Annotated in this window: 103 protein-coding genes (2 of these 103 cut by a window edge); 60 read left to right on the top strand and 43 right to left on the bottom strand. The window is 73.8% G+C overall.

Annotation, left to right across the window (positions count from 1 at the left end):
• From ACZ4M3_RS02885 to ACZ4M3_RS02915, 7 genes are all read right to left on the bottom strand, one after another.
• A protein-coding gene (locus ACZ4M3_RS02885; protein WP_467729540.1) for an amino acid adenylation domain-containing protein crosses the window boundary here: on the bottom strand, positions 1-2359 show its 5' portion. It extends 4691 nt beyond the left edge of the window; only the first 2359 of its 7050 coding nucleotides appear in the window; it begins with the start codon at positions 2357-2359; its stop codon lies beyond the left edge, outside the window.
• A gap of 268 nt (positions 2360-2627) precedes the next feature.
• Entirely contained in the window at positions 2628-7844 is a 5217-nt protein-coding gene (locus ACZ4M3_RS02890; RefSeq protein ID WP_467730116.1) for a condensation domain-containing protein, read from the bottom strand.
• Positions 7845-7854: 10 nt separating this feature from the next.
• Positions 7855-9687 carry a non-ribosomal peptide synthetase gene (locus tag ACZ4M3_RS02895; protein ID WP_467729542.1) on the bottom strand — a complete coding sequence of 611 codons (1833 nt, stop codon included), beginning with the start codon at positions 9685-9687 and terminating at the stop codon, positions 7855-7857.
• Between the two features lie 5 nt (positions 9688-9692).
• The gene (locus tag ACZ4M3_RS02900; RefSeq protein ID WP_467729544.1) at positions 9693-10733 is read right to left on the bottom strand and encodes a TauD/TfdA family dioxygenase; all 1041 of its coding nucleotides are present in this window, start codon (positions 10731-10733) and stop codon (positions 9693-9695) included.
• 48 nt (positions 10734-10781) lie between these two features.
• Positions 10782-11573, bottom strand: coding sequence for a thioesterase II family protein (locus ACZ4M3_RS02905; RefSeq protein ID WP_467729546.1), 792 nt, complete (start codon positions 11571-11573; stop codon positions 10782-10784).
• Entirely contained in the window at positions 11570-17962 is a 6393-nt protein-coding gene (locus ACZ4M3_RS02910; protein ID WP_467729548.1) for an amino acid adenylation domain-containing protein, read from the bottom strand. Before ACZ4M3_RS02910 ends, ACZ4M3_RS02905 begins: the two co-directional genes overlap by 4 nt.
• A 173-nt stretch (positions 17963-18135) precedes the next feature.
• A complete protein-coding gene (locus ACZ4M3_RS02915; protein WP_467729550.1) occupies positions 18136-19518 on the bottom strand; it encodes a helix-turn-helix domain-containing protein in 1383 nt (460 codons plus the stop codon).
• A 329-nt stretch (positions 19519-19847) separates the two neighbouring features.
• On the opposite strand from ACZ4M3_RS02915, the gene ACZ4M3_RS02920 reads away from it, so the two are divergent.
• Positions 19848-20033 carry a hypothetical protein gene (locus ACZ4M3_RS02920; protein ID WP_467729552.1) on the top strand — a complete coding sequence of 62 codons (186 nt, stop codon included), beginning with the start codon at positions 19848-19850 and terminating at the stop codon, positions 20031-20033.
• An 18-nt stretch (positions 20034-20051) separates the two neighbouring features.
• Here the strand turns inward: ACZ4M3_RS02920 and ACZ4M3_RS02925 are convergent, their stop codons facing one another.
• On the bottom strand, positions 20052-23258 hold the full coding sequence (locus ACZ4M3_RS02925; RefSeq protein WP_467729554.1) for an AfsR/SARP family transcriptional regulator: 3207 nt from the start codon (positions 23256-23258) through the stop codon (positions 20052-20054).
• A 280-nt stretch (positions 23259-23538) separates the two neighbouring features.
• On the opposite strand from ACZ4M3_RS02925, the gene ACZ4M3_RS02930 reads away from it, so the two are divergent.
• Together ACZ4M3_RS02930 and ACZ4M3_RS02935 are read left to right on the top strand one after the other, a co-directional pair.
• Complete coding sequence (locus ACZ4M3_RS02930) at positions 23539-23871, top strand: nuclear transport factor 2 family protein (protein WP_467729556.1); 333 nt, start codon at positions 23539-23541, stop codon at positions 23869-23871.
• Between the two features lie 188 nt (positions 23872-24059).
• Positions 24060-25505, top strand: a complete 1446-nt coding sequence (locus ACZ4M3_RS02935; RefSeq protein WP_453357424.1) for a glyceraldehyde-3-phosphate dehydrogenase — start codon at positions 24060-24062, stop codon at positions 25503-25505.
• Between the two features lie 126 nt (positions 25506-25631).
• On the opposite strand, the gene ACZ4M3_RS02940 is transcribed toward ACZ4M3_RS02935, so the two are convergent.
• From ACZ4M3_RS02940 to ACZ4M3_RS02950, 3 genes are all read right to left on the bottom strand, one after another.
• Positions 25632-25976 (bottom strand): hypothetical protein, encoded by a 345-nt coding sequence (locus ACZ4M3_RS02940; RefSeq protein WP_467729559.1) that lies wholly within the window; start codon positions 25974-25976, stop codon positions 25632-25634.
• 346 nt (positions 25977-26322) lie between these two features.
• Entirely contained in the window at positions 26323-27510 is a 1188-nt protein-coding gene (locus ACZ4M3_RS02945) for an aromatic amino acid transaminase (protein ID WP_467729560.1), read from the bottom strand.
• Positions 27511-28503: a DMT family transporter gene (locus tag ACZ4M3_RS02950; RefSeq protein ID WP_467729562.1), complete on the bottom strand. Its 993-nt coding sequence runs from the start codon at positions 28501-28503 to the stop codon at positions 27511-27513. It abuts the gene before it with no gap.
• 128 nt (positions 28504-28631) lie between these two features.
• Between ACZ4M3_RS02950 and ACZ4M3_RS02955 the strand changes: the two genes are divergently transcribed.
• Entirely contained in the window at positions 28632-29090 is a 459-nt protein-coding gene (locus ACZ4M3_RS02955; protein WP_453356183.1) for an Lrp/AsnC family transcriptional regulator, read from the top strand.
• A 3-nt stretch (positions 29091-29093) separates the two neighbouring features.
• Here ACZ4M3_RS02955 and ACZ4M3_RS02960 read toward each other — a convergent pair whose 3' ends face one another.
• Positions 29094-31742 (bottom strand): SpoIIE family protein phosphatase, encoded by a 2649-nt coding sequence (locus ACZ4M3_RS02960; RefSeq protein WP_467730118.1) that lies wholly within the window; start codon positions 31740-31742, stop codon positions 29094-29096.
• Between the two features lie 194 nt (positions 31743-31936).
• Here ACZ4M3_RS02960 and ACZ4M3_RS02965 point away from each other — a divergent pair, with 194 nt between their 5' ends.
• Positions 31937-33232: an MFS transporter gene (locus ACZ4M3_RS02965; RefSeq protein WP_467729564.1), complete on the top strand. Its 1296-nt coding sequence runs from the start codon at positions 31937-31939 to the stop codon at positions 33230-33232.
• Here ACZ4M3_RS02965 and ACZ4M3_RS02970 read toward each other — a convergent pair.
• Both ACZ4M3_RS02970 and ACZ4M3_RS02975 read right to left on the bottom strand, forming a co-directional pair.
• A complete protein-coding gene (locus ACZ4M3_RS02970) occupies positions 33219-35789 on the bottom strand; it encodes a YfhO family protein (protein WP_467729566.1) in 2571 nt (856 codons plus the stop codon). The genes ACZ4M3_RS02965 and ACZ4M3_RS02970 overlap by 14 nt on opposite strands.
• A 105-nt stretch (positions 35790-35894) precedes the next feature.
• On the bottom strand, positions 35895-36632 hold the full coding sequence (locus ACZ4M3_RS02975; RefSeq protein ID WP_467729568.1) for a DUF72 domain-containing protein: 738 nt from the start codon (positions 36630-36632) through the stop codon (positions 35895-35897).
• 252 nt (positions 36633-36884) lie between these two features.
• Between ACZ4M3_RS02975 and dnaK the strand changes: the two genes are divergently transcribed.
• Positions 36885-38777 (top strand): molecular chaperone DnaK, encoded by a 1893-nt coding sequence (gene dnaK / locus ACZ4M3_RS02980; protein WP_467729570.1) that lies wholly within the window; start codon positions 36885-36887, stop codon positions 38775-38777.
• Positions 38774-39385 carry a nucleotide exchange factor GrpE gene (gene grpE / locus ACZ4M3_RS02985; RefSeq protein WP_467729572.1) on the top strand — a complete coding sequence of 204 codons (612 nt, stop codon included), beginning with the start codon at positions 38774-38776 and terminating at the stop codon, positions 39383-39385. Before dnaK ends, grpE begins: the two co-directional genes overlap by 4 nt.
• Before the next feature lie 14 nt (positions 39386-39399).
• Here the strand turns inward: grpE and ACZ4M3_RS02990 are convergent, their stop codons facing one another.
• Positions 39400-39735, bottom strand: a complete 336-nt coding sequence (locus tag ACZ4M3_RS02990) for a YnfA family protein (protein ID WP_467729574.1) — start codon at positions 39733-39735, stop codon at positions 39400-39402.
• Positions 39736-39838: 103 nt separating this feature from the next.
• Here ACZ4M3_RS02990 and ACZ4M3_RS02995 point away from each other — a divergent pair, with 103 nt between their 5' ends.
• Positions 39839-40378 carry a hypothetical protein gene (locus tag ACZ4M3_RS02995; RefSeq protein ID WP_467729576.1) on the top strand — a complete coding sequence of 180 codons (540 nt, stop codon included), beginning with the start codon at positions 39839-39841 and terminating at the stop codon, positions 40376-40378.
• A gap of 1 nt (position 40379) precedes the next feature.
• The gene (locus ACZ4M3_RS03000) at positions 40380-40925 is read left to right on the top strand and encodes a hypothetical protein (protein ID WP_467729577.1); all 546 of its coding nucleotides are present in this window, start codon (positions 40380-40382) and stop codon (positions 40923-40925) included.
• On the opposite strand, the gene ACZ4M3_RS03005 is transcribed toward ACZ4M3_RS03000, so the two are convergent.
• Entirely contained in the window at positions 40915-41385 is a 471-nt protein-coding gene (locus ACZ4M3_RS03005) for an STAS domain-containing protein (protein WP_467730120.1), read from the bottom strand. The two genes, ACZ4M3_RS03000 and ACZ4M3_RS03005, sit on opposite strands and share 11 nt — an antisense overlap.
• Before the next feature lie 149 nt (positions 41386-41534).
• Between ACZ4M3_RS03005 and ACZ4M3_RS03010 the strand changes: the two genes are divergently transcribed.
• Both ACZ4M3_RS03010 and ACZ4M3_RS03015 read left to right on the top strand, forming a co-directional pair.
• Positions 41535-42215: an ANTAR domain-containing protein gene (locus ACZ4M3_RS03010; RefSeq protein ID WP_467729579.1), complete on the top strand. Its 681-nt coding sequence runs from the start codon at positions 41535-41537 to the stop codon at positions 42213-42215.
• Positions 42216-42367: 152 nt separating this feature from the next.
• Positions 42368-42739, top strand: a complete 372-nt coding sequence (locus ACZ4M3_RS03015; RefSeq protein WP_467729580.1) for an ATP-binding protein — start codon at positions 42368-42370, stop codon at positions 42737-42739.
• Between the two features lie 21 nt (positions 42740-42760).
• Here ACZ4M3_RS03015 and ACZ4M3_RS03020 read toward each other — a convergent pair whose 3' ends face one another.
• From ACZ4M3_RS03020 to ACZ4M3_RS03030, 3 genes are read right to left on the bottom strand one after another with little or no spacing between them, the layout of a single operon-like run.
• Positions 42761-43786, bottom strand: a complete 1026-nt coding sequence (locus ACZ4M3_RS03020; protein WP_467729582.1) for an SDR family oxidoreductase — start codon at positions 43784-43786, stop codon at positions 42761-42763.
• The gene (locus tag ACZ4M3_RS03025; RefSeq protein ID WP_467729583.1) at positions 43783-44070 is read right to left on the bottom strand and encodes a CDGSH iron-sulfur domain-containing protein; all 288 of its coding nucleotides are present in this window, start codon (positions 44068-44070) and stop codon (positions 43783-43785) included. The genes ACZ4M3_RS03020 and ACZ4M3_RS03025 overlap by 4 nt, the downstream gene beginning before the upstream one ends.
• A gap of 17 nt (positions 44071-44087) precedes the next feature.
• Complete coding sequence (locus tag ACZ4M3_RS03030) at positions 44088-44366, bottom strand: hypothetical protein (protein WP_467729585.1); 279 nt, start codon at positions 44364-44366, stop codon at positions 44088-44090.
• 147 nt (positions 44367-44513) lie between these two features.
• Between ACZ4M3_RS03030 and ACZ4M3_RS03035 the strand changes: the two genes are divergently transcribed.
• Genes ACZ4M3_RS03035 through ACZ4M3_RS03050 form a run of 4 tightly spaced genes read left to right on the top strand, consistent with a single transcriptional unit; the run spans position 44514 to position 47973 of the window.
• Positions 44514-45794, top strand: coding sequence for a cytochrome P450 (locus ACZ4M3_RS03035; protein ID WP_467729587.1), 1281 nt, complete (start codon positions 44514-44516; stop codon positions 45792-45794).
• Between the two features lie 58 nt (positions 45795-45852).
• Positions 45853-46176, top strand: a complete 324-nt coding sequence (locus ACZ4M3_RS03040; protein ID WP_467729589.1) for a plasmid stabilization protein — start codon at positions 45853-45855, stop codon at positions 46174-46176.
• A gap of 37 nt (positions 46177-46213) precedes the next feature.
• Positions 46214-46936, top strand: coding sequence for an HAD family hydrolase (locus ACZ4M3_RS03045; RefSeq protein WP_467729591.1), 723 nt, complete (start codon positions 46214-46216; stop codon positions 46934-46936).
• Positions 46933-47973: an NAD-dependent epimerase/dehydratase family protein gene (locus ACZ4M3_RS03050; protein ID WP_467729593.1), complete on the top strand. Its 1041-nt coding sequence runs from the start codon at positions 46933-46935 to the stop codon at positions 47971-47973. Before ACZ4M3_RS03045 ends, ACZ4M3_RS03050 begins: the two co-directional genes overlap by 4 nt.
• 30 nt (positions 47974-48003) lie before the next feature.
• Here ACZ4M3_RS03050 and ACZ4M3_RS03055 read toward each other — a convergent pair whose 3' ends face one another.
• The gene (locus ACZ4M3_RS03055) at positions 48004-49188 is read right to left on the bottom strand and encodes a zinc-dependent alcohol dehydrogenase (protein WP_467729595.1); all 1185 of its coding nucleotides are present in this window, start codon (positions 49186-49188) and stop codon (positions 48004-48006) included.
• Positions 49189-49325: 137 nt separating this feature from the next.
• Here ACZ4M3_RS03055 and ACZ4M3_RS03060 point away from each other — a divergent pair, with 137 nt between their 5' ends.
• The 4 genes from ACZ4M3_RS03060 to ACZ4M3_RS03075 all read left to right on the top strand — a co-directional run bounded on the left by ACZ4M3_RS03060 (position 49326) and on the right by ACZ4M3_RS03075 (position 52920).
• Positions 49326-50066 (top strand): HemK2/MTQ2 family protein methyltransferase, encoded by a 741-nt coding sequence (locus tag ACZ4M3_RS03060; protein ID WP_467729597.1) that lies wholly within the window; start codon positions 49326-49328, stop codon positions 50064-50066.
• Positions 50063-51076: an iron-containing redox enzyme family protein gene (locus ACZ4M3_RS03065; RefSeq protein WP_467729599.1), complete on the top strand. Its 1014-nt coding sequence runs from the start codon at positions 50063-50065 to the stop codon at positions 51074-51076. Before ACZ4M3_RS03060 ends, ACZ4M3_RS03065 begins: the two co-directional genes overlap by 4 nt.
• A 64-nt stretch (positions 51077-51140) precedes the next feature.
• Positions 51141-51983 carry a class II glutamine amidotransferase gene (locus ACZ4M3_RS03070; protein ID WP_467729601.1) on the top strand — a complete coding sequence of 281 codons (843 nt, stop codon included), beginning with the start codon at positions 51141-51143 and terminating at the stop codon, positions 51981-51983.
• A 394-nt stretch (positions 51984-52377) separates the two neighbouring features.
• Complete coding sequence (locus tag ACZ4M3_RS03075; RefSeq protein WP_467729603.1) at positions 52378-52920, top strand: cysteine hydrolase family protein; 543 nt, start codon at positions 52378-52380, stop codon at positions 52918-52920.
• 9 nt (positions 52921-52929) lie between these two features.
• Here ACZ4M3_RS03075 and ACZ4M3_RS03080 read toward each other — a convergent pair whose 3' ends face one another.
• A complete protein-coding gene (locus tag ACZ4M3_RS03080; RefSeq protein WP_467729604.1) occupies positions 52930-53448 on the bottom strand; it encodes a DUF1360 domain-containing protein in 519 nt (172 codons plus the stop codon).
• Between the two features lie 200 nt (positions 53449-53648).
• Here ACZ4M3_RS03080 and qcrB point away from each other — a divergent pair, with 200 nt between their 5' ends.
• Complete coding sequence (gene qcrB, locus ACZ4M3_RS03085) at positions 53649-55307, top strand: cytochrome bc1 complex cytochrome b subunit (protein ID WP_467729606.1); 1659 nt, start codon at positions 53649-53651, stop codon at positions 55305-55307.
• 7 nt (positions 55308-55314) lie between these two features.
• On the opposite strand, the gene ctaF (ACZ4M3_RS03090) is transcribed toward qcrB, so the two are convergent.
• From ctaF (ACZ4M3_RS03090) to ctaD, 3 genes are read right to left on the bottom strand one after another with little or no spacing between them, the layout of a single operon-like run.
• Complete coding sequence (gene ctaF, locus ACZ4M3_RS03090) at positions 55315-55503, bottom strand: aa3-type cytochrome oxidase subunit IV (RefSeq protein ID WP_467729608.1); 189 nt, start codon at positions 55501-55503, stop codon at positions 55315-55317.
• On the bottom strand, positions 55443-55703 hold the full coding sequence (gene ctaF / locus ACZ4M3_RS03095; RefSeq protein ID WP_467729610.1) for an aa3-type cytochrome oxidase subunit IV: 261 nt from the start codon (positions 55701-55703) through the stop codon (positions 55443-55445). Before ctaF (ACZ4M3_RS03095) ends, ctaF (ACZ4M3_RS03090) begins: the two co-directional genes overlap by 61 nt.
• Complete coding sequence (ctaD, locus tag ACZ4M3_RS03100; protein WP_467729612.1) at positions 55693-57366, bottom strand: aa3-type cytochrome oxidase subunit I; 1674 nt, start codon at positions 57364-57366, stop codon at positions 55693-55695. Before ctaD ends, ctaF (ACZ4M3_RS03095) begins: the two co-directional genes overlap by 11 nt.
• Before the next feature lie 183 nt (positions 57367-57549).
• On the opposite strand from ctaD, the gene ACZ4M3_RS03105 reads away from it, so the two are divergent.
• A complete protein-coding gene (locus ACZ4M3_RS03105; protein ID WP_467729614.1) occupies positions 57550-59034 on the top strand; it encodes an MFS transporter in 1485 nt (494 codons plus the stop codon).
• Positions 59035-59697: 663 nt separating this feature from the next.
• Here ACZ4M3_RS03105 and ACZ4M3_RS03110 read toward each other — a convergent pair.
• Positions 59698-60237 (bottom strand): DUF6328 family protein, encoded by a 540-nt coding sequence (locus ACZ4M3_RS03110; RefSeq protein WP_467729616.1) that lies wholly within the window; start codon positions 60235-60237, stop codon positions 59698-59700.
• 81 nt (positions 60238-60318) lie between these two features.
• Positions 60319-60492 (bottom strand): CsbD family protein, encoded by a 174-nt coding sequence (locus ACZ4M3_RS03115; RefSeq protein WP_453357364.1) that lies wholly within the window; start codon positions 60490-60492, stop codon positions 60319-60321.
• Positions 60493-60606: 114 nt separating this feature from the next.
• Here ACZ4M3_RS03115 and ACZ4M3_RS03120 point away from each other — a divergent pair, with 114 nt between their 5' ends.
• Positions 60607-61704, top strand: coding sequence for a carboxylate-amine ligase (locus tag ACZ4M3_RS03120; protein ID WP_467729618.1), 1098 nt, complete (start codon positions 60607-60609; stop codon positions 61702-61704).
• A gap of 68 nt (positions 61705-61772) precedes the next feature.
• Here the strand turns inward: ACZ4M3_RS03120 and ACZ4M3_RS03125 are convergent, their stop codons facing one another.
• Positions 61773-62165 carry a DUF5997 family protein gene (locus ACZ4M3_RS03125; protein WP_467729620.1) on the bottom strand — a complete coding sequence of 131 codons (393 nt, stop codon included), beginning with the start codon at positions 62163-62165 and terminating at the stop codon, positions 61773-61775.
• Between the two features lie 57 nt (positions 62166-62222).
• Between ACZ4M3_RS03125 and ACZ4M3_RS03130 the strand changes: the two genes are divergently transcribed.
• The 7 genes from ACZ4M3_RS03130 (at position 62223) to ACZ4M3_RS03160 (ending at position 67847) form a co-directional block, all read left to right on the top strand.
• The gene (locus tag ACZ4M3_RS03130; protein ID WP_467729622.1) at positions 62223-62996 is read left to right on the top strand and encodes a LysR substrate-binding domain-containing protein; all 774 of its coding nucleotides are present in this window, start codon (positions 62223-62225) and stop codon (positions 62994-62996) included.
• Between the two features lie 41 nt (positions 62997-63037).
• Positions 63038-63664: an alpha-ketoglutarate-dependent dioxygenase AlkB gene (locus tag ACZ4M3_RS03135; RefSeq protein WP_467729624.1), complete on the top strand. Its 627-nt coding sequence runs from the start codon at positions 63038-63040 to the stop codon at positions 63662-63664.
• A gap of 91 nt (positions 63665-63755) precedes the next feature.
• Positions 63756-64709, top strand: a complete 954-nt coding sequence (locus tag ACZ4M3_RS03140) for a tellurite resistance/C4-dicarboxylate transporter family protein (RefSeq protein ID WP_467729626.1) — start codon at positions 63756-63758, stop codon at positions 64707-64709.
• A 32-nt stretch (positions 64710-64741) separates the two neighbouring features.
• Complete coding sequence (locus tag ACZ4M3_RS03145; RefSeq protein ID WP_467729627.1) at positions 64742-65176, top strand: VOC family protein; 435 nt, start codon at positions 64742-64744, stop codon at positions 65174-65176.
• A 112-nt stretch (positions 65177-65288) separates the two neighbouring features.
• The gene (locus ACZ4M3_RS03150; RefSeq protein WP_467729629.1) at positions 65289-66497 is read left to right on the top strand and encodes an RNA ligase; all 1209 of its coding nucleotides are present in this window, start codon (positions 65289-65291) and stop codon (positions 66495-66497) included.
• 4 nt (positions 66498-66501) lie between these two features.
• A complete protein-coding gene (locus ACZ4M3_RS03155; RefSeq protein ID WP_467729630.1) occupies positions 66502-67470 on the top strand; it encodes a phosphatase domain-containing protein in 969 nt (322 codons plus the stop codon).
• A gap of 23 nt (positions 67471-67493) precedes the next feature.
• Positions 67494-67847, top strand: a complete 354-nt coding sequence (locus ACZ4M3_RS03160; RefSeq protein ID WP_467729631.1) for an NTP pyrophosphohydrolase — start codon at positions 67494-67496, stop codon at positions 67845-67847.
• 85 nt (positions 67848-67932) lie between these two features.
• Here the strand turns inward: ACZ4M3_RS03160 and ACZ4M3_RS03165 are convergent, their stop codons facing one another.
• On the bottom strand, positions 67933-68499 hold the full coding sequence (locus tag ACZ4M3_RS03165) for a hypothetical protein (protein ID WP_467729633.1): 567 nt from the start codon (positions 68497-68499) through the stop codon (positions 67933-67935).
• Positions 68500-68824: 325 nt separating this feature from the next.
• On the opposite strand from ACZ4M3_RS03165, the gene ACZ4M3_RS03170 reads away from it, so the two are divergent.
• Positions 68825-69058, top strand: coding sequence for a DUF397 domain-containing protein (locus tag ACZ4M3_RS03170; RefSeq protein WP_467729635.1), 234 nt, complete (start codon positions 68825-68827; stop codon positions 69056-69058).
• A 91-nt stretch (positions 69059-69149) separates the two neighbouring features.
• Positions 69150-70100 (top strand): helix-turn-helix domain-containing protein, encoded by a 951-nt coding sequence (locus ACZ4M3_RS03175; protein ID WP_467729636.1) that lies wholly within the window; start codon positions 69150-69152, stop codon positions 70098-70100.
• Between the two features lie 16 nt (positions 70101-70116).
• Here ACZ4M3_RS03175 and ACZ4M3_RS03180 read toward each other — a convergent pair whose 3' ends face one another.
• A complete protein-coding gene (locus ACZ4M3_RS03180) occupies positions 70117-70992 on the bottom strand; it encodes an NmrA family NAD(P)-binding protein (RefSeq protein ID WP_467729638.1) in 876 nt (291 codons plus the stop codon).
• Positions 70993-71077: 85 nt separating this feature from the next.
• Entirely contained in the window at positions 71078-71926 is an 849-nt protein-coding gene (locus ACZ4M3_RS03185; protein WP_467729640.1) for an SAM-dependent methyltransferase, read from the bottom strand.
• A gap of 154 nt (positions 71927-72080) precedes the next feature.
• On the opposite strand from ACZ4M3_RS03185, the gene ACZ4M3_RS03190 reads away from it, so the two are divergent.
• From ACZ4M3_RS03190 to ACZ4M3_RS03200, 3 genes are all read left to right on the top strand, one after another.
• Entirely contained in the window at positions 72081-72458 is a 378-nt protein-coding gene (locus tag ACZ4M3_RS03190; RefSeq protein WP_467729642.1) for a YbjQ family protein, read from the top strand.
• Positions 72459-72636: 178 nt separating this feature from the next.
• A complete protein-coding gene (locus ACZ4M3_RS03195; RefSeq protein WP_467729644.1) occupies positions 72637-76086 on the top strand; it encodes an endo-alpha-N-acetylgalactosaminidase family protein in 3450 nt (1149 codons plus the stop codon).
• 19 nt (positions 76087-76105) lie between these two features.
• A complete protein-coding gene (locus tag ACZ4M3_RS03200; protein ID WP_467729646.1) occupies positions 76106-76744 on the top strand; it encodes a class I SAM-dependent methyltransferase in 639 nt (212 codons plus the stop codon).
• On the opposite strand, the gene ACZ4M3_RS03205 is transcribed toward ACZ4M3_RS03200, so the two are convergent.
• Positions 76741-77592: a helix-turn-helix domain-containing protein gene (locus tag ACZ4M3_RS03205; protein ID WP_467729647.1), complete on the bottom strand. Its 852-nt coding sequence runs from the start codon at positions 77590-77592 to the stop codon at positions 76741-76743. The two genes, ACZ4M3_RS03200 and ACZ4M3_RS03205, sit on opposite strands and share 4 nt — an antisense overlap.
• A 323-nt stretch (positions 77593-77915) precedes the next feature.
• Between ACZ4M3_RS03205 and ACZ4M3_RS03210 the strand changes: the two genes are divergently transcribed.
• The 3 genes from ACZ4M3_RS03210 to ACZ4M3_RS03220 are packed head-to-tail and all read left to right on the top strand — an operon-like array spanning position 77916 to position 79563.
• Entirely contained in the window at positions 77916-78386 is a 471-nt protein-coding gene (locus ACZ4M3_RS03210; RefSeq protein WP_467729648.1) for an LPXTG cell wall anchor domain-containing protein, read from the top strand.
• A gap of 29 nt (positions 78387-78415) precedes the next feature.
• Positions 78416-79033, top strand: coding sequence for an RNA polymerase sigma factor (locus ACZ4M3_RS03215; RefSeq protein ID WP_467729650.1), 618 nt, complete (start codon positions 78416-78418; stop codon positions 79031-79033).
• Positions 79030-79563: a hypothetical protein gene (locus ACZ4M3_RS03220; protein WP_467729652.1), complete on the top strand. Its 534-nt coding sequence runs from the start codon at positions 79030-79032 to the stop codon at positions 79561-79563. Before ACZ4M3_RS03215 ends, ACZ4M3_RS03220 begins: the two co-directional genes overlap by 4 nt.
• 65 nt (positions 79564-79628) lie before the next feature.
• Here ACZ4M3_RS03220 and ACZ4M3_RS03225 read toward each other — a convergent pair whose 3' ends face one another.
• Positions 79629-80093 carry a MarR family winged helix-turn-helix transcriptional regulator gene (locus ACZ4M3_RS03225; protein WP_467729654.1) on the bottom strand — a complete coding sequence of 155 codons (465 nt, stop codon included), beginning with the start codon at positions 80091-80093 and terminating at the stop codon, positions 79629-79631.
• A gap of 189 nt (positions 80094-80282) precedes the next feature.
• Between ACZ4M3_RS03225 and ACZ4M3_RS03230 the strand changes: the two genes are divergently transcribed.
• From ACZ4M3_RS03230 to ACZ4M3_RS03240, 3 genes are all read left to right on the top strand, one after another.
• Positions 80283-81500, top strand: a complete 1218-nt coding sequence (locus ACZ4M3_RS03230) for an MFS transporter (protein WP_467729656.1) — start codon at positions 80283-80285, stop codon at positions 81498-81500.
• Between the two features lie 50 nt (positions 81501-81550).
• The gene (locus tag ACZ4M3_RS03235) at positions 81551-81976 is read left to right on the top strand and encodes a GlcG/HbpS family heme-binding protein (protein ID WP_467729658.1); all 426 of its coding nucleotides are present in this window, start codon (positions 81551-81553) and stop codon (positions 81974-81976) included.
• 65 nt (positions 81977-82041) lie between these two features.
• Positions 82042-83676 carry a beta-N-acetylhexosaminidase gene (locus ACZ4M3_RS03240; RefSeq protein WP_467729659.1) on the top strand — a complete coding sequence of 545 codons (1635 nt, stop codon included), beginning with the start codon at positions 82042-82044 and terminating at the stop codon, positions 83674-83676.
• A gap of 15 nt (positions 83677-83691) precedes the next feature.
• Here ACZ4M3_RS03240 and ACZ4M3_RS03245 read toward each other — a convergent pair whose 3' ends face one another.
• The 3 genes from ACZ4M3_RS03245 to ACZ4M3_RS03255 form a co-directional block, all read right to left on the bottom strand.
• Positions 83692-84006: a DUF3040 domain-containing protein gene (locus ACZ4M3_RS03245; RefSeq protein WP_467729661.1), complete on the bottom strand. Its 315-nt coding sequence runs from the start codon at positions 84004-84006 to the stop codon at positions 83692-83694.
• 115 nt (positions 84007-84121) lie between these two features.
• Complete coding sequence (locus ACZ4M3_RS03250; protein ID WP_467729663.1) at positions 84122-84934, bottom strand: endonuclease I family protein; 813 nt, start codon at positions 84932-84934, stop codon at positions 84122-84124.
• Between the two features lie 158 nt (positions 84935-85092).
• On the bottom strand, positions 85093-85905 hold the full coding sequence (locus ACZ4M3_RS03255) for a glutamate ABC transporter substrate-binding protein (RefSeq protein ID WP_467729664.1): 813 nt from the start codon (positions 85903-85905) through the stop codon (positions 85093-85095).
• Between the two features lie 425 nt (positions 85906-86330).
• Here ACZ4M3_RS03255 and ACZ4M3_RS03260 point away from each other — a divergent pair, with 425 nt between their 5' ends.
• Entirely contained in the window at positions 86331-86873 is a 543-nt protein-coding gene (locus tag ACZ4M3_RS03260) for a TerD family protein (protein ID WP_467729666.1), read from the top strand.
• Positions 86874-87018: 145 nt separating this feature from the next.
• Here the strand turns inward: ACZ4M3_RS03260 and ACZ4M3_RS03265 are convergent, their stop codons facing one another.
• Complete coding sequence (locus ACZ4M3_RS03265; protein ID WP_467729667.1) at positions 87019-87630, bottom strand: TetR/AcrR family transcriptional regulator; 612 nt, start codon at positions 87628-87630, stop codon at positions 87019-87021.
• Positions 87631-87808: 178 nt separating this feature from the next.
• On the opposite strand from ACZ4M3_RS03265, the gene ACZ4M3_RS03270 reads away from it, so the two are divergent.
• From ACZ4M3_RS03270 to ACZ4M3_RS03290, 5 genes are all read left to right on the top strand, one after another.
• Complete coding sequence (locus ACZ4M3_RS03270) at positions 87809-88684, top strand: phosphatase PAP2 family protein (protein WP_467729668.1); 876 nt, start codon at positions 87809-87811, stop codon at positions 88682-88684.
• A complete protein-coding gene (locus ACZ4M3_RS03275) occupies positions 88681-89571 on the top strand; it encodes a hypothetical protein (RefSeq protein WP_467729669.1) in 891 nt (296 codons plus the stop codon). The genes ACZ4M3_RS03270 and ACZ4M3_RS03275 overlap by 4 nt, the downstream gene beginning before the upstream one ends.
• Positions 89572-89723: 152 nt before the next feature.
• Positions 89724-89990 carry a GlsB/YeaQ/YmgE family stress response membrane protein gene (locus ACZ4M3_RS03280; protein ID WP_467729671.1) on the top strand — a complete coding sequence of 89 codons (267 nt, stop codon included), beginning with the start codon at positions 89724-89726 and terminating at the stop codon, positions 89988-89990.
• A 294-nt stretch (positions 89991-90284) separates the two neighbouring features.
• Complete coding sequence (locus ACZ4M3_RS03285) at positions 90285-90740, top strand: hypothetical protein (protein ID WP_467729672.1); 456 nt, start codon at positions 90285-90287, stop codon at positions 90738-90740.
• A gap of 302 nt (positions 90741-91042) precedes the next feature.
• The gene (locus ACZ4M3_RS03290; RefSeq protein WP_467729674.1) at positions 91043-92647 is read left to right on the top strand and encodes a peptide-N4-asparagine amidase; all 1605 of its coding nucleotides are present in this window, start codon (positions 91043-91045) and stop codon (positions 92645-92647) included.
• A gap of 54 nt (positions 92648-92701) precedes the next feature.
• Here the strand turns inward: ACZ4M3_RS03290 and ACZ4M3_RS03295 are convergent, their stop codons facing one another.
• Together ACZ4M3_RS03295 and ACZ4M3_RS03300 are read right to left on the bottom strand one after the other, a co-directional pair.
• On the bottom strand, positions 92702-93388 hold the full coding sequence (locus ACZ4M3_RS03295) for a transglycosylase SLT domain-containing protein (protein ID WP_467729676.1): 687 nt from the start codon (positions 93386-93388) through the stop codon (positions 92702-92704).
• A gap of 389 nt (positions 93389-93777) precedes the next feature.
• On the bottom strand, positions 93778-94755 hold the full coding sequence (locus tag ACZ4M3_RS03300; RefSeq protein ID WP_467729677.1) for a dihydrodipicolinate synthase family protein: 978 nt from the start codon (positions 94753-94755) through the stop codon (positions 93778-93780).
• 71 nt (positions 94756-94826) lie between these two features.
• Between ACZ4M3_RS03300 and ACZ4M3_RS03305 the strand changes: the two genes are divergently transcribed.
• From ACZ4M3_RS03305 to ACZ4M3_RS03320, 4 genes are all read left to right on the top strand, one after another.
• A complete protein-coding gene (locus ACZ4M3_RS03305; RefSeq protein ID WP_467729679.1) occupies positions 94827-95801 on the top strand; it encodes a LysR family transcriptional regulator in 975 nt (324 codons plus the stop codon).
• Between the two features lie 73 nt (positions 95802-95874).
• The gene (locus ACZ4M3_RS03310; protein ID WP_467729681.1) at positions 95875-96960 is read left to right on the top strand and encodes an S-(hydroxymethyl)mycothiol dehydrogenase; all 1086 of its coding nucleotides are present in this window, start codon (positions 95875-95877) and stop codon (positions 96958-96960) included.
• Between the two features lie 107 nt (positions 96961-97067).
• A complete protein-coding gene (locus ACZ4M3_RS03315; RefSeq protein WP_467729683.1) occupies positions 97068-97835 on the top strand; it encodes a PIG-L deacetylase family protein in 768 nt (255 codons plus the stop codon).
• Between the two features lie 47 nt (positions 97836-97882).
• Positions 97883-98716 (top strand): enoyl-CoA hydratase/isomerase family protein, encoded by an 834-nt coding sequence (locus ACZ4M3_RS03320; RefSeq protein WP_467729684.1) that lies wholly within the window; start codon positions 97883-97885, stop codon positions 98714-98716.
• 71 nt (positions 98717-98787) lie between these two features.
• Here the strand turns inward: ACZ4M3_RS03320 and ACZ4M3_RS03325 are convergent, their stop codons facing one another.
• Both ACZ4M3_RS03325 and ACZ4M3_RS03330 read right to left on the bottom strand, forming a co-directional pair.
• Positions 98788-99708, bottom strand: a complete 921-nt coding sequence (locus tag ACZ4M3_RS03325; protein WP_467729686.1) for an SDR family oxidoreductase — start codon at positions 99706-99708, stop codon at positions 98788-98790.
• An 83-nt stretch (positions 99709-99791) separates the two neighbouring features.
• Positions 99792-100940: a hypothetical protein gene (locus ACZ4M3_RS03330; RefSeq protein ID WP_467729688.1), complete on the bottom strand. Its 1149-nt coding sequence runs from the start codon at positions 100938-100940 to the stop codon at positions 99792-99794.
• Positions 100941-101163: 223 nt separating this feature from the next.
• Here ACZ4M3_RS03330 and ACZ4M3_RS03335 point away from each other — a divergent pair, with 223 nt between their 5' ends.
• From ACZ4M3_RS03335 to ACZ4M3_RS03355, 5 genes are all read left to right on the top strand, one after another.
• Positions 101164-102138: an NADPH:quinone oxidoreductase family protein gene (locus ACZ4M3_RS03335; protein WP_467730122.1), complete on the top strand. Its 975-nt coding sequence runs from the start codon at positions 101164-101166 to the stop codon at positions 102136-102138.
• On the top strand, positions 102135-103322 hold the full coding sequence (locus ACZ4M3_RS03340) for an acyl-CoA dehydrogenase family protein (protein ID WP_467729690.1): 1188 nt from the start codon (positions 102135-102137) through the stop codon (positions 103320-103322). The genes ACZ4M3_RS03335 and ACZ4M3_RS03340 overlap by 4 nt, the downstream gene beginning before the upstream one ends.
• A complete protein-coding gene (locus ACZ4M3_RS03345; protein WP_467729692.1) occupies positions 103319-104431 on the top strand; it encodes an acyl-CoA dehydrogenase family protein in 1113 nt (370 codons plus the stop codon). Before ACZ4M3_RS03340 ends, ACZ4M3_RS03345 begins: the two co-directional genes overlap by 4 nt.
• A gap of 98 nt (positions 104432-104529) precedes the next feature.
• Positions 104530-104898, top strand: a complete 369-nt coding sequence (locus ACZ4M3_RS03350) for a tyrosinase family oxidase copper chaperone (RefSeq protein WP_467729694.1) — start codon at positions 104530-104532, stop codon at positions 104896-104898.
• Between the two features lie 16 nt (positions 104899-104914).
• Complete coding sequence (locus ACZ4M3_RS03355) at positions 104915-105778, top strand: tyrosinase family protein (RefSeq protein ID WP_467729696.1); 864 nt, start codon at positions 104915-104917, stop codon at positions 105776-105778.
• A gap of 109 nt (positions 105779-105887) precedes the next feature.
• Here the strand turns inward: ACZ4M3_RS03355 and ACZ4M3_RS03360 are convergent, their stop codons facing one another.
• Together ACZ4M3_RS03360 and ACZ4M3_RS03365 are read right to left on the bottom strand one after the other, a co-directional pair.
• Positions 105888-106166, bottom strand: coding sequence for a chaplin (locus ACZ4M3_RS03360; protein WP_136212270.1), 279 nt, complete (start codon positions 106164-106166; stop codon positions 105888-105890).
• Between the two features lie 93 nt (positions 106167-106259).
• Complete coding sequence (locus ACZ4M3_RS03365; protein ID WP_467729698.1) at positions 106260-106607, bottom strand: hypothetical protein; 348 nt, start codon at positions 106605-106607, stop codon at positions 106260-106262.
• A gap of 126 nt (positions 106608-106733) precedes the next feature.
• Here ACZ4M3_RS03365 and ACZ4M3_RS03370 point away from each other — a divergent pair, with 126 nt between their 5' ends.
• The gene (locus tag ACZ4M3_RS03370) at positions 106734-108182 is read left to right on the top strand and encodes a carboxylesterase/lipase family protein (RefSeq protein WP_467729700.1); all 1449 of its coding nucleotides are present in this window, start codon (positions 106734-106736) and stop codon (positions 108180-108182) included.
• On the opposite strand, the gene ACZ4M3_RS03375 is transcribed toward ACZ4M3_RS03370, so the two are convergent.
• Complete coding sequence (locus ACZ4M3_RS03375) at positions 108155-108313, bottom strand: hypothetical protein (protein WP_467729702.1); 159 nt, start codon at positions 108311-108313, stop codon at positions 108155-108157. The genes ACZ4M3_RS03370 and ACZ4M3_RS03375 overlap by 28 nt on opposite strands.
• 29 nt (positions 108314-108342) lie before the next feature.
• Between ACZ4M3_RS03375 and ACZ4M3_RS03380 the strand changes: the two genes are divergently transcribed.
• The 4 genes from ACZ4M3_RS03380 to ACZ4M3_RS03395 form a co-directional block, all read left to right on the top strand.
• The gene (locus tag ACZ4M3_RS03380; protein WP_467729704.1) at positions 108343-108618 is read left to right on the top strand and encodes a hypothetical protein; all 276 of its coding nucleotides are present in this window, start codon (positions 108343-108345) and stop codon (positions 108616-108618) included.
• Between the two features lie 128 nt (positions 108619-108746).
• Positions 108747-109631: an alkaline phosphatase family protein gene (locus tag ACZ4M3_RS03385; RefSeq protein ID WP_467729706.1), complete on the top strand. Its 885-nt coding sequence runs from the start codon at positions 108747-108749 to the stop codon at positions 109629-109631.
• A 2-nt stretch (positions 109632-109633) separates the two neighbouring features.
• On the top strand, positions 109634-110935 hold the full coding sequence (locus ACZ4M3_RS03390; protein WP_467729708.1) for an MFS transporter: 1302 nt from the start codon (positions 109634-109636) through the stop codon (positions 110933-110935).
• A gap of 42 nt (positions 110936-110977) precedes the next feature.
• Positions 110978-111874: the 5' portion of a hypothetical protein gene (locus ACZ4M3_RS03395; RefSeq protein WP_467729710.1), read on the top strand. 135 nt of this gene lie beyond the right edge of the window; only the first 897 of its 1032 coding nucleotides appear in the window; the start codon lies at positions 110978-110980; the stop codon falls past the right edge of the window.

Genomic DNA, 111874 nt, shown 5'->3' on the forward strand with positions numbered 1-111874 from the left:
CGTCGGTGCGCAGGACCAGCGTGTTGACGAAGAAGCCGACCAGATCGGAGAGGGCCTCGTCGCCGCGCCCGGCCACGGGCGTGCCGATCGCGATGTCCGTACCGGCCCCCACGGCGGCCAGGGCCAGGGCGAGCGCCGGCTGGAGGGCCATCAGCATGCTCGCCCCGCGGTCCTCCGCGAGCGCCGCCAGCCGCCGGTGCGCTGCCGCGTCCAGCCGGGCCACCAGGGTGGCGCCCGCGCCGGTCGGCTCGGCGGGCCGGAGCCGGTCGGCGGGCAGGTCGAGCACGGTGGGCATGCCGTCGAGCGCGGCCCGCCAGTGGTCCAGCAACGGGTCCGGGTCGGCCAGGAGGTCTTGCTGCCACAGCGTGTAGTCGGCGTACTGCACCGGCAGCGGCTCCCACCGCGGCGCGCCGCCGGCCAGCCGGGCCGCGTAGGCCTGCCCGAGGTCGCGCAGCAGCGGCGGGACCGACCAGCCGTCGGTGGCGATGTGGTGGGTCAGCAGCGCGAGGGTCGCGGACCCGTCGCCCGGTACGAACAGCCGGGCCCGCAGCGGCAGGTGGGCGGCGAGGTCGAAGGTGCCGGCGGTGAACCCGGCGACCAGGGAGGGCAGTTCCGCCGGGACGCAGTCCCGGACGGTCAGCGGCACCTCGGGCGGCGCCAGGACGTGCTGGTAGGGCTCGGAGTCCACGGCCGGGTACACGGTGCGCAGCACCTCGTGCCGCTCCACCACGTCGGTGAGGGCCGCCGCCAGCGCCCGTTGGTCGGGGACGGTGTCCAGCCGCAGGACGAGCGGCAGGTTGTAGGTGGCCGACGGGCCCTCCAGACCGGCCAGGAACCACAGCCGGCGCTGGGCGAAGGACAGCGGCACCCGGTGCTCGGCGGCCAGGACCACGCCGTCGAAGACGCGGTCGGCGCCGCCGTCGGCCACCGGAGTCCTGAGCAGTTTGCGGTCGATCTTCCCGGAGGAGGTCCGGGGGAGGGACTCGACCAACTGCACGGCGCCGGGTACGGCCGCCGCCGGGAGTTCGGCCCGGACGTGGGAGCGCAGCGCGGCCGCGCTCACCCCGGTGTCGGCGACCACGAACGCCACGAGCCGCTTCACGCCGTCGGGCGTCTCCTGCGGTACGACGGCCGCCTCGCGCACGCCCGGGTGGGCGGTCAGGACCGACTCCACGGACGCCGGGTCCACCCGGTGCCCGTTGATCTTCACCTCGTCGTCGGCGCGGCCCCGGAAGCCGAGCTGTCCGTCCTCCTCCCGTACGTGGACCAGGTCGCCGGTCCGGTAGGCCCGCTGCCCGTCCAGCGCGGCGAACCGGGTGGCGGTCAGCTCGGGCCGGCCCAGGTAGCCGTGCGCCAGCGCGCCGCCCAGCAGCCACAGTTCGCCGTCGACGACCGCCGCCCGCACTCCCGGCAGCGGCACGCCGATCGGCACCGGACCGCCCGTGTACCGGGACAGGTCGGCCACGGTCGCCACGACGGTCGCCTCGGTCGGGCCGTAGGTGTTCAGCAGCCGCACCCGGTCCGGGTCCACGGCCCGGCACCACTGCGCGACCCGCTCGGGCAGTGCGGCCTCGCCGCCGATGACCACCGTACGGAGCGTCGGCGGCAGTGCGGCGACCCCGGTGGCGAGGGCGTGGGCCAGCTCGTGCCAGTAGGCGGTCGGCAGGTCGAGGACGGTGATGCCGTGCGCCGCGCAGCCGGCCAGCAGTCCGGGGACGTCGAGCATGTCCTCGTCGCGCAGGACCAGCGTGCCCCCGGCGCCGAGGGTGAGGAAGACCTCCTCCACGCTCGCGTCGAAGTGCAGCGGCGCGAACTGCAGTACCCGGTCCACGGCGGTGATCCCGTACCGGGCGGTGGCCCCGGCGACGAAGTGGGCCAGGGCCGGGTGCCCGATGACGACGCCGTTGGGGGTGCCGGTGGAGCCCGAGGTGTAGATCACGTAGGCGGCGTCCTCGGCCACCCCCGGCCCGGGGAGCACGAACTCGCCCTCGACGGGCTCCACTTCGGTTCCGGCGCAGTCGGCGAGGATCGAGGTGTTACGGGCGGCCGGCGCGCCCGGATCCAGCGGCAGGTACGCCGCCCCCGTCCGCAGGGCCGCCAGCAGTCCCACCACCGCGTCGACGCCCCGGGGCCGGTGCACGGCCACCAGCCGGCCCGGACCCGCGCCCGCGGCCGCCAGCTCGTCGGCGCGGAAGGCCACCGCCAGGGCGAGCTGCCCGTAGGTCAACCGGCGCTCGCCGTGCACCAGCGCGACGCGCTCGGCGTCCTGGGCGGCGATCCGGTCGAGCACACCGGGTGCGGGGGTGATCGCCGGTCCGCCGTCCAGGACGGCGGAGGCGGTGGGGGCGGTCGAGGGCATCGCGGGGCCTCCAGGCGAGGGGAAGGGTGCGGAGGGGACTCCGTGGCCACCACGCTAGGTACGCCGGGGCCCCCCGGCGGGCAGTCCCCGCGGCAGCTCCCGCACCCGGTCCTGCCGCCCCCAACTGCCGCCGCGCCGCGCGCCGGTGGTCAGCCGGCCGTACGCCTGCCCTGCTCCGGCCCCCTCAGCAGGGTGAACACCGCGACGGCCGCAGGGCCCGACGCCACGGCGTCGGGCCCTGCGGCCGCCTTCGTACGGCTGCGGTGTCCTACCGCACGCGCGCTCCCGACTGGGTGCGGCGGCGCAGGGCCGGGGCGGGGGCGGCGGCCGGGGCGGCCGCCGCCAGCAGGGCCGCCAGCTTCGCCGGGGTCGGGTGGCGGAAGACCTCCCGGATGGTCAGCTCCCGGCCCAGCTCCGCCCGCACCCGGTTGACCAGCCGGACCGCGAGCAGGGAATGCCCGCCCGACTTGAAGAAGTTGGCGTCCGGGGTGACGCGCCCGTTCTCCAGGACCTCCGCGAACAGCCGCAGCACCGCCGTCGTCAGACCCTCGTCCGCCGCCGGCGCGGGCCGGGCCGCGGCCGCGGGCAGGTGCACCGCCGACGGCACCGCGTACTCCGGCAGCCGCTCCGCCGCCCACGCCTGGAGTTCCGCCTCCGTGACGGCCCCCTCGGCGTGCGCGACGAGCCGGCCGTCCACCGCCTCGGCCCGCGCCCGCGTCACCGCCGGATGCTCCGACAGCACCGCCGCGACGTGCCCCAGGTCGATCCGGTAGCCCCCGATCAGGGGCCGGTCGGCCGGGCGCCGGTCGGCCGGGGCGGGCAGGTCGCCCACCCGCAGCGACGGGTCCGCAGCGAACATGTCCAGTGCCGCCACCAGCAGGTCCGTCAGCCGCCGGGCGCCCGAGGGACCGTACAGGTCGGTCGCGTACTCCAGCACCCCGGACATCCCGCCGGCCGGGAGCTCCGTCAAGGCGAAGGTGAGGTCCGACTTGGCCGATCCGGCCCGGTACGCCAGCTCCTCGCCCGCCAGCGGACCGCCTCCGGCGGCCGCGCCGGCCCCCGCCGGGTGCACCTGGAGCATCACCTGCACCAGCGCCTCGTGGGCGGCCGATCGGTGCGGGTTGAGGTGCTCCACCAGCCGGTCGAAGGGCAGGTCCTGGTGCTCGTACGCGGCCAGGTCCGCGTCCCGTACCCGGCCCAGCAGTTCCGCGAACGCCGGGTCCCCGGAGGTGTCGGTGCGCAGCACCAGCGTGTTCACGAAGAAACCGACCAGCCCCGACAGGGCCTCGTCGGCCCGCCCCGCGACGGCCGTGCCCACCGCGAGGTCGGTACCCGCGCCGAGCCGGGTCAGCACGGCGGCGAGCGCCGCCTGCACCACCATGAACAGGGTGGCGCCGTGCGCGTGCGCCACCCGGACCAGCCGCCGGTGCGTGTCCGGGGCCACCGCGAAACCGGTGACCGCGCCCCGGCCCGAGGGCTCGGCCGGCCGCTCCCGCTCCGTCGGCAGGTCGATCAGGGGCGGCAGGCCGGCCAGCGCCCGTTCCCAGTAGCCGAACTCCCGCTCCGTGGGCAGCCCGTGCTGCCACAGCGCGTAGTCGGCGTACTGGACCGGCAGCGGCTCCCAGCGGGGCGCGCCCCCGCCGAGCCGGGCCTCGTAGGCCGCCGCAAGGTCCGCGAGCAGCGGCCCCGTCGACCAGCCGTCCGCCGCGATGTGGTGCAGCAGCAGCACCAGCGTCTGCGGGCCGTTCCCTTCGGGCAGGAACAGCCACGCGCGGAAGGGGAGTTCGCGCGTCAGGTCGAAGACGTACCCGGCCGCCTCGTCCACCGCCGCCGACACGTCCGCGGGCCGGGCCAGCTCCAACTGGGGCCGGGCCCCGGCCAGGACCCGCTGGTACGGCTCCCCGCCCTCGGCCCCGTACACGGTGCGCAGCACCTCGTGCCGGGCGGCCACATCGGCCAGCGCCCCGGCCAGCGCCGCCGGGTCGAGCGGCCGCTCCAGCCGCCGGACCAGCGCGATGTTGTAGGTGGGGGAGGGCCCCTCCAACTGGTCGGTGAACCACAGCCGGCGCTGCGCGTACGACAGCGGGACGCGCTCGGGCCGCCGCTGCGGCGGTACGGGCGCGGGCGCGGGCCGCGAAGTGCCCCCGGCGGAGCCCAGCCTGCGGTGCAGGGCGGCGGGCGTCGGGGCCAGGAACAGGTCCCGGATGCCCGCCTCGACGCCCAGCACGGACCGGATGCGGTTCACGAGCTTGCTGGCGAGCAGCGAGTGGCCGCCGGCCTTGAAGAAGTTCTCCGCCGGGCCGACCCGGTCCCGGCCGAGCACCTCCGCGAAGAGGCCGCACAGGATCTCCTCGCGCGGGGAGCGGCCCGCGGCGGTGGGAGCCGCGCCGGCCGCCGGTGCGGCCGCCGCGGCGACGGCGGCGGCGAGCCGGGTCCGCCGCTCGGCGATCCCCTGCCGCTCCGCCCGCGTGAGCAGCTCCAGTTCGCCCAGCCGGGCGTCGGCGGAGGCGGCGAAGGCGCCCAGGGCCCGTACGTACACCTCCAGCAGCAGCCGTGCGGTCTCCGCGTCGAACAGGTCCTCGGCGTACTGGACGTAGACGTCGATCCCGGCGGGGCCGCCGTCCGCGGCCCGGCGCTCGGCGCAGTGGAAACTCAGGTCGAACTTCGCGGCGCCCAGGTCGGTGCTCGTGGCCCGGCCGGAGACCGGGCCGAGCCGCACCGCGTCGTCCGCCGCCTCCTGCACGGTCAGCATCACCTGGAAGAAGGGGTGTTCGCCCAGGGTGCGGCCGCCTTCCTCGCACAGATGCTCCACCAGCAGGCCGAACGGCAGGTCCTGGTGGTCGAAGGCGGCCAGGTCCGCGTCCCGTACCCGGTCCACCAGTTCGCCGACCGCCGGGTCCCCCGACAGGTCGGTGCGCAGGACGAGGGAGTTGACGAAGCAGCCGACCAGCTCGTGCAGGTCCTGGTCGGGGCGGCCCGCCACGGGCGTCCCGATCGCCAGGTCCGGGCCGGCGCCGGTGGCGGCCAGGGCCGCCGCCAGGGCGGAGCGGGCCACCATGAACAGGCTCGCCCGCCGGGTGCGGGCCAGCGCCGCCAGCCCGCGGTGCGCCCCCGCGTCGAGCCGCGCCGTCAACGTGGCGCCGCGGCCCGAGGGTTCGGCGGGGCGCGGCCGGTCGGCCGGCAGCGCAGTGCGGGCGGGCATCCCGTCCAGGGCCGCCCTCCAGTGGTCCAGCAGCGCCGCCGGGTCGGCCAGCAGGCCGGCCTGCCACAGCGCGTAGTCGGCGTACTGCACCGGCAGCGGGCGCCACCCGGGCGGCCGGCCCGCGCACCGGGCCTCGTAGGCCTCGCGCAGATCCCGCAGCAGCGGCGCCAGGGACCAGCCGTCGCTGGCGATGTGGTGGACGAGCAGGACCAGCACGCAGCTGCCGTCACCCGGGAGGAACAACCGGGCCCGCAACGGGATCCGCGCCGCCAGGTCGAAGGTCTCCCGGCCGAAGCCGGCCACCCGCTCCTCCAGGTCGCCCGGGGTGCACCCGACGGTCTCCAGCAGCTCCCGCGGGGTGTCCAGGACCCGCTGGTACGGCTCTCCGCCCTCGGCCCCGTACACGGTGCGCAGCACCTCGTGCCGCTCCACCACGTCCGCCAGCGCGGCGGACAGCGCCGCCCGCTCGGGGACTCCGTCCAGCCGCAGCACCAGCGGGGCGTTGTACGTCGGCGACGGGCCCTCGATCCGGCCCACCAGCCACAGCGCGCGCTGCGCGGCGGACAGCGGGATCCGCTCCGGCCGCTGCCGCGCGGGGCCCAGCGCGGGCCGGGCCGTCGCCTGCGCGCCGCGCTCGGCCAGGCGCCGGTGCAGGGCGGTCGGGGTCGGGGCGAGGAACAGGTCGCGGATGCCGAGTTCGAGGCCGAGCGCGCCCCGGATCCGGTTGACGAGTTTGCCCGCGAGCAGGGAATGCCCGCCGTTGCGGAAGAAGTTGGCGTCGGCGGCCAGCTCCGCCCGGCCCAGTACCTCCGCGAACAGCCCGCACAGGATCTCCTCGCGGGGGGACAGGACGTCCCGCCGGGCCGGAGCCGGGGCGCCGGCCTCCGGGCGGACGGCGGCGGCCGTCCGGGCGGGCCGCCGGGCCAGGGCCGCCGACTCCTCGGCCCCCGGCAGCCCCAGCTCGCCCAGCCGCCGCAGCGGGTCCGCGGCGAAGCCCTCCAGCGCCCGGACGTAGACCTCCAGCAGCAGCCGGGCCGTCGCCTCGTCGAAGAGGTCACGGGCGTACTGGAGGCAGACCTCGACCCCGTCCGGGCGGCCGTCCGCGGTGTGCCGCTCGGCGCAGTACCACGTGAGGTCGAACTTCGCGGAGTCCAGGCCGACGTCCACGAGCCGCGCGCCGACCCCGCCGCCGAGGGCCACCGGCCCGGCGCCGCCGCCCGCCTCCACGGTGAGCATCACCTCGAAGAACGGGTGGTGCCCCAGCGCCCGTTCGGGAGCCAGGTGCTCCACCAGCAGGTCGAAGGGCAGCTCCTGCTGTTCGAACGCGGCCAGGTCCGCGTCCCGGACCCGGCCCACCAGCTCGGCGACGGACGGGTCCCCCGACAGGTCGGTGCGCAGGGCAAGGGAGTTGACGAAGAAGCCGACCAGGTCGTACAGGTCCTCGTCCGGGCGCCCGGCCACCGGGGCGCCGATCACCACGTCCGCGCCCGCCCCGCAGGCGGACAGCGCGGCCGCCAGCGCCGCCCGGGCCACCATGGTCAGGCTCGCCCGCTGCCCGCGGGCCAGGGCGAGCAGCCCGCCGTGCGCCGCCGCGTCGAGGCGGCCGGTCACCAGGCCGCCCCGGCCCGAGGGCTCGGCGGGCCGCGGCCGGTCGGCGGGCAGGTCGATCACCGCCGGGGCGCCGTCGAGGACGGCCCGCCAGTGCTCCAGCTGCTCGCGGGCCAGGCTGTCCGGGTCGGCGGGGTCGCCGAGCAGCTCGTGCTGCCACAGGCTGTAGTCCGTGTACTGCACGGGCAGCGGCTCCCAGTCGGGGGCCCGCCCGGCGAGGCGGGCCTGGTACGCCCGGGCCAGGTCGCGCAGCAGGGGCCGTACGGACAGCCCGTCGGTGGCCACGTGGTGGATCAGCAGGACCAGGACCGGGTTCCCGTCGCCGGAAGTGAACAGCCTTGCCCGCAGCGGCGGTTCGGCGGTGATGTCGATCGTTTCGCGGACGGACCGGGCCACCGCCGCGTCCCGGTCGGCCGCCGCGCACCGCACCGCCGCGAGCCCCGGCACGGCCGCCGCGTCCAGCACGCGCTGGTACGGCTCCGCGTCCGCGCCCGCGGGCAGGACGGTGCGCAGCACCTCGTGCCGCCCCACCACGTCGGCGAGGGCCGCGCCGAGGGCGCCGGCGTCGGGCTCGGCGTCGAGGCGCAGGACGACGGGGGCGTTGTAGGCGGCGGACGGGCCGTGCAGCCGGCCCAGGAACCACAGCCGCCGCTGGGCGAACGACAACGGGATCACGGTCATGTCCTCATCCGTCCTGGCGCTCGGCGGCCGCCGCGGCGGTCGCCTCCACGAGGGTGTCGATGTGGGCGGCGAGGTCACGCAGCCGCGGGTTGGCGTACACGGCCTTCACCGGCAGCGCGACCCGCAGCTCGGCGCGGACCCGGGACACCAGCTTGATCGCGAGCAGCGAATGGCCGCCCAGCTTGAAGAAGTTGTCGTCCAAGCCGATCCGGGAAGCACCCAGGACGCTCGCCCACACCGCGGCGATCAGCTCCTGCGAACGGGTCATGCCCTCGGCCGCCGGCGTGACCGGCGCGTCCAGCGCCGTCGCCGCCGGGGCGGGCAGCGCGGCCCGGTCCAGCTTGCCGTTGGTGGTGGTGGGGAAGCGGTCCAGGGCGACGAAGGCCGCCGGGACCATGTAGGCCGGGAGCGCGCCGGCGAGCCGGTCGCGCAGCTCCGAGGCGCTGATGCGGCCGCGGTGGTAGGCGACCAGGCCCGGCGCGCCGTGGACGTCGTCCCGCAGCACGACGGCCGCTTCGGCGATCTCCGGCATCGCGGTCAACGCCGCCTCGATCTCCGGCAGTTCGATCCGGTGGCCGCGGAGCTTGACCTGTCCGTCGGCCCGGCCCAGATAGCCGAGCCGGCCGCCCGGCAGGAGCCGTACGAGGTCACCCGTCCGGTACATCCGCCCGCCGTACGCGGCGCCCTCCCCGGAGTCGGCCACGAACCGCTCCGCCGTCAGCCCCGGGCGGCGCCGGTAGCCGCGGCCCACGCGCGGGCCCGCCAGGTACAGCTCGCCGCTCCCGCCCTCGGCCACGGGGTTCAGCTGCTCGTCCAGCACCCGCATCCGCAGGCCCGGCAGCACGCTCCCGATGTGCGGCGCGTCGGCCGGGTCCACCCAGGCCGCCGTGGAGTCGACGGTGCACTCGGTGGGCCCGTACAGGTTGACCGTGCGCAGCACCCCCCGCGCGCCCGCCTCGCCGAGGCGCCGCCACAGCGCGGGGCTGATCGCCTCGCCCCCCACCAGCAACGTCAGCGGGCGCGGGCCGCCGTCGGCGGTGAGCAGGTCCAGCAGCGGTTCGGCGTGCGAGGGCGTGATGTCCAGATCGGTCAGCGCCTGCTCGTCGATCAGCGCGGCCAGCAGCGAGGGGTCCGCGCGGGTCTCGTCGTCGATCATCACCAGGGTGTCGCCCCGGCACACCCGCACCCACTGCTGCACGGAGGCGTCGAAGGACGGCGAGGCGTTCCAGCCGACCCGCCCGCCCTCGGTGACGGCGATGCCCGCGCCCTCCAGCTCGGCCAGCAGCGCGGAGGCCGCCGCCCGGCCGATCTCGACGCCCTTGGGCCGGCCCGTGGAGCCGGAGGTGTAGATGACGTACGCCAGGGTGTCACCGGTCACCGGCACGGGGGCGAAGGCCTGCGGCGCCCCGTCCGGCGCGGTCAGCTCGGCCACGGTCACGGCCGCCACGCCCGGCGCGGGCGGCTCGGCCGCCGCGTCCGCCAGGACCACCAGGTCGGCGCCCGAATCCGCCACCAGGTAGCGGCGCCGCTCGGCGGGCAGCTTCGGGTCGACGGGCAGATAGGCCGCGCCGGCGGTCAGGGTGCCGATCAGCGCGGCGACCAGCGAGGCACCCCGGGGCAGGCACAGGGCGACCACGCTCTCCGGCCCGATGCCACGGGCGGCGAGCCGCCCGGCGATCCGCATCGCCTCGTCGCGCAGTGCGCCGAAGGTCAGCTCACGGTCCCCGGCCACGACGGCGGTGCGCCCGGCGGGGGCCAGCGCGAGGCGGGCCAGCAGGTCGGCGGGGGCGTCCGGGCCCTCGAAGGTGCGCGGACGCTCGGGAAGTACGGCGGTCATGGTGGTCACTCCCCGGCGAAAACGGTGGTGGACGGCTGGGTCTCGGGGGAGCAGTCGGCCAGTGCGACCGGCTCGCCCATGGCGACGAGGATCTTCCGGTCGCCCTTGTAGGCCTCGCGGCCGTGAGCGCACAGGATGTTGTCCACGATCATCAGATCGCCCTGCTGCCAGGTCTCCCGTACGGTGACCCGGTCGTAGACGGCGTTGATCGCGTCGACCTCGGCGTCGGTGAGCCGGGAGCCGTCACCCAGGTAGGTGTTGAACGGCAGGCCGTCCTCCCCGTACGTCTCGACCAGCACCTCGCGGATGTCCGGGTCCAGGGTGCGGCTGTTCCAGAAGGCGAAGTGGTTGAACCAGGTCTTCTCGCCGGTCACCGGGTGCGTGACGATCGCGGAGCGGCGCTGGCGGGTGATCATCGAATCGTCCTCGTCGACCCACTCGTAACCGACCGTGTTCTCCTCGCAGTAGGCCTCGGCGACGGTCTTGTCCTGCGTCGCGAAGGTCTTGTACCAGGGCAGGCCGGCCAGTTCCGAGTAGTTGCGCACGAGCAGCCAGCCGGCCCGCGCGAAGCGCTCCACCAGCTCCGGCGGCAGCAGGCGCAGCGCCTCGCGCATGTCGCCGACGGTGGTGGCGCCGCCCTCCTCGGGGGCGATCACGCAGCCGAAGAGGAGCACGCCCGGGAAGTCGAGGGTGTAGCTGTTCTCGTTGTGGAGCCGGATCGGCTGCACGGCCGGCAGGTCGGTGGAGGAGAACACGCCCTCGCCGAAGTCGGTGCGCGGGGTGGCCTTCTCCTTGTAGCCGGCGCGCCGCTCGATCAGGGCGTCCCGCGCCGCGGCGAAGGAGGCGGCGTCCTCGACGGGCAGCCCCCGCAGCAGGACGGCGCCGCTGCGGTGCAACTCGGCCTGGATGTCGGCCCGGTGGGCGGTGAGCCAGGCCACGGCCGAGGCGAGGTCGGAGCCGGCCGGGGTGTGGACGACTACGGGCTTGCCGGGCTCGCGCACCGGGTCGATACCGGTCGCGGCGGGTGCGTCAGCGAACGTGGTCATGAGAAGTCCTTAGAACGGTGCGGAGTCGGGAAAGGGGGAGGGCGCGGACTAGACGGCGGCAGTGGCGGGCGCGCCGATCACTTCGGCCAGCACGGCGAAGAAGTCCGGCAGTTGCTGCTGGAAGTAGAAGTGCCCGCCGGGCAGCACGTACGAGGCGAACGCGTGGTCGGTGAGCTGCGCCCAGCGGCCCAGCGAGGCGGCCGGCGCGACCGGGTCGGCGTCCCCGCCGATCACCGTCACCGGGCAGTCCACCCGGGCGGCCGACTCCTCGCAGCGGTAGACGTCGTCGATGGCGAAGTCCGCGCGGATGGCGGGCAGGATGATCTCGCGCAGCTCCGGCTCGTCGAGGATGCCGTCGTCGGTGCCGCCGCGCTCCTTGATGGCGGCGACCAGTTCGTCGTCGTCGAGCCGCTCCGGGTACACGGCGCACGGGTTGGCCAGGTAGGGGGCCCGGCAGGCGGAGGCCACCAGCGCCCGGGGGGTGCGGCCGGCCGCCTGGAGGGCCCGTACGACCTCGAACGCCACCAGCGCGCCCATGCTGTGCCCGAGGACCACCAGGTCGTCGGTGGTGCCGGCGGGCAGGGCGGCCACGACGGGGCCGGCCAGGTCGGTGACGTCGCGCGGCAGGTCCTCGGCGAAGCGGGCGCCGCGCCCCGGGTACTGGCCGATGAGCAGCCGTACGTCCGCCGGGAGGTACGCGCGCCACTCCGCGTAGGCGTGGGCGTTGCCGCCCGCGTGCGGCAGGACGAGCAGCGAGGTGCGCTGCGGGCCCTCGCCCGGCAGGTCCCAGACCACGTCGTCGGGTGCGGGGGTGGCGTCGGGGTACTGGTCGTGGCTCATGAGGAACTCCGTTCCTGGTCGGGGGTGCGGCGTCGCAGCGCCGGCCTGGCCCGCCGGGGCGTCTCGGGCGCCGACTGCCGAAGCGTCTCGATGCGGCGGGCGAGGGTGGCGGGGGTGGGGTGCTGGAAGACGTCGCGCAGGGTGAGGGTGACGCCGAGGGTGGTGGAGATGCGGTTGGTGAGGCGGGCGGCGAGGAGGGAGTGGCCGCCGTGGTCGAAGAAGCTGTCGTCGATGGAGAGCGGGGCCGAGGTGTTCAGCGCCTCCGCGAAGTACGTGTGCACCTGCTGCTCCAGCGGGGTGCGCGGGGTGCGGCCGCCGGCCTTCAACACCGCCTGCGGGGCCGGGAGGGCCCGCTTGTCGATCTTGCCGTTGGGCGTGAGCGGCAGCCGGTCGAGCAGCACGACGAAGGCCGGGACCATGTGGTCGGGCAGCAGGGTGCGCAGCCACAGGCGCACGTCCTGCGGGGCGAGCTCCGGGTCGGTGGCGACCACGTACGCGGTGAGCTGCGGGGTGCTGTGGTGGTCGAGGTGGGTCGACAGGGTGGCTTGGGTGATGTGGGGGTGGGTGGTGAGGACGGTTTCGATTTCGGTGGGTTCGATGCGGAAGCCGCGGATCTTGATCTGGGTGTCGGTGCGGCCGGTGTAGTGGAGGTTTCCGTGGGTGTCCCAGTGGGCTTGGTCGCCGGTGCGGTAGAGACGGCTGCCGGGAGGTCCGTAGGGGTGGGGGATGAAGCGGGTGGCGGTGGTGGCGGGTTGGGCGAGGTAGCCGTGGGCGATGCCGTCGCCGGTGAGGTAGAGCTCCCCGGTGGTACCGGGGGGTGTCGGTTTGAGATGGGCGTCGAGGACGTAGGCGTGCTTGTTGATGAGGGGTCGGCCGATGGAGACGGTGACGGTCGGTTCGGCGGTGGGCTCGATGGTGTGGGTGGTGGTGAAGCCCATGGATTCGGCGGGGCCGTAGCCGTTGGTGATGGTGAGGTGGGGGTGGAGCTGGTGGAGGCGGTGGACGTGGGTGGGGGAGGCGGGTTCGCCGCCGGTGTAGACGATGCGGGTGGTGGTGAAGGTGTCGGGGTGTTCGTCGGCGAGGTAGTTGAAGAGGCTGGAGGAGAGCTGGAGCATGGTGACGCCGTGCTGCTGGGCGAGCGTCGCGATCAGGGCGGGTTCGGGGCGCTGGCCGGGTTGGAGAACGGTGCTTCCGCCGTGGAGCAGTGCTCCCCAGAATTCGAGGCTGAAGGCGTCCCAGGAGACGGGTGAGCACTGGAGGAAGGTTTCCTCGGGGCCGAAGGCCGCGTAGGTCTGGGCGGTGAGGGTGGAGACCAGGTTCCGGTGCGAGGACAGGATGCCCTTCGGCTTGCCGGTGGACCCGGACGTGAACATCACGCAGGCCACGTCGTCCGCGGACAGCTCGACGCCCAGGTTCCCCTCCACGCGTTCGGCGATCAGGTCCCGCTCCGCGTCGAGCACCACCGTCGGCCACGGTCCGCTGATCCGGCCCTGGTGGGCGCTGTCGGTGACCAGGAGGGCGAGCGCGGCGTCCCGGGCGGTGGCGGCCAGCCGTCCGTCGGGGAACTCGGGGTCCAGCAGGGCGTAGCCCGCGCCGGTCTTGACGACGGCGAGCAGGGCCACGGTGAAGTCGGTGCCCCGGTCGAGCAGGATCCCGGCGAGGTCGCCGCGGTGCAGTCCGGCCTCGGCGAGGTGGCGGGCGAGCCGGTTGGCGCGTGCGTTCAGCTCGCCGTAGGAGAGTTCCTCCCCTTCGAAGAGCACCGCCCGTGCGTCGGGGCGCAGCCGGACCTGCTCCTCGAAGCGGTCCGTCAGCGTCCGTTCCCCGATCTCCCGGCGGCTCCCCGTCCACTCCTCCAGCACCTGCCGCCGCTCGGCCTCACCCAACAACTCGATGTCCGAAAGGGCGAGTTCCGGTCCCAGCGCCACCTGCTCCAGGGTGCGCCGCAGCATGGCGACGATGCGTTCCACCGTGGCGTGCTCGTACAGGTCCGAGCTGTACAGCACCGCCCCGGTCAGGCCGGTGTCCTCGTCCGCGTGCAGCAGGAACTCCAGGTCGAACTTGACCGCTCCGGTCGCCAGCGGCTCCGCGGCGCCGGCCCGCACGCCCACCAGCTCCGGTCCGGCAGCGGGCCCGGACTCCAGCGCGAGACAGACCTGGAACAGCGGGTGCCGGGCGAGCGAGCGGGCCGGGTTCACGGCCTCCAGCACCAGGTCGAACGGGGCGTCCTGATGGGCGAAGGCATCCAGATCGGCGGCGCGGACCCGGCCCAGCAACTCCCGGAAGGTGGGGTTCCCGGAGGTGTCGGTACGCAGCACCAACGTGTTCACGAAGAAACCGACCAGATCGGAGAGCGCCTCGTCGGAGCGTCCGGCGACGGGCGAGCCGAGCGGAATGTCGGTACCGGCCCCCAGCCGGGTCAGCGTCGCGGCCAGGGCCGCCTGGAGCACCATGAACGGCGTGCACCGCTCGGCCCGCGCCAGCTCCCGCATCCGCTTGTGCAGCTCGGCGCCGAAGTCCACCCGGACCACCCCGCCGCGCTGCCCGGCGACGGGCGGCCGCGGCCGGTCGTGGAGCAGGCCCAGTTCCTCGGGGAGACCCTCCAGCGCCGTCTTCCAGTAGCCGAGCTGCTCCTCCAGCGGTGGCCCGTCGAGCGCCGCGCGCTGCCACAGGGCGTAGTCGGCGTAGTCGACGGGCAGCGGGGCGAGATCGGGGGCGGCGCCGGCCAGCCGGGCGGCGTACGCGGACGAGAGATCGGCGAACAGGGGCCGCAGCGACTGCCCGTCGGTGGCGATGTGGTGCAGCAGCACGAGCAGGGTGTACCGGCCGGGGCCGGACCGGAACAGCGTGACCCGCAAGGGGAGTTCGGTGGCCAGGTCGAAGGAGTGCCCGGCAGCCGCGAGCAGTTCGGCGTCGAGGGCGTCGGGCGCGACGCGCCGTACCTCGAACCAGGGCGCCACGGTCGGCGGCGCGATGAGCTGGCAGGGGTTGCCGTCCACGGTGGCGAACCGGGTGCGCAGCGGCTCGTGACGGGCCACGACGTCACCGAACGCGGCGCGCAGCGCGGCGACGTCCGGCTCCCCCTCCAGGGGGACGGCCATCGGGACGTTGTACTCGCTCCCGCCCCCGGAGAGCCCGGCCACCAGCCACAGGCGCTGCTGGGCGAAGGACAGCGGCAGCGCCTCCGGGCGGTTCGCCGTCCGGGTGAGGGGCGCGAGCGCCGGCCGGCCGGAACAGTCGGCGATGCGGCGGGCGAGGGTGGCGGGGGTGGGGTGCTGGAAGACGTCGCGCAGGGTGAGGGTGACGCCGAGGGTGGTGGAGATGCGGTTGGTGAGGCGGGCGGCGAGGAGGGAGTGGCCGCCGTGGTCGAAGAAGCCGTCGTCGACGGACAGGGGCGCGGGGGAGCCGAGCACCTCGCTGACCAGGGTCCGGACGATCTCCTCCAGCTCCGTGCGGGGCTGGCGGCCCGCGGCGGTGAGCGGCAGGCCGACGGCCGGCAGCGCCCGCTTGTCGATCTTTCCGTTCGGGGTCAGCGGCAGCCGGTCGAGGACGGCGAACTGCGCGGGAACCATGTGCTCGGGCAGCCGCTCGCGCAGCCAGCCGCGCAGCTCGTCCGGGCGGACGGCGGAGCCGGGCGCGGCGACGACGTAGGCCGTCAGGTGGGTGTCGTGGACCAGGGTGGCTTGGGTGATGTGGGGGTGGGTGGTGAGGACGGTTTCGATTTCGGTGGGTTCGATGCGGAAGCCGCGGATCTTGATCTGGGTGTCGGTGCGGCCGGTGTAGTGGAGGTTTCCGTGGGTGTCCCAGTGGGCTTGGTCGCCGGTGCGGTAGAGGCGGCTGCCGGGGGGTCCGTAGGGGTGGGGGATGAAGCGGGTGGCGGTGGTGGCGGGTTGGGCGAGGTAGCCGTGGGCGATGCCGTCGCCGGTGAGGTAGAGCTCCCCGGTGGTACCGGGCGGCGTGGGGCGCAGCCGTGAGTCGAGGACGTAGGCGTGCTTGTTGACGAGCGGGCGGCCGATGGAGACCGTGCTCAGCACCTCGTCCGACGGCTCGATGGTGTGGGTGGTGGTGAAGCCCATGGATTCGGCGGGGCCGTAGCCGTTGGTGATGGTGAGGTGGGGGTGGAGCTGGTGGAGGCGGTGGACGTGGGTGGGGGAGGCGGGTTCGCCGCCGGTGTAGACGATGCGGGTGGTGGTGAAGGTGTCGGGGTGTTCGTCCGTCAGGTAGTTGAAGAGGCTGGAGGACAGCTGGAGCATCGTCACGCCGTGCCGTTGGGTCAGCGCGGATACGAGAGCCGGTTCGGGGCGCTGGCCGGGTTGGAGAACGGTGCTTCCGCCGTGGAGCAGTGCTCCCCAGAATTCGAGGCTGAAGGCGTCCCAGGAGACGGGTGAGCACTGGAGGAAGGTTTCCTCGGGGCCGAAGGCCGCGTAGGTCTGGGCGGTGAGGGTGGAGACCAGGTTCCGGTGCGAGGACAGGATGCCCTTCGGCTTGCCGGTGGACCCGGACGTGAACATCACGCAGGCCACGTCGTCCGCGGACAGCTCGACGCCCAGGTTCCCCTCCACGCGTTCGGCGATCAGGTCCCGCTCCGCGTCGAGCACCACCGTCGGCCACGGCCCCGTCACCCTGGCCCGGTGCCTTCCGTCGGTCACCAGCAGCCGGAGCCCCGCATCGGCTGCCGTACCGGCCAGCCGTCCGTCGGGGAACTCGGGGTCCAGCAGGGCGTAGCCCGCGCCGGTCTTGACGACGGCGAGCAGGGCCACGGTGAAGTCGGTGCCCCGGGCGAGCAGGATCCCGGCGAGGTCGCCGCGGTGCAGTCCGGCCTCGGCGAGGTGGCGGGCGAGCCGGTTGGCGCGTGCGTTCAGCTCGCCGTAGGAGAGTTCCTGGCCTTCGAAGAGCACCGCCCGTGCGTCGGGGCGCAGCCGGACCTGCTCCTCGAAGCGGTCCGTCAGCGTCCGTTCCCCGATCTCCCGGCGGCTCCCCGTCCACTCCTCCAGCACCTGCCGCCGCTCGGCCTCACCCAACAACTCGAACGCGGACAGCGGGAGTTCGAAGCGATCGAGGACCTGTTCCACGAACCGGACGAACCGGTCCTGGTGGCTCGCGACCGCCGCGATGTCACACACCTCGGGCGCCGCGTCGAAGTCGACGCGCAGCCCGCCCTCCGGCCCGAGGTCGTACACGCCGACCGCCAGGTCCTCCACCGGCCCGTTGCTCATGTTGTGCTGCGTGGTCGGGAAACCGCAGAACCGCATGCCCGGCGTGAACGCCATGATGTTGACCAGCGGGGCCGTGATCCGCCGCTCCGTCTCCGACAGACCCAGGTCCCGGCAGACGTCCTCGTACCGCGTCCGCTGGTGCCGCAGGCCTAGGCGCGTCTCGGCGACCACCGCGCCCAGCAGCCCGGCCGGCGTCACGTCCGCATCGACCCGGAGCCGCAGGGGTACGACGTTCGACAGCATGCCCGGTGTCCGGCGGGCGAGTTCGCTGCGGCGGCCGGTCACCGGGAGGCCGAGAGCCAGCTCGGTGCTTCCGCTGACCCGGTGGACGTACGCCGCCACGAGCGTGATCATCAGCATGGTCCACGGCGCTCGGTGCGTGCGGGCCACCTCCTTCAGCCGGTCCGCCCGCACCGGGTCCAGCACCACCGTCCGCCGGACGAAGGGCAGTTCCCCGGGGGCCGGGCGGCCGGTCCGGCCCTCCGCGAGGCGGGGAGTGGGCGGCAGCCCGGCGAGATGGGCCGCCCAGTGCGCACGGTCCTGCGCCCCCTCGGCGGAGGCCCGGTAGGCGTCGTCCTCCGCCAGCAGGCCGGCCAGCGAACCGAAGGGGCCCGGTCCCCACGGCTGCCCCGCGGACGCCTGCTCGTACAGCTCCACCAGGCGCTGGTCGAGCAGCGCCACGCCCATGCCGTCGATCGCCAGGTGGTGGAAGGCGTGGAAGTAGAACCACCGCTCCTCGCCCGCCGCGTCGCTGCCCGCCCGGATCAGGACGTGCCGGGTCAGCCAGCCGGCCGCCAGGTCGAACGGCCTTGCCAGTTCGGTCCGCATCCAGGCGCGCGCCGCCGCGGCCGGGTCCGCCTCGCCGCTGAGGTCGAGCATCCGCAGCGCCCGCTCGCCCGGCTCGGCCCACAGCTCCTGCCACAGGCCGCCGTCCTCGTCGGAGCCGGTGCCCCGGATGCGCAGGACGTCCGCCTCGCGGGCCAGTTGGTACCAGCACCGGGCGAAGAGCGCCGGATCGAGGGCGCCCAGGATCTCCCGGTACTCCCCGATGTTGTAACGGCAGCCCGATGCGTCGAGGCCGTGGGCCATCCAGATGTCGCGCTGCGCCGCCGACAGGGGCAGCCGCACAGCGGCCGGCCGGTGTGCGGTGCCCGGTGGGGACGCGTTGGGGGACATGCGGAAGCTCCTCGGAATCGGTGCTGCGGCGGTGGTGAGGGGGTGGTGCGAGGGTGGTGCGGCGGCGGTCCGGGCGCCGCGTTCGCGGGCCGCGGCCGTCCTTGCGGCTGTACGTCATCCAACCCGCGGGCCACCGGCCCCGGCGGCAGTTGCTCCGGCACTCCGGAAGCAGTTCACGCCCGGGCGGCAGTCGCGGCCCGCCCCCGGCACACGGCCCGCACCAGACCGAGGACCCGGAACCGGGAGCCGCCGCCCTCGTGGGTCGCCCGGACGGCGCCGGACAGCAGCAGTTCCCGCAGCGTCCGGCCGCAGTCGGGCAGGCTCCGCCCGGTCAGCGCGGTGATGTCGGTCAGCTCGAACTCGGCCGCCGGAGCCCCGCACAGGGCGTCCAGCAGCGCGGACGCGTCCGCGGGCAGCCGGTCGAGCCGCAGCCGCAGTGCCCGGCGGAAGTCCTCGGCCCCCTCGCCCCCGCCGAGGTGGTCGAGCAGCGCCGTGGGGTCGGCGTCGAGGCTGTGGCACAGGGCCGGCAGGTCGCACACCACCAGCCACGACGCGGCGGCGGCCAGCGCCCCGGGGTGGCCGTCGAGGCCGCGGCAGACCCGCGCCGCGCAGCGCAGGTCGGCCGGGCCGGGTACGAACTCCGGCCGGACCCGCCGCAGATGCCCGAGGAAGACCTGTACGGCGGCCGGTGCGGCGGTGCCGTCGCCGTCGCAGGTGTCCTCGGCCGGTACCTCCAGCGGGGACAGCAGGAAGATCCGCTCGCCCGGTGTCCGCCACGGCTGGTCGGAGGTGACGAGCAGGCGCAGGCCGGGGCAGGAGCGCAGCAGCCCGGTGAGCCGCTCGAACCTCGGCGCCCCGGCCGGCGCCCCGTCCAGGACCAGCAACGCGGGCTGGTCGCCCAGCAGTTCGGCCAGGCCGGCCATGGGGTCCCGCACGCCGGCCGCCGCCGCTTCGGGCGCCGTCGGGCACAGCGCGGAGACCGCCGCCGTGACCCGCGCCGACCACGGGCCCTCGTCCGGGCCGAGGTGGTCGGCGCTCGCGCCCTGGAAGGCGTGCCACAGCACCGGCATCCCGGTCGCGTGCAGCCGGTCGGCGACTTCGAGCGCCAGCCGGGTCTTGCCCATCCCGGTCAGCCCGACCAGGTGCACCAGCCGCTCGGAGCCCGTCGCCAACTCACCCGTGATGACGGTGATTTCCGCTTCCCGCCCCACGATCGCGTGCAGTGCGGTCGGCGGGGCCGGCGGTTCGGCCGCCCCGTGCCCGCCGGTCCGGCCCTGCTGGGCCGCGGCCTCCAGGGCCGTACGGGCCCGCGGGCCCAGCCGCAGCGCGTCGGCCATCAGCCGCACCGTGTCGGGGCGCGGCCGGCGCGCCTTGCCCTGCTCCAGGTCGCGGATGGCCCGCACGCTGATCGTGGACAGGTCGGCGAGCTCCCGCTGGGTGAGCCCGATCCGCAGCCGGTGCGCCCGGATCAGGGAGCCCACCCGCGAAGACTCGGGCGGCGCCGACACGGGCTCGGAGGTTCTGGTCAGCGGCAGTACGTGCAACTGGGCGGTCATGTGCGCTCCCGGCGAAGACGGTGGGGGAACGGCGGGGCCTCGGCGGAAGTGGCCCGGTTCCTGTTTCCCATCGTCGGCAGCGCGCTATCCCCCGGGCATCGTGATGCCGACGGCGCCCGCTATCGCCCTACGGCGTCCCGCTATCGCGCCGGCCCCCCGTACCCCGCCTCCGGCATCGCGATATCACGGTCCGAGCGCCGCCCGAGCGGGCCGTGATAACGCGGCGATAGGAGCGGGGCCGGTCCGGGGATTCCCGCTGTTCCTACGTTGGTGTCCAGAAAGAACGAAGCGCCCCGGACCACCGGAGCGCACCGACGAAAGGAACCGACATGAGCCTCACCCACGCCTTCCGCGCCGCCCTCGTGACCGCCGCCGTCGCCGCGGCCGCCGCCCTCGGCGCCCAGGCCGCCCAGGCCGACGGCGGCTCCACCACGCCGGCCGCCACGACCGGCGTGACCGCCCCCCAGACCTCGCCGTCGCCGACCGCGACCGGCCAGACCAACCCGTGGGACTGACCCGCGTCGAAGCGGACCTCAGACCCCGGCGGCGGTCTCCGTCGCCGGCGCGCGCACCACGACCGCCCGGGTGCCCAGCATCCGCTCGGCCTCGGCGAGCTCGGGCTGCATCCGCCGCTCGCGGAAGGCCCGCACGGCGCTCTCCAGCAGCTCCCGCGAGCGTGAGCGCTCGCCCGCCCCGCCGCTCGCCGCCAGCAGCCGGGCCAGATCCAGCCGGATGACCGCGGCTCCTCCCTGGTCCATGATCTGCTCGCGCACCGACAGCGCCTGGGCGTAGAAGCCCCGCGCCGCCTCGCCCCGGCCCATCTCCGCGTGCACGGCGCCCAGATCCCGCAGCAGATGACCCTCCCCGATCACGTCCCCGCTGTCCCGGCACAGCTGGAGCACCTCGGTGAACGTCCGCACGGCCTGCTCGTGTTCACCCTGGGCCTGCTGCAACTGCCCCGCCCGGCGCAGGGTCCTGGCCTGACCGCCCGTGTAACCCACGGAGCGGTAGATGCCGAGGGCCTCGTCCAGCCGGCTCTGGGCGGTCGCCGACTGTCCCCGCCGCATCCAGATCTGGGCGCTCTGCGTCAGCACGATGGCCCGGCCCACCACGTCGCCGACCCGGTCGAAATCCCGCAGCGCCCGGTCGTACAAGGTCAGCGCCGACTCCTCGTCGCCCCGCATCCGCTCCAGCAGCGCGAGGTCGCGATTGCACAGGGCCAGGCCCTGGCGGTCGTCGAGTTCCCGGAACAGGCCGAGCGCCGTGGTGAGCGAGGTGTGGGACTCCGCCAGCTGACTGCGGCCGAGGTACAGCACGCCCAGCGAACCGAGCAGGGCCGCCGTGCCGCGCGTGTTGCCGGCCGCCCGTACGGCACCCAGTGCGAGCTGGTGCGTACGCTCCCACTCGTCGAAGTAGCCGCGCCCCTCGAACAGGGTCGTCAGCGTCGTCGCCAGGTCCCAGCACAGCTCGTGCATCTCGTGTTCGGCGGCGTGCTCGACGGCCTGGACCAGGTTCGCCTGCTCGCTGTCGAGCCACTCCAGCGGGTCCACCAGCAGCTCGTCCACGCAGCCCGGCGGCGGTTCCCAGCGCGGCGCGGTGCCGTGCAGGACGGTGAAGTCGCCGCCGTAGATGCGCCGGTGGGCCTGCTCGGCCAGGGACATCCAGCCGCCCAGCATCCGGGCGAGGGCCTGGGACTGCGCCGCCGGCTCGTCGTGCGCCGCGAGCTGCTCGCGCGCGAACACCCGGATGATCTCGTGGAAGCGGTAGCGGAACCCGCCCGTGGACTCGACGCCGACGACGTCCAGCATCTGTACGTCGACCAGCGGTTCCAGCAGGTCGGAAGGGAAGGGTCGGTGGTCGTCGAGCAGCGCCCCAGCCAGCCAGCCGGGCAGTGTCGGCCCCTTCGCCAGGCTGAGCAGCCGCAACAGCCGCCGGTCTTCGGGCGCCAGCCCGTCGTGGGTCAGGCAGAGGCTGGCGCGCATCGTCATCTCGCCGTGCGTGAGCTCGTCGAGGCGGTGCCGCTCGTTGGCCAGGCGGTGCACCATGGACGCCAGCGTCCAGTGCGGGCGCGCCGCCAGCCGGGCCGCGACGATCCGCAGCGCGAGCGGCAGACTGCCCACCGTCCGGACCAGCGCCTCGGCCGCGACCTCTTCGCACCGTACGCGGTCCGCGCCGACGACGCGGGCCAGCAGGTCCAGGGCGTGCTCGGTGCTCATCACGTCCAGCTCGACCCGGTGCGCCCCGGGCAGGCCGGTGAGCCGGACCCGGCTGGTGACGAGGACGGCGCACCGGCTGCTGCCCGGCAGCAGGGGCCGGATCTGGCTCTCGGACGCGGCGTCGTCGAGCACGACCAGGACCCGGCGCGAGGCCAGCAGGGTGCGGTACATCTCGGCCCGCTCGTCCTGCGACTCGGGGATCACGGGCCCGGGGATGCCGAGCGCACGCAGGAACCGGCCGAGCACCTCGGTGGAGGTGGCGGGGGTTCCGGTGCCGCGCAGGTCGCAGTACAACTGCCCGTCGGGGAAGCCGGTTTCACTGAGGCGGTGCGCGATGTGGGTGGCCAGTGTGGACTTGCCGGTACCGGGCTTGCCGACGATGACGGCCAGGCCGACGGCACGGCGGCCCCCTTCGCCCAGCAGGGTCTGCTCGATGTGGCTGATCTGTGCCTCGTCACCGACGAAGTCGGAGGTGTCGGCGGGCAGTTGCCGGGGGACCTCCTCGCGGTACGGGGGCCCGGCGGCCGGCGTGCGGCCGGCGGGGGCGGAAGCGCGGCCGTCGGGTCTCTCCCCGCTCGCCGGGCCGCCCGTTGCCGGACCGGCGGTGTCCGTGCTGCCCCCGCTGCCCGCGCCGCCCCGGTCCGCAATCCCCGTGCCCTCGGCCTCGCCGTCGTCGCCGGCCGGGCTCGCGCCCGGGGCGGCAGCGCGGGCAGCGGGAGCGGGCCCGGCCGGTGCGACCGGCGGCACCTCGCCCGACAGGATCGCGGACTCCAGGCGGCGCAGCTCCGCCCCCGGCTCCAGCCCGAGCTCCTCCACCAGCAGCTCGCGCCCGACCCGGTAGCTCTCCAGCGCCTCCGCCTGCCGGCCCGAGCGGTACAGCGCCAGCATCAACTGCCCGCGCAGCCGCTCCCGCAGCGGGTGCACCCGTACCAGCAGCTGGATCTCCCCGACCAGTTGGTGGTGCCGGCCCAGGGCCAGCTCCAGCTCGATCCGGGTCTCGGCGGCCGTCAGCCGTTCCTCGTCCAGTTGCAGCGCCTTGCTGCGCAGCGTCTCGCTCGACACCCCGCTCAGGCAGTCTCCCTGCCACAACTCTCCCGCCTCGCGCAGGAGTTCGGCCGCCTCGGCCAGCGCACCCTGACGGCTCAGGGCCCGGGCGTCCGCCACCCGGCGCGCGAACACGGCAGCGTCCACCAGGTCGCCCTCGGTCTTGAGGACGTACCCGGGCGGCCGGGTGGTGATGGCGGCGGCGATCGCCGCCTTGGTGAAGAGCTTGCGCAGCCGGGAGACGCAGATCTGCACCTGGGTGCGTGCGGTGTCCGGCGGCTCGTCGTCCCAGATCAGGTCCACCAGGTAGTCGGTGCTGACCACCCGGTTCGTCTCCAGCAACAGGGCGGCGAGGATGACTTCCTGCCGCCCCGGCGGTATCCGCACCGGCCCGCTCTGACCGGCAACCTGTAACGGGCCGAGGATCCGGAAAACCACCACATCCGGGATGTCGGCAGCGCCGCCGGGCGAAACGGTCATGAGTCTCCCAGCTGGGGGAACGCCAGAGGAACGGTGGAGCGGGAGGGTCAGTCTCCCCGAACACCTCTACGGTTGTCCATGGTGTGGAGATTGCGTGATCGTAAACCGAGGGTGAGGTGCCGCTCACGCACCGCCGCCCGTCGCGCGCGGCCCCGCGGTACGCGCGCGCGGACCCCGGCGAGTGCGGTGATAGGGGCGGGATAGCCCCGGGTTGCGGGCCCGGCGCACGGTGTACTTGCCGCCACCGGACGGGGTGCGGCAGGTCGAAAGGACGTCGCAGATGAACAGCCGGCACGCCGGGCGGGTTCCGCCGAGCCCCGTGGTCACCGACTCGGGAGTCGACCACGTACGCCTGGCCTACCACTACCTCGACTCGGGCGACCTCGACGGCTACGGCTCCCTCCTGCACGCGGGCCCGCTCGGCGTCGCCGAGCTGGAGCGCCCCGCGCTCGGGGCCCGCCACCACATCACCCGGATCGTGGCCGACGGGGACTGCGTGGTGGCGATGGGCCGCGTCGCCCCGCAGCAGCGGGACTTCGTGGACGTCTTCACCCTCTCCGCGGAGGGCATGCTGCGCGCCTGCCGCCGCTACTACGCCGGTCCCGCCCGCTGAGGGCGCACGGGGCGACGCGACGGGGCAGGGGTCGAGTCGGGCTCGCACGGGCCGCCCGGCACGCCGCACGAACCGGGAACATCGGGTGCAAACCGGACTGTGGCGGGCCCGCTCGGGGGCACCCGTTCGAAGGCCCGAACGGGTGGTGGGTTAGCATCTGAGCGCCGCCTAGCTCGAAAGATAAACCTGTGACTGTCAACGACGACTCGTTCACCCACTGGAAGAACCGCGAGGAGATCGCGGAGTCGATGATCCCGATCATCGGGAAGCTGCACCGGGAGCGGGACGTGACCGTCCTCCTCCACAGCCGCTCCTTGGTGAACAAGTCGGTGGTCAGCATCCTCAAGACCCACCGCTTCGCCCGGCAGATCGACGGCGAGGAGCTCTCGGTCACCGAGACGCTGCCGTTCCTCCAGGCCCTTTCCGCGCTCGATCTCGGCCCCTCCCAGATCGACATCGGCATGCTGGCCGCCACGTACAAGGCCGACGACCGCGGCCTGTCCGTCGAGGAGTTCACCGCCGAGGCCGTCGCCGGCGCCACCGGTGCCAACAAGATCGAGCGCGGCGCGTCGCGCGACGTCGTCCTCTACGGCTTCGGCCGCATCGGCCGCCTCGTCGCCCGCCTGCTCATCGAGAAGTCCGGCTCCGGCAACGGCCTGCGGCTGCGCGCCATCGTCGTGCGCGGCGGCGGCGAGCAGGATCTCGTCAAGCGCGCCTCGCTGCTGCGCCGCGACTCCATCCACGGCCAGTTCCAGGGCACCATCACCGTGGACGAGGCGAACAGCACGATCATCGCCAACGGCAACACCATCAAGGTGATCTACGCCAACGACCCGTCCGAGGTCGACTACACGGCGTACGGCATCAAGGACGCCATCCTCATCGACAACACCGGCAAATGGCGCGACCGCGAGGGGCTCTCCAAGCACCTGCGCCCCGGTATCGACAAGGTCGTCCTGACCGCCCCGGGCAAGGGCGACGTCCCGAACATCGTGCACGGCGTGAACCACGACACGATCAAGCCCGACGAGCAGATCCTGTCCTGCGCCTCCTGCACCACCAACGCGATCGTCCCGCCGCTGAAGGCCATGGACGACGAGTACGGCGTGCTGCGCGGCCACGTGGAGACCGTCCACTCGTTCACCAACGACCAGAACCTGCTGGACAACTACCACAAGGCGGACCGCCGCGGCCGCTCCGCGCCGCTGAACATGGTCATCACCGAGACCGGTGCCGCCTCCGCCGTCGCCAAGGCGCTGCCCGACCTCAAGGCGCCGATCACCGGCAGCTCGATCCGCGTCCCCGTCCCGGACGTCTCGATCGCCATCCTCAGCCTGCGCCTGGGCCGCGAGACCACCCGCGAAGAGGTCCTGGAGTACCTGCGCGACGTCTCGCTGAACTCGCCGCTGAAGCGCCAGATCGACTTCACCACCGCGCCCGACGCCGTCTCCATGGACTTCGTCGGCTCCCGCCACTCCTCGATCGTCGACGCGGGCGCCACCAAGGTCGACGGCGACAACGCGATCCTCTACCTCTGGTACGACAACGAGTTCGGCTACTCGTGCCAGGTCATCCGGGTCGTCCAGCACGTCTCCGGGGTGGAGTACCCGACCTACCCGGCCCCCGCGGTCTGACCGCGTACGGCCCGCCGGCTGTCCCGTGGAGCGGGGCGGTGACCGGGGCGGGCTCCCGACAGGGAGCCCGCCGCCCGGCCACCGCCCCGCTTCCGCGTGTGCGGACGGGACCGGTCCCGGAACCGGTCAGTGGACGACGCTGAAGCTGCGCCACGGCAGGCTGCCGGGGGCGGTCACGTTCGAGCTGGAGGTCGGGACGTAGATCCCCGGCGCCTTCTCGGTCTTCTGGCACTCCGGCGTCCGGTACAGGATGACGTCGACCAGGGTGTTGTTCTCCACGTGCGCCGCGCCGCGCGGCAGGCTGATCTTGTGGCAGCCCTGGACGGGGGTGTTCAGGTAGGCGAGCTCGACCGGGCCGTCCTGGGCGCGGAAGCTCAGGCTGCCCACGGTGGTCTTGCCGGCCGAGCAGGCCGTGGCCGTGAGCAGCAGCGCCGCCCCGGTGATGACGCCGATACGCCGGAGGTGGGACATGGCTCGGTCCTCGTCTGTGCGGTGATGGCTTGCCCGTCACCGCAGCCTCGCGCGCCGCGCGCCGGGAGGCATCCGCTGCGCACCCGATGGGATGACGGCCGAACCGGACACCCCGAGGGCGTGTTTCGAAAGGAGCGCCGGCCGCCGCGGGGCAGGCGGGACTTTCGAAACGCGCCTTACTGTAAGCGCTGTCCCGTAATCCCCGGCGGGCGCGTGGCGCCAGCTACGGCACCTCGCCACGTTGTCGGGATCGCCCGAATACGCCCAGTATGAGGACGTCCCTCCGCCTTGCGATGCACCGCATCTGACGCCGCGCGCTGACCCGCCGCGGATTACGGGACAGCCCTTAGCCGACCAGGGCCGCGCCCCGCTCCGCCAGGACCCCCGCGATGCCCCGGGCGAGGCAGGGGACCCGGTCGAGCCCGATGCCGGCGATGTTCACCCGGCCGGCGGTCGTCCCGTAGATGGCGAACCGCCCGCGCAGTCGGAGCATCTGCGCGGGGGAGAGCGGCAGCATCGAGAACATCCCCTTCTGCCGCGCCAGCGAGGCCGCCTCGGCGCCCCGGCCGAGCGCCTCCAGCTGCTCCACCAGGGCCGTCCGGTTGGCCGAGATCCGCCCCCGCATGGCGTCCAGCTCGCGGCGCCAGGAAGCCTGGAGCCCGGGGTCCTCCCAGATGGCCGTCACCACCGCCGCGCCGTGCTCCGGCGGCATCGAGTACTGGGTGCGGGCCGCGTTCTGCAGGGCCGTCTCCGCGTGCCGCAGGGCCGCCGGGGACGCCCCGAGGACGACGGCGCAGCCGGTGCGGTCGCTGTAGAGGCCGAAGTTCTTCGAGCAGCTGACGGCGAGCAGCATCTCCGGCACCCGCTGCGCCAGCATCCGCGTCGCCGCCAGGTCCGCCTCCAGGCCGTCGCCGAGCCCGTGGTAGGCCAGGTCGACGAACGGCACCCAGCCCGCGCGCACGGCCAGCGCCGCCAGCGCCTCCCAGGCGTCGGGCGCCGGGTCGACACCGGTCGGGTTGTGGCAGCACCCCTGGAGCAGCACCACGTCGTCCCGGCGCGCCCCGGCCAGGTCGTGCAGCATGCCCTCCTGGTCCAGCCAGCGGTACGTGCGCACGGTGAGGCCCGCCGCCTCCAGGATGGGCCGGTGGTTGACGTAGGCGGGGTCGCTGACCCACACGGTCGTGCCCGGCCGGGTCCGGCAGATCAGGTCGGCCAGCAGGCGCAGGGCGCCGCTGCCGGCCACGGTCTGGACCGCCACGGCCCGCTCGGCCGGGCCGTCCGCACCGAGCAGCATCGACAGCATCGCGCGGTTGAAGGCGAGGTTGCCGGAGAGCCCCCGGTACTCCTTCGAGGCGGAACGTTCCGCCAGGCGTATCTCGGCCTCGCGTACGGCCGCCATGACCGGTGTGGCACCGCTCTCGTCGCGGTACACGCCGAGGACCAGGTTCAGCCGCTCGGGCCTGGTGTCGGCGCTGTACGCCTCGGTCAGGTCCCACAGCGGGTCGACGGGCGGCGGGAGGAGGAGCTCGAGCATCTACGACGCCCTTCCGGCGGTGGAGGTGGTGGAGGTGGGGGAAGCGGTGGCGGCGGCCGGGCGCCGGTTGGCGAGGACCACGCCCGCGGTGATCACGGGTACGCCGACGAGCACGCTCGGCGTCGGCGACTCGTGCAGCAGCGGAACGGCGAGCAGCACGACGGCGACCGGGCTGAGGCTGCCGAACACGGAGCTGCGCTCAGCGCCCAGCCGCTGGATGGCGAACGCGTACAGCAGTCCCGCGCACAGCCCGACGCCGAGCCCCTGCACCACCAGGAACAGGGCGATGTCGCCGCCCGCCGCCGACGCCAGACCGGTGGGCAGTACACCGGTCAGCACCAGCAGTGCCAGTACGGCGAACGACGGCACGCACAGCAGCCCGATCGATCCGACCGGGTCGAGCGCGACCTCCCGGAGCCCCACCGTGTACAGCGCCCACAGCCCGCTCGCCAGCAGCAGCACCCCCGCTCCCGCCAGCACGTCCGCGTCCACCGGCACCACGTAGCGCCACACGAGGGCGAGGACGCCGGCCGCGATCAGCGCGAGCCCCGCCGCCTGCGTGCCGCGCGGCACGCCGCGCCCGCCGGCCACCATGAGCGCGGAGACGAACAGCGGCACCATGCCCGGGATCAGGGAGCCGACGAAGGCCGCGGACGTCAGGGAGCCGCCGTACATCGCCGCCAGGAAGAACGGCACGCCGGCTCCGCAGATGATCTTCGCGGCGGTGGCCGGCCGGACGGCGGCGATGCCGCGGCGACGGCGCCAGAGCGCGGGCGCGAGCACCACGACGGGCACGCCGAAGCGCAGCAGCCCCGCGTCGGCGGGCAGCAGGGAGGAGGAGCTGAGGGCCCGCGCGCTGAGCGCGAAGGCGGCCCAGATCGCCACGGTCGCGGCCAGCGCCAGCATGCCGCGCGCCTGCGGGGAGACCAGCCCGGCGGGCGGGCCCGCGACGCGCGGGGGCGCCGCCGCGGGACGGCTTCGCGTCGTTGCCAAGGGGATTCCTCCAGCCTCAAAGGGCCGGATCCGGCCACAAGGCAACGCTAGGGCTTTTCCCGGGGCAGCCGATTGCCACTTCTGCCCTCCGCGCCTACCTTGGGGGCAGAATCTGCCAAGGAGTGACGATGGACGCGGTCGATCTCCAGATCATTCGCGAGTTGCAGGCCGACGGCCGGCTGTCCAACCAGGACCTCGCCGACCGGGTCCGGCTCTCCCCCTCGCCCTGTCTGCGCCGGGTCCGCCGGCTGGAGGAGGCGGGTCTCATCCGCGGCTACACGGCGATGGTCGACCAGGTCGGCTTCGGACTGCCGATCACCGTGTTCGTCCGGATAAGGCTGGAACGGCACACGGGGGAGGCGGTCCGCCGCTTCGAGGAGCACGTCGCCGTCATCGAGCACATCCAGGACTGCTACCTGATGGCGGGAAGCAGCGACTACCTGCTGCGCGTCGTCATCGAGAGCCTCCAGGCCTACGAAGCCCTCGTGCGCGACCGGATCCACGCCATCCCCGGCATCGCGTCCATCGAGTCGAGCTTCGCCTACGGCAGCGTCAAACAGTCCCGCGTGTATCCGAGCCCGAAGTGAGCGTCACGGGCTCCCGGCGTCCGGCAGCTGCTGCTCGGACCAGATGACCTTTCCGCCCTCGGGGGTGTACCGCACGCCCCACCTGCGGCTGATCTGCGCGACCAGGAAGAGTCCCCGGCCGCCCTCGTCCGTCGTGGCGGCGTACCGCAGGTGCGGCGAGGTGCTGCTGCTGTCGAAGACCTCGCAGGTCAGTACCCGGTCGTGCAGCAGGCGGAGCCGGACGGGAGCGACGCCGTGCCGGATGGCGTTGGTGACGAGCTCGCTCAGCACCAGTTCCGTGCCGAAGGCGAGCTCCTCCAGGCCCCATTCCTCCAGCTTCCGGGCGGCGAGGGCCCTCATCTCCGCGACGGCGCTCGGCTCGAAGGGGACCTCCCACTCGGCGATGCGGTCCGCGCCGAGCGCCGTCGTCCGCGCCACCAGGAGGGCCACGTCGTCGCGGGGCCGTACCGGCAGCATCGCCTTGAGCAGGGCCCGGCAGGTCTCCTCCGGCTCCCGGTCGGCGTGTCCGAGCGCCGCGCGGACCAGGTCGAGTCCCTCCTCGATGTCCCTGGCCCGGTCTTCGATCAGCCCGTCCGTGTACAGCACCAGCTGGGTGCCTTCGCTCAGGTCCAGCTCGGCCGACTCGAACGGGAACCCCCCCAGCCCCAGCGGCGCGCCGGGCGGCAGTTCCGGCATCTCCACCCGGCCGTCGGGGCGCACGACGAACGGCGGCACGTGTCCGGCCCGGGCGATCGTGCAGCGCTGGGTGACCGAGTCGTACACCGCGTACAGGCAGGTGGCCCCGAGCAGGCCGGCACCGCTGCCCTCGCCGTCCGTGCTCTGGTCGATGTACTGGACGAGGTCGTCGAGGCGGGCGAGGAGTTCGTCCGGCGGCAGGTCGAGGGAGGAGAAGTTGAGCACGGCGGTGCGCAGCCGGCCCATGGTGGCGGCGGCGTGCAGGCCGTGCCCGACGACGTCGCCCACGACGAGCGCGACCCGGCTGCCGGGGAGCGGGATCACGTCGAACCAGTCGCCGCCGACCCCGGACTGCGCGGGCAGGTAGTAGTGCGCCACCTCGACGGCGTTCTGCTCGGGCAGGTCCCGGGGCAGCAGGCTGTGCTGGAGGGTCACCGCGAGGGCGTGTTCGCGCGTGTAGCGGCGCGCGTTGTCGATGGTGATCCCGGCCCGGGCGACGAGTTCCTCCGCCAGCGACAGGTCTTCCTCGTCGAAGGGCTCGGGCTTGCGCGAGCGCCAGAAGTTGACCACCCCGAGGACCACGCCCCGGGCCTTGAGGGGAGCGGTGATCAAGGAGTGGATGCCGTAGTCGATGATCGCCTGGGCCCGGGGCGGGTCCTGGGCGTACCAGCCGGGCGCGTCGGCGAGGTCGGTCACCACCTCCGCCCGGCCGCTGTTGAGGCCGCGGGCCTGGGGGGTGGAGGGCAGGAAGTCGATCAGGATGCCGCGCGGGTAGAGCGGCGAGTCGTCCCGGATCCCGCTGACGGCGGTGCGCCGCAGGTCCGCCGCCGAGGTGGGCTCGTCGCCGTGCAGGACCGGCTCGGCCAGGTCGATGGTGACGAAGTCGGCGAAGCGGGGGACGGCCACGTCGGCCAGTTCCTGGGCCGTGCGCTCCACGTCGAGGGTGGTTCCGACGCCCACGCCGGCGTCGTACAGCAGCTTGAGCCGTCTGCGGGTGGCGTCGGCCCGGGTGCTGAGGACCCGCATCTCGGTGGAGTCCCTGATGGTCACCGAGGTGCCCTCGGACCGGCCGCGCAGATGGGTCGGCCGCTGGTTGATCACGAGCAGGCGGTCCCCGGCCTCGTGCATCTCGTCGGTGGCCTCCCGGCCGGACTTCAGGAGTTCCGCCAGTTCCCGGTCCAGTCCCGGCAGCTCGCCGACGAGCTGGCCCTCGGCGTCCGGCGGCAGCCGCAGCAGCCGGGTGGCCTCGTCGTTGGCGAGCAGCAGCCGCCCGGTCCCGTCGGTGATCAGCACGCCTTCCCGTACGGCGTGCAGGACCGCGTCGTGGTGTTCGTACATCCGGGTCATCTCGAGCGGGCCGAGGCCGTGGGTCTGCCGCCGCAGGCGCCGGCTGATCAGTGCCGAGCCGGCCGTGGCCAGGGCGAGGGCCACGGCGCTGGCGCCGAGGATGACGGGGAGCTGCCGGTTCACGACGCCGGTGACGTTCTTGACCTTCAGGCCCGCCGACACCAGGCCCACGACCTTGTGGTCCGGCGAGAAGACCGGCACCACGGCCTGGATCTCCTTCCCGAGGGGGCCGTTCACGCTCTCGGTGAGGACGTGGCCGCCCAGGGAGGGGCCGATGGTGCCGACGAAGCGCTTGCCGATCCGGTCGGGCAGCGGGTGGGTGTAGCGGATCCCGTTGGTGTCCATCACCACGATGAAGTCCACCCCGGCCTCGGTGCGGGTGGCCTCGGTGACGGGCTGCAGGAGCTTGGTGGGATCGGGGGAGCGCAGCGCCTGCTGGAGCCCGGGCGAGTGCGCGAAGGTCTGGGCGACCGCGACGGAACGGTTGCGCGCCTCGCGGTCGACGTCGTGGCTCGACTGGAGGACGAGGGCCAGGACGGCGCCGGCCGCGAGCAGCACCACGATCGCCACCTGGAGGACGAATACCTGTCGGGCGACGCTGCGCGGGCGGTTTCTGCTCAGTGACCGCACCGACGTCCCCGGCACGGGTGGCAAGGATCGGTCACGCACCCAGTTGTAGCACTGTCGGCGGCCCTCGGCGTGGCGGTGGGGCCCGGCGTGCTTCCGACCACGCGGAAATATCTTGACGTCAAGATTCTCATGGGGCAGTCTCCTGCATGTATCTCGACATCGAGATACATGGTCCGGGGGAACGGAGAGCGGGAATGCGGGGCGGTACGAAGACCCGGAAGGCGCGGCCGGCGGGGCTGCTGGGGCAGCTGCGGCGACCGCCCGGGGGCCGGGACGCGCGGATCATGCTCCTCGCGCAGTTCCTCGACCGGTCGGGAACGGGCGTGTGGGCCGCCGCCTGCGTCCTCTACTTCACTTTCGTGGCCGGGCTGGACGCCCGGCAACTGGGGATCCTGCTCGGCGCCGCCGGAGTGGCCGGGATCGCGGGCTCCCCGCTCGCCGGGCAGCTGGCCGGGCGCTTCCCCGTACGGCACCTGCTGATCGCCGCCCACCTGGTGCGCCTGGGCACGCTCCTCGCCCTGCTCATCGTCACGCGCTACGAGGTGCTGCTGGCGGTCGTGGCCCTCACCAGCCTGGGCGACCGGGCCGCCAAGACGCTGGAGATGCTCTTCGCGACCCGGGTGGCGGGCGACCGCCGCGCCACCTACCAGGCCCTCGCCCGCAGCTCGGCCAACGCCGGCTACGCCCTCGGCGCGGGCGTCGCCGCGGTCGGGCTCGCCATCGGCACCCGGCAGGCCTACCAGGCCCTGATCCTGGCCAACGCCCTCTCCTTCCTCGCCGCAGCCGTCCTGGTCCGGCGCACCCGCGAGCCGCGGGAACACGGACGCGTCGCCGCGCGTGCCGGCGACCCCGCGGACCCGCCGCCGGCCCCGACGAGCCCCTGGCGCGACCGCGGCTACCTCCGGTTCGTCCTGCTGGACATCCCGATGAACCTGGACGACTCGATCCTGACGGTCGGGCTGCCGCTGTGGCTGGTCACCCGCACCGATGCGCCGCACGCCCTGGTCCCGGCCTTCCTCGTGATCAACACCGTGCTCGTCGTGGTGCTCCAGCTGCGCGTGTCGGCGAAGGCCGGGCAACCTCGGCAGGCCGCCGGAGCGGTGGCCCTGTACGGGCTGACGCTGCTCGGCTGCTGCCTGCTGCTCGCGCTGTCCACCGGCGCCGGGACCTGGGCCGCGTCGGCCGGCCTGCTCCTCGCGGCGGTGCTCGCCACCGGGGCGGAGCTGATGCGTTCGGTGAGCTCCTGGGAGCTCGCGGTCTCCCTCGCCCCGGCCCGGTCCCGGGCGTCCTACCTGGGCGTGGCGGGGATGTCCCAGTCGGTCCAGAAGTCGGCCGGCCCGCTGCTGCTGACGGGCGCGGTGCTGCCGGCCGGTCCCGCGGGCTGGGTCGTACTCGGCGCGGCGGTCGCGGCGCTCTCCGTCGTCCAGCGCCGCGCCTCCCTGCGGCGGCTGCGGGCGATGGAGGGCGCCACCGCCGTCACCGCGTCCTGAGCCGCCGCAGCCGCCGGGCCGCGCGCCCGAGCAGAGCGCGGCCGCGCCCACCGGGCGGCGCCGAGGAGACCAGGATCGCGGCCAGCAGCGCGGCCAGGGTCACCTCGCTCACCACGAGCCCGGCCGTCAGACCGGGAGTGCGGTACGCACAGGCCACCCGGGACGCCCCCGGCCCCAGCGGTACGGCGATCAGCCCGCCCAGCGTGCCGGGCGCCTTCGCCGTCGCCCCGTCCACGGAGCACCGCCAGCCCCGCACGGCCGGGACGGCCACGACGGCGGTGCCGGTCGAGCGCGCCGGGAAGACGGCTTCGATCGTGTGGCCGCCGGCCGTCACCCGGCCCGGGGCGGACGCCCGCAGGCGGGCCACCGCCGCGCCGAGTCCGCGCTGGTCCAGGCAGCCCACCGGGAAGCGGGGGACGTCCTGGGCGCGGTCGCCGGTGAGCGTCAGCACCACCTCGCCGCCGGCCGGGACCCGGCCCAGCGGCACCAGCCCGTTGTTCGTCACGGGGAACCCGCCCGACAACCGCTCGTGGCCGCCCAGCGCGTCGAGGGTGCCGGAGAACCAGGGCACGTACGCGAACGCGGAAGTCCCCGCCGCGCAGCTGAAGGCGAACGCGGTACGGGCGCCGCGCGCGAGCCGCCAGCTCCCGTCGGACCGAGCCGTGGCCGTCGCGCCGCCCACCGGCCGGGCCGCGGGCACCGTGTACACCCGGGCCCCCAGCACCTGCTCCTGACGGGCGAACACGGTGTCCGCGGCGAGCGGCTGCGGGTCCTCGCGCACGGTCACCACCGGGGCCGCGTCCGCCGCCCGCCGGGTGAACCCGCCCGCGCCGCCGTGGTCCAGGTAGCTGCCCACGCCCATGACCGCCCGGCCGACCGGGTCCTCGAAGCCGACCGTGTGCCGGCCCCCCATGTACCAGCCCGCCCCCAGCCGCCGCAGGGTCTCAGCGGTACGCGCGGGCAGGTAGCTGCTGTAGTACGCGCCGCCCTGACCGCCCAGCAGGAGCGGGTCGTTGTCGGCGAACTCGTGCGGACCGGGCTCACTGCGCAGGTCCGGCCAGCGGTTCTGCGCCCGCACCGCCCGCCGCGCCGCCAGCGACTGCGCGTCCAGGGTCCGCTTGGGCCGCCACCACTCCTCCCGGTCCCGCTGCTCGGTCACCGACACCACCGTGAACACGGTGGAGACGAAGACCGCGCCGATCAGCGTCCCCGCCACGGCGACCCGCCCGGCCCGGCCACGGGCCCGCGGCAGCAGGACCAGCAGGGCCGTCAGCACCGCGCCCCCGGCCAGAGCCAGGAGCCAGGTGGCGGCGGTGAAGTACGCACTGGACCCGGCGAGGACGAGCAGCACGCCCAGCGACGCGGCCCCCGCCAGCAGCTCCCGGGGGCGCGGCCGGGCGGCCAGAGCCAGCCAGGCCACGGCCACCAGCATGCCCGCGAGGGTGAACGAGGCCCGGTAGGGGCCCCCGTTGGGCAGGGCGAGGCCGTGCCACAGGAGGATCGTCGGCGTCCAGACGTAGGACAGCGCCACCAGGACGAGCAGCACGCACCAGGCGGCCCGCTCCCGGCCCGGCACCCGGCGCACGAACGGGTACGCGAGGACGAGCAGCAGCGGCAGCATCCCCACCGAGACCTGCGGCGCGCTGGTGTGGAAGCCGCCCGGCAGCAGGTGGGCGAGGTAGTCGCGGAGCGCGGGCGGCCCGGGGTAGTGGACCTCCGGGCCGGGCTGCGACGCCCGCGAGGCCGGGAACGTGACCGTCAGCACCGGGGCGACCAGCGCCACCCCGGCCGCCGTCATGGCCGCGGCCCGCAGCAGGACCTGCCGCCGGACGGGCCACGGCCGCCCGTCGAGCAGCAGCCTGACCAGCAGGACCAGCCCCATGCCCAGGGTCGCCATCGCGGCGGTGTAGAAGTTGCCGGCCCACGACACCGCGACGAGCAGTGTGCCCGCCACCCAGCGCCGTCCGTGCAGGCACCAGTCGTACGCGAACCCGGTCAGCGGGAAGGCGACCAGCCCCCACATCCACATCGGGTCGGCGAAACCGTTCGACACGGTCCAGGCGCTGACGCCGTAGCCCACCGCCAGGGCCGCGCGGGGCCACGCCGGGCCGGGCCGCAGCCGGCCGAGCCACACCGTCATCAGGGCGGTCGCCAGACCGATGCTCAGCAGGGTGACGAGGAAGACCGGCAGCTCGACCCGGTCGCGGGGGAACAGGGCCACCAGCCACGAGAACGGGTTCATCAGGTACGTGAAGAAATCGGCGAGGAACGGCGCCCCGTAGCCGCTGCCCCAGTTGAACAGGAGATCGCCCTCGGTGCCCCCGTGCATCAGGTCCCACAGGTGGGCGTGGAACGGCACGAACTGGTTGCCCAGGTCGTTGACCGCCCGCGAGCGGCCGCCGAACGGATACGTCCCGTGCACCGCCATCGCCAGGCAGTACGCGCCCATCGCGACCGCCGCGGAAACCGCCGCGGCCGCGCTCTGCGGGCCCGGCCTGCGCCGTACCCGCTGATGCTGCTCCTGGCCGGTGAGGGAAGGGGAGGTCGTCAGCACCATGCCGTCAGACTCCCAGGTGCCGGGCGGCCCGCGCCCCGACACCCCCGTGGCCGTTCCGCGTCCGCCCGTCCGGCCGGAGCGGACGGGTGAACCGCCGCCGCCCCGTCAAGCCGGGACCGCCGCGCCCACCAGCCGCCGGAACGCCTCGGCGTCCCGGACGGCGGCCCCGCCCGGGTCGTTGTTGAAGTAGGCGAACACGTCCGCCCGCGCCGGCCAGGTGTCCGCGATCCGCCCCGCCCAGGAGCGCAGCGCGCCCGGCCCGTACCGGGGCCACGGCTGCGCGCGGCCTTCGTGGAACCGTACGTACCCCCAGTCGGCGGTCCGCCACAGCGGGGTCACCGGCCGCGAGTGCCGGTCCGCCCAGCACAGCGCGGCGCCCCGCTCGGCGAGGACCGACCGGATCTCATCGGTCCACCACGACTCGTGCCGGGGCTCCACCGCCACCCGGACCCCGGCCGGGAAGCAGGCGAGGCAGGCGTCCAGGGTCCGCGGGTCCGCGCGCAGGGTGGGCGGCAGCTGGAGCAGTACGGGCCCGAGCCGGGGCCCGAGGGCGGAGCTGTGCGTCATCAGCCGGCGCACCGGCTCCTCGGGGTCGCGCAGGCGTTTGATGTGGGTCAGGAAGCGGCTGGCCTTGACGGCCATCACGAAACCGTCCGGAGTCCGGGCGCGCCACGCCGCGAAGGTCTCGGGGGCGGGCAGCCGGTAGAAGGCGTTGTTGTTCTCCACCGTGGCGAAGTGCCGCCCGTACTCCTCCAGCCACAGGCGCTGGGGCACGTCCGGCGGGTAGAAGGTCCCCGCCCAGTCGCGGTACTGCCAGCCGGACGTCCCGACGAACACGGGCATGGCCACCTCCGCTGCCGCGCGACGGAACCTGTGTGCCGGGCGCCTGCCCGCGGCGGCCCTGCCGAAACGGTTCCCCCGGGCAGGTTCCCGGGCGCGTCCACCGGGCGCGTTGACAGGCGGGTGGCGCCGACGTATCCAGGAGGTGAGGGCCGGCCCCGTACGCACCGCCGGCTGTCCGCAACCGTCCTGCGGGACCGGGGGATTCCCGCGCCGACGCGAGTGACCGGCCCGCAGCCGCGAAGGGAGCGGACCATGGCACGGTCGGTCGGCATCGACCTCGGCACCACCAACTCCGTCGTCAGTGTCCTGGAAGGCGGCGAACCCACCGTCATCCCCAACGCCGAAGGGGCCAGGACCACCCCCTCGGTCGTCGCCTTCGCCAAGGGCGGGGAGGTACTCGTCGGGGAGATCGCCAAACGCCAGGCGGTCACGAACGTGGACCGCACGGCCCGTTCGGTCAAGCGGCACATGGGCGACCCGCAGTGGCGCTTCCCGGACCACGGGGACATCGACGGCAAGCGGTACACGGCGCAGGAGATCTCCGCGCGGGTCCTGCAGAAGCTCAAGCGGGACGCCGAGGCCTACCTCGGCGAGGACGTCACCGACGCGGTGGTCACCGTCCCCGCCTACTTCAACGACGCGCAGCGCACCGCCACCAAGGAGGCCGGCGAGATCGCGGGCCTGCGGGTCCTGCGCATCGTGAACGAGCCGACGGCCGCCGCCCTGGCCTACGGACTGGACAAGGCGAACGACCAGACCATCCTCGTCTTCGACCTCGGCGGCGGCACCTTCGACGTGTCCCTCCTGGAGATCGGCGAGGGGATCGTCGAGGTGAAGGCCACCAACGGCGACACGAACCTGGGCGGTGACGACTGGGACCAGCGGATCGTCGACCACCTCGCCCAGCAGTTCCGCAACGGCCACGGCATCGACCTGACCAAGGACAGGATGGCGCTCCAGCGGCTGCGCGAGGCCGCCGAGAAGGCGAAGATCGAGCTCTCCTCCGCGACCGAGACGAACATCAACCTGCCCTACATCACGGCTTCCGCCGAGGGCCCGCTGCACTTGGAGGAGAAGCTCACCCGCACCGGGTTCCAGCAGCTGACCGCGGACCTGCTGGAGCGCTGCAAGGCCCCCTTCCACCAGGCCGTCAAAGACGCGAAGATCAAGGTCGGCGACGTGAACGAGGTCATCCTGGTCGGCGGCTCCACCCGGATGCCGGCCGTGACCGACCTGGTCCGGGAACTCACCGGCAAGGACCCGCACAAGGGCGTCAATCCGGACGAGGTCGTCGCGATCGGCGCGAGCCTCCAGGCCGGTGTGCTCAAGGGTGAGGTCAAGGACGTCCTGCTGCTCGACGTGACCCCGCTGTCCCTCGGTATCGAGACCAAGGGCGGCATCATGACCAAGCTCATCGAGCGCAACACGACCATCCCGACCAAGCGGTCCGAGACGTTCACGACGGCCGAGGACAACCAGCCGTCGGTGCAGATCCAGGTCTACCAGGGCGAGCGCGAGATCGCGGCGTACAACAAGAAGCTCGGCATGTTCGAGCTGACCGGTCTGCCGCCGGCCCCGCGCGGCGTCCCGCAGATCGAAGTGACCTTCGACATCGACGCCAACGGCATCATGCACGTCACGGCCAAGGACCTCGGCACGGGCAAGGAACAGCGGATGACCGTCACCGGCGGTTCCTCGCTGCCCAAGGACGACATCCAGCGCATGGTGCACGACGCCGAACAGCACGCCGAGGAGGACCGCCGCCGCAAGGAGGCCGCGGAGACCCGCAACCAGGCCGAGCAGCTCGTGTACCAGACGGAGAAGTTCGTCAAGGACAACGAGGACAAGGTCCCGGCCGACGTCAAGTCCGAGGTCGAGGCGGCCGTCGCCGAACTGAAGGAGCAGCTCAAGGCCGAGTCCGCCGAGGGCGGCGACACGGCCGCGCTCCGTACCGCGACGGAGAAGGTCGCGGCGGTCAGCCAGAAGCTCGGCCAGGCGATCTACGCCGATGCCCAGGCGGACCGGGCCGCCACCGGTGGCGCGGCCGGCGCCGGCCGGGCCGGGGCCGAGGACGGCGCGCCCGACGACGACGTGGTCGACGCCGAGATCGTCGACGACGAGAAGCCCAAGGGAGACACGGCATGAACCACCCGGCCGAGCCCCCGCGCCGGGAACGCCCCGACGCCGCCGCGGTCGTGGTCCTCGGCGACCGGCGGCGGACCGGGCCGCCCGCCCTCACCCCCCGCGCCCCCGGCCACCCGGACCGGGCCGGCCTCCCGGACCCGGCGCGCGCCCGGCCGGCCGCGGCTGCGGGAACCCCGGAAGCGGTCCGCGTGCTGCTCGCCGAGCGCACGGCCGACCTGCAACGGCTCAAGGCGGAGTACGACAACTACCGCAAACGCGTCCGGCGGGACCGGCTCGCCGTCCGCGAGGCGGCCGTCTCCAACGTGCTCACCGGGCTGCTGCCGGTACTCGACGCCGTGGACGCCGCCCGCGCGCACGGCGAAGCCGGTGAAGGGCTCGAAGCCGTCGCCCGCCTGCTGGAATCCCGCCTCGCCGCCCTCGGACTGGAGGCCTTCGGCGAACCCGGCGACCCCTTCGACCCCCGCGTCCACGAAGCCGTCACCTCCGCCCCCGACCCGCGGCGCACCGGCCCGGCCTGCGCCCGCGTCCTGCGCCCCGGCTACCGGGTCGGCGGCCGGCTGCTGCGGCCGGCCCAAGTGGCGGTCGCCGGACCGGAGCCCGGCCACTGACCGATGGCAGCGCCTCAGTGGCCGCGCGGTGCGTACATGATCACGGCCATGCCGGCGAGGCAGACCAACGCGCCGGTGACGTCGTAGCGGTCGGGCCGGTACCCGTCGGCGACCATCCCCCAGGCGAGGGACCCCGCCACGAAGACACCCCCGTAAGCGGCGAGGATCCGGCCGAAGTTCGCGTCGCTCTGGAACGTGGCGACGACTCCGTACAGCCCGAGGGCCACGAACCCCGCGCCGACCCACAGCCGCCCCCGGTGCTCCCGCAGGCCCTGCCAGACCAGCCAGGCACCGCCGATCTCCAGGAGGGCGGCCACGACGAACAGGGCGATGGAGCGGACTACGTTCACGCGCCGACTGTAACGGGCGGCCGCACCACGGGTTTGCGCCACCCGAAGGCGGGCACGCGCCAACGACGACACCGACGAGAGACGGCCGCGAGTGGAGGCCCCAATGTCGACAAGCACGCTCATCTCGATCATCGTTGCCGTGGTGGTGGTGATCGCCCTCGCGGCCGGGTTCTGGTTCGTCTCGCGCCGACGGCACCTGCAGGACCGGTTCGGTCCCGAATACGACCGCACGGTCGAGGACGAGGGCGGCCGGCTGGCCGCCGAGCGCGAACTGCGCGCTCGCGAGCAGCGGCACGACGAGCTGGACATCAAGGAACTGCCACCCGCGCGCCGGACCCAGTACACCGAGGAGTGGCAGGGGGTCCAGGAGCACTTCGTGGACCGCCCCGAAGGGGCCGTGGCCGAGGCGGACGACCTGGTGACCCGGCTCATGCGGGAACGCGGCTACCCCACCAACGGGTTCGGCGACCAGGTGCGCGACCTCTCGGTCGAGCACGCGAGCACGCTGGAGCACTACCGCTCTGCCCACGCGGTCAACGCGCGCAGCAGCGAAGGACAGGCGACGACGGAGGAGCTCCGCGGGGCGATGGTGCACTACCGCGCCCTGTTCCAGGAGCTGCTCGGCGACCAAGGAGGCCGTTGACATGCAGGACCGTGACGAGACGGTCGGCCGGCCCGACGAGGGCGGCCTGACCACGGAGAGCCTCGCCCACCCGGGGTCCGACGAGCGGAGCACCGCCGTCTACCCCGGCGAGGCGACGGGCGACCGCGACGGAGGCGCGTTCGCCGCCGAGCGCGCGCCGCAGGACACCGGACAAGGCCCGGGCGAAGACGTACGGGAAGACGACCGGGCGGCAGCGGACACGACGGCCGTCGGCACCGGCACCGGCACCGGCACGGGCGGGGCGGACGGCGGGACGGACGAACCGCTGCTCGCGCCCACCGAAGCGGAGGAGTTCCGCACGCGGTGGAGCGAGATCCAGGGCCGTTTCGTCGACGACCCGCAGGACGCGGTCAGGTCCGCGGACACCCTCGTCGCCGAGGTGATGCAGACGCTGGCCCGCACCTTCGCCTCCCACAAGGAAGAGCTGGAGGGACAGTGGAGCAAGGGCGAGGAAGTGGTGACGGAGGACCTGCGGATCGCGCTCCAGCGCTACCGCTCCTTCTTCAACCGCCTTCTCACCACCTGACCACCGCCCGACAGGCGGTGCCCGGGTGGGGGGTGTCGTCACGGGCCCGGCCGGACCCCTCGCGCAGCACCTCCGCCAGGGCCGCGGGCAGCCAGCGGCGCGCCGCGGCAACCGGCTCCGGGGTGGAGCCGGCCCGCTCGCGCCCCCGGCCGCGCTGCATCTCGGCCCGGTCGCGCAGCGCCCGGCGCACCTGGCGGACGGGCCGGTCCACCGCCGAGCCGTCGTCGACGGCGTGATCCCGTTCCAGGACGGTGTTCAGCAGCTGACGGGGCTGGGGCTGCCACCCCCGCCCCGTCAGCTGCTGTCCGTGCGCCTCGGCGTGCCGGTGCACGCGCACCAGGAAGTGCAGGCCGGTCAGGTCCATGAACGGGACGTCCCGCAGGTCCAGGACCACCACCTGCGCGTCGGACGGCAGCCCTGCCACCAGCCGGGCGAGCTCCGGCTCCGCCCGGTGGTCGATCGCGCCGTGGGGGCCACGAGCAGGGTGTTCCCCTGCCGCTCGATCCCGATCCGGAACGCGTACGGCGCCCTTCCACCATCGAGCGTGGCCGCCCGAACGGCCGAACGGGCGGCCACGAACTGTTCGGGTCGCACGACGCCCGCCGGAGGGTGCGCGCGCTGACCGGAGCCACGGACCCGCAGGACGGCGCGGACGTGCCGGGCCGCCTGTGCCGGGCGTGGGTGGACCTCCTTGACATCGACGGGGCGGCGATCTCCCTCACGGCCGACGACGACGCCCGGGCCACGTGGTGGTCGAGCGACGAGGTCGCCGGCCGGCTCGCCGTAACCCGGTACACGCTCGGCGACGGCCCGTGCCGCAGCGCGGTGCGGCTGGCGGCACCGGTACTGGCCGCCGCCGCGGGCCCGACTCCCGGCGCTGGCCCGTCTTCGCCCAGCAGGCCGTCGAGCTGGGGGTCCGGGCCGTCTTCTCCCTCCCCCTGGGCACAGCGCCGTCCCGATCGGGACCCTCGACCTCTACCGCAGGCGGCCCGGCCCCCTCAGCCCCCGCGACTGGCCCTGGCCCTGCCCGCGGCGGAGCCGATCACCGTCGCGCTGCTCGCCCTCCAGCAGGAGCGGACCGGGGCGGGCCGGCCGGCCACCGGCTGGCTGGCGGCGGCCGAGACGGACCACGAGGAGGTCCACCGGGCGACCGGGATGCTGACGGTCCAGCCGGACGCGGACCCCCACCGGGCGCTGGCCCGGCTCAGGGCCCACGCCTTCTCCCACGGGCAGAGCGTGACCGAGGCCGCCCGGGACGTGATCGCGGGAAGGATCGTGTTCCGCGACTGAGAGGTGCCGGGCGGGCCGGGCCCGGCACGTGGCCGGGGTATGGGGATCGCGGGGAGGGGCACACGGAGGGGTGGGGCGGCGATCGTACGGAGAGAGGCGGGTGGAATGGGGTGACGGCAGGGGAGCACGCGCAGCGCCGGACGGAACGGCCCGTGCCTTCCGACGCGGCCGGAGCACGCTCCGTCGTGGCGGAACTCCTGGACGCCGCTGCGGACCGGGTCGGATCGCCGGTGAGCGGCACCGCCCGGGCCGACATCCTGCTCGTGACCTCCGAACTGGTCACCAACGCGTTCCGGCACGGCGGCGGCCTCAGCGGATTCGCCGCCGAACTCGGCCGGGGAACCGTGACCCTGACCGTCGGCGACGCGAGCGACGACGTGCCGCGCACCGCCCCGGCCCACCACGCCATGTCGGAGGGCGGCTTCGGCTGGCAGCTGGTCTGCCTGCTGGCCGAACAGGTGGCCGTCACCCTGCTCCCGGACGGCGGCAAGAACATCCGGGTCCGGCTCCCGCTCGTCAGCTGACCGACACCGCCTGGCGGATCCTCAACGGCCCCGGCCGGTGCGCCGGGTCCAGGCGAGGGCCGCGGCCCCCGTCCCGCACAGCGTCGCCGCGGCGAGGGCGCCCCGATGGCGGGTTGCCCACCACTGGAAGCTGCGCGGCTGCGCGGAGGCGTCGAAGCGGCCGTGTGCCCCGAAGTCCCGCCGGGTGTCGGCCGGTCGCCACAGGTTGGCCGGCTCGTCGTCCCCCTGCGGCGCGTCGCCCTGCTGGGAGTCGAAGCCGGTCCGGGCCAGGTACCGGTCCAGGAGCCCGGGCACGACCGCGTTCGCCAGCAGCGTCGCCGCGGTGCTGCCCCCGACCCAGTACTCCCGCCGCGCCGGATGGTCTGCGGCGTACAGGATGGCCCGCGCGGCCAGCTCCGGCTGGTAGATCGGCGCCACGGGCCGGGCGCGCCTCGGCAGCCGCGACAGCAGCCAGTCGAACTGCGGGGTGTTCAGGGCGGGCAGCTGCACCATCGTGGTGCGGACCCCGGTACCCGAGGCGAGCAGTTCGCAGCGCAGCGCTTCGTGCCAGCCCTGGATGGCGTGTTTGGCACCGCAGTACGCGCTCTGCAGCGGAATGCCGCGGTAGGCGAGCGCGGAACCGGCGTGGACCAGCGTGCCGCGGTCGCGCGGGAGCATCCGGCGCAGGGCCGCGTGGGCCCCGTACACGTACCCGAGGTAGGTGACCTCGGTGGCGCGGCGGAACTCGTCCGGGCTGATCTCGGTGAACGGCGCGAACACCGACGAAAAGGCGATGTTGACCCAGACGTCGAGGGGCCCGAACGCCTCCTCGGCCCGCTGGGCCGCGGCCTCGGCCGCCTCCGGGTCGGCGACGTCCGCTTCGATCGCCAGCGCCTTCGCGCCCAGCGCCTCGACGTCCCGAACGGCTCCCTCCAGGCCGGCCCCGCCCCGGGCGACCAGCACCAGCCGGTCGCCGCGGGCGGCGAAGGCCCGGGCGACCGCGCGCCCGACGCCGCCGCTGGCGCCGGTGACGACCACGACCCGGCCCGGGGCGGGGGAGCCGCTCACGGCCGCTCTCCGTCCCGCTCCGGCCCGTCGGCGCCGTCGTCCGCGCGGGCCCGCGCCCGGTGGCTGGTGTCGCACCAGGGGAAGATCCGGCTCCGCCGACAGGTGCACAGGGCCACGACGGGGCGCTCGGAGCGGGCCGTGGAACCGTCCCGCCGGGGGCGTTCCACCGGCCCTGCCACCAGCTCGGGACCGTCCGGCTCGGTGATGTGCCGTACCGGGTCGCCGCTGCCGGAGGGCGCCGGGGCCCCGGGCGCGGCGTACGCCTCGGATCGCTTCGCGTTCATACGGTCCGCCTTGCCGGTCACGGTCCGTCGAAACCCGTCCGGCCGTCTCCGCCGGTGGTTTCGCCCGCGCCGTCCGCCGCGCCGTCCGCCGTCCGCCGGCCCGCGCCGTCCGCCTCCGGCGCGAGCGGCTCACCGGGCCGCCGGCGCGTCGACTCCTCCTTGCTCCGGCCGCGGGTGCGGCGGTCCGGCTCGGGGGCCTCCCCGACCTGCTCCTCGCGGCCGATCCCGGGCCGCTGGGCCTTGCCCTGCATCCCGCCGCCCGCTTCCGAACCGCCCCTTCGCCCCGTTCCGCTCATCGTCGGCCTCCTCGTCGCCGTCCCCGGACCTCGCTGACCTTTCACCCCCGCGCCTACCCCGAACGGCCGCGCCCGCACGCCCCGCCCACCCGGACGGGCGGGAGTGCCGGGCGGCGGAGCGGGTAGGCGCCGCATATGTTCGCTTCCGTGATCGACAGCACCGCCTCACTGCTGGCCCGCGGCTACGCCTGGCTGCCGGGCCTGCAGGAGCGCGCCGGGGAAGAACCGGTCGTCACCCGGCTCATGGGCCGGCGGACGGTGGTCCTGGACGGGCCTGGAGCGGTGGAGTTCTTCTACGACGAGCAGCACGTCCGGCGCGAGGGCGCCCTCCCCGGTCCCGTCCTCGACACCCTGTTCGGCCGGGGCGCGGTGCACACGCTCGACGGCGGCCGCCATCGCGTCCGCAAGGACATGTTCGTCTCCCTCCTCATGGCCGAGGGCGGCATCACGGCGCTCACCGAGCGCTTCACCGCCCGCTGGCCCCGCGCCGTGGCCGGCTGGCACGGGCGCGAGGTGGTGCTGTTCGACGAAGTCAGCGCCGTCCTCGCCGGAACCGTCTGCGACTGGGTGGGGCTGCCCCTCTCGGAGGGAGCGGCGCGCTCGCTGGCCGAGGACTGCGTGGCCACGGTCGACGGCTTCGCCACCGCCGGCCCCCGCCACTGGAAGGCCCGGCGCGCGCGGGCCCGGCAGGAGCGGGCGCTGTGCCGCGTCGTGACGGAACTGCGCGCGGCGGCCGACCCGGTCCGGAGCGACGGCCGGCCCCGGTCGGCGCTGGCCGCGGTGGCCTGGCACCGCGACGCCGACGGGCGCCTGCTGGACCCGCGTACCGCGGCCGTGGAACTGCTCAACATCATCCGCCCCACGGTGGCCCTGTCCTGGTTCGCGGTCTTCGCCGCGCACGCCCTGCACAGTGCTCCGGTACACCGGGACCGGCTCCAGGGCGACGACGGGACGTACGCCCGGGCCTTCGCCCACGAGGTCCGCCGCTTCTACCCCTTCGCGCCCTTCGTCGGCGGTCTCGCGGCCCGTGACCTGAAGTGGCGGGACACCGCCATCCCCGAGGGCAGCCTGGTCCTGCTCGACCTGTACGGCCGCAACCACGAGCCGGACGTGTGGCCGAAGCCCTGCGACTTCGACCCCTGCCGGTTCGTCGGCCGCGAACCACCGCCGAACGACCTCGTCGCCCAGGGCGGCGGAGACGCCCGCACCGGGCACCGCTGCCCGGGCGAGGACATCACCGTCAGCCTGCTGACGGCCATCGTCACCGCCCTCGCCCAGCTGGACTGCGAGGTCCCGGAGCAGGACCTGACGATCCCGCTCCACCGCATGCCCACCCGTCCGCGCAGCGGTTTCGTCGTCGCCCACGCGCGTACGGCGGTCCGCGCCGACGGCGTGCCGTCCCGGGGCCCGCGGGCCCCGCACCAGTGAAGCCCGAACCCGACAGGACCCGACACGTCGGGAACCGGATACGACGGAAGGAGTAGCCATGCCCGCCGGATCCAGCCCCAAGCGCGAGCGGCAGTACGAGCACATCAAGGAGAGCGCGGAAGAGCGCGGCGAGAGCACCGAACGCGCCAAGGAGATCGCCGCCCGCACCGTCAACAAGGAGCGGGCCCGGGCGGGGGAGTCCAAGACGGCGAGCAGGACCTCGCTGGAGGACATGTCCTCGTCCGAGCGCGGCGGCCGGCGTTCCCACAGCGGCGCGCAGGGGCCGACGTACGACCAGCTCTACGAGGAGGCCAAGCGCAAGAACCTGCACGGCCGCTCGTCCATGAACAAGGCCGAGCTGAAGGAGAAGCTGGGCAAGTGAGCCCCGGCCATCGTCCGGCCCGTACGGGAGGAACCCCATGAACCGCGCCGCCCTGTTCGATGTCGACGGCACCCTCGCCGACACCAATCACCTGCACGTGACGTCGTGGTGGGAAGCGCTGCGGCAGGCCGGCCACGACGTGCCGATGCACGCCGTGCACCGCGCGATCGGCCTGCCCGGCGCCGACCTGATCGCCCACTTGCTGGGCGACGACCGTGACGCGGGCCAGGACGAGGCGCTGAAGGCCGCCCACGACACCCTGTACGGAACCTACTTCGACCGGCTGCCCGGCTTCGACTCCGCCGCCGAACTGCTGCGCGCCCTCGACGGGCGCGGCTGGCGGGTGGTGCTGGTGACCTCGGCCGGAAGCAACGAACTGGAGGCGCTGCGGCGGGCGATCGGCGCCGACGACGCCATCACCGCCACCGCCAGTGCCGACGACGTCAGCGCGGGCAAGCCGGCCCCCGACCCGGTGCACCACGCGCTCGACCTGGCCGACGCGCCCGCCCACGCCTCCGTGTTCGTAGGCGACACCGTGTGGGACATGAAGGCCGCCACCCGGGCCGAGGTCGCCTGCGTGGGCCTGCTCTGCGGCGGCATCCCGCGCCGTGACCTGGAAGAGGCCGGGGCCCGCGCGGTGTACGCGGACCCGGCGGAGCTGCTCGCCCGCCTCGATGACAGTCCGTTCGCGCAAGCCCCGCGGGAGCAGCCCTCCGGGGCCCGGCCCGCGGGGCTGTCCGCTGAAAGGGGACCCGCATGACCGCGACACCCTCGGCCGGATCCGGCGCGGCGGCCGGCCTGCGCGTCGTCGTCGTGGGCGCCACCGGCAACGTCGGCACCAGCGTGGTGCGGGCCCTGACGGCCGACCCCGCCGTGGGCTCCGTCCTGGGCCTGGCCCGCAGGCTCCCCGACTGGCGGCCGGACGGCGTCGACTGGCGGGCCGTGAACATCGAACCCGGCGGCGCCGACCTCGTCCCGCTCTTCGAGGGCGCCGCCGCGGTGGTCCACCTGGCCTGGAAGTTCCAGCCCACCCACGATCCCGCCGAGACCTGGCGGACCAACGTCCTCGGCAGCATCCGCGTGTTCGACGCCGTGGCCGCCGCCGGGGTGCCCGCCCTCGTCCACGCCTCGTCGGTCGGCGCGTACTCGCCCGGACCGAAGGACCTCGCCGTGGACGAGAGCTGGCCCACCCACGGCTGGCCGGGGGCCGCGTACACCAGGGAGAAGTCGTACCTGGAGCGGGTCCTGGACGCCTACGAGAGCGCCCACCCCGAGATCCGTGTCGTGCGCATGCGCCCGGGGTTCCTCTTCAAGCGGGAGTCCGCCTCCGAACAGCGCCGCATCTTCGCGGGCCGGCTGCTGCCCGGCCGGCTGGTCCGGCCCGGCCTGATCCCGGTCGTACCCGACCTGCCGGGCCTGCGCATGCAGGCACTGCACACCGACGACGCGGCGGCGGCCTACGCCGCGGCGGTCACCCGGCCCGTCCGGGGGGCCTTCAACCTCGCCGCCGACCCGCCCCTGGACGCGGCCCGGTTCGCCGAGATCCTCGGCGCCCGGACCGTACGGATGCCGGCCGCGCCGGTGCGGGCCGCGCTCTCCGCCGCCTGGCGGCTGCGCGCCGTACCCGCGTCCCCCGACCTGTTCGACGCGGTGCTGCGGCTGCCGCTGCTGGACAGCGCCCGGGCCCGGGCCGAACTGGGCTGGGAGCCGCGCCACACCTCGGTGGAGGCGGTACGGGAGTTCCTGGCGGGCCTGCGGGAGGGCGCGGGAATGGGCACCGCACCCCTCGCACCGTGATCCGCCCGCGGCCCGCCGCGCGGCACCCGCTCACGGCCTCAGCAGGGTCTTGATCATGCCGTCTTCCTTGGCCTGGAACATGGCGTAGGCGCGGGGCGCCTCGTCGAGCGGCATGGTGTGGGTGGCGAAGCCCTCGACGCCCAACGGGTCGGAGTCCTCCAGCAGCGGCAGGATGTCGTTCACCCAGGCCCGGACGTTCGCCTGGCCCATCCGCAGCTGGATCTGCTTGTCGAACATGGTCAGCAGCGGCATCGGGTCCGCCGCACCCCCGTAGACGCCGGAGACGGAGACGGTGCCGCCCCGGCGGACCAGGTCGATCGCGGTGTGCAGGGCCGTCAGCCGGTCCACTCCGGCGCGCTCCATCAGCGGCCTGGCCACGGCGTCCGGCAGCAGTCCCGTCAGGCGCTGGGCGGCGGACGCCAGCGGCGCCCCGTGGGCTTCCATGCCCACCGCGTCGATGACGGAGTCCGGGCCCCGGCCGCCGGTCAGCTCGCGCACGGCCGCCACCAGGTGCTTGCCCTGCTCCTTGAGGTCCAGCACGTGGACTCCGGAGGCCTTCGCCCGCTCCAGCCGGGCCGGCACCAGGTCCACGCCGATGACCAGCCCCGCGCCCCGGTGCAGGGCGATCCGGGCGGCCATCTGCCCGATCGGCCCGAGACCGAGGACGGTGAGGCTGCCGCCCGGCGGGACGTCCGCGTACTGCACGGCCTGCCAGGCGGTCGGCAGGACGTCGGACAGGTACACGAAACGCTCGTCCGGCGGCCCCTCGGGCACCCTCACCGGCAGCGTGTCCCCGAACGGCACCCGCACGTACTCCGCCTGGCCGCCGGGCACCTGCCCGTAGAGCTTGGTGTAGCCGAACAGCGAGGCCCCCTTGTCGTACTCCCGCACCTGGGTGGTCTCGCACTGCGAGTGCAGCCCCCGGTCGCACATGTAGCAGTCGCCGCAGGAGACGTTGAACGGCACGACCACCCGGTCTCCGCGCCGCAGCGTCGTCACGTCCGGGCCCACCTCCTCGACCACGCCCATGGCCTCGTGGCCGAGGATGTCCCCCGGTTCCAGGAACGGCCCGAGGACCCCGTAGAGGTGCAGGTCGGAGCCGCAGATACCGGTGGACGTCACCTTGACGACGATGTCCGTCGGGTCCTTGATCCCGGGGTCCGGGACGGTCTCCACCCGCACGTCCCGCGTGCCCTGCCAGGTCAATGCGCGCATGGTCTTCCCTCCGTCAACGAAGTGGACTGCTCTCTTCCGCGCCTCCCCACCTCGCGCCGCCGCACACCTGGCCGGTACGTGTGGTGCGCCCGGGACGGGGTAGCCGCCCGTTGACCGACCGACAACGGAGGTGCTGGATGTCGCTGAGCCTCGGATTCCCACGGGCGCGCCACGAATTCGCCCGCCTGTGGACCCTTCCCGGGGTCTACGCCCCCCAAGAGGACACCTGCCTCCTCGCCGAAGCCGTGCGGGGCGAGGTCGCACCGGGCATGGACGTACTGGACGTGGGCACCGGCAGTGGCGCACTCGCCCTCTACGCGGCCCGCCGGGGGGCCCGGGTGACCGCGGTGGACATCTCCTGGCGCGCGGCGCTGACCGTACGGCTCAACGCCCTGCGCATGCGCCAGCCGGTCACCGTCCGGCGGGGCAGCGTGGCGGCCGCGCGGGCCCTCGGCCCCTTCGACCTGGTCGTCAGCAACCCGCCCTACGTACCCGCCCCCGACCCGCGGCTGCCCACCCGGGGACCCGCCCGCGCCTGGGACGCGGGCCACGACGGGCGCGAGATCGTCGACCGGCTCTGCGCCACCGCCCCGGGCCTCCTCAAACCGCACGGCACCCTGCTGATCGTGCACTCGGCCCTGTGCGGCACCGACACGACGCTCCGCCGGCTGACCGCCGCCGGGATGCGGGCGGAGGTCGTGGACCGGGCCCGCATCCCCTTCGGCCCGGTGCTGCGCTCCCGGCTGCCCTGGCTGCGCGAGCGGGGCCTGCTGGGGCCGCAGGAGGACACGGAGGAACTGGTCGTCATCCGGGCCGTCGCGCCCGGCACCCCCGCACCCCGCGCCCCCCACCGGCCCCTGAGGAGGATCCACCCGTGACGGCGAGCACCACCCGCCCCCGCACGTCCACCGCCCCCCGGCTCCCGTCGCCCCGCGGACCCCTCTCGGCCGCGGTGGCCGCGTCCCTGCGCGACCCGGCCGGCCCGCTCCCGGACCCGGCCGCAGCCGACGCCGCCGACCCGTACGGTGACGACCTGCAGCTGGCCCTTTACCTGCTCTACGAGCTGCACTACCGGGGCTTCGAGGCAGTGGACGACACCCGCGAGTGGGACCCGCCGCTGCTGGCCCTGCGCCGCGCGCTGGAACAGCGCTTCCTCACCGCGCTGCGCGCCGACGCGCCCGCCGGCCGCACCGTCGACCAGGCCTTCGGCGAGCTGCTGCTGGAGCCCGTCGACCACTCCGGCAGCGTCAGCGGCTACCTGGAGCACGACGGTGACCTCGGGCAGGTGCGCGAGTACGCCGCCCTGCGCTCCCTGTACCACCTCAAGGAGGCCGACCCCCACCTGTGGGTCGTCCCGCGGCTGCGCGGGCGGGCGAAGGCCGCCATGGTCGCCATCGAGTACGACGAGTTCGGCGCCGGGCACGCCGACCGGGTGCACGCCGAGCTCTTCGCCCGTCTGATGGCGGACCTGGGCCTGAACACCGACTACGGCCACTACCTCGACGCCGCCCCCGCCGAGGCCCTCGCGATCGTCAACATGATGTCCCTCTTCGGCCTGCACCGGGCGCTGCGCGGAGCGCTCGTGGGCCATTTCGGCTGTGTCGAGGTCACTTCCTCGCCCGGCTCGCGCCGACTGGCGGCTGCGATGCGCCGGCTGGACGCCGGGCCCGCCGCCGAGCACTTCTACGCCGAGCACGTCGAGGCCGACGCCGTCCACGAGCAGCTCGTGCGCCGCGAGGTCATCGCCGGCCTGCTGGAGGACGAGCCCGGCCTGGAGGGCGACATCGCCTTCGGCGCCGACGCCACCGTCCTGCTGGAGGACCGCCTGGGGGCCCTGGTCCTGGACCGGTGGCGGCGGGGCGCGAGCGCGCTGCGGACCCCCCTGTGACCGCCGGGCCCGCCGCCGCCCACCGCGTTAGGCTCGAACCATGTGCTGAAAGGGGTACCCGCCGATGTGCCGCTGGCTCGCGTACTCGGGATCGCCGGTCCTGCTCGACACCGTCCTCTACCGTCCCGAGCACTCACTGATCAACCAGAGCCTGCACGCCCGCATGGGCGTCGAGACGACCAACGGCGACGGCTTCGGCATCGGCTGGTACAGCGAGCACGGCGACGGCACCCCGGCGGTGTTCCGCGACATCGGACCGGCCTGGAACGACCGGAACCTGCGCGAGCTGGCGGCCCACGTCAGCTCGCGGCTCTTCTTCGCCCACGTCCGCGCCTCCACCGGTTCCGCCATTCAGCAGACCAACTGCCATCCCTTCCGGCACGGCCGGTGGCTGTGGATGCACAACGGGGCGATCACGGACTTCCACCGGCTCCAGCGGGACCTGTGCATGGCCGTCGACCCGGCGCTCTTCTCCTCCATCGAGGGCTCCACGGACTCCGAGGTCATGTTCTACCTGGCCGTCACCTTCGGCCTCGACCAGGACGTGCCGGGCGCCGTGGCCCGGATGGCCGGCCTCGTCGAACGCCTCGGCAAGGAGCACGGGGTCGACGACCCGCTCCAGATGACGGTGGCCGTCAGCGACGGCAAGAAGGTCTGGGCGTTCCGCTACTCCAGCCAGGGCCGGTCCCGTTCGCTGTTCTACAGCAGCAGGGCCGACACCGTACGCGAGCTCTACCCGGAGCTGCCCTACCTGCGGAAGGTCTCCGACGACACCCGCCTGGTGGTCTCCGAACCGCTCGGTGACCTGCCCGGCGTGTGGAACGAACTCCCCGAGGCGAGTTACGTCGTCCTCCCGACGGGCGACGAGGAGGAGGAGTACCTCCCCTTCATCCCCGAGCCCCCCTGACCGCGCCGCCGGGCGGTACGGCCAGCCTTACCGCCGATCCGAGCAGCAGGGCGTGGACGAAGGCGGCGCGGGCGCATCGGCACGGCTCCCGGCGCATGACGGCGGCCAGCAGCCCCGTGCCGCCGACCATGGTGACCGGTAGTGGCGCGAACAGCGGCGGGCCCGTCGTCTCTATCCGGGACCTTCACCCCGTGGACTCCGTTCGCAACCGTTGCGCCCCCGGCCAGGGGGCCGGGGGCGCGCTGCGCGCCCTGTTTCGCGGCTAACCCGCCACGGGTGGGACACCCCCCCGGGCGGGGGGTGCGGCCGGGGCATCGGGGGCGGCGGGACGGGTAGCAGCCAGGGACCGGAGGGGCGTCCGCGAACCGTCGGCGCAGGTACGGGAGGTCAGGACATGGCAGGAAGCGCACTCGTCGTCATCGACATGATCAACCGGTACGAGCACGCCGACGCGGAACTGCTGCTGCCCTCCGCCCGCCGGGCCGTGCCCCGCATCCGGCTCCTCCTGGAGCGCGCCAGACGCGCCGGCACCCCGGTCGTCTACGTCAACGACAACTTCGGCCAGTGGCGCTCCCATCACGGAGAGATCCTGGAGAGCGCCCTCGACGGCCCGCACGCCGACCTGGTGAAGCCGCTGCTGCCCGACGAGGACTCCCTCTTCGTGCTCAAGGCCCGCCACTCGATCTTCTTCGAGACGCCGCTGGCCTACCTGCTGGGGCAACTGGACGTCGACCACCTGGTGCTGTGCGGGCAGGCGACCGAACAGTGCGTGCTCTACTCCGCGCTGGACGCCCACATCCGCCACCTGGACGTCACCGTCGTACGGGACGCGCTGGCGCACCTGCACCTGGATCTCGCCGAGGCGGCCCTGCGGATGATGGAGACCAACATGTCCGCCCGCATCCGGTCCGCCGACGCCCCCGACCTGCCGCTCTGAGCGGGGCCGTCACCCGCCCTGGAGCCGGGCCCGGCAGAGCTGGAGCAGGTCCGCCCCCGTCAGCGCCGCCAGCGAGCCGACCGCGAACCGGGTGGGGCCGGGCGCGAACACGTACCCGGCGCCGAACCCCGTGCCCACCCACAGGCTCAGGCAGAACGGGCAGGTCAACAGCTCACCGACGGCGTGCCGGCCCCCCGACCCCCGGACGTCCTCCACCAGCTCGGCCGGCCCCGAGGTGCCCTTGTAGCGGGCGAAGGGCGCCCGCAGCGGGCTGGTGACGGGATCCTTGGCGAGCGTGTGCGACACCCAGTGCGTGGCGCCGCAGAGCAGCAGCACGTCGTACGGGGACAGCCGGGGCACCGGCCTGCGCCCGGCCCGGGCGGCCGCCACGAGCCCCGCGACGCCCGCGCCGTACACCCCCATGACCGCGAGGTACCCCTTGAGCGGCCGCTCCTCGTCGCCCGCGTAGGCCCGCTCCTCGCGGTCCGCGCGGCGCCGGGCACCGCTCACTGCTCGGGTGAGGTCCATGGAAGACTCCAGACTCCTGCGTGGCCGGACGTGGTGTCCGTCGGCGCCTACCCGGACCGGGCCCGCACACGCCCCCGCCCCGGCCGGCGTGCCTGACCAGGTGACTGCCGGTCCCCGCACGGGCGCGCCGACCGGTCCCGGGCGGCGGGCGCGGCACAGTGGCCCCTGACGCCGACCATGCGGACAGGAGGTGCACCCGGGTGCTGGGGTCACGGCGCAGGACTCGGCCGCGGGACCGGGCCCGCCGCGCGGCGGTGCGCGGCGCCCACCGGGCCGACGCCCGGCTGCCCCTGGGGGAACTGGCGCGCGGGACACTGCGCAAGGTGTTCCCCGACCACTGGTCGTTCCTGCTCGGGGAACTCGCCCTGTACAGCTTCCTCGTCCTGCTGCTGACCGGCGTGTACCTCACCTTCTTCTTCGAGCCGTCGATGACCGAGAGCGCCTACCGGGGCTCCTTCGCGCCCCTGTACGGGGTACGGATGTCCCGGGCCTACCTCTCCACCCTCCGGATCAGCTTCGACGTGCGCGGCGGACTGCTGATCCGCCAGACCCACCACTGGGCGGCGATCCTCTTCCTCTCCGCGATCGGCGCCCACATGCTGCGCGTGTTCCTCACCGGCGCCTTCCGCCGCCCGCGCGAGGCCAACTGGACCGTCGGGGTGACCCTGTTCCTGCTCTCCCTGCTGGAAGGCTTCTGCGGCTACTCGCTCCCCGACGACCTGCTCTCCGGCACCGGACTGCGCATCGCCCAGGGCATCGTGCTCTCCGTCCCGGTGGCCGGCACGTACCTGGGCACGTTCGTCTTCGGCGGCCAGTTCCCGGGCCACGACCTCGTACCGCGGCTCTACCCGGTCCACATCCTGCTGGTCCCCGGCCTGCTGCTGGGCCTGATCACCCTGCACCTCCTGCTGGTCGTCACCCTCAAGCACACCCAGTGGCCCGGCCCCGGCAGGACCGGCCGCAACGTCGTCGGACTGCCCTTCTTCCCCCAGTACCTCGCCAAGTCCGGCGGCCTCTTCTTCATCGTCTTCGGCCTGCTCGCGGCCCTCGGCGCGCTGGCGCAGGTCAACCCCGTCTGGGCGTACGGCCCCTACCGCCCCGACTTCGTCTCCACGGGCTCCCAGCCCGACTGGTACGTCGGGTTCCTGGAGGGAGCGCTGCGCCTGATGCCCGGCGTCGAGACCCGGCTGTGGGGGCACACCGTGTCATGGAACCCGCTGCTGACCGGGGTGGTCCTGCCCGGACTGCTCTTCGCCGTCCTGTACGCCTACCCCTACTTCGAGCGCTGGGTCACCGGCCCGACGGGCGAGCGGCACCTGTGCGACCGGCCCCGCAACCGGCCCGTCCGGACCGGGCTCGGGGTGGCGGCCCTCTCCTGTTACGCGGTACTGCTCCTCGCGGGCGGCCAGGACGTCATCGCGTTCGTCTTCGACGTCCCCGTGTCCGGCGTGACCTGGCTGCTGCGCGCCGGCTTCTTCGCCGTGCCGGCGGGCGCGTTCTGGCTGACCAAGCGCCTCTGCCTGGCCCTGCAGGCCCGCGACCGGGACCTGCTGACCGAGGGCGCGGAGACCGGCCTGGTGCGGCAGGGCCCGGAAGGCGGCTTCCACCCGGAGCACGCCGCCCTGCCGCGCTCGGTCCGCCGCGCCGTACTCGTACGGGACCTGCCCCGGCCCCTGGAGCCCGCCGGCCCGGTCTCCGGCGGCGCGGCGCGGCGGCTGGCGCGGCGCACGCGGACGGCGCTCAGCGCCTGGTACTACCGCGACCGGATCCGCTTCCCGGAAACCGCCGAGCAGCGCCACCTGATCGCGGCGGCCCTCGCCGGCCCGGACCAGGAGCCGCTGCCCCCGCGGGACGGCTGACCGGCGCCTACTCCGGGTGGTCCAGCTCCTGGAAGGCGAACCCGAGCACCCCCGGCAGCAGCACGCCGAAGCCGATCAGGCACAGCCACAGGCCCTCGACCACGCCGAGTCCGATCAGCGCGCTGCCCGCGGCCGTCAGGACCGGGGCGAAACTGCGGGCGGGGAAGTAGAGCCGGCGCCCGGCGGTGTCCAGCACCTCGGCCGTCCCGCGGTCCTCCGGACGTTCGCCGCCCGCGCCCGCTGGCGCCACAGGAAGGCGGCGACCAGGGCCGACATCACGAAGGACACGCACAGCGCGGCGCGTCCCGCCGGGTCGGGGGAGAACCAGCCGTAGACGGCGGTGGTCACCGCGAAGAACGCGGCCGTACCGGTGAAGAGCCAGGCCTCACCCTTCACGGGGCACCTCCGGGTGGTGCAGGTCGAAGGCGGGGGACTCCGAGCGGATCCGGGGCAGCGCGTGGAAGTTGTGCCGCGGCGGCGGACACCCGGTCGCCCATTCCAGCGAACGCCCCCAGCCCCACGGATCGTCCACCCCGACCGGCGTGCCGTGACGCCGCGTCCGCCACACGTTGTAGAGGAACGGCAGCGTGGACAGGCCCAGCAGGAAGGCCCCGGCGCTGGAGAGCGAGTTGAGCAGGGTGAAACCGTCACTCGCGAGGTAGTCCGCGTACCGGCGCGGCATGCCCGCCTCGCCCAGCCAGTGCTGGACCAGGAACGTGGTCTGGAACCCGGTGAACAGGGTCCAGAAATGGATCTTGCCGAGCCGCTCGTCCAGCATCAGCCCGGTGAACTTGGGCCACCAGAAGTAGAAGCCGGCGAAGGTGGCGAAGACGATCGTCCCGAAGAGCACGTAGTGCAGGTGCGCGACGACGAAATAGCTGTCCGTCAGGTGGAAGTCCAGCGGCGGCGAGGCGACCAGCACCCCCGACAGACCGCCGAGCAGGAAGGTGACGAGGAAGCCGATGGACCACAGCATCGGGGTCTCGAAGGACAGCGACCCGTGCCACATCGTCCCGATCCAGTTGAAGAACTTCACGCCCGTCGGGACGGCGATCAGGAAGGACAGCAGGGAGAAGAACGGCAGCAGCACCGCGCCGGTCGCGAACATGTGGTGCGCCCACACCGTCGCCGACAGCGCCGTGATGGCGATGGTGGCCCCGATCAGGGCCCGGTAGCCGAACATCGGCTTCCTGCTGAACACCGGGATGATCTCGCTGATCACCCCGAAGAACGGCAGGGCCACGATGTAGACCTCCGGATGCCCGAAGAACCAGAAGAGGTGCTGCCAGAGCAGGGAGCCCCCGTTCGCCGGGTCGAAGACGTGGGCGCCGAACTTCCGGTCGGCCTCCAGGGCCAGCAGCGTCGCGGTCAGCACGGGGAAGGCCAGGAGCGCCAGGATCGAGGTGAACAGCACGTTCCAGGTGAAGATCGGCATCCGGAACAGCGTCATCCCCGGCGCCCGCAGGCACACGATGGTCGCGATGAAGTTCACCGACCCGAGGATCGTGCTCAACCCGGCCACCGCCAGCCCCATGACCCACAGGTCCGGCCCGGTGCCGGGGGAGTGGGAGGGGCCGTTCAGCGGCGCGTACGCGAACCAGCCGAAGGCGGCCGGGCCGTCCGCCGTCAGGAACCCGCCCAGCACCATCAGGCCGCCGAACAGGTACACCCAGTAGGTGAAGGCGTTCATCCGGGGGAAGGCCACGTCGGGCGAGCCGATTTGCAACGGCATCAGCGCGTTGGCGAAGCCGGTGAAGGTCGGCGTCGCGAACAGCAGCATCATGATCGTGCCGTGGATGGTGAACGCTTCGTTGTACTGCTGGTTCGACAGGAACTGCACGCCCGGGCGGGCGAGTTCGGCACGCATCGCCATCGCCAGCAGACCCGCGAAGAGGAAGAACCCGAACGCCGTGACGAGGTAGAGGCTGCCGATCACCTTGTGGTCGGTGGTCGACAGCCAGCGCAGCACGGTCGTGCCGTGACGGGTCCGCTGCTCGGTGCCGGCTGACGGCCGGTCGTCCGGGGGTGCCGCATCCGGTGCGTGGTCCACCGACGTCATCCGTCCTCCAGGGGCCTCGCGGCACCGGGGACCCGCGGCCCCCGTGCCGTACGTCTGCCCTACAGGCCGACGGGCCGTCAGGACCGGCGGCGCGCCCGGAGCGGCGGCCCGTGTCGCCCGAGCAGGCTGCCGGCCACCTTTACGGCGGGTTTACGGCCGGACGCGCAGGGCAGACGCCGGGGCATGGCTGATCTTGTGGAACAGGGGACCGTGACCACGAAGGTCCCCGCGCGGCTGGACCGGCTCCCCTGGTCCCGATGGCACTGGATGATCGTGATCGGACTGGGAACCGTATGGATCCTGGACGGTCTGGAAGTCACCATCGTCGGCAACATCGCCAGCCGGCTCTCCGAGCAGGGCAGCGGGCTCGACATCACGGACGCCCAAGTCACCGGCACGGCCGCCGCCCTGTACGTGGCCGGCGCCTGCGCCGGGGCGCTGGTCTTCGGGCGGCTGACCGACCTCTTCGGGCGCAAGCGGCTCTTCCTCGTCACGCTCGCCCTCTACCTGGCGGCGACCGCCCTGACCGCGCTGTCCTTCTCCGCCTGGTGGTTCTTCGTCTTCCGGTTCCTCACCGGATTCGGCATCGGCGGCGAGTACGCGGCGATCAACTCCGCGATCGACGAGCTGATCCCCAGCAAGTACCGGGGCCGCGTCGACCTCATCATCAACGGCAGCTTCTGGCTCGGCGCGGTCGCCGGGGCCCTGCTGTCCGTCCTCGCCCTCGACACCGACCTCTTCCCGGCCTGGCTGGGCTGGCGGCTGACCTTCGCCCTGGGCGTGGTCCTGGGCCTGGTGATCCTCCTGGTGCGCCGGCACGTACCCGAGAGCCCGCGCTGGATGTTCATCCACGGCAAGGCGGCCGAGGCCGAGGACCTCGTCACCGAGGTCGAACAGCGCGTGGAGGAGGAGAAGGGCCGGCCCCTGCCGGAGCCCGGCGACGCCATCACCGTCACCCAGCGGCGCAGCACCGGCTTCGGCGAGATCGCCAAGACGGTCTTCCGGGACTATCCCCGCCGGGCCGTCCTCGGACTGTCGCTCTTCATCGGGCAGGCCTTCCTGTACAACGCGATCACCTTCGGGTTCGGCAGCATCCTGGTCCGGTTCTTCGACGTCCCGTCCGGCCACACCGGCTACTACTTCGCCGTCATCGCCTTCGGCAACTTCCTCGGACCGCTGCTGCTGGGCCGGCTCTTCGACACCGCCGGACGCCGCCCGATGATCGCCGGTACGTACATCCTCTCGGGGCTGCTGCTCTTCGGGACGGCGTGGCTCTTCGGCGCGGGCCGGCTGAGCGCGGTCACCATGACCGCCTGCTGGTGCGTGGTGCTGTTCTTCGCCTCCGCGGGCGCCAGCTCGGCCTACCTGACCGTCAGCGAGATCTTCCCGATGGAGACCAGGGCGATGGCCATCGCCTTCTTCTACGCCGTCGGCACGGCGGCCGGCGGCATCTCGGGCCCGCTGCTCTTCGCCCAGCTGACCTCCAGCGGAGTGGTGAGCGACGCGGTGATCGCCTTCTGCGTGGGGGCCTCCCTGATGGTGGCGGCCGGGGTGGTGGCGGTCTTCTTCGCCGTCGCCGCCGAGGGCCGCTCGCTGGAGCAGATCGCCACCCCGCTCTCGGCCCGGGCCGCCCGGCCAACCCCGGCCGCCCGCCCCGCGGGCGGCTGAACCCCGTACCCCGCCCGGACCCGGCCCCCAGAAGCCGTACGGCCCCGGGGGCCCAGGGCGTGTTTCGAAACTCCCGCCTGCCCCGCGACGCCCGGCACGCGTGCTCGTCCCCCAGCTACCGCTGGGAGGTGCCCCCAGCGTCGTCGGGCTCGCCCGCGTACGCGCGGTACGAGGGCGACCCTCCGCCTTGCGGTCGCACGCACCGGACGCCGCGGGGCCCGCCCTCCGGGCGGCCGGCGCTACTTTCGAAACACGCCCTGGTCGCGTACGAAACCATGCGGAAACCGCCCGGACCGGGTCTACTCGGAACGTCGGAACCACAGCGGGAAGTGGATTGGAGACCGGGTCCCCGGGCAGGCGGAGGGACGCGTCGACCGCACCGGGCGACGCGCGCACGAGACGGAAAGCCGAGGTGAACCGCATGGACCGGGCCACGGAGCCACTACGGACCGGCCGGGAGCCACAGGTCCGGGAGCCGGCCGCCCAGCGGCCGGATACACCGGGCCACGACCCGAAGACCCCCCAGCCCGAAGGCCCGGGCCCCACCCCGGGCCCCGGCGCGGTCCCGCGCGACCCGCGGCCCGCCGAGCCCGGGCAGCCGCCCGAGCCCGGACCCGCGGCGCCGTCGCCCGCCGAAGAGCCCCCGGCGCAGGAGCCACCCGACTAGTCGCGCTGCGTGGTGTGCCGTTGGCGCACCCACATCGGGAGTGCGAACCAGCACAGCAAGTACCAGCACAGCACCCCCGACACCAGCCACGGAACGAGCGCGTCGTGCGTCGCCACCCGCAGGATGAGGAGCAGGGCCGTGCACAAGGTCATCAGGAGCAGCACGATGCCCGTCATCGTCAGCCGCGAGGCCCAGGTGACCGCCTGCGGCTTGATGCGGCGGCGGAAGACGATGCGGTGGAAGGCCACGGGCCCGATCAGGGCCCCCGTGGCCAGCGAGCCGAGGATGACGGTGACCAGGTAGATCGTCCGGTCCGGCTGGGCGAGTCGCTGGAAGACGGGGGTGAAGGCCACGGTCAGGAGGAAGCCGAAGAGGATCTGCACACCCGTCTGGGCCACGCGGATCTCCTGCACCAATTCGCCCCACTGGCGGTCCGCGCGCTGTTCGGGGCTCTCGTGGCGCCCGTCGTCCCGGCGGGCGCCACGGGGGTCCCGCGCACCGCGGTCGGCCTCGCCCCCGGCGTCAATGGTCGACATGGGTCCTCCTCGGGGAACGGAAGGTGCCCCCCGGCGCCGCGCGGGCGCTCGGGAGGCACGGGAAGAGCTGGAGGAAAGGAGTCAGTCCTTGAGGGTGTCCTTGATCTTCTCCTTGGCCTGCCGGGCATCGCCCTTGGCCTGCTCGGCGCGGCCCTCCGCGGTCAGCCGTTCGTTTCCGACGGCCCGTCCCGCGGCTTCCTTGACCTTGCCCTTGGCCTGCTCGCCCTTGGACTTCGCCTTCTCGTCACCAGCCATGGTTCTCACTCCATCCGAAAGGGAAACGCGGACCTTGAAGCGTCTGACCACGAACGGCCGCCGCAAACCCGGAGAGGCGGAATTCCTGCCGCGGTCCATGGGTGGCCGACGCACATGATCACCGTCGGGGTCGAGGAAGAGTACGTCCTGCTGGACCCGCACACCCACCTGCCGATGCCGCTCGTGGAGGAGGTGCGCGCCGCGGCCGGCCTCGGGTCGTTCGTGGACGAGGGCGAGGTGCAGGACGAGCTCCTCCAAGCCCAGATCGAGGTGGCCACGCCCGTCTGCACGGACCTCGGCGAAGTGGGCGGGCACCTGCTGCGCCTGCGGCACGCGGTGGCGTCCGCGGCGGAGGACAAGGGCTGCCGGGTCGCGATGTCCGCCACCGCGCCGCTCAAGGAGGGCACGCCCCCCGCCGTCACCCAGAAGCCGCGCTACCTGCGGATGCACGAGGAGGCCCGGCGGCTGGTGGACGAGCAGCTGATCTGCGGCATGCACGTCCACGTCGCGGTCCCGAGCCGGGAGATGGGCGTGGCGGTGCTCAACCGGATCCGCGTCTGGCTGCCCACCCTGCTGGCCATGTCGGGGAACTCGCCGCTGTGGGACGGGAAGGACACCGGCTTCGCCAGCTGGCGCACGATCGTCTTCGGACGCTGGCCCGTGAGCGGACCGCCGCCCTTCTTCGACGGCCTCGGGGACTACGAGAAGCGCATCGCGGCGCTCCTGGAGTCGGGGGTCATCGGCGACCGGGGCCAGCTGTACTGGCAGGCCCGGCTGTCGGACCGCTACCCGACGATCGAGGTGCGCTGCCTGGACGTCCAGCTGGAGGCGGACGACGCCGTGCTCTTCACCGGCATCGTGCGGGCGCTCGTCGCCACCGCGATCGCCGAGGAGAACGCGGGAGCCCCGCCGCCGCCCGCCTGCGCGTACGAACTGCTGCAGGCCTCGAACTGGCACGCCGCCCGGCACGGTCTGAACGGCAGCCTCGTGGACCCGCGGGGGCAGCGGCACAGCGCGGGAGACGTGCTGTGCCAGCTGACCGGGTACATCGCGGCCGCCCTGGAGGAGTCCGGTGACCAGCGGGAGGTCGGCGCGCTCGTGCACCGGCTGCTGCGCGAGGGCACCCCGGCCGACCGCCAGCGCCGCGCGCTCGCCGAGGGCGGCATGGCCGCGCTCGTCGACCTGATCACCGCCTCGGTCCCGGCCGGCTGACGGCCCGGACCCCGCACGCGCGACGGGCCCCGGACGCCGGTCCGGGGCCCCTCGCGCACAGCTGGCGGTCAGCTCTCGCGGGCCGCCCGCTCCGCCTGCTTCTCCTTGATCCGGACCGCTTCCTTGCGGACCTCCGCCTGCGTGGCGCGCTCCTTCTGCAGCCACTCCGGCGCCTCGTCCTTGAGCGCGTCGATCTGCTCGGTGGTGAGCGCCTCGGTGACCCCGCCGCGGGCGAGGCCGGCGATCGAGATGCCCAGCTTCGCCGCGACCACGGGCCGGGGGTGCGGGCCGTTGCGTCGCAGCTCCTGCAGCCAGGCGGGCGGATCGGCCTGGAGCGCGTTCAGCTCGGTGCGCGAGACGACACCCTCCTGGAACTCGGCGGGTGTGGCCTCGAGGTACACACCCAGCTTCTTCGCCGCGGTCGCGGGCTTCATGGTCTGGGCGGTCTTGTGCGACGTCATGTCACCAGGGTATCGAGCATGTGCGCTACCTCTGACCACGGCCGGTAATCTGGCCGGGTGACAGGCTCGGAAGTACCTCCCCAGTTCCGGCTCGCCTACGTTCCAGGGGTGACGCCCACCAAATGGGTGCGGATCTGGAACGAGCGGCTGCCCGACGTCCCGCTGACCCTCGTCCCCGTCTCCCCGGCCGAGGCGCCGGGCGTGCTGCGGGCGGGCGGCGCCGACGCGGGCTTCGTCCGGCTGCCGATCGACCGTACGCAGCTCAGTGCGATCCCCCTGTACACCGAGACCACCGTGGTGGTGATCCCGAAGGACCATCTCGTGGCCGCGGTCGAGGAAGTCTCCACCGGGGACCTCGCCGACGAGATCGTGCTCCACCCACTGGACGACACCCTGGAGTGGGAGAGCCTGCCGGGCCGGCCCGCGATCGAGCGCCCCGAAACCACGGCGGACGCCATCGAGCTGGTCGCCGCCGGGGTGGGCGTGCTCGTCGTCCCGCAGTCGCTCGCCCGGCTGCACCACCGCCGGGACCTCACCTACCGGCCGGTCACGGGCGCGCCCGAATCCCGCGTCGCGCTGTCGTGGCCGGAGGAGGAGACCACGGACCTGGTGGAGGAGTTCATCGGGATCGTCCGCGGCCGTACGGTCAACAGCACGCGGGGCCGCAAGCAGAGCCCGGCGCAGACCCCCGCGCAGCCGAAGGGCAAGCGCCCCGACAAGGCGGCCGGCGCGGCCCGCAAGCCGACCCCGGGCAAGAACCCGCGCGGCGGCTCCGGCGGCGCCCGGGGCGCCAAGAACACCGGCCGCGGCAAGCCCCGCCGGGGCCGTTAGTAATTCGAGCAGGTGTTCGGAACCGGGAGTAGGCTGGAGCCATGCACGCGCTCCAGGGGTCCCTCTTCGACCAGACCGACGAGATCCGGCTCGGCCCGCTCTCCGGGCTGCGCCGGACCGACCTGGGGGCCGGCGCCTGGGCCGACCACCTGCCCGGCTGGCTGACCGGCTCCGACGCGCTGTTCGAACGGCTCGCCGCCGATGTGCCCTGGCAGGCCGAACGGCGCCGGATGTACGACCGCGAGGTCGCCGTCCCCCGGCTGCTGTCCTACTACCGGGCCGGGGCGGCGCTGCCGCACCCCGTCCTCGCCGAGGCCCGCACGGCGCTGAGCCGGCACTACGCCGACGAGCTCGGCGAGCCCTTCGTCACCGCCGGACTGTGCCTCTACCGCGACGGCCGCGACAGCGTCGCCTGGCACGGCGACCGCACCGGCCGCTCCGCCACCGAGGACACCATGGTCGCCATCCTCTCCGTGGGCGACCCGCGCGACCTGGCGATCCGCCCCCGCGACGGCGGCCCCACACTGCTGCGCCTGCCGCTGGGCCACGGCGACCTGGTGGTGATGGGCGGCTCCTGCCAGCGCACCATGGAACACGCGGTGCCCAAGTCCACCCGGGCCGTCGGACCCCGCATCAGCATCCAGTTCCGTACCCAGGGCGTCGGCTGACCCCGGGTCGGCCCTCGGCCGGCCCCGAGGACGGCCGGCCGAAAGGCCCGGTCGGCTGGCGGTCCGTCCCCGGCCGGTGTCCGCTGGAGGGGTGAGCCCGCTGCCCGCGCGCCGGTGGTGGACCGGACCGCCGCCCGCCGCCGGCGCCGCCGTGATGGCCTCCGGCATCATCTCCGTCGGCCTGGGCCTGGCCGGCCACGAACCGCTCTCCCTCGCCGCGCTCGCCGTCACGGCCGCGCTGTGGCTGCTCCTCGCCGTCGGCTTCACCGCGCGGCTGACCGGCGACCGGGGCCGCCTGCGGGCCGAGGCGGGCACCCCGCCCGCCCTCACCGCCGTGGCCGCCACCGCCGTACTCGGCGCCCGGCTCTCGCAGCTCGGCTCGCAGGGGGCCGCCGCCGCCCTGCTGGCCCTGGCGGCGGCGCTCTGGCCCGGGCTGCTGTACGCGGTCGTCCGGCACTCCCCCCGGCAACGGCTGCCGGGCGCCGCCTTCCTCGTCTGCGTGGCCACCCAGGCGCTCGCCGTCCTCGCGGCGGAGCTCTCCGCCGCCTGCCACCAGGACTGGCTCGGCCGGGCCGCCCTGGCCCTCTTCGGCCTCGGACTGCTGCTGTACGGGACCGCCCTCGCCCGCTTCGACCTCCGCGAGGTGACGGCGGGCGCCGGCGACCACTGGGTGGCCGGCGGTGCGCTGTCCATCAGCGCCCTCGCGGGAGCGAAGCTCACCGCGTCACCCCTCTGGACGGGCGCCGGGCACACCGTGCTGCGGACGCTCACCCTGGTCCTGCTCTGCTCCTCGCTCGCCTGGTACGCCGTGCTCCTCGCGGCCGAGCTGCGCAGCCCCCGCCCCCGCTACGACGTGCGCCGCTGGTCCACCGTCTTCCCCCTCGGCATGACCGCCACCGCCTGCCTCTCCGCCGCCGGGCCCACCGGCGCCGACTGGCTCCGGCCGGTGGGCGAGGTGCTCCTGTGGGTCGCCGTGGCCGCCTGGGCGCTGACCTTCGCGGCGTTCCTCGGCGCCCGCCTCCGCGAGAACCGGGAAACGACGTAGCGGGGGAGCCGGCTTCCCACTACCGTCCGGGCATGGCGTACACATTCCAGATCACCGTCGACTCGAACGCCCCGCACTCCCTGGCCGACTGGTGGGCCGACGCCCTCGGCTGGGAAGTCGAGCCCAGCGACGAGGAGTTCATCCGCCGCATGATCGTGGAGGGCCAGGCCCACCAGGACGACACCACCCTCCACCGCGGCACGCTCGTCTGGAGGGCGGGAGCCGCCATCCGTCACCCGGAAGGGCTGGAACGGGCGCCCCGGATCCTCTTCCAGTTCGTGCCGGAGACCAAGACCGTCAAGAACCGCGTCCACCTCGACGTCCGCACCGGCGCCGACGACCCGCAGAGCGTGGTGGAGCGCCTCATCGCCAAGGGGGCCACCCGCCTCCACGAAGGCCGCCAGGGCCCCTTCGCCTGGACCACCCTCGCCGACCCGCAGGGCAACGAACTCTGCGTCTCCCACTGACGCCCGGCGCCCGCCGCCGGGCGCCGACCACGTGCCCTGCGACCAGTCATAATTGAGTACCGGGCCGGCCTCCCGCGCATGAGAATGAACCATCTCAAACCGGGAGGACCCCATGAGCCAGGCGTTCCTGACTCTGCATGACCTGCTGCCCGCACAGGAACTGAAGGCGGCGATCGACGCCGGCCACGTGACCCGCAAGGCGCACCCGCAACTGCCGCTGTCGATCTACACCTACACCCGCACGGCCCAGTACGAGCGGGTCTGGAACCAGGTCACCACGCGCTGCCGGGGCCTCGTCGCCGACGACGCCACCGGGCGGATCGTCGCCCTGCCGTTGCCGAAGTTCTTCAACGTGGCCGAGCACGAGTCGGGTCAGCCCTACGCGGCCGCCCTGCCCGACGAGCCGTTCGAGGTGTACGACAAGGTCGACGGCAGCCTCGGGGTCGTGTTCCACTACGCCGGCGCCTGGCGGGTCGCCTCCAAGGGCTCCTTCATCAGCGAGCAGGCGACCTGGGCGCAGCGCCGTCTCGACGGCCGCGACACCACGCACCTCGTCCCGGGCGTCACCTACCTCGCCGAGATCCTGTACCCGCAGAACCGGATCGTCGTGGACTACGGCGACCGCCGCGACCTGGTGCTCCTCGCCGCCTTCGGCGAGGACGGCGCCGAGGTGCCGCTCGCCGAAGCCGCCGGGCACTGGCGGGAGATCGGCTCGGTCGTCACCGTGTGGCCTGCGATGACCCTCGCCCAGCTCCTCGCGCTCACCGAGTCCAACACCCTGCCCGGCGGCGCCCCGGCCACCGGCACCGACGCCGAGGGCTTCGTGCTGCGCTTCGCCTCCGGCGTCCGGGTCAAAGCCAAGATCGCCGAATACGTACGCCTGCACAAGGTGCTCACCGGCGTCACCGAGCGCGACATCTGGCGCGGCCACGGCATCCAGCGCTTCGCCGGTCTGCCCGCCAAGCAACTCGCGCAGGGCCTGGGCTGCAGCGTCGCGGACATCGAGGCCTCGGGCGGCAAGCCGCTCGACGCGCTGCTGGAGCAGGTGCCCGACGAGTTCGACGCCTGGGTGCGCGGGGTCATCGCCGGCCTGGAGGAAGCCGCCGCGGTGCGCGAGCGGGCCATCGACGAGGCCTTCCGGGCGCTGGCCCACCTGGCCGCCGACCGCGGCGCCTTCGCGCGGGCGGTGCGGGCGCTGCCGGACGGCCGGCTGCGTGCCGCGCTGTTCCTGCGGCTGGACGGCAAGCAGACCGAGCTCGTCACCTGGCGGGCCGTACGGCCGGAATCGGCCGATCCCTTCACCACCGACGAGGAGAACTGAACCCGTGTCCGCAGAACCGGCGGCCCCCGCGACCCCCGTAGCCCCCGCTGCCCGCACCCGCCCCGTCGTGCACGTCATGACGGGCCTGCCCGCCTCGGGCAAGACCACCGCCGCCCGGGCGCTCCAGGAAGCGTCCGGCGGCCGGATGCGCCGGGTGAACCTCGACGACCTGCGGGTCATGCTCGACGGCGCCGGCCACGGGCGCGGCCTCTCGTACGCGCACGAACAGACCGCGCTGGACGTCCAGGACGCGGCCGTGCGGGCCGCCGTCGCGGGCGGGTTCGACGTCGTCGTCGACAACACCCACCTCACCCCGCACATCCCCAAGCGCCTCAAGGCCGCGGTCGCCGGGCTCGCCGCCTTCGTCGTCCACGACTTCACGGACGTGCCCGTCGAGGAGTGCGTGCGCCGCGACGCCGCACGGGAGCGGCCGGTGGGCGAGGAGATCATCCGGATCCTGGCCGACAAGCACGCCAAGTCGCGCAAGGGCGGGTGGAAGCTGACCGCCGAGTGGCTGGGCGACGAGCCCCCGGTCGAGCCGTACGTCCCCGACCCCGCGCTGCCCGCCGCGGTGATGTGCGACATCGACGGCACGCTGGCACTGACCGGCGACCGCGGCCCGTACGACTTCACCCGCTGCGGACTGGACCTGCTGAACGAGCCCGTGCGGCGCGCCCTGGACGCCTTCCGGCGCGCGGACGGGGACGTCGTCGTGCTGCTCTCCGGGCGGAGCGAGGAACACCGGCCGCAGACCGAGGAGTGGCTGGAGCGGCACGCGGTCCCGTACGACGAGCTGTGGATGCGGGCGGCCGGCGACCAGCGCCGCGACGACGTGGTGAAGGCGGAGCTGTTCGACGCGCACGTGCGCCACCGGTACGCGGTCCGCGTCTCGCTCGACGACCGGGACCGCGTCGTGGCCGTCTGGCGCCGGATGGGCCTGCCGACCTGGCAGGTCAACTACGGCGACTTCTGAGCCGGTCTGCGACAGTCGTACCTGTGGACGTACTGATCGTGGACGCCGCGAACGTCGTCGGATCCGTCCCGGACGGCTGGTGGCGCGACCGGCGCGGCGCGGCCGAGCGGCTGCGCGACCGGCTCGCGCGGCGGGCGGCGGGCGAGGAGATCGTCCTCGTGGTGGAGGGCGCCGCCAAGGGCGTCGAATCCGTGCCCGGCGTACGGGTGGACGCGGCGCCCGGCAGCGGCGACGACCGGATCGTGGAGCTGGTGGCCGCCTACGCGGAACGGGGTGCTGCCGCCCTGGTCGTGGTCACCGCGGACCGGGAGCTGCGCGAGCGGGTGCGGGCGTACGGAGCGCGGTGCGCGGGGCCGCGCACCGTCCACCCCGGCTGACTGACGACGGCCGGGAGGCCGGCCCCTCGACGAGGAGCCGGCCTCCCGGCGGACCGTGCGGCGGATCAGCGGCCCGGCACGCTGATCAGCGGCACCACGGCACCGTGTCGAGGTTCTTCACGTAACGGGCGGCCACCCAGCGGTAGTCCTTGTCCTTCATCGAGGCCTTCTTGACGGACTTGCCGTTGTCGTTGCGGCCGTCGTTGGGGCTGAAGTCGTCACGGCTGTTCTCACGGCCGTTCTCACGGCTGTCGCCGTCCTCGCGGCCGTTGTCGCGACCGTTGTTCCAGGAGTCGCGGCCGTCGCCCTCGCCCTCGTTCCAGTCGTCCCGGTCCTTGAGGTTGTCCAGCAGGTACCACAGGTCGTTCCCGTCGACCCGCTCCCCGCGCTGCTTGCATTCGAGCGCGAGCCGCTGGCCCGGATCGACCTTGCCCAGGGAGTACGAGCGGGTGCTCGGCTGGCTGCGGATCGTCAGCCGGCCGGACGAGACGACCTTGCCCCAGATCTGCTCCCGCTTGGCGCTGCTGTGCTCCTGGTGTGCCGGGACCTCGGCCATCGGGTCCTCGTCGGCGATGGCGGCGCCCGCGCTGACGAGGCCGAGCACCAGGCTTCCGGCGGTAAGTGCGAGGACGGTCCTGGTGGGCTTCAGCATGAGCCGACTCCTCTACGAAGACAATCGCCCGGCCGCGCCACGCGGCCCGGGCCGGCGACCAGGCGGTCGCCACGGACGACTATGGCGACGGCAGGGCGTGACGCCCTGGCGGCACACCGCCGCTTAGCCCGATTTGCGCAATCCGGAAGTTTTGGTATACCTGGTTCGCTCGTGGGGCGATCCTCCGGGAAGCTTCGCTTCCGAGGCACCCTTTCGGGGGACTTCCGCGCCCGACCGTGCTGGCTAGCATTCTCATAACTGCTTGTCGGGCAATCCCATGTGCGATTGCCCGATCATGCGCGTCGGAACGAGGAGAGGTCCCATCATGCAGTTACGCAATGGCATCGTGGCGAGCGAGATTCCCGGTGCGGTCTGGGTGAAGAGCAGCGCCAGTGTGGGCAACGGCAACTGCGTAGAGGTGGCGGCACTGGCCGACGGCGCCGTGGCGATGCGCAATTCACGCTTTCCCGACGGGCCGGCCCTGATCTTCACGGCCGCGGAGATCGAGGCGTTCGTCGACGGTGTCAAGCGCTCCGAGTTCGATCAACTGACCGGATGAAGTCCAAGCCTTAGGCCAAAGGTTGGACGGACAGGCGACCACGCCCCATTCTGACGACTTCAGATCCGCCCCGGTCACATTGGAGTTCCGCATGCCCGCGCTGCCCGAACCCATGCCCGATCCGCAGTCCGGCTCCCTCCCCGGGCGGCTCCAGGACCCGCTCGCCCCGGTCCTGCCGCTCGGGAGGGAGCAAGGACGGGCGGCGGCCGCGCGGGTACTGGGCCAGGAACTCAGAGGATGGCGCGAGGCCCGCGGGCTCACCCTGCGGGACGTGGCGCCCGTCATCCGCGGATCCGTGTCGAAGATCAGTCGGCTGGAGCGCGGCGAGAGCCCGCCGAAGGCGCGCGACGTCCTCGACCTGGCCCGCCACTACGGGCTGGCCGACGAGGAGATGCGGACGGTCGAGCGGCTCCTGGAGCACGCCCAGGACTGCGAGTGGTACGAGCAGTACAGCGACGTGACCCCCACCTTCCTCAAGCGCCTGATCCAACTGGAAGGCGAGGCGCAGGAGATCTGCGTCTACGAGAACCTCGTGGTACCCGGGATCCTCCAGACCCCGGCGTACGCCAGGCACATGGTCAGGGCCGTGATGCCCAGCGCCTCCGACGACGAGATGGACCGCGTCGTACAGCTGCGCACCCAGCGCCAACTGCGGTTGATGGAAGGGCAGGTGCCGCGCCTGACGGTGCTGCTCGACCAGGGCGTGCTCCAGCGCCGCTGCGGCAACGCCGAGGTCATGCGCGAACAACTGCGGCACCTGCTCCGGGCCGGGGAGGTCGCCAAGGTCAACATCCGCATCCTGGAGATGTCCTGGGGCTACTCCGCGGCCCCTCCCTACCCCATCACCCACCTCAAGTTCGCCGACGGCGGACCGGGCGAGCTGGCGTACGTCGAGCACATCAACGGCGCCAACTACGTCACCCGCCCCCGCGCCCTGGACGACCACCGCAACGCCCTCAGCAACCTGCGCAAGGCCGCGGCGTCCCGCGAACGCAGCCGCCGGCTCATCGAAGAGGCACTCCGGCAGTACATGGAGAGCTAGGGAGTCTCCGGGACGCTCACCTCGTCAGCAGCGGGCGCAGCTCGGCATGGGCCCAGGCGCCGAGCCGGGTGGGAGTGGTGGTGAGCAGGTCGCGGGGCTGCTCGGGCACCAGATCGCGGGAGCCGGCCGTCATCCCGACGACCGCCTCCACCGCCGACGGCGGCAGCCCGGCCGCGCCCAGTGTCTCCCGTACCGCGTCGTCACCGACGGCTTCGAGCCGGACCGGGCGCCCCAGCGCCTCGGTGAGGATCCGCGCGACCTGGTGGAAGGTGAGGTCTTCGGGGCCGTGCACGGCCTGCACCACCCGGCCCCGCCAGGTGTCGCCGAGCAGCCGGGCCGCGACGACGTCCCCGATGTCGCGCGGATCGACCCACGGCATCGCGTGGCCGGGGTCGAACGCCGTGGTCAGCACGCCCCGGGAGAGCCCTTCCAGGTCCAGCAGCAGGTTGGTGAAGAAGTACGCGCACCGCAGGTGCAGCACGTCCGCGCCGGTGGCATCGAGTTGCTCCTCGATCCCGCCCAAGGCGTCGATGTGCCCGACGCCGTGCCGCCGCTCCGCCCCGATGCTGCTCAGCAGCACCACCCGCCCCACATCACCGGCCCGGGCGGCCGCCACCAACGGCGCCGCGGTCGACAGCGAGGCGTCGATCGGGTCCGCCGTCGTGTGGGGAGTGGGATCCACCCAGAAAACGGTTCGCACCCCCGCCACCGCCTCGCGGACGAACCCGGCGTCCGTCAGGTCACCCCGGCGCGCGTCGACCCGGTCGCGGGTCTCCTCGCCCAGCCGGGCCGGGTCCCGGACGAGCACGCGGGGGCGGACGCCGGCCTGGAGCAGCAGGCGCACGACGCGCGATCCCACGTGTCCGGTCGGTGTGGTGACCACGATGCTCATCGAGCCGTCCTCCTCCTGACTGGACCGTGTTTCGCGCGTGCGGGACCCCGCGCTCCGGAGGTGCGCCTGCCCCCGGCCGCTCAGGTCATTCCGCCGGGTCCCGGGGCGCCGGGAGGAGACGGCCCACGCCGCCCCACTCGACCCAGTCCTTCGGCCGCAGCTCCGGCGGCGGCGGGGAGGCGTCGGGGCGCCAGTCGACCACGTCGACGAGGTCCGGTTCGAGGATGTCCAGCCCGTCGAAGTACCGCCGCACCTCGTGGGGCTCGCGCACCCGCCCCCAGTGCCCGTGCGTGGTGACGTCCATCAGCCGGGTCACGTCCTCCCGTACCACCGGGTCCTCGCTGACGAGCTGGCAGATCACCAGGAAGCTGCCGGGCGGCAGCAGGGCCGCCGTCTTGCGCACGACGGCGGACGGGGAGCGGTCGTCGTCCGAGTCCGGGATGCAGTGCAGGACGGACACGAACAGGGCCGCGATGGGCTGCCCCCAGTCGAGAAAGCCCTTGGTGGCTTCGTGGATGCGCTCGGTGTCGCGCATGTCCATGGGCAGCACCAGGGTGCCCGCATTGTCGTGCAGCGTGGTCTGGGCGTGCGCGAGGACCATCGGGTCGTTGTCGATGTAGGCGACCTTGCAGTCCTTGTCGATGCGCTGGGCCACCTCGTGGACGTTGTCCTGGGTGGGCAGGCCCGATCCGTGGTCGAGGAACTGCCGGATCCCGTAGTCCTCGACCAGGATCCGTACGACGCGGCTGAGGAACGCCCGGTTGTTGCGGGCGAGCAACTGGGTACTGGGTGCGATCTCCAGCAGCCGGGCGCATGCCTCGCGGTCGCTGGCGTAGTTCTCCACACCGCCCAGGAGCCAGTCGTACATCCGGGCGACGCTCGGGGTGTGCATGTCGATGAACGGCTGCCGGGACGTGTTCGGCCCTAACTCCATGTGCCCTCCTTGATGGCCCCTCGGGGGCCGTGGCGCGGGGTGGCCCATGGTAGGGAGTTGCGGGGGGCGCGCGCCAGCAGCGCTCGCGCCTCCCGGCTCGCGGGGGCGCCCGCCCGGGATGCGCGCGCCCACCCCCGGCGCCACAGTGGGTGGCATGGGTATCGACGACTACGGCGGAGGCCCCGGGGCCGAGCAGACCGGGGTCCTGGTGGTGACGACCAACGACGCCCCCGGCTACCGGGTCGAGCGGGTCGTCGGGGAGGTCTTCGGCCTCACCGTGCGCTCCCGGCACCTGGGCAGCCAGATCGGCGCGGGCCTCAAATCGATGATCGGCGGGGAGTTGAGGGGCCTGACCAAGACGCTCGTGCAGACCCGCAACCAGGCCATGGACCGGCTCATCGACCAGGCCAAGGCGCGCGGCGCCAACGCGGTCCTGGCCATGCGGTTCGACGTCACCGAGGCCGCCGACACCGGTACGGAGGTGTGCGCGTACGGAACGGCCGTGGTACTGGCGCCCGAGGGCAGCGGCTGAGGCCGCGTCCGGGGTGTCCGGGGCCGGGGGCCGCCGCCGTAAGTCCACTACGGCGCTCCGCTTTGTCCATGGGCCCGCCCTGCCCGAGGTCCGCAAGCTGTCAGGTCAGTGAGCGGACCGCGGGGCTCCGGAGCCGTGCGGTCTTCCCCGCCAGGAAGCGCCGACTCCCGGAGGCCCGATGCGCACCCCCCTCTGGCCGGCCGCAGCCGCGGTCGCCGGTCTCATCGCCACCCTCGTCGTGTCCGTACCCGGACCCGTCTCCGCGGCCCCGGCGGCCGGGCCCCTGACCATCACCTCGCCCGAGCTGTCCGTGAGCGTCGACAGCGCCTTTCCCCGCGTCATCGGCTACACCCGGCGCGCCACCGGCGACGTACTGAACGGCAACGAGGACCCGCTCACCGCGATCGTCGTCAACGGCACCGCCTACACCCCCGCCGTGACCGCGTCGGCCTCCGCCTCCGCCGTCGACTACGCGCTCAGCTTCTCCGGAGTGACCATCAGGTCCCGGCTGTCCGTGGCCGGTTCGGTGGTCGAGTTCAAGGTCACCGCGATCGAGGACACCGCCGCCCTGCGCGTGCGCAGCCTCTCCGTCCCCGGCCACAGCCTGGTCAGCGTCCGCAGCGACCAGCCCGGCGCCGCGCTCTCCACCGCCCGCATGTACACCGCCACCACCGGCACCGGCGACACCTTCACGCCCGTCACCGCCGCCACTCCCGTGGACGCCACCGCGACCACGGTCATGTACGGGCTGGTCAACACCGGCAGGCTGGCCGCCGCCATCGACTCCAACTCCCTCTACGACCAGCCCGCGGGCGGCGTCGCCCGGGAGAACGGCCGCATCAGCAAACAGGTCACCGACAAGGGCTCCTACCGCCGGGCCGCCCTGTGGAGCGGGGACTGGCTGTACCGGGCCGCGGGCGCCGCCGACAACGACACCGAGCCCCTTCCGTACGCCCGGATCGCGATCACCGCCGACCGCAACGGAGACTCCGTCGTGGACTGGCAGGACGCCGCAGTCGCCTACCGGGACATCTGGACCCCGCCCACCGGCTGGCAGGACACCGCGAACCGGGTCGTCCAGCGCATCCCGTTCAACTTCGCCTCCCAGGCCACCCACCCCTTCGCGCAGACCCTGGACGAAACGAAGCGGGTCAGCCTCGCGACGGACGGACTCGGCCAGTTCGTCCTGCTCAAGGGTTACGCCTCCGAGGGCCACGACTCCGCGCACATGGACTACAAGAACATCGGCGCCAGGCTCGGCGGAGCGGCCGGTCTGAACGCCCTGACCACCGCCGGGCACGCCTACAACGCCGACTTCGGCGTGCACATCAACGCCACCGAGGAGTACCCCGTCTCCGCCACCTTCGACCCGGCCCACCAGAGCGGAGGGCTCGGCTGGGACTGGCTCGACCAGTCGTACTACGTCGACACCCGCAAGGACGGCCAGTCCGGGGAGCGGCTGAAGCGGCTCCAGGACCTCAAGGCGGCCGCCCCCGGCCTCGACTTCCTCTACGTGGACGTCTGGTACGGCGACGGATACGTGTCCCGCAAGCTCCAGCGCGAGATCGGCGGCCTCGGTCTCCAGCTCGCCACCGAGTTCCCCAACACCCTCACCGAGCAGTCCCTTTGGCACCACTGGGCCGCCGACGTCAACTACGGGGGCAGCGACCTCAAGGGCATCAACTCCACCATCGTCCGGTTCATCGCCAACCACGCCAAGGACGACTGGATCGCCCGCGACCCGCTGCTCGGCGGCGCGGAACTCGCCGCGTACGAGGGCTGGCAGGGCAAGAAGGACTACCCGGCCTTCCTGAACACCACCTTCGCCGTCAACCTGCCGACGAAGTTCCTCCAGGAGTCCCCGATCGTGAAGTGGACCGCCGACACGGTCACCCTCGCCAACGGCACCACCGTCAGCACCGCCGGCGGCACCCGCACCATCACCACCGGCGGCCGCACCGTCCTGCGCGGCGGCGCCTACCTCCTGCCGCGCGACGGCAAGCTCTACCACTGGAACGACGCGGGCGGTCCCACCACCTGGACCCTGCCGGCGGGCTGGAGCGCACCCAAGCTGTACCGGCTCACCGACACCGGACGCCGGCTGGTCGGCGACCTCACCGTCAGCCAGGGCCGGATCACCCTCGACGCCACGGCGAAGACCGCCTACCTCGTCACCAACGGCGCCGCGCCCGCCCAGGCCGACCCCCAATGGGGCGAGGGCACCCCCGTCAAGGACCCCTCCTTCTACTCCGGCGGCCTGAGCGCCTGGACGGTGACCGGCACCGGCGCCGCCGTCACCCGCAACGCCCAGGGCCAGAACGAGCTGACCATGGCCCCCGGCACCGCCCCGGCCGTGGCGCAGCGGCTCACCGGCCTGACGCCGGGCACCTACGCGGCTTCCGTCTGGGTCTCCACCCCCACCGGCCGGGCGGCCACCCTCACCGTCACCCCGGCCGCGGGCCCCGCCGCGTCCGTGTCCGCCGACTCCTCGCCGCTGACGAACAGCCTCGGCGGGAGCGAGAAGAACGGCACGGGCGCGCAGCGCATGAAGGTGCTGTTCGACGTCCCGGCCGGCCAGTCCACCGCCACCCTCACGCTGGCCGCCGCCACCGGACCGGGCACCGTCGCCCTCGACGACGTCCGGGTGGTCCGCTCGGCCCGTACGCCGCTCGGCGGCCACTACTTCGCCGAGGACTTCGAGAACACGGACGCCGGCTGGGGCCCGTTCGCCTTCGGCGGGGCCGGCGGCCCGGCCACCGACCCGCGCACCCACATCGCCCAGCGCAACGCCCCGTACACCCAGGCCGGCTGGAACGGGAAGCTGGTGGACGACGTGATCAGCGGCGGCAACTCCCTGAAGTCGCACGAGGAGCGGCCGGGCCTGGTCTACCGCACCCTGCCGCAGACGCTCCGCCTGACGAAGGGCCGCACGTACAAGGTGTCCTTCGCCTACGAGAACGGCTTCGGCGGCGACTACCAGTTCATCACCGGCTCGGGCACCGCGGAAACGGCCACGGCACTCGGCCAGGCCCGCACCGCCACCACCTTCACCAGGACGTTCACCGCCGGAGCGGACGCCTGGATCGGTGTACGCAAGGTCACGGACGAGGACTCCCACAACGAGGCGGACCTCGTCCTCGACGACCTCACCGTGGACGACCTCGGCACGGGCGGCGGCGGTGAACTCCTCGTGCCGCAGGGCGCGATGAGCGTCAAGGCCGTCGACAGCCAGGAGACGGCGGGCGAGAACGGCAGCGCCGCCAACGTCCTGGACGGCAGCAGCGCCACCATCTGGCACACGCAGTGGTACGCGGCCACCGCGCCGATGCCGCACGAGATCACCCTGGACCTGGGCGCCTCCTACGACGTCTCGGCGCTGCACTGCCTGCCCCGGCAGACCCAGAGCAACGGGCGCATCGCGGACTACCAGGTGTTCACCTCCGCCGACGGCGTGAACTGGGGTCCGGCGGCGGCCTCGAGCAGGTTCGCGGACAGTGCCGGACAGCAGGACGTCTCCTTCTCGCCCCGGACGGCCCGGTACGTCAGACTCAAGGCGACGAGCGAGGTGAACGGCAACCCGTGGACCTCGATGGCCGAGCTCAACGTCGGCTATCTGCCGCGGACATGAGAGGGAACGAGGCATCGCGATGAGTGGATCCGAGTCGGCGGCCGAGGTGTTCGACGCGCTCGCGGAGCGCTACGAGGAGGCGTTCGGGCGGGTGCCCGCGCAGCTGGAGGCCCTCGACTGGCTCACCGGCCGGCTGCCCGCCGGGGCCCGGGTGCTGGACGTCGGCAGCGGCACCGGCCGGCCCACCGCCGAGCGGCTCGCGGCGGCGGGCTGCGCGGTGACCGGGATCGACGTCTCGCCCGCGATGGTCGCCCTCGCCCGCGAACGGGTCCCGCGGGCCCGCTTCGAGCAGGCGGACGTGCGCACCTACACGCCCGGGGAGGGCGGCTTCGACGCGGTGTGCGCCTTCTTCCCGCTGCTGATGATGGAACAGCGGGAGGTGGCGGCCTCGTTGGCCCGGATGGCCTCGTGGGTGGCGCCGGGCGGGTACCTCGTCCTCGCGACGGTGCCGGGTGACATCAGCGGCCTCCCCATCGAGTGGATGGGGCACCGGGTCACCGTGAGCAGCCTGTCCGCGCAGGAGTACACCACCCGGATCGAGTCGGCCGGCCTGGAACTGCTGCACCACGACACGAGCCTGTTCCACCCCGAGGGCGGTCTCGCCGACCCGGAGGAGCACCTGTTCTGCTACGCCCGCCGCCCCGGCGCAACGGCCTAGAGGCGGGGATCACGAGCGTCGTTGACGGACTGCTGGGCGCGGAAGCGGCCCGGCGCCATGCCGACGCGGCGGCTGAAGAGCCGGCTGAAGTAACCGGGGTCGTCGTAGCCGACCCGCCGGGCAACCCCGGCGACCGGCAGGTCGGTCCGGGCCAGCAGCTCCTTGGCCCGGCTCAGTCTGATGCCGAGGAGGTACTCCTTGACGCCCTCGCCGGTACTGCGCCGCACCGCCCCGCGCAGTTCCGGCAGCGGTATCCCGAGCCGCGCCGCGTGCTCGGCGACGGAGATCGGCAGCAGCGCGTCCCGGGCCAGGGCGTCCATCACGGCGTCGCCGTGCCGGGACACCTCCGCACGGGCGTAGCGCAGGGCCACCAGCAGCCCGTGCACGGCCGCCGCCGCCTCCACCTCCAGCAGCGGGCCGCCGGTGCGGGCCGCGCGGAGGATCCCGTCCACCACGTGCCGTATCCCGGCGGTCCCGCTCAACGGGACCAGCGGGCGGTCGGGGGTGAGGTAGCCGAGGTCGGTGTAGGCGGCCACGCTGTGGCCCGTGAAGTCCACGAAGCACTCGTCCCAGCCGGTCCGCGGGTCCGGTCCGTAGTGGTGTTCGACCCCGGGCACCAGCCACAGCAGCGCGGGCGCGGTCACCGGCTGCGGCGGGCGCCCGGCGTGGCTGAACCACCCCTGCCCCCGGGTGACGACGACCGCCACGTGGTGGTCGAGCGCCCGCGGCCCGACCACGGGCAGCCTGCCCTGCTGCACCCCCACGCCCAGGCAGACCAGCCCGAGCCGCCGGTGGTTGGCGGTGGGGGAGAAGTACCGCATCCAACTGCTGTACGGGGGTGTCGGCATCTGCGGATTGTGATCCACCGTCCCGGCCCTCCTCAAGGGGCGGCCGTCGCCGCTCCCGCCCCGGCCGCGGTGAGCCGCCCGACGCAGCCGGCCGCGGGCTGCCACCGTGCGGCACCAGGAGAGCAGGCCGACGACCGCCGTCAGTATGATGGCCGGTCCTCGGCACCGACCCTTCAAGCGGTGCGCCGGATCCCCCCCCGCCGACGGGGTGAAAAGTTTTTCCGGCACACCGGCAACCTCGCGGGCACTCGCGCGTCGTGCGGGGTGTAGGGCGTAGATCCGCGTCCTCGTCCCGACCGCACCGACCGTGGAGAACAACCGTGATGAACCTGAAGCGCGCCACCCTGTCCGCCTGCCGGGCAGCGCTCGTCACCGCTGCCGCCGCCGGAGTGGCCGTCGCGCTCGGCGGCCCGGCCCTCGCCCAGGCGACGCCGTCCGTCTCCCCGACGGTCGCCCCCAGCAGCGCCCCGGTGCCGACCGGCAGCGGTACGCCGAGCGCGGTCCCCACGGCGCCGGGCCACAGCGGTACGCCCAGCGCCGCCCCGAGCGCCGTCCCCACGGCGCCGAGCCGCAGCGCGACGCCCAGCGCCGTCCCGACCCAGCCCCCCGCCACCCCGACGGTCGCGCCGGGCAGCGCGAACCCGAGCGCCGCGCCGTCCGGAGTGGCCGGTGGCTCCGAACTCGCGCACACCGGTTCCTCCGCGACCACCATGGCCCTCGGTGCCGGGGCCGCCGGGCTCATAGCCGTCGGGGCCGGAGCCCTGTACACGGTGCGGCGCCGCACCGGCAACTGAGGACGTCAGTGTTCCCACTCGCTCCCACGATGAGCCCCTTCGCGCCCGGCTTCGGCCGGGCGCGGCGGGGCTTGTGGTCGTTCCTGCTGCGCCGCGACGTGCCCGCGCCGGCCGTCCCCGCGCCCCCGTACCAGCGCCAGGGGTCCGGTAGTACGCCGTCGGCACCCACCGTCACCGACCTGTACCACGCGCACCGGCTCGGCATGGTCCGGCTGGCGGTGCTGCTCGTGGACGACCTGGCCACGGCGGAGGACGTGGTCCAGGACGCCTTCACCGCCCTGTACCGCCGGCACGGGGAGCAGATCAAGGGCGTGGACAACGCGCTGGGCTACCTGCGCACGGCGGTCGTCAACACCTCGCGCTCCGTGCTGCGCCGCAGGCGGACGGCGCGCGCCTGGATCCCGCCCGTGACGGCCGACGTGCCCTCCGCCGAGGCGTCCGTCGTACTCGACGAGGCACACCGCGAGGTGCTGGCGGCACTGGGCCGGCTGACGCCGCGCCGCCGCCAGGTACTGGTGCTGCGGTACTGGGCTGAGCTCAGCGAGGCGGAGATAGCCGACACCCTCGGGATCAGCCGGGGCGCGGTCAAATCGAACGCGAGCCGGGCTCTGGACGCGCTCGAACGGATCCTGGAGGGACGGATATGACGCACGACGGCGACCGTCCGGTCGAACACCGGCTGCGCCAGGCCCTGGCCGGGCGGGCGCGCACGGTCACCGTCCGCGACCTGCGGCCGGCTGACCCGCCGGGCTCCTCGAAGCGCCTGCCGGTGGCGGCGGTGTGGCTGCGGCGCCTGGCCTGGCCGGCCGCCGGGCTGGCCGGAGCCGCGGCCGCGCTGGCCGGGTACCTCGTGCTGGGGCCCGAGCAGGGGCCGGCCAGGCCGGTGCCGCCCGCGGCGCCCGCCGAGATCCCTTCGCCGACGCCGAGCGTGCGGGCCCCCTCGCCCGGGCCCAGCGCGGTCCCCTCGCCGGTTCCCACGCCGCCCCCGACGGCGCTGCCGAACGGGAGGACGACACCGACCACGGTCCGTACGGGCGCCCCTTCGGCGTCCGCGTCGCGGCCCGCGCCGCCGCCCTCCGGCCGGGCGTCGGCGTCGCCGACGCCCACCGGAACCGGGCAGCCCTCGTCGGCCCCGGGGGTCGGACAGCCCTCCTCGGCCGCCGACGGCAAGCCTTAGGGGGCGTCCGACGGGTCAGGGCCGGGCCCGGCCCTGACCCGTCAGACACCCCCTGGGCCGCCCGGTCAGCCGACGGCGGCCGTGCGGGTGTTCTCCACGGCCGCCACCAGCGGGGCGAGCTCGGGAACCGCCGCCGCCGCATCCAGCGCCTCGCGCAGGGCGGCGTCGTTCGTCGGACGCGCCCGGGCCAGCAGGGCCAGACCCGCCTCGCTGACGTCGGTGTAGATGCCCCGCCGGTCGGTGTCGCAGATGTAGCGGTTGAGCAGCCCGCGGTCCTCCAGCCGGCTGACGAGGCGGGTCGTCGCGCTCTGGCTGAGCACCACCGAGTCGGCCACCTGGTGCATCCGCAGGTGCCCGCCCGGCCCGTTGTGCTGTCGGCTGAGCACGTCCAGCAGCGAGTACTCGCGCACGCTCAGCCCGTGGGCCGCCTGGAGCGCCCGTTCGATGTGCGCCTCGATCCGGCCGTGCAGGAGGGAGAGGGCGCACCACCCCTGGGAGAGGGCGGTCAGTGCGCTGTCGGTGGCCGTCATGGGCCCCTCCTCAGGTGCGTTCCGCTGCTACTCCACCAGGATAGGCGACGAGCGCAATAGCCCGCGCTTGCAAATAGCCCGCGTCTGCAATTAATGTGGACGCACGTAAGCAGCGCTGGCAATCGTATGCGCCTCGCACAGCGGCCGCGGCGCCGCGAACCGCACCACCCCTCCCCGGAAGGGCCCCTCATGCCTCTCGCACTTCTCGCCCTCGCCATCGGCGCCTTCGGGATCGGCACCACCGAATTCGTGATCATGGGCCTGCTTCCCCAGGTCGCCACCGACTACGGCGTCACCATCCCGACCGCCGGCTTCCTGGTCACCGGCTACGCCCTCGGTGTCGTCCTCGGCGCCCCCCTCATGACCGTCCTCGGCACCCGCGTACCGCGCAAGCGGATGCTGATGCTGCTCATGGGCCTGTTCATCGCGGGCAACCTGCTCTCGGCGCTCGCCCCCGCCTTCGGCGTCATGCTCGCCGGACGCGTCGTCGCCTCCCTCGCCCACGGCGCCTTCTTCGGCATCGGTTCGGTCGTCGCGGCCGGACTCGTCGCCCCGGAGAAGAAGGCCGGCGCCATCGCCATGATGTTCACCGGCCTGACCGTGGCCAACGTGGTGGGCGTCCCCCTCGGCACCCTCGTCGGCCAGACCCTCGGCTGGCGCGTCACCTTCCTGATCGTCGCCCTGCTCGGCGTGCTCGGCCTGCTCGGCATCGCCAAGCTGGTCCCCGAACTGCCCCGGCCCGAAGGCGTCCGCATCCGCCACGAGCTGGCCGCGTTCCGCAACGCGCAGGTGCTGCTCGCCATGGCGATGACGGTCCTCGGGTTCGGCGGGGTGTTCGCCGCCATCACCTACATCACCCCGATGATGACCGACGTCGCGGGCTTCGCCGGCACCTCCGTCACCTGGCTGCTGGTCCTCTTCGGGCTCGGCATGGTCGGCGGCAACCTCATGGGCGGCCGGTTCGCGGACCGCGCGCTGATGCCGATGCTGTACGTGTCGCTGGGCGCGCTGGCCGTCGTCCTGGCGGTCTTCACCCTCACCGCGCACAGCAAGGCCGGCGCCGCCGTCACCATCGTCCTCATCGGCGCCCTCGGCTTCGCGACCGTGCCCCCGCTGCAGAAGCGGGTCCTCGACCAGGCCGCCGGCGCGCCCACCCTCGCCTCCGCCGTCAACATCGGCGCCTTCAACCTCGGCAACGCCCTCGCCGCCTGGCTCGGCGGCCTGGTCATCGCCGCCGGACTCGGCTGGACCGCCCCGAACTGGGTCGGCGCCGCGCTGGCCGCCTCCGCGCTCGTCCTCGCCCTGGTCTCGGGCGCGCTGGAGCGGCGTACGGGCGCACGCGCCGCCGCGAGCCGGGTCGTGCCGGGCGCCGCCTCCCGCGGCGAAGCCGTCCCCGCACACCACTGATCCGATCCCCTGATCCGACCCCACGAACCGACCAGCAGGAGACCCCCGCCATGTCCACCGCCCCCACCGCCGTCGCCCCGCTGACCACCCAGGACGCCGAAGCCCTGCTCTACGCCGCCCGCGCGGCCGCCGAAGCCGCCGGGATCGCGGTCAGCGTCACCGTCCTCGACGCGGGCGGCCACCCGCTGGCCTTCCGCCGGGACGACCGGGCCGTCCTGATCTCCGGCGAGACCAGCACCCGCAAGGCCTACACCGCCCTCCAGCTGAACGCGCCGACGGCCGAGCTCACCGATGCCGTTCTGCCCGGCGGGCCCTTCCACACCCTGCCCACCGCCCTGGACCGGCCGCTGCTGTTCATCGCCGGAGGACTGCCCGTCCGGCGCGGGGACCGCCTCGTGGGCGCCATCGGGGTGGGCGGCGGCGCCCCCGCCCAGGACCACGACTTCGCCGCCTCCGCGCTCGCCGCACTGGCCTGAGCCACCGGGCGCCCGGTCGCGCCGCACCGTTCCCCGTGCCACGTTGGTACGGGGAAAAACGGTGCATGATGCGAGAGACCAGGCAGGCCAGGAGGGTGCGGGCCATCGCGACGGCAGCGGTCGCCGCGCTGGTCGGCCTCGCCGTCCCCGGATGTGCGGGCGGCGGCCGGGGCGAAGCCCACGCCGCCTCCGCGTCCGCCGCGGCCACCACCGCCGGGCCGGCCACGGCGGCGCCCGTCCCGACACCGCCGGCGCCCACCCCCTCGTACCCCCTCTCCAGCGCCCCCCGCACCATTCCCGCCGTACGGGAGCACGTCCCGGCCCGCGGCCCCGGCTGGCGGCCCGCCTCCGGGGCGCGCGTGCTCATCGGGCCCGCCGACCGGGCCGCCCTGACCGACGAGGCCCAGCTCCTCGCCGGTGAACTCGGCCTCGGCTTCGCGGAGTCCGCCGACCCGCGCCCCGGCGACGTACAACTCGCCCTGGACCCGGCCGCACCGGCGAAGCCGGAGTCGTACACCCTCACCGTCCAGGGCGGCCGGGTCCGGATCAGCGGCCACGACGAAGCGGGCGTGTTCTACGGCACCCGCACCCTCAAGCAGGAGATACGCAGCGCTGGTTCCGCCCCCGAGGGCACCGTCCGCGACGCCCCCGAGCGGCCCCAGCGCGGCCTCAACCTCGACATCGCCCGCAAGAACTTCACCCCCGACTGGATCGAGGCCAGGCTCCGCGAGATGGGCGACCTCAAGCTCAACCAGCTCGGCCTGCACTTCTCCGACGACCAGGCCTTCCGGATCGAGTCCGATACCCACCCCGAGATCGTCTCCACCCCGCACCTGACCAAGGCCGAGGTCCGGCGGATCACGGAACTCGCCGCCCGCCTGCACATCACGGTGGTCCCGGAGATCGACTCGCCCGGTCACCTCGGAGCGGTGCTGCGCGCCCACCCGTCGCTCCAGCTGCGCGACGTACAGGGCCGGGCCGTCAAGGGCGCCGTCGACATATCGAACCCCGCCTCGGCGAAGCTGGTGGACGAGCTGCTGCGCGAGTACTTGCCGCTGTTCCCGGGCGGGGCCTGGCACCTCGGCGCCGACGAGTACCAGGCGCTGGTCGTCCGCGACCCGCAGGCCTCCTTCCCGCAGCTCGCCCGAGCCGCACGGCAGCGGTACGGCTCCTCGGCCCGGGTGCAGGACCTGGCGACGGGCTGGCTGAACGACCGGGCCGCGGTCGTGCGGCCCTCCGGCAAGGCGCTCAAGGCGTGGAACGACGGCTTCTTCGCCGGGGGAGTGGTGGCGGCCGCCCCCGACCTCCAGGCCGAGTACTGGACGGGCAAGGAGTTCGGCGCCCGGCCGCCGCTGGACTACCTGCGGGCCGGCCGCAAGGTGGTCAACCTCAACGACGAGTACCTGTACTACGTGCTCGGCGAGCCGAACGAGTTCACGTACCCGACCGGCCGCCGCATCTACGAGCAGTGGACCCCCCTCGTCCTGCGCGGCACCACGGCGGTGCCCGCGCAGTACGGGGCGCAGATCCTGGGAGCCCGGCTCGCCGTCTGGTGCGACCTGTCCGCCGCCCAGACCCAGGCCCAGGTGGCCGCCGGGATACGGCTGCCGCTGGCCGCCCTGTCGCAGAAGGTCTGGGACCCCCGGACCCCGCAGCTCAGCTGGCCGGCCTTCCAGGCCCTCGCCGACAAGCTCTCGTAAGAACTGCGGGTCGCGCTACGGGGCCTCGCGCCCGACCGTACGGCCGCGGAGCTGCCAGCGCCGCCTGATCCACCGGCCCAGCAGTGGCAGTGCCGTGCACACCGTCACGATCCAGCTGGCGGCGAAGGCCCAGATCAGCGGCTGCGACACGGTCACCGAAGCGGCGATCAGCAGGGCCAGGGTCAGCGCCCCGAGCAGACCGGCCGCCACGACGTGCCGGCGGCGGTGTGCGGACCGCAGCCGGCGGTCGAGGGCCCGGTCACCCTTGAGATGGGCTTCGATCGCCGAGAGGACTCGCCTCTCGCGGTCGGAGAGTCCGGCTCCGTCCATGACGACGTACCTCCGCGGGCTGCCGCCGCCGGGTGCGGACCGCAGCCTCTGGCCTGCGAATACCCGGCTCGACGCGGGTCAATCCCGCGGAGGGCGCCGTGGCCGGCGCCGTCGGTCACCAGATGGAGTTGACCCACTCCGGGTGGTCGATGAACGGGTTGCGGTTGTGCTGGTAGGTGTCGAAGATGATCTGGTTGCGGCGCTGCTCGAAGGCGTCCGGCGGGTCCATCTGGTTCCACTGCTTGAGCACGCTGATCCGGCCCATCGCGGGCGCCGTGCCGTTGTTGACCTTGTCGTTCGGCTCCAGGTCGGGGAAGCCGTCCCCGCCGTCGTACCGGACGGCCATGTAGAGCAGCATCCGCGCCACGTCGCCCTTGACCGCGTCCCGCGGCTCGAAGGAGTCGGAGTCGGTGTAGCTGCCGGGGGCTTCGGCGACCGGGCTGCCGCCCATGTCGAAGTCCTTGTTGCCGCGGGTGCTGTTGACCGTGACGTCCTCGGGCCGGAGGTGGTGCAGGTCGGTGCCGGGGCCGGTCGCGGTGCCGAAGTCGCCGTGGCTCTTGGCCCAGACGTGCTCGCGGTTCCAGTCGTTGGGATTGCCGCCGTTGGTGTTCTTGGCCTGGGAACGGCCAGAGTAGACGAGGATGACGTTGTTCGGGTTGGCCGGGTCCTGGTCGGTGACCTTCAGCGCGTTCCACACGCCGTCGTAGGTGACCGTGGACTGGTTCTTGATGATCCCGTGCAGCGCGCTCTTCAACGCGGCGCCGGTCTTGCCCTGGGCGGCGGCGTAGTAGTCGGTGGTGCTAGTGGTGGCGACGGCGTGGGGAGCCGCTGTCGTCCGCTGCTGTCCGGCCGAGGCGGTGGCCGGTATGAGGGCCAGGGCGGCGGCCGCGACGCCGGCCGCCCAGGGGGTGAGGCGGGAGAATCTCATGACGTGGGGGAACCTCTCCACAAGCACCGTCCCCGCCGGTCGGGTTGGCGGGGTATCAGGTGGCAGAGCGAGGCTCACATTGTCATGTATCGAACAGATGAAGGCCATGTGTCGGGAGGGGGGTGCGGCCCCGGTCGGCGCCGGGGCCGCAGAGCGCGTCAGCTTCCCGAGGTCACCTGCGGGGCCGGCTCGTACTTGTAGTTGGCCGGGCCGAAGTTCTTCTTGACCGCCGCGTCCCACGAGCCGTCCGACACCATCTTCGTCAGCGCGGTGTTGATCTTCCGCTGGAGTTCGGTGTCGCCCTTCTTGATCCCGATGCCGTAGTTCTCGTTGCTCAGGTTCAGTCCCAGCAGCTTGAACTTGCCCTCGTTGCCCTTCTGGGCCGCGTATCCGGCCAGGATGGAGTTGTCCGTCGTCATCGCGTCGGCCTGGTTGTCCTGGAGGGCGACCAGGCAGTCCGAATAGCTGCCGAGCTCCAGGACGCTCGCCTTGGGCGCCAGGTTCTTGCGTACGTTCTCGGCGGAGGTGGAACCGGTCACCGAGCACAGCCTCTTGTTGTTGAGGTCCTCGGCCTTGCTGATCGTCGAGTCGTTGGACCGCACGAGCAGGTCCTGGTGCGCGATGAAGTAGGGGCCGGCGAAGTCGACCTTCTCCTTGCGCTTGTCGCTGATCGAGTAGCTGGCGGCGACGAACTTGACCTCGTTGTACTGGATCAGCAGCTCCCGGTCGGAGCTGTAGACCTGCTTGAACTCGATCTCGTTCGGCTTGTAGCCGAGCTGCTTCGCGACGTACGTGGCCACGTCGACGTCGAAACCGGTGAAGGTGCCGTCGGCCTCGCGCATCCCGACCCCGGGCTGGTCGAACTTGATGCCGATCGCGAGCGGCTCCTTGGGGCTGTCCCCGGCACAGCCCGTGGCGGTGGCCGCGATGGCGATCACTGCGGCGACCGCACCGGCCTTGGGAACCTTCATGCTGCACTCTTTCCTGGGGATCGCGGATCACGCGGGAGCGGGGGACGTACCGGGTGCCGGGTTGGGCACGGAGTACGGGGTCGGTACGCAGTGCCGGGCACGTGCGGAACCACACGGTCCGGAGGGCACGTGTATGAGGAAGCTAGGAAGGTGACGGCCGCAGCGTCACTACATCTGAGGGAAATTTGAGGATAACGATCCGGCTCTGCCGCAGATCCTGCGGCCGGACAACGCCGGGACGGGGAACGGCGGATGGGCATTTCCGGTCATTCGCCGCGGCTCGGCGGTGTTCGGGGTGAATGCCTTGGAATCGGGCGACGGGGAGTTCACCGCCGCTTCGGCCGGTAACGTATGTTTCCGCCGCCGTGATCACCGGTACGTGACAGCATGGTGAGGTCATGTCCGGTGCACGGAGGGGGAGTTCGGTGAGCGGAGTACGCAAGAGCCTGGCCAAGGTGGAGATAGCCCTGCGCTGGGACCCCAGCCCGGCCGGGACGCCGTCGCACGACCTGGACGTGCTGGCCGCCGTGTACGGCACCGCGGCCCTCTACGGGGATCCCGTCTACCTCGTCCACTTCGGCAGCCGCGCCCCCGACGGCACGATCACCCTCAACCGGGACAGCGACACCGGGCAGGGACTCGGCTTCGACGAGGTGATGACCCTCGAACTGAACCGGCTGGCTCCGGAGCTGGGCCGGGTGGTCGTGGGCGTGGTGATACAGGACCCGGGCCCCGAAGGCGCCCGCACGAAGACCTTCGCCACCGTGGCGGGTACCGGACTGCGGATCCGCGAGGGCTACACCGACCTGGCCGAGTCCGACTTCTCGGACATCGGGGGGTTCAGTGCCGCCACCGTCGCCGAATTCCTCCGGGACCCCTCGGGCGGCTGGTCCCTGGACGCGCGGACGCGCGGCTTCGACGCGGATCCCGAGCAGTACACCCGGCTGATGGCGGCGCCCCGGCCGTGAGGTGAGCGCCGCTCCGCACAGATCGGGCGGCGGCCACTCGTCGTGCGAGTGACCGCCGCCCGGTCCGGGTGGCGCGCTGCCGCCGTCCCCACGAGGCAGCGCGGGCAGGTCTCCGTCCGGTCATCGGGGACGGTGGCCCACCGGTCTAAGGGGTGCTGCCCGGCGTGATGCCGAGCGAGGGGAGCAGGGCCGCGTCCACGAAGCGCACCAGGTAGTCGGCGTCCGCGTACCGCCCCTCCAGTACCGGCCGGATCCGCATGACGCCCATCAGCTGCGCGGGCAGGAACTCCACCGCCGGATGCCCCGGGGGGATCTCGCCGCGCGCCACGGCCCGCGCCACCATCGCGTCGAAGGCGGTCAGCTCGGGCTCTACGAGCGCCTCGCGCAGCGCCGCCTGGAGCTCCTCGTCGCCGAGCACGGCGTGCCCGAGGGCCTGGCTGAGCCGTGTGTCGCGCCCCGAGGTGCCCGCCGCGATCCGGGCCGCCTCGCGCAGGTCGCCCGCGAGGGTGCCGGTGTCCACGGCGGCGAGGGTGCCCTGCCGGTTGGCCCGCAGGGCGGCGGCCACCAGCTGGGGCTTGGTCTTCCACTGCCGGTAGAGCGTGGACTTGCCGCAGCAGGCCCGGGCGGCGATGCCCTCCATGGTCAGGGCCTCGTAGCCGTTCTCACGCAGCTGGTCCAGCACGGCGTCGTAGAACTCCTGCACCCGCTCCGGGCTGATCTTGGAGCGGCGCGCGGAGGCCGGTGCTGTCTGCGTCATGGGTGCGGCCCTCCTCGGCGGCGTGGTCCTGATGTCGAGTGTACGGCTACGGAAGCGTATCGGTACACCGGCGTATCGATACGCGCATGTATCGATACACTGGCGTGTCGATGTGTGACGGCCCGACCGGACGAGCTCCGCCCGGCCGCCCGCCGAGTAGAGGAAGCGAGACCGTGGGATGACCACCGAGACCACCCCCGCGGAGCCCCCCACCGGTCCACCCGGACGCGGGCGGGCGCGGCGCCGGCTCCTGCGCGAGCTGCTGCTCGTCGCGGGACTCTTCACCGTCTACAAGGCGGGGCGCATGCTCTCCACCGGCCGCACCGACGAGGCCTTCCGCAACGCCGCGCGCACATGGGACGCCGAACGCGCCCTGCACCTGCCCGGCGAGGGCGCGGTACAGCGGCTGCTGCTGCACGGCGACGCGCTCATACAGACGGCGAACGGCTACTACGCGGCCGTGCACTTCCCCGCGACCGCCCTCTTCCTCTGCTGGCTCTACGTCCGCCGCCCCGGCCACTACCTGTGGACCCGCCGCGTCCTCGCGGTCCTCACCGGAGCCGCCCTCGCCCTCCACCTGGCGTTCCCGCTCGCACCGCCGCGGATGCTCGCCGCGGCCGGGCTGGTGGACACCGGGCAGGTCTACGGGCCGACCGTCTACCGCGCCGCGCCGGCCACCGACACCCTGGCCAACCAGTTCGCCGCGATGCCGTCGCTGCACTTCGGGTGGGCGCTGATGCTGGCCGTCGGCATGATCGCGGCGACCCGGTCCCGGTGGCGGTACCTGTGGCTGCTGCACCCGCTGGTGACGCTGCTCGTGGTCGTCGGCACGGCCAACCACTACTGGCTCGACGCGATCGTCGCTACCGTCCTGCTCGGGGCGGCGCTGCTGCTCCTGCCGCGCCCGGTCGCGCACGCGCCCGCCGCTGCCGCGGCCCCGGCCGGCGCGGCTCCGGGTGCCCCGTCCCCCGGCACCCCGCCCCCCGACGCCGTGGCCCTGCCGGGTCCGCGCCGGGCCGAACCCGCGGTCGCGGGCGCGGGGAGCCGGCGATGAACGCCACCGCACTCGCCGTCGCCCTCTGCTTGGCCTCCGCCGTCGCCTACGCCGCGGCCGCCGTGGCGCAGGAGCGCCTCGCCCGCCGCGCCGTCGCCCGCAGCGCCGCCGCGCTGCTCGGCAACGGCGCCTGGTGGTGGTCGGCCGGGCTCAACGCCGGCGCGGCGCTGCTGCACGCGGCGGCCCTGCGCTACGGACCGCTCACCCTCGTCCAGCCCCTCGGCGCCCTCACCCTCGTGGCGGCCGTCCCGCTCGGGGCGCGCGGCGCGGGGCGGCGGGTCGCGGCCACCGAGTGGCGGGGCACTCTGGCCACCGTCGCCGGGCTCGGCCTGCTGCTCCTGCCGGCCTCCGGGCCCGCCCCCGACGACACCCTCACCCTGGCCGAGGCCCTCGCCGTCTCGGGCGCGACCGCCGCCGTGATCACCCTGCTGACGCGGGGCGACGTACGCTCCGGGCTGCGGCACGCCACGGCGTCGGGGCTGGCCTCCGCCGCCGCCTCCGCGCTGACCCAGACCGTGGCGGTGGCGGGCGGCCGGGGCGGGGCCCTGCTGAGCCTGCGGGTGATCACGGTGGCGCTGCTCGTCGTGGTCTTCGCCGTCGGCGGCATGCTCCTGTCGCAGCGGGCCTACCGGGGCGGCCTCGGCGCGCCGCTCGCCGTGGTCAACCTGTCCAACCCGCTCGCGGCCGCCGCCATCGGCATGGTCCTGCTCGGCGAACGGCTCCAGGGCGGCGCCGTCGGCATCCTGCTGGCCACGGCGGGCGCCCTGGCCGCGGCGCGCGGGGTGCTGCTGCTGACCCGGACGAGCCCGGGCGAGCGGACGGATGACCGGGTCGGTGAGCCGGTCCCGGTGCCCGCCGCCGCACCCGCGAGCCGGGTAGCGGCCTGATCCGCGGGTCGGGCCCCCGGCTCAGTGCCGGCGCAGCCGCCGCGCTGCCGGTCCGGGCCCGACAGCGTCGAACTCCGCCGGAGAACCGATCCCCGCTGCCCGGCGTCTTCCTCCCTGAGTCAGTGAGCACGAACGAAGCGGAGTGAGCGGGCATGGGCATCATCGGCTGGATCATCCTGGGGCTGCTGGCCGGAGGCATAGCCAAGCTGCTGCTGCCCGGCCGGGACCCGGGCGGACTGATCGGCACCACCCTCATCGGCATTGCCGGAGCCTTCACCGGCGGATGGCTCTCGGCGAAGTTCCTCGACCGGCCGATCCAGAACCAGTTCTTCGACGCCGCCACCTGGGGCTCCGCCATCGCCGGCTCCCTGGTCCTGCTGATCGCCTACCGCCTCCTGTTCGGCAACTCCCGCCGCTGACGCCCACTGCGGGGCCGGGGCGGGAGCTCGTCCACCCGTCGGGCGGGGTCGCCCTGCGCCCGGCCGGGGGCGGCGGCTCCCCAGCTTCGCCGCTGAATGCCCGTGGGGCGGGCCCTCGCTTGGCGCGGAACGTTGCGGGGCCGGGGCGAGAGGTGCGGGAGCTCGTCCGTCCGCCGGGCGGCGGTGCTCGCCAGCTCCCGCTCGGCGGCCGGGGGCGGCTCCCCAGCTCTGCCGCTGAATGCCCGTGGGGCGGCGCCTCGCTTGGCGCGGAACGTTGCGGGGCCGGGGGGAGAGGTGCGGGAGCTCGTCCGTCCGCCGGGCGGCGGTGCTCGCCAGCTCGCGCCGCTGACCGCCCGCCGGGCGGGGTCGCGCTACTCGGCGGGTGAGGGTGGTGTCTCCCAGCTGCCGCCGCTGGCGGTCCGTGTGGCGCGGAACTCCGAGGAGCTGGGGGGAGAGGTGCGGGAGCTCGTCCGTCCGCCGGGCGGCGGTGCTCGCCTGCTCGCGCCGCTGACTGCCCGCCGGGCGGGGGCGCGCTACTCGGCGGGTGAGGGTGGTGTCTCCCAGCTGCCGCCGCTGGCGGTCCCTGTGGCGCGGAACTCCGAGGAGCCGGGGCGAGAGCTGCGGGAGCACGTCCACCCGCCGGGCGGGGGCGCCGTGTTCCCGGCCGACGGGGGTGGCTCCCAGCGCACCGCGCTCGTGGGCGACCTCGTCGCCGGCGCGGCCCAGCGCAACGGCCGGCCCGGTCCGTGACGGCGTCGCCCGCGGCCGTTGCGGCCCGGGCGTCCTGCCGCTCCGGGCACAGTGCCCGGAGCGGCAGGACGGGCGCCGGCACCGCCGGCGGGCCCGTCACCCTTCGGCGCTGTCACCTTCCGGCCCCGGACACCGCAAGACGGGCGCCGGCGCCGTCGAGGGGCCGGCAGGGGTGCCGGGTACGCCGACGGGGGCGGGGTCGGGTCGGGCCTCGCCCGGCCGTCAGGGCGGGGGCGGAATTCGGTCAGTGCCGCACCGTACGCCCTGGCGTCCCGGGGTCGGCCGGGTTTCACTGCGGGGCCATGAGACGACACAGGATCATGGCTCTGCTCGGCGCCCTCGCGCTCGCCGCCGGCACCCTGGCCGCCGCGGGCCCCGCGAGCGCGTCCCCCGCCGCCGACCCGCCCGCCGAGTTCGGCACCGACTGGCACGACCCGCTCACCGCCGCCCCACCCGTGGGCCGGCCCGGCACCCGGTCCTGCCAAGTGACCCTCGCCGAGGCCCAGTTCCGCGACTTCACCCCGTACCGGGGCAGCTACGCGCCCCCGGCCGGCTGCGGCCGGGCCGACTGGGCGAAGGTGGTGCTCCGCCTCGACGGCAAGGTCAAGGGCCGCCAGTACGACCGCCTCGGCAACCTCACCCTCGGCGGCGTCGAGATCCTGAGCACGTCCACCCCCGAACCCTCGCCCGACGGCATCACCTGGGCCGTCGAGAAGGACGTCACCCACTACCGGGACACCCTCAGCCGCCCCCAGCCCGTCGAGATGCTGATCGGCAACGTCGTCGACGACACCTACACCGGCGTCATCGACGTCAAGGTCACGCTCACCTTCTACGCCGCCGAAGGACGCACCCGGCCCGCCGAGACCCCCGACCTCGTCCTCCCGCTCACCACGCCCTCCGTGACCACCCCGCGCAACACCGAACGGCTCCTCGCCGAGGTGTACGCCACCGGTTCGGGCGGCGGCTGCGAGGAGTTCTGGTACCTGACCACGCCGGATGCGGCCCCGTACTCCTGCAAGGCGGCGGACGGCCCCTACCGCGAGGTCCGGGTACTGGTCGACGGCCGGCTGGCCGGACTGGCCGCGCCGTTCCCCACCGTCTGGACCGGCGGCTGGTCGAACCCGTTCCTCTGGTACGTCACTCCCGGCCCGCGCGCCTTCGACGTCCAGCCCCTGCGCTACGACCTCACGCCGTACGCGGCGCTCCTCAACGACGGCCGCCCGCACCGGATCGAGGTGTCCGTCGCCGGGGTCCCGGCCGGACAGAGCGGCTGGAACACCCCGGCGAACCTGCTGCTGTGGCAGGACGAGGGCCGTGCGGTGGTCACCGGCGCCCTGACCCGACACGAGGAGGGCGATCCGGCCAACGACGTCCACTGGACGCCCGGTACCGAACACCGGCTCGACACCGAGGGAAGCCACACGCTGACGGTCGCCGGACACCTCGACACCTCGCACGGCCGGGTCACGACCACCGTCACCCGGACCGTGCACAACACCTCCGTACACCGCTGGACCGAGGGCGAGAACCTCGACGCGCTCGCCGCGCGGTGGACCGACGAGGAGACCGTGTCCCGCGGGGAGACCGCCACCACCACCCGGCGCACCTACACGATGGACGGCTCAACCACCCTCGGCACGGGGGACCGGCTGCGCACCGTCCTCTCCCTCGGCGACCGGGCCGACACCGCCACCCTGCGCGGCGGCCGACAGACGGGGTGGTCGCGGCTGGAGAACACGTACGCGGGGGACGCGAGTTACACCGCCAACGTCCCGCGCGACCAGCGGCACGCCGTGGGCACCACGACCGTGCGCTACCGGCTGTCCGGCCCCGCGGCCGGCTGCTACGACCGTACGGTCGCCACCGCCCAGGGCGCGGTCACCCAGGACCGCCGCCGCTGCTGACACAAAGCCGCCCGGACACCCGTACATCGGGCATCCGGGCGGCGAAGGGCCTCTTTAGTACGGGCCGTTGACGTTGTCGATCGACCCGTAGCGGGCGGCCGCGTAATTGCACGCGGCGGTGATGTTCGCGACCGGGTCGTAGGAGTTCAGCGGAGTTCCCGGTACGTGATAGGCGCGGAAGGTCGGGTCGATGACCTGGAGCAGTCCCTTGGAAGGGATACCGGCCGCGGCGTTGGAGTCCCAGTTGTTGATCGCCATGGGATTGCCCGAGGACTCGCGCATCACATTGCGCAGAATTCCGTTGTAACTGCCGGGAATACCGTGCTGGGCCATGATGTCCAGCGACTGGCGTATCCAGCCGTCGAGGTTGTTGGTGTAGGAGGTGGCGGGGCGCGCCACGGCCTGCACGGCGGTGGCCGTGGCCTTCGCCGTCTTCGGCACCGTACCGAGGGTCAGCTTGATGCCGGGCCGGATGATCGAGGGGTTGGCGCCGACGACGCTCTTGTTCGCCGCGTAGAGCTGCTGCCAGCCGCCGCTCACCGAGTGCTCGGCGGCGATCTTCGAAAGGGTGTCACCGGCGACCACGGAGTACGTGGTGGGCGCGGCGGTGGTCTCCGTCGCGCCGGCCGTGGTCGCGCTGACCAGCGGGAGGGCGAGAGCCGCTCCGCCCGTGCCGGCGATGGCCAGCTTGCGGGCGATCGGGTTCTGCTTCGGCCGGCGGTGCTTACCCTTTGGCGGCATGGCGCAATTCCTCACGTGGGGGTACGGGAGAGCCCTCGTGGCGGCCGGTTTCAACGGGCGGCCACTGGGAACGAGGTGACCGTAGGCGAATCCGGGCGACCGGAACAAGGCGTGAATTCCACCGGGTGATCGACTTCCCCCAGGCCGCCCGGTAAATGACCTTGGGAATGCGTTCCCCGTAATGCCAACTTTCTTTCCGGGGAAAGGGAATCCGGCCTTTGTCGGAATTGATGTTGATGCGGCCGTAGTGACTCACATCACGAGCGGAAGGCCGTCGCGTCAAACCGGCACAACTCGCCCCTCCGGCTACCGGATTCGGGCGACCCGGTTGTAATGCGCGAATCGCCCATCATGGGCTCTTTCCGGCACTCGGCGGTCCGATTCGTCCCTCAGCGGCGCCGCCCCGTGCTGGGTCCCGCGGCAGGCGGGAGATCCGCGAGCGCACCGAGGGCGTACGTCACCGCCGCCCGCGACGCCGGCAGCAGCGGGAGGCGGACGGCCGGGGAGGGAATCCGGCCCTGGGCGTACAACACCCCCTTGACCACCGCCGGGTTGGGCTCCGTGAACAGCGCCGCCGAGAGCCGGGCGAGGCCGTGGCCCAGGGCCCGGCCCCGCCCGGCGTCCCCTGACCGCCAGGCCGAGTCGAGCTCGGCGTACCGGTCCGTCGCCACGTGCGCCGACGCGAGGATCCCGCCCGCCGCGCCGAGCGCGAGCAGCGGCGAGAGGTACACGTCGTCACCCGCCAGGAACGCGAAACCCGCGGGGAGTCCGCCGAGCAGCGCCACCGCGTCCTGGTCGATCCCGCCGACCGCGTACTTCACCCCCGCCACCCCGGGCAGTTCCCCGAGCGCCCGCAGCGCGGCCGCGTCCAGCGGCTGCCCGGTCCGGTACGGGACGTGGTACACGACCAGCGGTACCGGACTCACCTCGGCCAGCCGCGCGAAGTGCGCCACCACCCCCGCCGCCGCGGGCCGCACGAACGGCGGCACCGTCACCAGTGCCGCCCCCACCTGCGGCCAGCGCGCCAGCCGGGCCAGCGCGGACTCGGCGGCCCGGGTCCCGCTCGCACCCGCGCCCACCGTCAGCGGCGCGCCCCGCTCGCGGCAGACCCGGGCGCAGACGGTGGTCACCAGATCGCGCTCCGCCCCGTCGAGCGCGGCCGGCTCCGCGGTCGTACCGAGGGCCACGATCCCGGCGGCGCCCGCGTCGAGCACCTCGTGCGCGAGCGCCTCCAGCGCTTCGGCGGCGACGTCCCCGCCGGGAGTGAAGGGGGTGATCAAGGGGACGTGGATCCCGTGGAGCGGAAAGCCCTGCGCGGTGTGCTGCGCGGTGTGCTGTGCGGTGTGCTGTGCGGTGTGCTGTGCCATGCCGAGCAGCTTCGCCGCGCCCCAGCGTCAAATCCAGTTCACGTTCCTTACGTGAACCGTAAGCTGGGCCGATGCTCGACGTACGCCGCCTGCGCCTGCTGCGCGAACTCGCCCGCCGGGGCACCATCGCCGCCGTGGCCGAAGCCCTGGCGTTCAGCCCTTCGGCGGTCTCCCAGCAACTGGGCGTCCTCGAACGCGAAGCCGGTCTGCCCCTGCTGGAGCGCACCGGCCGCCGGGTCCGGCTCACCCCGGCCGGCCACAGCCTCGTCCGGCACGCCGAAGCCGTCCTGGAGCGGCTGGAGCAAGCCGGCGCCGAACTCGCCGAGGCCCGCCGCGGCCTGGCCGGAGCCCTGCGCATCGGGTCCTTCCCCACCGCCACCCGGGCCATCGTCCCGGCCGCCCTGACCCTCCTCGCCCGCCGCCATCCCGGGCTGGAGCCGATGGTCCGCGAAACCGACCCGGCGGCGGTCGCGCACGCGCTCCGCGCAGGTGACCTCGACGCGGCCCTGGTCCACGAGTACGACTTCGTCCCGGCGGCGCGCGAGCCGGGCCTGGCGGCCGAGCCGCTGTTCGGGGAGGCCATGTACCTGGCCGCCCCGGCCGGACCCGCCGGACCTGCCGGACCTGCCGGACCCGGCGCAGGCGTGGGGGAAGGGGAGGGGGACACCCGGACCGGCCAGGAGGAGGTACTGCGCCGCCACGCCGAAACGCCCTGGATCACCGCCGCGCCCGGGACGCTCTGCCACACCATGACCGTACGGGCCTGCCGGGCCGCGGGCTTCGAACCCCGGATCCGGCACCAGGTCGACGAGTTCGCCACCGTCCTCGCCCTCGTCGCCGCCGGGCAGGGGGTGGCCGTCGTCCCGCAGCTCGGCGTCACCGGATCCGACCGGGACGGCGTCGGTCTCACCCGGCTGCTCATGCAACGCCGGACGATGCTCGCCTTCCGCAGCGGAGCCGCCGGCCACCCCGCCGTCGCCGCGCTCGGCGCGGCGCTGCGGGACGCCGTACCGCCGGAACTGGCCGGATCCCGCGCCGCCGGGTGACGCAACTCCCGTGCCGGGCGCCGCCCGTGTACGTTCGGGATCCGGACAGAGCCGACCAGGAACGGGGTACGAAGTGACGCATCGCGTACGAGGGGTCATCGCGCGGAGCAAGGGCGCGCCGGTGGAGACGACCACGATCCTCGTGCCGGACCCGGGCCCCGGCGAGGCACTGGTCAAGGTGCAGGCCTGCGGGGTCTGCCACACCGACCTGCACTACCGCGAGGGCGGCATCAGCGACGAGTTCCCCTTCCTCCTCGGCCACGAAGCGGCCGGGGTCGTGGAATCCGTCGGCCCGGACGTGACCTCCGTCGCGCCCGGCGACTTCGTCATCCTCAACTGGCGTGCCGTCTGCGGGAACTGCCGCGCGTGCCGGCGCGGCCGCCCGTGGTACTGCTTCGCCACGCACAACGCGGCCCAGCCCATGACGCTGGAGGACGGTACGCCGCTCTCCCCGGCCCTCGGCATCGGCGCCTTCGCCGAGAAGACCCTGGTGGCGGCCGGGCAGTGCACGAAGGTCGACCCGGCCGCCTCGCCCGCCGCCGCGGGACTGCTCGGCTGCGGGGTGATGGCGGGCCTGGGCGCCGCCCTGAACACCGGCAACGTCGGCCGGGGCGACTCCGTCGCCGTCATCGGCTGCGGGGGAGTGGGCAGCGCGGCGGTGGCGGGCGCCCGGCTGGCCGGTGCCGCGCGCATCATCGCCGTCGACCTCGACGACCGGAAGCTGGAGTGGGCCCGGGGCCTGGGCGCCACCCACACCGTGAACGGCCGCACCGAGGACGTGGTCAAGGCCGTACAGGAGCTGACCGGCGGCAACGGCGCGGACGTGGTCATCGAGGCCGTGGGCCGCCCCGAGACCTACCGGCAGGCCTTCTACGCGCGCGACCTCGCCGGAACCGTGGTGCTCGTGGGCGTCCCCACCCCCGAGATGCAGCTCGAACTGCCGCTCCTGGACGTGTTCGGGCGCGGCGGAGCCCTCAAGTCCTCCTGGTACGGGGACTGCCTGCCGGAGCGGGACTTCCCGATGCTCATCGACCTCTACCTCCAGGGCCGGCTCGACCTGGACGCCTTCGTCTCCGAGACGATCCCGCTCGACGCGGTGGAAGCGGCCTTCGAGCGGATGCAGCGGGGCGAGGTGCTCCGCTCGGTGGTCCTCCTCTGACGCCGTAGGGCCTGCCCGGCGGCGCGGCGTCGCCCTCGGCTGCGGATCAGGCCGGCTCCGGCGGTGCAGCCACCGCACGGGCCGGTCCGTTCGCCTATGGTGCGGGCATGAGCGAACAACAGGCCCCGCAGGCCGCCCCCTTGCAGCCCATGCCCACCGACTGGCAACGCGCCCTGGCGGTCGTGGCCCACCCCGATGACCTGGAATACGGCTGCGCGGCCGCCGTCGCCGACTGGACGGACGGCGGCCGGGATGTCGTCTACGTCCTCGCCACGCGCGGCGAGGCGGGCATCGACACCATCGCTCCGGCCGAGTGCGCCTCGGTGCGCGAGGCGGAGCAGCGGGCGAGCGCGGCGGTCGTCGGAGTCTCGACGGTGGAGTTCCTCGACTACCGGGACGGCGTGATCGAGTACGGGCTCGGCCTGCGCCGGGACATCGCCGCGGCCATCCGGCGTCACCGCCCCGAACTCGTCGTCACCCTCAACCACCGGGACACCTGGGGCGGGGCGGACGGCGGCGGCTTCTGGAACACCCCCGACCACAAGGCCGTCGGCCGCGCCACGCTGGACGCCGCCGGTGACGCGGGGAACCGCTGGATCTTCCCCGAACTCATCTCGGAGCAGGGCCTGGAGCCCTGGGACGGAGTGCGCTGGGTCGCGGTGGCGGGCACCACCATGCCGACGCACGCGGCCGACGCGGGCCCCGGCCTCGAACGCTCCGTCACATCCCTGCTGCAGCACAAGGCGTACATCGAGGTGCTGACGGACCAGGAACCCGAGGAGTACGTCCGTACCTTCCTCACGGGCAACGCCCAGCAGGTGGCGGCCCGGTTCGGCGGGCGCCCGGCGGTCGCGTTCGAGCTCTTCCCGCGCTGACCGCCACCTCGCTAAACTGACGGCCCGTCAGGCAGTGGAGGGTTCCGGTGATCGACACCACCAGTACGGACATCGCGGAGGGCGAGGAGCGGATCCGGCTGGAGGTGGCGGACGCGGTCGCCGTCCTCACCCTCTGCCGGCCGGACCGGCTCAACGGCTGGAGCTGGGAGTCCACCCGCCAGCTGGGCCTGCTGGCGGACCGGATCCGGTTCCGTCCGGACGTACGGGTGGTCCTGCTGCGGGCCGAGGGCCGGGCGTTCTGCGCCGGGATCGACGTCAAGGCGCCCGGCGGAGCGATCACCGGGGAGACCGCCGCCGAACGCAACCGGAACTACTACGAGGGCGTCCGCTGGGCCCACGAACGCTTCGCGGTCCTCGCCGGGCTCCCGCAGCCGGTGGTCGCCGCGGTGCAGGGCTACTGCCTCGGCTTCGGCTTCGAACTGGCCCTGCTGGCCGACATCCGGGTGGCAGCCGAGGACGCCGTCTTCGCGCTGCCGGAGGCGGGCCTCGGTGTGGCGGTGGACGCGGGGGGCGACCTGCGCATCGCCCGGGACGCGGGCGCTGGCTGGGCGAAGTACCTCGCGCTGACGGGCCGCCGCATCGACGCCGCCACGGCCGAACGCCGGGGTCTGGTGCAGCTCGTCGTACCGGGCGCCGAACTCGACGCCACCGCCGGCGCGGTGGCCGCGGAGATCGCCGCCAACGCTCCCCTCGCCGTCCAGGGCATCAAGAGGGCCGTCGACTCCTACGCGGACGCCGCCCTCCCGGCGGCCCTCGACCGGGTGGCGATGACGGCGGCCCTCACCCTCACCTCGCGGGACGCGGGCGAGGGCTACGGGGCGAAGGCGGCCCGCCGGCCGCCGCGGTTCACCGGAGGGTGACTCATGGATTCACCCGAGGATGACTCCCGTCCGTGGCCGCGGGCCGGCCCGTCGGCGGTCACGAAGCCATCTCACGGGGTGAACGGGCCGCGCCCCAGCTGCTCGCGCACCGGGACCACATCCGGGTTGACCAGTGACCGGCGCTGCCAGTTCGCACCGTCGACCACCAGGGTGTGCCCGGTGATGAAGCCGGCGTAGGGGGAGGCCAGGAAAGTGGCCGCCCAGCCCAGCTCGCGCGCCTCCCCGACCCGCAGGGCGGGCTGCCGGGCGGCGTTCCCGCCGCCGTGACCGGCAGCCCGGTCCAGGCCGTCGCGGATGTCCTGCGTCATGTCCTCGTGCGGGAAAAGGCCGGGCACCAGGCCGTTGACCCGGATGCCGTAGGGGCCCCACTCGACGGCGAGCGTCTCGATCAGGTTCTTCACACCCGCCTTCGCGGCGGCGCTGTGCGCGAAACCGGGACCGCCGGTCCAGGCGTAGGAGGCCCCGATGCTGACGATCGACCCCGGGGTGCCGGCCGCCAGGTGGCGGCGGCCGAATTCCCGGGTCATGAACCAGGTACCGGTCAGGGTGGTGTCCACCACCGCCCGCCAGGCGTTGGGTGACAGGTCCTCCGCCGGGCACGGGAAGTTGGCGGCGGCATTGTTGACGAGGACGTCCGGCGTCCGCCCCGAGGCCGCGGCGGCCGCGTCGAAGACGTCCGCGACCCGTTCCGGGTCCCGGATGTCGCAGCGGGCGGCCGTCACCCGGCCCGCTCCGGGTACGGACGCCAGCTCCGCGCACGCGGCTGCCAACGGCGCCGAGCGCCGCCCGGCGATCACCAGGTCCGCGCCGAGCCGGGCGAACTCCGCGGCGATCGCCTTGCCCAGTCCGGTCCCGCCGCCGGTGACCAGGACCGTCCGTCCGGTGTACGTACCGGCGGGCAGGGCGGATGCGCCGGACGGCGGCGGGGCGGGGAGCCCGCGCGGGCCGGAGGGAGGTGTGGGGGAGGCCATGCGCCCCATCGATAGCGCGTCGGTGCCCAGATCACCACCCCCGGGCCGTGGTCGACATCCCGGGAACCCGTATCCGGCGGGTGTCAACTACCCGGGTGGTAGGCCTGCTTGATCGCACAGGTCCAGACGACCGGCTTGAGCTTGCCGCCCGCGTTCACGGCCGCCCCGCCCACCCGGCCGTCGTCCGACACGGCGTCGGCCATGCTCGCCCCGCCCGCCGAGAGCCGTGGCAGCGCCATGACCGGGCCGGAGCCCGGCCACAGCTGCGCCTGGTCCGGCAGGGTCAGCTGCTCGGGATGGAACTTGGCGGTGCCGACGCTCACGTTGGTGGTGGGGCTGATCGCCTCGAACGTGCCGTACGGGTGGGTGCTCAGGGTCCCCGGGGAGCTGCCGGGGCCGGTGTGCGGGGGAGTCCAGACCCAGGGCGTGTACTCGTGCCACGGCCCGGACCAGTCGTAGCCGACGATCCGGGTGCTCTCGTCCAGGTCCTGGACGTAGCTCTCCTCCAGGGTTCCGGTGCCGGTGGGGGCCAGCAGCCGGGCGGCCGTCCCGTCCGCCGGCCAGAGCACGGGGTAGGTCCCCTGCAGGTGCTCACCCGTCTCCGGTACCTCGTAGTCCTGCTCGGCCTGGCCGAGGACGTCCCCGGCCCGGTTGATGCCCGTGACCATCTTGATCCGGGTGCCGGGGCCGGCGTCCGCCGGGACGGGCAGTTCCCGTACCTTGCGGCCGTCCTTCCACACGGTCCCGGTCCAGTTCCGGGAGCGGGAGACGACGTACCCGGCGTCGTTGACGTCCGCCTCCCCGTCGGACCCGTCGCCGTCCTCCAGCACCGTGATCGCCGGGGCGCCCTGCTGGTACGTGAACAGGCTGGTGCCCGCGAAGGTGTGCAGGACGCCCACCATCAAGCCGTGGGCGTTGACGGCGAGCACCTGTCCGGTGGCGTCGGGGTCGCCCAACGGGACCCGGTGGACCGTGGTGCCGGTCCAGTAGACGGGCTCGAAGCCGGAGACGCCGACGGCGAGGTCGCCCGCGCCGAGGTCCATGACGCCCTGGCTGCGCTGGGCGTCGCGCTGGTACGTCTCGGGCCCCAGCGAGCCGAGCACCCGGATCTTCGGCGTGCAGGTGGCGGCCGTGCCGGCCGGTAGGGCAGGCCCGGCCGCGGTGATCAGCCCGGCCACGGCCATGACGGCCGCGGCTGCGGCGGCGCCGCGCTTGATGCGCATGTCGTCCATCGGCGAACTCCCCCTGTGGTGTGCGGTCCCGGCGTCATGTCCCCTCCGGCGCCGGACCGCTGATGCTATCCGCGCCGAACGGCTGTGCGCCGGTGGACGGCCGGGCGCGTCGTGCTGCGTGCGGTTCGTGCCGATGGGGCAGCCGGAACCGTTCCCATACGGGCAAGCGACCGCTTAGTATGCGCTCGGAGTGTGGTTCCTCGACGGCGGCTGGAGGCCCCGGATGCAGGCATGGCGCGTACATACCCCCGGCGAGCCCCGAGAGGCCATGCGCCTCGAAGAGGTTCCCGAACCGGTACCGGGCGAGGGCGAGGTACGGCTCAAGGTACTCGCGGCGAACGTCAACTTCCCCGACGCGCTCCTCGCGCGGGGCCAGTACCAGATCCGGCCGCCGCTGCCCTTCACCCCCGGCGTCGAGATCTGCGGCGAGACCGAGGACGGCCGCCGCGTCATCGCCAACCCGAGCCTGCCGCACGGCGGTTTCGCCGAGTACGTCACCGCGCCCGCGCACGCCCTGCTGCCGGCCCCCGACACGCTCGACGACGCCGAGGCGGCCGCCCTGCACATCGGCTACCAGACCGGCTGGTTCGGCCTGCACCGCCGGGCCCGCCTGCGGTCCGGCGAGACGCTGCTCGTGCACGCCGCCGCCGGCGGGGTGGGCAGCGCGGCCGTCCAGCTCGGCAAGGCCGCCGGGGCCACGGTCATCGGCGTCGTCGGCGGCAAGGCCAAGGTCCGCACCGCCGAGGAACTGGGCTGCGACCTCGTCATCGACCGGCGCGGCGAGGACGTCATCGCCCGGGTCAAGGAGTTCACCGGCGGACGCGGAGCCGACGTGGTCTACGACCCGGTCGGCGGCGACGCCTACACCGCCTCCGCCAAGTGCGTGGCCTTCGAAGGCCGGATCGTCATCGTCGGCTTCGCCGGCGGCACCGTTCCGGCCCCCGCCCTCAACCACGCCCTCGTCAAGAACTACGCCATCCTCGGCCTGCACTGGGGTCTGTACGCCGCCAAGGAGCCCGCCGCCGTCCTCGCCTGCCACGAGGAACTCACCCGCCTCGCCGCCGAAGGCGCCGTCAGACCGCTGATCAGCGAACGCGTCCCGCTCGCCGCGGCCGCCGACGCCGTACAGCGGGTCGCCGACGGCACGACCACCGGACGGCTGGTCGTCGTACCGTCGCTCGGCGGAGGTGCCCGGTGACCACCACGGAGGACCTGCTCACCCGCGTCCGCGGCCTGCTCGCCGGCCACCCGCCCGCCGCCACCCCCCGGGCCGAGTTCCTGCGCGCCCGCTTCGACGCCGGACTCGCCTGGGTGCACTACCCCGAGGGCCTCGGCGGACTCGGCGCACCCCGCTCGCTGCAAGCCGTCGTGGACGCCGCACTGGAGGCCGCCGGAGCCCCCGACAACGACCCCCGGCGGATCGGCATCGGCCTCGGCATGGCCGCGCCCACGATCCTCGCGTACGGCACCGAGGAGCAGAAGCGGCGCTTCCTGCGGCCCCTGTGGCTCGGCGAGGAGGTCTGGTGCCAGCTCTTCAGCGAGCCCGGCGCCGGTTCGGACCTGGCGGCGCTCGCCACCCGCGCCGTCCACGACGGGGCGAGCGACGAGTGGATCGTGGACGGCCAGAAGGTGTGGACCTCCAGTGCCCACACCGCCCGCTGGGCGATCCTCATCGCCCGCACCGACCCCGCGCTCCCCAAGCACCAGGGCATCACCTATTTCCTCTGTGACATGCACGCCCCCGGCGTGGAAGTCCGTCCGCTGCGCCAGATCACCGGCGAGGCGGAGTTCAACGAGGTCTTCCTCACCGGCGTCCGCATCCCCGACGCCCACCGGCTCGGCGCCGTCGGCCAGGGCTGGGCCGTCGCCCGCACCACCCTCATGAACGAACGCGTCTCCATCGGCGGCATGCGCATCCCCCGCGAAGGCGGCATGATCGCCCCCGTCGCCACGGCCTGGCGCGAGCGCCCCGAACTGCGCACCCACGCCCTGCACCAGCGGCTCCTGGAACTGTGGGTCGAGGCGGAGGTGGCCCGGCTCACCGGCGAACGGCTGCGCCAGCAGCTCGCCGCCGGACAGCCCGGTCCCGAAGGCAGCGGCATGAAACTCACCTTCGCCCGCCTCAACCAGGAGATCAGCGGTCTGGAAGTGGAACTCCTCGCGGAAGAGGGGCTCCTGTACGAGGACTGGACCATGCGCCGGCCCGAGATCGTCGATTTCACCGGCCGGGACGCCGGATACCGCTACCTGCGCGCCAAGGGCAACAGCATCGAGGGCGGCACCAGCGAAATCCTCCTCAACATCGTCGCCGAACGCGTCCTGGGCCTGCCCCCCGAGCCGCGCGACGACAAGGACCTCGCCTGGAAGGACCTGGCCCGATGAGCGCACCCTTCGACCTGCTCTACTCCGAGACGGAGGAGGAACTGCGCTCCGCCGTACGTGCCCTGCTCACCGACCGCTGCCCGGCCGCGGCGGTGCTCGCCCGGGTCGAGGGCGGCCGGCCCCACGACCCCGGGCTGTGGAACACCCTGGCCTGCGGGATCGGGGCCGCCGGTCTGCTCGTCCCGGAGAAGCTCGGCGGTCAGGGCGCGGGCCACCGCGAGGCGGCGGTGGTGCTGGAGGAGCTGGGCCGGGCCGTGGCGCCGCTCCCGTACCTGACGAGCGCGGTCCTGGCGACGGAGATCCTGCTCGGCTGCGACCCGTCCTCGGCCGAAGTGGCCGCCCTGCTGCGGGAGGTGGCCGGCGGCCGGCAGGTGTGCGTACCGGCCGTGCCGCTGACCCTGGCCCCCGGCGCACCGCTGCCGGCGCCCGTACGGGACGGCGGAGGCGGGGTGCTGAGCGGCTCCGTGGGCTTCGTCGCCGACGCGGTGGCCGCCGACGTACTGCTCGTCCTGGCCGACACCGGCCTGTACGCCGTGCCGGTGGCGCAGGTCTCGCTCACGCCGCTGGTCCCGCTGGACCTGACCCGCCCGCTCGCCACCGTCCGCCTCGACGGCGCCGCCGGCACCCGGCTGGCCGACCCCGCCACCGCGCGCGCCGCGGTCGCCGGGGCGCTGCTCGCGGGCGCCGGGCTGCTGGCCTCCGAGCAGGTCGGCATCGCCGAGTGGTGCCTGACCGAGACGGTGGCCCACGTCCGGACCCGCCACCAGTTCAACCGGCCCATCGGGTCCTTCCAGGCGCTCAAGCACCGCCTCGCCCGGCTCTGGCTCGACGTCGCCTCCGCCCGGGCCGCCGCCCGCGCGGCCGCCGACGCCCTCGCCACCGGGACCGCCGACGCGCCGCTGACGATCGCCGTCGCCCAGGCCTACTGCTCCGGGGTCGCGGTACGGGCCGCCGAGGAGTGCGTCCAGCTGCACGGCGGGATCGGCATGACCTGGGAGCACCCGGCACACCTGTACCTCAAGCGGGCCAAGGCCGACGCGCAGGCCCTGGGAACGGCCGGCCACCACCGCAGTCTCGTCGCCGACTTCGCCGAACTCCCGGCGCCGTAGGCCTCCGCCACCCCCCGGGGTACCCGTACCCCGGGGGTGACCTCGCACGCCGGGCCGCGTTAGACCGCGTAGCACGGGCCATCGAGCGAGGAGAACGCATGCACGCAGCATCCGCCGCACCACTCACCCGTCGCGCGGTCCTCCGGTCGGCCTTCACCGCGGCGGTGCTCGCCGGCACCGGAGCGGCCCTGGCACCCGTCCTGCGCGCCCGGCGTCCCCGCCAGACGCTCACCCCGGCCCCGCTCGTGGAGGAGTCGTACCGCGGCCGCCACATCAGCGTCGACCTCGCCGCGGCCGCGGTACGCATCGACGGGCGGCCGCTGCACGTGATGCGCCGCGCCGACGGCAGCTACCTCAGCGGGGTCAACCACTTCGAGTCCTTCGCGACCCCGATGGAGGTGGCCCGCGCGGCCGTGGACGAGCTGGGCACCGCGCAACTGGCGATGGCCGCCCCCCACCACGGCTGACGGCAGGAGCCCCGCGTTGTACACCCGGCAGAACCAGAAGGACCTGACCCGCGCCCAGAAGCAGCGGTTCACGGCCGCCGTGCTCGAACTCAAGCGCAACGGCACCTACGACCAGTTCGTCCGCACCCACGGCAAGTACTTCGTGCCGGACCGCGACCGCAAACTGCGCGTCGGACACATGTCCCCGTCCTTCTTCCCCTGGCACCGGCGCTACCTGCTGGAGTTCGAGAAGCAGCTGCGTTCCGTCGACGCCGGCGTATCCATCCCGTACTGGGACTGGACCACGGACAACAGCCCCGCCTCCTCCCTGTGGGCGGAGGACTTCCTCGGCGGCACCGGCCGCGAGGGCGACCACCAGGTGACGACCGGCCCCTTCGCCTACGCGGCGGGCAACTGGACGGTGACCGTCGGCGTCTCCGAGGCCCGCTACCTCACCCGCAACCTGGGCCGCCCGCAGAATCCGATCGAACTGCCCACCAAGGCCGAACTCCAGTGGGCGGTCGACGACCCCGCCTACGACAGCGCGCCCTGGGACTCCACGGCGCGCGGCGGCGGCTTCCGCAACAAGCTGGAGGGCTGGGCGGCGCCCAAGAGCGAGCGCTGGCGCAACCACAACAAGGTCCACCAGTGGATCGGCGGCCACATGACGGGCGGCACCGCCCCCAATGACCCGGTGTTCTGGCTGCACCACGCCTTCGTGGACCTGGTCTGGGACCGCTGGCAGCGCAAGCACCCGGATTCCGGCTACCTGCCCGCCGCGCCCCCGCCGCTCGGCGACCCCCAGCACGGCCGGGTGATCGCCCTGGACGAGCCGATGCCCCCGTGGGACGTCACCCCGCGCGAGATGCTCCGGCACCAGGGCCAGTACCGCTACGAATGACCGGCTACGAGTGAGCCGCTCTCCGTGGGCATCGCGCTCCGCGCACCGAAAGGGCCCCCGCCGTCCGGCGGGGGCCCTCGGTCACTCGGTCATACGGCCCGGCGGCTGATCACTCGCCGTAGCCCTCGGTGTGGTGCTCGTCGCCACCCGACGCGTTGACGCAGGTGTTGCCGAACGCCGGGTTGAGCAGGGCGATCACGTTCACGGTGTTGCCGCAGACGTTGACCGGGACGTGCACGGGGACCTGGACCAGGTTGCCCGACAGGACACCGGGGGAGCCGATCGCCGCACCGTGCGCTCCGGCATCGGCGACGGCCAGACCCGCACCGGCCGCCACGGCGGTACCGGCGACAGCGGTGATGGCGAATGCCTTCGCGATACGCGACATCAAGATCTCCTCGTGAGATTGGATCGCCGCAGAGCTGCGGCATTTGACATGGCATACAACGCCGTGACCGCCCAGGGGTCACGGCCGCTGCTCCTACCCGGTGACGGAAAAGCGCACGGACGCGAAGTACGGCCGGACCGGGGTGACCGTTCCGGGCCGCAGCACCGCCACCGGGGCGCCCGCGCAGTGCGGCTCCCGGTACAGGGTCGCGGTGGTCCGGCCGCGGTTGCTGACCGCCCGGCCGCCACCGCCCTGCGCCGCCGCACAGCCCTGCGGGGCGCCCAGTCCGTGGACCTTGTCGTCCTGGCCGACGTACTGGAAGTCGGGACCCGCGGCCACCGCCGTGCCGCCGGAGGCCGCGGCGGCCGCCAGCAGGAGGACGGGCAGCACGCCGGTCCGTACGACGCTTCGAAGGGGGCGGTCGATCCACATGGCTCGCATGCCCGGTCCAACCCGGTGCGCACCGGGCCGGGTCACGCCTTGTCACCCTTCGGTCGGCTGTGCGACCGTGCCCGGAAGACCGGATTCGGCGCCCCCGGGAACGGGAGACGCCTCCAGGAGGACAGCATGAGTTCAGCGGGGGACGCCCGGCCCCGGGCCGGCACCCGGTACGGCGTGGTCGAGGGCCGGCTGGAAGAGCGCGGCATCCGCGTCTTCCGCGGCATCCCCTACGCCGCCCCGCCCGTCGGAGCCCTCCGGTTCGCCGCGCCCCGGCCCCCGGCCGCCTGGGAGGGCGTACGGGACGCGGGGGCGTTCGGGCCCACCGCGCCCAAGGTGCCCTATCCGGACCGGTACGCGGCGCTGCTCGCCGACCCGGAGGTCCCGGGCGACGACTGCCTGAACCTCAACGTGTGGACCCCGGACCCGTCACCGGGGGCCCGGCTGCCGGTGATGGTGTGGATCCACGGCGGCGCCCTCACCCGGGGGTCCTCGGCCGTGCCCGTGTACGACGGATCGGCCTTCGCCCGGGACGGGGTCGTCCTGGTCTCGGTGAACTACCGGCTCGGGGTCCTCGGCTACGGCGTCTTCCCCGACGCCCCCGCCAACCGGGGCCTGCTGGACCAGATCGCCGCCCTCACCTGGGTCCGGGACAACATCGAGGCGTTCGGCGGCGATCCCGGCCGGGTCACCGTCTTCGGGGAGTCCGCCGGCGCCATCAGCGTCGGGGCCCTGCTGGGCGCGCCCCGCGCCGCCGGGCTGTTCGCCGGCGCCGTCATGCAGAGCGGGCCGCCCGAGGTGCTGCCCCGCGAGCGGGTCCGCCCGATGGTCCGCAAGATGGCCGCCCTGCTCAAGGTGCCCGCCACCGCTCAGGCCTTCACCGCCGCCCCCCTGCGGGCCCTGCTCGCCGCGCAGGGCGCCGTGCTGCGCCGGTCGAGCCCGGTCACCGGCGGGCCCGCCTTCGGCCTGGTCGCGGACCCGGACTCGCTGCCGGGGGATCCGCTGGCGGCCGCCGCAGCCTCCCGCGTACCACTGCTGGCGGGCTGGACCGCCGAGGAACACCGGCTCTGGCTCGCGCCCACCGGCGCGATGCGGCTGCTGGACCGGCTCGGCCCGCTCGCGGTGGAGCTGGCCCGCGCCCGCAGCGGCAAGGACCGCGCCGCCGTACGGGCGCTGCGCGCCGCCCTGCCCGGCGCCGGTCCGGCGGACCTCGCCGGGCACCTGCTCACCGACCGGCTGCTGCGCGACCCGCTGCGCCGGCTCGCCGGGGCCCGCCGGGCCGCGCCGAGCCACCTGTACGAGTTCCGGTGGTCCAGCGGTGTGCCGGACCTCGGTGCCTGCCACGCGCTGGAGCTGGGCTTCGTCTTCGACACCCTGCACAAGCCGGAGTCGGCGTGGCTGGCGGGGCCGGACGCGCCGCAGGCACTGGCCGACGAGATGCACGCGGCCTGGGTCCGCTTCGCCGTCGACGGGAACCCGGGCTGGGCGCCGTGGGACGGCGACGGCCCGCCGAAGGTGTTCGGCGGGCCGTCGCGGGAGGAGCGGGACGCTCAGCGGGCCGTCGGGGTCACCCCCTGAGCCCGCGGGTCCGTCATTCGACGGGCCCCTCGGTACTTGAGCACGGCCTTGAGGCTCGCGAAGCCGCCGGTGGAGGAGCCCATGAAGGCCCAGCCGTCGCGCGACTTGATCGTGCGGAAGTTCTCCCGCATCAGGTCCGGGACGTCATCGGTCAGCCGGGGTGCTGCTCGTACGGGGACGGCCCGCGCTGCGGGGGCGGCTGCTGGCCGTAACCCTGCTGCCCGTATCCGCCCTGGTCGTGGCCCTGTTGGTCCTGCTGCCGGCCGTACCCCTGCGGATTGCCGTACTGCTGTCCGTAAGGCCGGCTCTGCTGCTGCCCGTACGGCGGCTGTGGTGGCTGCGGTTGCTGTCCTTCCGGCCGGTACGGCGGCTGATACGGCTGCCCGTCGGGTTTTGCCTTCTCTTGACCTTCCGAGGGCTATGGCATTGCCCGTAGTCAAGAAAGGGGGCGGAGTTCCCGTTCTGTTCGCCCAGTATCCCTGGCCCATGCACATGCCCCTGGGTATGTTGCGTCCGCGCCGCCCCCCGAACCCCCCGCGCCCGGAGGTAGAACCCGTGTTTGGCATGTCCCTTTCACGTCCTCGCCGTAAGACCGCCCTGGCCACCGCCTTCGGCGTCACCGCCGCCGGCGCCGCCCTGTGGGCCGGCATCGGAGCCGCCGCCCAGCCCGCGCACGCCGCGGGCCTGCCGGCCCCGGACCACATCGTCGTCGCGGTCTTCGAGAACCACGCCTACAGCCAGGTCATCGGCAGCTCCAGCGCCCCGTACATCAACTCCCTCAAGAGCGGGGGCGCCAACCTCACCAACTCGTACGGCGTCACCCACCCCAGCCAGCCCAACTACCTCCAGCTCTTCTCCGGCTCCAACCAGGGAGTCACGGACGACAGCTGTTACACCCCCGCCTTCAGCTCCGCGCCCAACCTGGCCTCCGAGCTGATCGCCGCCGGCAAGAGCTGGACCAGCTACAACGAGACCCTCCCCAGCCAGGGCTCCACCACCTGCAGCAGCGGCAACTACGCCCGCAAGCACAACCCCTGGTTCGCCTTCTCCAACGTGCCCACCAGCACGGCGAAGACGATGACGCAGTTCCCGACGGACTTCACCACCCTGCCCAAGGTGTCCTTCGTCGTCCCGAACCTCTGCAACGACATGCACGACTGCTCCGTCGGCACCGGCGACACCTGGCTCAAGAACAACCTCAAGGCCTACGCGGACTGGGCCAAGACCCACAACAGCCTGCTCGTCGTCACCTTCGACGAGGACAACCGGCTCGCCGGCAACAAGATCCCGACCGTGCTCTACGGCCAGCCCGTCACCCCCGGCAGCACCTCCGCCACCACCTACAACCACTACGACATGCTGCGCACCCTGGAGGGCCTGGCCGGGCTGACCACCCACGCCGGAAACGCCGCCAGCGCCAAGGACATCACGGGGATCTGGACTTCCTGACCATGTACGTTGCGGACAGTCGCGGCACGCCCGCGCCCGCCGTGACCCCCGAGCCACAGGCCGTCGCCCCGGGCACCAGCCCGGGGCGGCGCGCCGCGCTCGCGCCCACGGTCCTCGCCCTCGGCACGGTCAGCCTGATCACCGACGTCTCCTCCGAGATGGTCACGGCCGTCCTGCCGCTCTACCTCGTCGCCGGACTGGGCCTCACCCCGCTCGGCTTCGGACTCCTCGACGGCCTCTACAACGGCGTCAGCGCCCTGGTCCGGCTCACCGGAGGCCACCTCGGCGACCGCCTCGGCCGGCACAAGGCCCTCGCGGGCATCGGCTACGGGCTCTCCGCCCTGTGCAAACCGCTGCTGCTGCTCGCGCACACCCTGCCCGCGATCGGGGCGGTGCTCGCCCTCGACCGCACCGGCAAGGGCCTGCGCACCGCACCGCGCGACGCGCTGATCTCGCTGGCCGCCGCCCCCGCCGAACGCGGGCGGGCCTTCGGCGTGCACCGGGCCATGGACACGGCCGGCGCACTCATCGGGCCCCTGCTGGCCTTCCTGATCCTGCGCGGTGCCGCCGACGGCTACGACGCCGTATTCACCGTCAGCGCCTGCGTGGCCGCCCTCGGCGTGCTGGTCCTGGTGCTCTTCGTACCCGGCCGCCGGACCCGGCCGGCCGCCGACGCGGCCCCCGTCTCACTGAAGGCCTCCGTCGGGCTGCTGCGCGGCCCCGGCCTGCGCCGCATCACCGTCGCCGCGCTGCTCCTGGGCCTGTGCACCGTCAGCGACGCCTTCGTCTTCCTGTTGCTCCAGCGGGCCGGGCAGATCCCCGACCGCTGGTTCGCGCTGCTGCCGCTGGGCACCGCCGCCGCCTTCTTCCTCCTCGCCCTGCCGCTCGGCCGGCTCGCCGACCGCGTCGGGCGCCGCCGCGTCTTCCTCGGCGGCCACGTCGCGCTGCTCGCCGCCTACGGGCTGCTGCTGGCCGGCGGGTCGCACCCCGCGCTGCCGTACGCGGTGCTGCTGCTGCACGGCGCGTTCTACGCGGCCACCGACGGGGTGCTCATGGCCGCCGCGGCCGCCGTCGTGCCCGGGGAGCACCGCGGGGGCGGCCTCGCCCTGGTCCAGACCGGCCAGGCCCTCGCCCGGTTCGCCGCTTCCCTCGGCTTCGGCGCCGCCTGGACCGTGTGGGGCGCCCGCCCCGCGCTGGCCGTGGCCGCCGTCCTGCTGGCCGTCGCCCTCGCCGGCTGCGCGCGGCTCTACCCGGCCGAAACGGACGTCGGTACACACGTCGAAGCCGTCGCCGACCCGGGCTGAACCCCCCGCCGCCACGATCCCCCGTTTGCCCGAAAGGCCCCCATGACCCTCCAACGCCGGATCCTGATCCTCGTCGCCGCCGTCGTGCTGCTCGCCGCCGTGGGGGTGCTCGCCGTCGTACGGGCCTCCTCACGGGCCGACGAGAAGGACCAGGCCCGCCCGGGAGGGCCCGAGGTCACCCGGGGCGAGGTCTCCCTGACCGCGGCGGACCAGGGCCCGCGGATCGTCTTCCGGAACATGGCGTGGGGCCCGCACCGGGACGAACTCGTCACGGTCCCGGCCGCCGCGCCCGGCGGCCCCCGTACCGCCTCCGGGGTGAGCTGCCTACGCTTCCACTCCGCGGCCGGCACCGGGATCTGCCTCCAGGCCGAGAAGGGCGGGGTCCAGGAGCAGTACCGGGCGGTCGTACTGGACGCGCACCTGAAGCAGCTCTCCGCGCACCCGCTCGCCGGGATCCCCACCCGGGCCCGGGTCTCGCCCGGCGGGCACCTCGTCGCCTGGACGGTGTTCGTCGGCGGGGACTCTTACGCCGGTACGAATTTCTCCACCCGGACCTCACTGCTCGACCTGCGCACCGGCCGCTACGACGCCTCGCTGGAGGACTTCACCGTCGTCAAGGACGGCAAGGCGTACCGGAACGCCGATGTCAACTTCTGGGGGGTCACCTTCGCCGCCGACGAGCGGACCTTCTACGCGACGCTCGCGACCGGCGGCCAGACCTACCTGGTCCGCGGCGACCTCACCGCGCGTACGGTGACCACGCTCCGCGAGAACCTGGAATGCCCCTCCCTGTCGCCCGACGGGACCAGGCTGGTGTTCAAGAAGCGGGTGCCGGGCCTGTCCGCCGACGCGCCGTGGCGGCTCTACGTCCTGGACCTGGCCTCGATGCGGGAGGCCCCGCTCGCCGAGCAGCGCAGCGTGGACGACCAGGTGGTGTGG

This window comes from Streptomyces sp. NPDC026522, assembly GCF_055567555.1.

Bases quoted from the DNA above. Each gene is read 5' to 3' on its own strand.
- ACZ4M3_RS02895 (WP_467729542.1), bottom strand. From the start codon at position 9,687: ATGACCGCCGTACTTCCCGAGCGTCCGCGCACCTTCGAGGGCCCGGAC.
- ACZ4M3_RS02900 (WP_467729544.1), bottom strand. From the start codon at position 10,733: ATGACCACGTTCGCTGACGCACCCGCCGCGACCGGTATCGACCCGGTG.
- ACZ4M3_RS02905 (WP_467729546.1), bottom strand. From the start codon at position 11,573: ATGAGCCACGACCAGTACCCCGACGCCACCCCCGCACCCGACGACGTG.
- ACZ4M3_RS02910 (WP_467729548.1), bottom strand. From the start codon at position 17,962: ATGTCCCCCAACGCGTCCCCACCGGGCACCGCACACCGGCCGGCCGCT.
- ACZ4M3_RS02915 (WP_467729550.1), bottom strand. From the start codon at position 19,518: ATGACCGCCCAGTTGCACGTACTGCCGCTGACCAGAACCTCCGAGCCC.
- ACZ4M3_RS02920 (WP_467729552.1), top strand. From the start codon at position 19,848: ATGAGCCTCACCCACGCCTTCCGCGCCGCCCTCGTGACCGCCGCCGTC.
- ACZ4M3_RS02925 (WP_467729554.1), bottom strand. From the start codon at position 23,258: ATGACCGTTTCGCCCGGCGGCGCTGCCGACATCCCGGATGTGGTGGTT.
- ACZ4M3_RS02930 (WP_467729556.1), top strand. From the start codon at position 23,539: ATGAACAGCCGGCACGCCGGGCGGGTTCCGCCGAGCCCCGTGGTCACC.
- ACZ4M3_RS02940 (WP_467729559.1), bottom strand. From the start codon at position 25,976: ATGTCCCACCTCCGGCGTATCGGCGTCATCACCGGGGCGGCGCTGCTG.
- ACZ4M3_RS02945 (WP_467729560.1), bottom strand. From the start codon at position 27,510: ATGCTCGAGCTCCTCCTCCCGCCGCCCGTCGACCCGCTGTGGGACCTG.
- ACZ4M3_RS02955 (WP_453356183.1), top strand. From the start codon at position 28,632: ATGGACGCGGTCGATCTCCAGATCATTCGCGAGTTGCAGGCCGACGGC.
- ACZ4M3_RS02965 (WP_467729564.1), top strand. From the start codon at position 31,937: ATGCGGGGCGGTACGAAGACCCGGAAGGCGCGGCCGGCGGGGCTGCTG.
- ACZ4M3_RS02970 (WP_467729566.1), bottom strand. From the start codon at position 35,789: ATGGTGCTGACGACCTCCCCTTCCCTCACCGGCCAGGAGCAGCATCAG.
- ACZ4M3_RS02975 (WP_467729568.1), bottom strand. From the start codon at position 36,632: ATGCCCGTGTTCGTCGGGACGTCCGGCTGGCAGTACCGCGACTGGGCG.
- dnaK (WP_467729570.1), top strand. From the start codon at position 36,885: ATGGCACGGTCGGTCGGCATCGACCTCGGCACCACCAACTCCGTCGTC.
- grpE (WP_467729572.1), top strand. From the start codon at position 38,774: ATGAACCACCCGGCCGAGCCCCCGCGCCGGGAACGCCCCGACGCCGCC.
- ACZ4M3_RS02995 (WP_467729576.1), top strand. From the start codon at position 39,839: ATGTCGACAAGCACGCTCATCTCGATCATCGTTGCCGTGGTGGTGGTG.
- ACZ4M3_RS03000 (WP_467729577.1), top strand. From the start codon at position 40,380: ATGCAGGACCGTGACGAGACGGTCGGCCGGCCCGACGAGGGCGGCCTG.
- ACZ4M3_RS03025 (WP_467729583.1), bottom strand. From the start codon at position 44,070: ATGAACGCGAAGCGATCCGAGGCGTACGCCGCGCCCGGGGCCCCGGCG.
- ACZ4M3_RS03030 (WP_467729585.1), bottom strand. From the start codon at position 44,366: ATGAGCGGAACGGGGCGAAGGGGCGGTTCGGAAGCGGGCGGCGGGATG.
- ACZ4M3_RS03040 (WP_467729589.1), top strand. From the start codon at position 45,853: ATGCCCGCCGGATCCAGCCCCAAGCGCGAGCGGCAGTACGAGCACATC.
- ACZ4M3_RS03045 (WP_467729591.1), top strand. From the start codon at position 46,214: ATGAACCGCGCCGCCCTGTTCGATGTCGACGGCACCCTCGCCGACACC.
- ACZ4M3_RS03050 (WP_467729593.1), top strand. From the start codon at position 46,933: ATGACCGCGACACCCTCGGCCGGATCCGGCGCGGCGGCCGGCCTGCGC.
- ACZ4M3_RS03055 (WP_467729595.1), bottom strand. From the start codon at position 49,188: ATGCGCGCATTGACCTGGCAGGGCACGCGGGACGTGCGGGTGGAGACC.
- ACZ4M3_RS03060 (WP_467729597.1), top strand. From the start codon at position 49,326: ATGTCGCTGAGCCTCGGATTCCCACGGGCGCGCCACGAATTCGCCCGC.
- ACZ4M3_RS03070 (WP_467729601.1), top strand. From the start codon at position 51,141: ATGTGCCGCTGGCTCGCGTACTCGGGATCGCCGGTCCTGCTCGACACC.
- ACZ4M3_RS03075 (WP_467729603.1), top strand. From the start codon at position 52,378: ATGGCAGGAAGCGCACTCGTCGTCATCGACATGATCAACCGGTACGAG.
- ACZ4M3_RS03080 (WP_467729604.1), bottom strand. From the start codon at position 53,448: ATGGACCTCACCCGAGCAGTGAGCGGTGCCCGGCGCCGCGCGGACCGC.
- ctaD (WP_467729612.1), bottom strand. From the start codon at position 57,366: ATGACGTCGGTGGACCACGCACCGGATGCGGCACCCCCGGACGACCGG.
- ACZ4M3_RS03105 (WP_467729614.1), top strand. From the start codon at position 57,550: ATGGCTGATCTTGTGGAACAGGGGACCGTGACCACGAAGGTCCCCGCG.
- ACZ4M3_RS03110 (WP_467729616.1), bottom strand. From the start codon at position 60,237: ATGTCGACCATTGACGCCGGGGGCGAGGCCGACCGCGGTGCGCGGGAC.
- ACZ4M3_RS03115 (WP_453357364.1), bottom strand. From the start codon at position 60,492: ATGGCTGGTGACGAGAAGGCGAAGTCCAAGGGCGAGCAGGCCAAGGGC.
- ACZ4M3_RS03120 (WP_467729618.1), top strand. From the start codon at position 60,607: ATGATCACCGTCGGGGTCGAGGAAGAGTACGTCCTGCTGGACCCGCAC.
- ACZ4M3_RS03125 (WP_467729620.1), bottom strand. From the start codon at position 62,165: ATGACGTCGCACAAGACCGCCCAGACCATGAAGCCCGCGACCGCGGCG.
- ACZ4M3_RS03135 (WP_467729624.1), top strand. From the start codon at position 63,038: ATGCACGCGCTCCAGGGGTCCCTCTTCGACCAGACCGACGAGATCCGG.
- ACZ4M3_RS03145 (WP_467729627.1), top strand. From the start codon at position 64,742: ATGGCGTACACATTCCAGATCACCGTCGACTCGAACGCCCCGCACTCC.
- ACZ4M3_RS03150 (WP_467729629.1), top strand. From the start codon at position 65,289: ATGAGCCAGGCGTTCCTGACTCTGCATGACCTGCTGCCCGCACAGGAA.
- ACZ4M3_RS03165 (WP_467729633.1), bottom strand. From the start codon at position 68,499: ATGCTGAAGCCCACCAGGACCGTCCTCGCACTTACCGCCGGAAGCCTG.
- ACZ4M3_RS03170 (WP_467729635.1), top strand. From the start codon at position 68,825: ATGCAGTTACGCAATGGCATCGTGGCGAGCGAGATTCCCGGTGCGGTC.
- ACZ4M3_RS03175 (WP_467729636.1), top strand. From the start codon at position 69,150: ATGCCCGCGCTGCCCGAACCCATGCCCGATCCGCAGTCCGGCTCCCTC.
- ACZ4M3_RS03180 (WP_467729638.1), bottom strand. From the start codon at position 70,992: ATGAGCATCGTGGTCACCACACCGACCGGACACGTGGGATCGCGCGTC.
- ACZ4M3_RS03185 (WP_467729640.1), bottom strand. From the start codon at position 71,926: ATGGAGTTAGGGCCGAACACGTCCCGGCAGCCGTTCATCGACATGCAC.
- ACZ4M3_RS03190 (WP_467729642.1), top strand. From the start codon at position 72,081: ATGGGTATCGACGACTACGGCGGAGGCCCCGGGGCCGAGCAGACCGGG.
- ACZ4M3_RS03195 (WP_467729644.1), top strand. From the start codon at position 72,637: ATGCGCACCCCCCTCTGGCCGGCCGCAGCCGCGGTCGCCGGTCTCATC.
- ACZ4M3_RS03200 (WP_467729646.1), top strand. From the start codon at position 76,106: ATGAGTGGATCCGAGTCGGCGGCCGAGGTGTTCGACGCGCTCGCGGAG.
- ACZ4M3_RS03205 (WP_467729647.1), bottom strand. From the start codon at position 77,592: ATGCCGACACCCCCGTACAGCAGTTGGATGCGGTACTTCTCCCCCACC.
- ACZ4M3_RS03210 (WP_467729648.1), top strand. From the start codon at position 77,916: ATGAACCTGAAGCGCGCCACCCTGTCCGCCTGCCGGGCAGCGCTCGTC.
- ACZ4M3_RS03215 (WP_467729650.1), top strand. From the start codon at position 78,416: ATGAGCCCCTTCGCGCCCGGCTTCGGCCGGGCGCGGCGGGGCTTGTGG.
- ACZ4M3_RS03220 (WP_467729652.1), top strand. From the start codon at position 79,030: ATGACGCACGACGGCGACCGTCCGGTCGAACACCGGCTGCGCCAGGCC.
- ACZ4M3_RS03225 (WP_467729654.1), bottom strand. From the start codon at position 80,093: ATGACGGCCACCGACAGCGCACTGACCGCCCTCTCCCAGGGGTGGTGC.
- ACZ4M3_RS03230 (WP_467729656.1), top strand. From the start codon at position 80,283: ATGCCTCTCGCACTTCTCGCCCTCGCCATCGGCGCCTTCGGGATCGGC.
- ACZ4M3_RS03235 (WP_467729658.1), top strand. From the start codon at position 81,551: ATGTCCACCGCCCCCACCGCCGTCGCCCCGCTGACCACCCAGGACGCC.
- ACZ4M3_RS03240 (WP_467729659.1), top strand. From the start codon at position 82,042: ATGATGCGAGAGACCAGGCAGGCCAGGAGGGTGCGGGCCATCGCGACG.
- ACZ4M3_RS03245 (WP_467729661.1), bottom strand. From the start codon at position 84,006: ATGGACGGAGCCGGACTCTCCGACCGCGAGAGGCGAGTCCTCTCGGCG.
- ACZ4M3_RS03250 (WP_467729663.1), bottom strand. From the start codon at position 84,934: ATGAGATTCTCCCGCCTCACCCCCTGGGCGGCCGGCGTCGCGGCCGCC.
- ACZ4M3_RS03255 (WP_467729664.1), bottom strand. From the start codon at position 85,905: ATGAAGGTTCCCAAGGCCGGTGCGGTCGCCGCAGTGATCGCCATCGCG.
- ACZ4M3_RS03265 (WP_467729667.1), bottom strand. From the start codon at position 87,630: ATGACGCAGACAGCACCGGCCTCCGCGCGCCGCTCCAAGATCAGCCCG.
- ACZ4M3_RS03270 (WP_467729668.1), top strand. From the start codon at position 87,809: ATGACCACCGAGACCACCCCCGCGGAGCCCCCCACCGGTCCACCCGGA.
- ACZ4M3_RS03275 (WP_467729669.1), top strand. From the start codon at position 88,681: ATGAACGCCACCGCACTCGCCGTCGCCCTCTGCTTGGCCTCCGCCGTC.
- ACZ4M3_RS03280 (WP_467729671.1), top strand. From the start codon at position 89,724: ATGGGCATCATCGGCTGGATCATCCTGGGGCTGCTGGCCGGAGGCATA.
- ACZ4M3_RS03290 (WP_467729674.1), top strand. From the start codon at position 91,043: ATGAGACGACACAGGATCATGGCTCTGCTCGGCGCCCTCGCGCTCGCC.
- ACZ4M3_RS03295 (WP_467729676.1), bottom strand. From the start codon at position 93,388: ATGCCGCCAAAGGGTAAGCACCGCCGGCCGAAGCAGAACCCGATCGCC.
- ACZ4M3_RS03300 (WP_467729677.1), bottom strand. From the start codon at position 94,755: ATGGCACAGCACACCGCACAGCACACCGCACAGCACACCGCGCAGCAC.
- ACZ4M3_RS03305 (WP_467729679.1), top strand. From the start codon at position 94,827: ATGCTCGACGTACGCCGCCTGCGCCTGCTGCGCGAACTCGCCCGCCGG.
- ACZ4M3_RS03315 (WP_467729683.1), top strand. From the start codon at position 97,068: ATGAGCGAACAACAGGCCCCGCAGGCCGCCCCCTTGCAGCCCATGCCC.
- ACZ4M3_RS03325 (WP_467729686.1), bottom strand. From the start codon at position 99,708: ATGGCCTCCCCCACACCTCCCTCCGGCCCGCGCGGGCTCCCCGCCCCG.
- ACZ4M3_RS03330 (WP_467729688.1), bottom strand. From the start codon at position 100,940: ATGGACGACATGCGCATCAAGCGCGGCGCCGCCGCAGCCGCGGCCGTC.
- ACZ4M3_RS03335 (WP_467730122.1), top strand. From the start codon at position 101,164: ATGCAGGCATGGCGCGTACATACCCCCGGCGAGCCCCGAGAGGCCATG.
- ACZ4M3_RS03345 (WP_467729692.1), top strand. From the start codon at position 103,319: ATGAGCGCACCCTTCGACCTGCTCTACTCCGAGACGGAGGAGGAACTG.
- ACZ4M3_RS03350 (WP_467729694.1), top strand. From the start codon at position 104,530: ATGCACGCAGCATCCGCCGCACCACTCACCCGTCGCGCGGTCCTCCGG.
- ACZ4M3_RS03360 (WP_136212270.1), bottom strand. From the start codon at position 106,166: ATGTCGCGTATCGCGAAGGCATTCGCCATCACCGCTGTCGCCGGTACC.
- ACZ4M3_RS03365 (WP_467729698.1), bottom strand. From the start codon at position 106,607: ATGCGAGCCATGTGGATCGACCGCCCCCTTCGAAGCGTCGTACGGACC.
- ACZ4M3_RS03370 (WP_467729700.1), top strand. From the start codon at position 106,734: ATGAGTTCAGCGGGGGACGCCCGGCCCCGGGCCGGCACCCGGTACGGC.
- ACZ4M3_RS03375 (WP_467729702.1), bottom strand. From the start codon at position 108,313: ATGCGGGAGAACTTCCGCACGATCAAGTCGCGCGACGGCTGGGCCTTC.
- ACZ4M3_RS03385 (WP_467729706.1), top strand. From the start codon at position 108,747: ATGTCCCTTTCACGTCCTCGCCGTAAGACCGCCCTGGCCACCGCCTTC.
- ACZ4M3_RS03390 (WP_467729708.1), top strand. From the start codon at position 109,634: ATGTACGTTGCGGACAGTCGCGGCACGCCCGCGCCCGCCGTGACCCCC.